Origin of the sequence: Paramesorhizobium salinisoli, assembly GCF_003335045.1 — a bacterium.
GTDB lineage: Bacteria > Pseudomonadota > Alphaproteobacteria > Rhizobiales > Rhizobiaceae > Paramesorhizobium > Paramesorhizobium salinisoli.
This window is the reverse complement of sequence record NZ_QOZG01000002.1, coordinates 340,358-454,623: the sequence shown is the minus strand read 5'-3', so window position 1 is coordinate 454,623 and position 114,266 is coordinate 340,358. Positions and strand designations below refer to the sequence as shown.

General features: G+C 61.6%; 100 protein-coding genes, 1 pseudogene and 1 riboswitch (2 of these 102 running past the window's edge). Of the genes and pseudogenes, 53 read left to right on the top strand and 48 right to left on the bottom strand.

Going from position 1 to position 114,266, the window contains the following annotated elements; translation table 11 throughout:
• The 8 genes from DUT91_RS05675 to DUT91_RS05640 form a co-directional block, all read right to left on the bottom strand.
• Window positions 1–574, bottom strand: partial view of a HupE/UreJ family protein gene (locus DUT91_RS05675; RefSeq protein ID WP_114439663.1) — the 5' portion only. Its footprint begins 119 nt before the window's first position; 574 of the gene's 693 nt are visible here — the first part of the coding sequence; its start codon is at window positions 572–574; its stop codon lies off the left edge, out of view.
• Between the two features lie 43 nt (window positions 575–617).
• Window positions 618–863 (bottom strand): DUF1272 domain-containing protein, encoded by a 246-nt coding sequence (locus tag DUT91_RS05670; protein WP_114439381.1) that lies wholly within the window; start codon window positions 861–863, stop codon window positions 618–620.
• Between the two features lie 10 nt (window positions 864–873).
• Window positions 874–1,176: an urease subunit gamma gene (locus tag DUT91_RS05665; protein ID WP_114439380.1), complete on the bottom strand. Its 303-nt coding sequence runs from the start codon at window positions 1,174–1,176 to the stop codon at window positions 874–876.
• Window positions 1,177–1,192: 16 nt separating this feature from the next.
• A complete protein-coding gene (locus DUT91_RS05660; protein ID WP_245419566.1) occupies window positions 1,193–2,014 on the bottom strand; it encodes an urease accessory protein UreD in 822 nt (273 codons plus the stop codon).
• A gap of 66 nt (window positions 2,015–2,080) precedes the next feature.
• Window positions 2,081–2,710 carry a nucleoside/nucleotide kinase family protein gene (locus DUT91_RS05655; protein WP_114439378.1) on the bottom strand — a complete coding sequence of 210 codons (630 nt, stop codon included), beginning with the start codon at window positions 2,708–2,710 and terminating at the stop codon, window positions 2,081–2,083.
• 18 nt (window positions 2,711–2,728) lie between these two features.
• The gene (locus DUT91_RS05650; protein ID WP_114439377.1) at window positions 2,729–3,517 is read right to left on the bottom strand and encodes an ATP-binding cassette domain-containing protein; all 789 of its coding nucleotides are present in this window, start codon (window positions 3,515–3,517) and stop codon (window positions 2,729–2,731) included.
• Window positions 3,514–4,596, bottom strand: coding sequence for an ABC transporter permease (locus DUT91_RS05645; protein ID WP_114439376.1), 1,083 nt, complete (start codon window positions 4,594–4,596; stop codon window positions 3,514–3,516). The genes DUT91_RS05650 and DUT91_RS05645 overlap by 4 nt, the downstream gene beginning before the upstream one ends.
• 80 nt (window positions 4,597–4,676) lie before the next feature.
• Window positions 4,677–5,699 carry a sugar ABC transporter substrate-binding protein gene (locus tag DUT91_RS05640; protein WP_114439375.1) on the bottom strand — a complete coding sequence of 341 codons (1,023 nt, stop codon included), beginning with the start codon at window positions 5,697–5,699 and terminating at the stop codon, window positions 4,677–4,679.
• A 397-nt stretch (window positions 5,700–6,096) separates the two neighbouring features.
• Here DUT91_RS05640 and DUT91_RS05635 point away from each other — a divergent pair, with 397 nt between their 5' ends.
• On the top strand, window positions 6,097–7,404 hold the full coding sequence (locus DUT91_RS05635) for an ROK family transcriptional regulator (protein ID WP_114439374.1): 1,308 nt from the start codon (window positions 6,097–6,099) through the stop codon (window positions 7,402–7,404).
• A gap of 246 nt (window positions 7,405–7,650) precedes the next feature.
• A complete protein-coding gene (locus tag DUT91_RS05630; protein ID WP_114439662.1) occupies window positions 7,651–9,282 on the top strand; it encodes an alpha-D-glucose phosphate-specific phosphoglucomutase in 1,632 nt (543 codons plus the stop codon).
• A 26-nt stretch (window positions 9,283–9,308) separates the two neighbouring features.
• On the opposite strand, the gene DUT91_RS05625 is transcribed toward DUT91_RS05630, so the two are convergent.
• The gene (locus tag DUT91_RS05625) at window positions 9,309–10,547 is read right to left on the bottom strand and encodes an Mrp/NBP35 family ATP-binding protein (protein WP_114439373.1); all 1,239 of its coding nucleotides are present in this window, start codon (window positions 10,545–10,547) and stop codon (window positions 9,309–9,311) included.
• Between the two features lie 347 nt (window positions 10,548–10,894).
• Here DUT91_RS05625 and DUT91_RS05620 point away from each other — a divergent pair, with 347 nt between their 5' ends.
• From DUT91_RS05620 to xylB, 13 genes are all read left to right on the top strand, one after another.
• A complete protein-coding gene (locus tag DUT91_RS05620; RefSeq protein WP_114439372.1) occupies window positions 10,895–11,287 on the top strand; it encodes a hypothetical protein in 393 nt (130 codons plus the stop codon).
• 76 nt (window positions 11,288–11,363) lie between these two features.
• Window positions 11,364–12,344 (top strand): DUF1775 domain-containing protein, encoded by a 981-nt coding sequence (locus tag DUT91_RS05615; RefSeq protein ID WP_114439371.1) that lies wholly within the window; start codon window positions 11,364–11,366, stop codon window positions 12,342–12,344.
• Complete coding sequence (locus DUT91_RS05610) at window positions 12,344–12,934, top strand: SCO family protein (RefSeq protein ID WP_114439370.1); 591 nt, start codon at window positions 12,344–12,346, stop codon at window positions 12,932–12,934. Before DUT91_RS05615 ends, DUT91_RS05610 begins: the two co-directional genes overlap by 1 nt.
• 233 nt (window positions 12,935–13,167) lie before the next feature.
• Window positions 13,168–13,347 carry a hypothetical protein gene (locus DUT91_RS25485; RefSeq protein ID WP_147272158.1) on the top strand — a complete coding sequence of 60 codons (180 nt, stop codon included), beginning with the start codon at window positions 13,168–13,170 and terminating at the stop codon, window positions 13,345–13,347.
• The gene (locus tag DUT91_RS05605) at window positions 13,344–13,850 is read left to right on the top strand and encodes a hypothetical protein (protein WP_200834907.1); all 507 of its coding nucleotides are present in this window, start codon (window positions 13,344–13,346) and stop codon (window positions 13,848–13,850) included. Before DUT91_RS25485 ends, DUT91_RS05605 begins: the two co-directional genes overlap by 4 nt.
• An 11-nt stretch (window positions 13,851–13,861) precedes the next feature.
• The gene (locus tag DUT91_RS05600) at window positions 13,862–14,059 is read left to right on the top strand and encodes a hypothetical protein (protein ID WP_114439369.1); all 198 of its coding nucleotides are present in this window, start codon (window positions 13,862–13,864) and stop codon (window positions 14,057–14,059) included.
• A gap of 237 nt (window positions 14,060–14,296) precedes the next feature.
• Window positions 14,297–15,325 carry a sulfate ABC transporter substrate-binding protein gene (locus tag DUT91_RS05595; protein ID WP_114439368.1) on the top strand — a complete coding sequence of 343 codons (1,029 nt, stop codon included), beginning with the start codon at window positions 14,297–14,299 and terminating at the stop codon, window positions 15,323–15,325.
• A gap of 52 nt (window positions 15,326–15,377) precedes the next feature.
• The gene (gene cysT / locus DUT91_RS05590; RefSeq protein WP_114439367.1) at window positions 15,378–16,244 is read left to right on the top strand and encodes a sulfate ABC transporter permease subunit CysT; all 867 of its coding nucleotides are present in this window, start codon (window positions 15,378–15,380) and stop codon (window positions 16,242–16,244) included.
• Window positions 16,228–17,112 (top strand): sulfate ABC transporter permease subunit CysW, encoded by an 885-nt coding sequence (gene cysW, locus DUT91_RS05585; RefSeq protein WP_425373749.1) that lies wholly within the window; start codon window positions 16,228–16,230, stop codon window positions 17,110–17,112. Before cysT ends, cysW begins: the two co-directional genes overlap by 17 nt.
• A gap of 97 nt (window positions 17,113–17,209) precedes the next feature.
• Window positions 17,210–18,256 (top strand): sulfate/molybdate ABC transporter ATP-binding protein, encoded by a 1,047-nt coding sequence (locus DUT91_RS05580; protein WP_114439365.1) that lies wholly within the window; start codon window positions 17,210–17,212, stop codon window positions 18,254–18,256.
• 280 nt (window positions 18,257–18,536) lie between these two features.
• A complete protein-coding gene (locus DUT91_RS05575) occupies window positions 18,537–27,131 on the top strand; it encodes a glycoside hydrolase family 94 protein (protein WP_114439364.1) in 8,595 nt (2,864 codons plus the stop codon).
• A 188-nt stretch (window positions 27,132–27,319) separates the two neighbouring features.
• Window positions 27,320–28,624 carry a nicotinate phosphoribosyltransferase gene (gene pncB, locus DUT91_RS05570; RefSeq protein ID WP_114439363.1) on the top strand — a complete coding sequence of 435 codons (1,305 nt, stop codon included), beginning with the start codon at window positions 27,320–27,322 and terminating at the stop codon, window positions 28,622–28,624.
• Between the two features lie 140 nt (window positions 28,625–28,764).
• Window positions 28,765–30,210: a xylulokinase gene (gene xylB / locus DUT91_RS05565; protein WP_114439362.1), complete on the top strand. Its 1,446-nt coding sequence runs from the start codon at window positions 28,765–28,767 to the stop codon at window positions 30,208–30,210.
• Between the two features lie 93 nt (window positions 30,211–30,303).
• Here xylB and DUT91_RS05560 read toward each other — a convergent pair whose 3' ends face one another.
• Together DUT91_RS05560 and DUT91_RS05555 are read right to left on the bottom strand one after the other, a co-directional pair.
• A complete protein-coding gene (locus DUT91_RS05560; protein WP_114439361.1) occupies window positions 30,304–31,230 on the bottom strand; it encodes a carbohydrate kinase family protein in 927 nt (308 codons plus the stop codon).
• An 89-nt stretch (window positions 31,231–31,319) separates the two neighbouring features.
• Entirely contained in the window at window positions 31,320–32,069 is a 750-nt protein-coding gene (locus DUT91_RS05555) for an SDR family NAD(P)-dependent oxidoreductase (RefSeq protein WP_114439360.1), read from the bottom strand.
• Between the two features lie 143 nt (window positions 32,070–32,212).
• Here DUT91_RS05555 and glpK point away from each other — a divergent pair, with 143 nt between their 5' ends.
• On the top strand, window positions 32,213–33,703 hold the full coding sequence (glpK, locus tag DUT91_RS05550) for a glycerol kinase GlpK (protein ID WP_114439359.1): 1,491 nt from the start codon (window positions 32,213–32,215) through the stop codon (window positions 33,701–33,703).
• An 89-nt stretch (window positions 33,704–33,792) separates the two neighbouring features.
• Here glpK and DUT91_RS05545 read toward each other — a convergent pair whose 3' ends face one another.
• Together DUT91_RS05545 and DUT91_RS05540 are read right to left on the bottom strand one after the other, a co-directional pair.
• Window positions 33,793–36,057 (bottom strand): transglycosylase domain-containing protein, encoded by a 2,265-nt coding sequence (locus DUT91_RS05545; RefSeq protein WP_114439358.1) that lies wholly within the window; start codon window positions 36,055–36,057, stop codon window positions 33,793–33,795.
• Between the two features lie 166 nt (window positions 36,058–36,223).
• Window positions 36,224–36,910, bottom strand: a complete 687-nt coding sequence (locus tag DUT91_RS05540; protein ID WP_114439357.1) for an outer membrane protein — start codon at window positions 36,908–36,910, stop codon at window positions 36,224–36,226.
• Window positions 36,911–37,157: 247 nt separating this feature from the next.
• Between DUT91_RS05540 and DUT91_RS05535 the strand changes: the two genes are divergently transcribed.
• Complete coding sequence (locus DUT91_RS05535; protein WP_114439356.1) at window positions 37,158–38,261, top strand: acyltransferase family protein; 1,104 nt, start codon at window positions 37,158–37,160, stop codon at window positions 38,259–38,261.
• A 48-nt stretch (window positions 38,262–38,309) separates the two neighbouring features.
• Here the strand turns inward: DUT91_RS05535 and DUT91_RS05530 are convergent, their stop codons facing one another.
• Window positions 38,310–38,927 carry a ribonuclease D gene (locus DUT91_RS05530; protein ID WP_114439355.1) on the bottom strand — a complete coding sequence of 206 codons (618 nt, stop codon included), beginning with the start codon at window positions 38,925–38,927 and terminating at the stop codon, window positions 38,310–38,312.
• A gap of 116 nt (window positions 38,928–39,043) precedes the next feature.
• Window positions 39,044–40,435 carry a M20/M25/M40 family metallo-hydrolase gene (locus DUT91_RS05525; RefSeq protein WP_114439660.1) on the bottom strand — a complete coding sequence of 464 codons (1,392 nt, stop codon included), beginning with the start codon at window positions 40,433–40,435 and terminating at the stop codon, window positions 39,044–39,046.
• 475 nt (window positions 40,436–40,910) lie between these two features.
• On the opposite strand from DUT91_RS05525, the gene polA reads away from it, so the two are divergent.
• The 3 genes from polA to DUT91_RS05510 all read left to right on the top strand — a co-directional run bounded on the left by polA (window position 40,911) and on the right by DUT91_RS05510 (window position 47,648).
• Window positions 40,911–43,871 (top strand): DNA polymerase I, encoded by a 2,961-nt coding sequence (polA, locus tag DUT91_RS05520; protein ID WP_114439354.1) that lies wholly within the window; start codon window positions 40,911–40,913, stop codon window positions 43,869–43,871.
• Window positions 43,872–44,040: 169 nt separating this feature from the next.
• A complete protein-coding gene (locus DUT91_RS05515) occupies window positions 44,041–45,840 on the top strand; it encodes a DEAD/DEAH box helicase (RefSeq protein ID WP_114439353.1) in 1,800 nt (599 codons plus the stop codon).
• Window positions 45,841–46,049: 209 nt separating this feature from the next.
• Window positions 46,050–47,648 carry a putative bifunctional diguanylate cyclase/phosphodiesterase gene (locus DUT91_RS05510; RefSeq protein WP_160113626.1) on the top strand — a complete coding sequence of 533 codons (1,599 nt, stop codon included), beginning with the start codon at window positions 46,050–46,052 and terminating at the stop codon, window positions 47,646–47,648.
• Between the two features lie 54 nt (window positions 47,649–47,702).
• Here DUT91_RS05510 and DUT91_RS05505 read toward each other — a convergent pair whose 3' ends face one another.
• On the bottom strand, window positions 47,703–48,164 hold the full coding sequence (locus DUT91_RS05505) for a BA14K family protein (protein WP_114439659.1): 462 nt from the start codon (window positions 48,162–48,164) through the stop codon (window positions 47,703–47,705).
• Between the two features lie 238 nt (window positions 48,165–48,402).
• On the opposite strand from DUT91_RS05505, the gene DUT91_RS05500 reads away from it, so the two are divergent.
• On the top strand, window positions 48,403–49,761 hold the full coding sequence (locus tag DUT91_RS05500; RefSeq protein WP_200834916.1) for an esterase-like activity of phytase family protein: 1,359 nt from the start codon (window positions 48,403–48,405) through the stop codon (window positions 49,759–49,761).
• A 245-nt stretch (window positions 49,762–50,006) separates the two neighbouring features.
• Here DUT91_RS05500 and gyrB read toward each other — a convergent pair whose 3' ends face one another.
• On the bottom strand, window positions 50,007–52,451 hold the full coding sequence (gene gyrB, locus DUT91_RS05495) for a DNA topoisomerase (ATP-hydrolyzing) subunit B (RefSeq protein ID WP_114439350.1): 2,445 nt from the start codon (window positions 52,449–52,451) through the stop codon (window positions 50,007–50,009).
• A 215-nt stretch (window positions 52,452–52,666) separates the two neighbouring features.
• Here gyrB and DUT91_RS05490 point away from each other — a divergent pair, with 215 nt between their 5' ends.
• Window positions 52,667–54,079 carry a cytochrome P450 gene (locus DUT91_RS05490; protein WP_245419563.1) on the top strand — a complete coding sequence of 471 codons (1,413 nt, stop codon included), beginning with the start codon at window positions 52,667–52,669 and terminating at the stop codon, window positions 54,077–54,079.
• Window positions 54,080–54,083: 4 nt separating this feature from the next.
• Here DUT91_RS05490 and fghA read toward each other — a convergent pair whose 3' ends face one another.
• From fghA to DUT91_RS05470, 4 genes are read right to left on the bottom strand one after another with little or no spacing between them, the layout of a single operon-like run.
• Window positions 54,084–54,926 (bottom strand): S-formylglutathione hydrolase, encoded by an 843-nt coding sequence (gene fghA / locus DUT91_RS05485; RefSeq protein ID WP_114439349.1) that lies wholly within the window; start codon window positions 54,924–54,926, stop codon window positions 54,084–54,086.
• 17 nt (window positions 54,927–54,943) lie between these two features.
• Window positions 54,944–55,399: a GNAT family N-acetyltransferase gene (locus DUT91_RS05480; protein WP_114439348.1), complete on the bottom strand. Its 456-nt coding sequence runs from the start codon at window positions 55,397–55,399 to the stop codon at window positions 54,944–54,946.
• Window positions 55,399–56,511, bottom strand: coding sequence for an S-(hydroxymethyl)glutathione dehydrogenase/class III alcohol dehydrogenase (locus DUT91_RS05475; protein ID WP_114439347.1), 1,113 nt, complete (start codon window positions 56,509–56,511; stop codon window positions 55,399–55,401). Before DUT91_RS05475 ends, DUT91_RS05480 begins: the two co-directional genes overlap by 1 nt.
• A 37-nt stretch (window positions 56,512–56,548) precedes the next feature.
• Window positions 56,549–56,839, bottom strand: coding sequence for a metal/formaldehyde-sensitive transcriptional repressor (locus DUT91_RS05470; protein ID WP_114439346.1), 291 nt, complete (start codon window positions 56,837–56,839; stop codon window positions 56,549–56,551).
• A 137-nt stretch (window positions 56,840–56,976) separates the two neighbouring features.
• On the opposite strand from DUT91_RS05470, the gene hrpB reads away from it, so the two are divergent.
• The 3 genes from hrpB to DUT91_RS05455 all read left to right on the top strand — a co-directional run bounded on the left by hrpB (window position 56,977) and on the right by DUT91_RS05455 (window position 61,476).
• Window positions 56,977–59,436 carry an ATP-dependent helicase HrpB gene (gene hrpB / locus DUT91_RS05465; RefSeq protein ID WP_114439345.1) on the top strand — a complete coding sequence of 820 codons (2,460 nt, stop codon included), beginning with the start codon at window positions 56,977–56,979 and terminating at the stop codon, window positions 59,434–59,436.
• An 88-nt stretch (window positions 59,437–59,524) separates the two neighbouring features.
• Window positions 59,525–60,823: an ActS/PrrB/RegB family redox-sensitive histidine kinase gene (locus tag DUT91_RS05460; RefSeq protein ID WP_114439657.1), complete on the top strand. Its 1,299-nt coding sequence runs from the start codon at window positions 59,525–59,527 to the stop codon at window positions 60,821–60,823.
• A gap of 89 nt (window positions 60,824–60,912) precedes the next feature.
• Complete coding sequence (locus DUT91_RS05455; protein WP_114439344.1) at window positions 60,913–61,476, top strand: ActR/PrrA/RegA family redox response regulator transcription factor; 564 nt, start codon at window positions 60,913–60,915, stop codon at window positions 61,474–61,476.
• A gap of 14 nt (window positions 61,477–61,490) precedes the next feature.
• Here DUT91_RS05455 and DUT91_RS05450 read toward each other — a convergent pair whose 3' ends face one another.
• Window positions 61,491–61,988 (bottom strand): MmcB family DNA repair protein, encoded by a 498-nt coding sequence (locus DUT91_RS05450; RefSeq protein WP_114439343.1) that lies wholly within the window; start codon window positions 61,986–61,988, stop codon window positions 61,491–61,493.
• 287 nt (window positions 61,989–62,275) lie between these two features.
• Between DUT91_RS05450 and DUT91_RS05445 the strand changes: the two genes are divergently transcribed.
• On the top strand, window positions 62,276–62,893 hold the full coding sequence (locus DUT91_RS05445) for a L,D-transpeptidase (RefSeq protein WP_114439342.1): 618 nt from the start codon (window positions 62,276–62,278) through the stop codon (window positions 62,891–62,893).
• 79 nt (window positions 62,894–62,972) lie between these two features.
• Here the strand turns inward: DUT91_RS05445 and DUT91_RS05440 are convergent, their stop codons facing one another.
• The 7 genes from DUT91_RS05440 to DUT91_RS05410 form a co-directional block, all read right to left on the bottom strand.
• Window positions 62,973–63,542 carry a NifU family protein gene (locus DUT91_RS05440; RefSeq protein WP_114439341.1) on the bottom strand — a complete coding sequence of 190 codons (570 nt, stop codon included), beginning with the start codon at window positions 63,540–63,542 and terminating at the stop codon, window positions 62,973–62,975.
• A 104-nt stretch (window positions 63,543–63,646) separates the two neighbouring features.
• A complete protein-coding gene (locus DUT91_RS05435; protein ID WP_114439656.1) occupies window positions 63,647–64,138 on the bottom strand; it encodes a universal stress protein in 492 nt (163 codons plus the stop codon).
• Between the two features lie 119 nt (window positions 64,139–64,257).
• Complete coding sequence (gene trpS, locus DUT91_RS05430; RefSeq protein WP_114439655.1) at window positions 64,258–65,325, bottom strand: tryptophan--tRNA ligase; 1,068 nt, start codon at window positions 65,323–65,325, stop codon at window positions 64,258–64,260.
• A gap of 207 nt (window positions 65,326–65,532) precedes the next feature.
• Window positions 65,533–65,922: a VOC family protein gene (locus DUT91_RS05425; protein ID WP_114439340.1), complete on the bottom strand. Its 390-nt coding sequence runs from the start codon at window positions 65,920–65,922 to the stop codon at window positions 65,533–65,535.
• Window positions 65,919–67,517 (bottom strand): murein biosynthesis integral membrane protein MurJ, encoded by a 1,599-nt coding sequence (gene murJ / locus DUT91_RS05420; protein ID WP_114439339.1) that lies wholly within the window; start codon window positions 67,515–67,517, stop codon window positions 65,919–65,921. Before murJ ends, DUT91_RS05425 begins: the two co-directional genes overlap by 4 nt.
• A 238-nt stretch (window positions 67,518–67,755) precedes the next feature.
• Window positions 67,756–70,563 (bottom strand): [protein-PII] uridylyltransferase, encoded by a 2,808-nt coding sequence (locus DUT91_RS05415; protein WP_114439338.1) that lies wholly within the window; start codon window positions 70,561–70,563, stop codon window positions 67,756–67,758.
• A gap of 153 nt (window positions 70,564–70,716) precedes the next feature.
• Window positions 70,717–73,014, bottom strand: coding sequence for an NADP-dependent malic enzyme (locus DUT91_RS05410; protein ID WP_114439337.1), 2,298 nt, complete (start codon window positions 73,012–73,014; stop codon window positions 70,717–70,719).
• Between the two features lie 214 nt (window positions 73,015–73,228).
• On the opposite strand from DUT91_RS05410, the gene mutS reads away from it, so the two are divergent.
• Window positions 73,229–75,904 carry a DNA mismatch repair protein MutS gene (gene mutS, locus DUT91_RS05405; protein ID WP_114439654.1) on the top strand — a complete coding sequence of 892 codons (2,676 nt, stop codon included), beginning with the start codon at window positions 73,229–73,231 and terminating at the stop codon, window positions 75,902–75,904.
• Window positions 75,905–75,990: 86 nt separating this feature from the next.
• Here mutS and olsB read toward each other — a convergent pair whose 3' ends face one another.
• From olsB to sppA, 9 genes are all read right to left on the bottom strand, one after another.
• Window positions 75,991–76,884, bottom strand: a complete 894-nt coding sequence (gene olsB / locus DUT91_RS05400) for a l-ornithine N(alpha)-acyltransferase (protein WP_200834905.1) — start codon at window positions 76,882–76,884, stop codon at window positions 75,991–75,993.
• Window positions 76,885–77,070: 186 nt separating this feature from the next.
• The gene (locus DUT91_RS05395) at window positions 77,071–78,930 is read right to left on the bottom strand and encodes a response regulator (RefSeq protein WP_160113625.1); all 1,860 of its coding nucleotides are present in this window, start codon (window positions 78,928–78,930) and stop codon (window positions 77,071–77,073) included.
• Window positions 78,931–79,145: 215 nt separating this feature from the next.
• Window positions 79,146–79,643: a signal peptidase II gene (gene lspA / locus DUT91_RS05390; RefSeq protein ID WP_114439335.1), complete on the bottom strand. Its 498-nt coding sequence runs from the start codon at window positions 79,641–79,643 to the stop codon at window positions 79,146–79,148.
• Window positions 79,640–80,515 carry a TrmH family RNA methyltransferase gene (locus DUT91_RS05385; RefSeq protein ID WP_114439334.1) on the bottom strand — a complete coding sequence of 292 codons (876 nt, stop codon included), beginning with the start codon at window positions 80,513–80,515 and terminating at the stop codon, window positions 79,640–79,642. Before DUT91_RS05385 ends, lspA begins: the two co-directional genes overlap by 4 nt.
• Window positions 80,512–81,624, bottom strand: coding sequence for an RsmD family RNA methyltransferase (locus DUT91_RS05380; protein ID WP_200834904.1), 1,113 nt, complete (start codon window positions 81,622–81,624; stop codon window positions 80,512–80,514). The genes DUT91_RS05385 and DUT91_RS05380 overlap by 4 nt, the downstream gene beginning before the upstream one ends.
• A gap of 90 nt (window positions 81,625–81,714) precedes the next feature.
• Window positions 81,715–82,692, bottom strand: a complete 978-nt coding sequence (lhpI, locus tag DUT91_RS05375; RefSeq protein WP_114439332.1) for a bifunctional Delta(1)-pyrroline-2-carboxylate/Delta(1)-piperideine-2-carboxylate reductase — start codon at window positions 82,690–82,692, stop codon at window positions 81,715–81,717.
• A 22-nt stretch (window positions 82,693–82,714) separates the two neighbouring features.
• Window positions 82,715–83,044 (bottom strand): LapA family protein, encoded by a 330-nt coding sequence (locus DUT91_RS05370; RefSeq protein ID WP_114439331.1) that lies wholly within the window; start codon window positions 83,042–83,044, stop codon window positions 82,715–82,717.
• A 7-nt stretch (window positions 83,045–83,051) separates the two neighbouring features.
• Complete coding sequence (locus tag DUT91_RS05365) at window positions 83,052–83,339, bottom strand: integration host factor subunit beta (RefSeq protein ID WP_114439330.1); 288 nt, start codon at window positions 83,337–83,339, stop codon at window positions 83,052–83,054.
• 81 nt (window positions 83,340–83,420) lie between these two features.
• Window positions 83,421–84,392 (bottom strand): signal peptide peptidase SppA, encoded by a 972-nt coding sequence (sppA, locus tag DUT91_RS05360; RefSeq protein ID WP_114439329.1) that lies wholly within the window; start codon window positions 84,390–84,392, stop codon window positions 83,421–83,423.
• 309 nt (window positions 84,393–84,701) lie between these two features.
• Between sppA and lptC the strand changes: the two genes are divergently transcribed.
• The 6 genes and pseudogenes from lptC to ptsN all read left to right on the top strand — a co-directional run bounded on the left by lptC (window position 84,702) and on the right by ptsN (window position 90,283).
• Entirely contained in the window at window positions 84,702–85,364 is a 663-nt protein-coding gene (lptC, locus tag DUT91_RS05355; RefSeq protein WP_245419598.1) for an LPS export ABC transporter periplasmic protein LptC, read from the top strand.
• Between the two features lie 85 nt (window positions 85,365–85,449).
• On the top strand, window positions 85,450–86,121 hold the full coding sequence (locus DUT91_RS05350) for an LptA/OstA family protein (protein WP_425373748.1): 672 nt from the start codon (window positions 85,450–85,452) through the stop codon (window positions 86,119–86,121).
• Between the two features lie 118 nt (window positions 86,122–86,239).
• Window positions 86,240–86,971: pseudogene (gene lptB, locus DUT91_RS05345) on the top strand (LPS export ABC transporter ATP-binding protein); the annotation flags it as partial.
• Window positions 86,972–87,264: 293 nt separating this feature from the next.
• Window positions 87,265–88,845 (top strand): RNA polymerase factor sigma-54, encoded by a 1,581-nt coding sequence (rpoN, locus tag DUT91_RS05340; RefSeq protein ID WP_114439326.1) that lies wholly within the window; start codon window positions 87,265–87,267, stop codon window positions 88,843–88,845.
• 290 nt (window positions 88,846–89,135) lie between these two features.
• Entirely contained in the window at window positions 89,136–89,729 is a 594-nt protein-coding gene (gene hpf, locus DUT91_RS05335) for a ribosome hibernation-promoting factor, HPF/YfiA family (RefSeq protein WP_114439325.1), read from the top strand.
• Window positions 89,730–89,818: 89 nt separating this feature from the next.
• Window positions 89,819–90,283: a PTS IIA-like nitrogen regulatory protein PtsN gene (gene ptsN / locus DUT91_RS05330; protein WP_114439324.1), complete on the top strand. Its 465-nt coding sequence runs from the start codon at window positions 89,819–89,821 to the stop codon at window positions 90,281–90,283.
• A 204-nt stretch (window positions 90,284–90,487) separates the two neighbouring features.
• Here the strand turns inward: ptsN and DUT91_RS05325 are convergent, their stop codons facing one another.
• Together DUT91_RS05325 and DUT91_RS05320 are read right to left on the bottom strand one after the other, a co-directional pair.
• Window positions 90,488–90,739 carry a BQ00720 family protein gene (locus tag DUT91_RS05325; RefSeq protein WP_114439323.1) on the bottom strand — a complete coding sequence of 84 codons (252 nt, stop codon included), beginning with the start codon at window positions 90,737–90,739 and terminating at the stop codon, window positions 90,488–90,490.
• Between the two features lie 75 nt (window positions 90,740–90,814).
• On the bottom strand, window positions 90,815–91,237 hold the full coding sequence (locus DUT91_RS05320) for an Hsp20 family protein (RefSeq protein WP_114439322.1): 423 nt from the start codon (window positions 91,235–91,237) through the stop codon (window positions 90,815–90,817).
• Window positions 91,238–91,384: 147 nt separating this feature from the next.
• Here DUT91_RS05320 and DUT91_RS05315 point away from each other — a divergent pair, with 147 nt between their 5' ends.
• Entirely contained in the window at window positions 91,385–92,320 is a 936-nt protein-coding gene (locus DUT91_RS05315) for a nucleoside hydrolase (RefSeq protein WP_114439321.1), read from the top strand.
• 2 nt (window positions 92,321–92,322) lie between these two features.
• Here DUT91_RS05315 and DUT91_RS05310 read toward each other — a convergent pair whose 3' ends face one another.
• Window positions 92,323–93,207, bottom strand: coding sequence for a ribokinase (locus DUT91_RS05310; protein ID WP_114439320.1), 885 nt, complete (start codon window positions 93,205–93,207; stop codon window positions 92,323–92,325).
• Between the two features lie 75 nt (window positions 93,208–93,282).
• Window positions 93,283–93,783: a DUF2244 domain-containing protein gene (locus DUT91_RS05305; protein ID WP_114439319.1), complete on the bottom strand. Its 501-nt coding sequence runs from the start codon at window positions 93,781–93,783 to the stop codon at window positions 93,283–93,285.
• Between the two features lie 97 nt (window positions 93,784–93,880).
• Here DUT91_RS05305 and nth point away from each other — a divergent pair, with 97 nt between their 5' ends.
• Complete coding sequence (gene nth / locus DUT91_RS05300; RefSeq protein ID WP_114439318.1) at window positions 93,881–94,618, top strand: endonuclease III; 738 nt, start codon at window positions 93,881–93,883, stop codon at window positions 94,616–94,618.
• 1 nt (window position 94,619) lies between these two features.
• Here nth and DUT91_RS05295 read toward each other — a convergent pair whose 3' ends face one another.
• Window positions 94,620–95,339: a sulfate transporter family protein gene (locus DUT91_RS05295; RefSeq protein ID WP_114439317.1), complete on the bottom strand. Its 720-nt coding sequence runs from the start codon at window positions 95,337–95,339 to the stop codon at window positions 94,620–94,622.
• 277 nt (window positions 95,340–95,616) lie between these two features.
• Between DUT91_RS05295 and DUT91_RS05290 the strand changes: the two genes are divergently transcribed.
• Complete coding sequence (locus DUT91_RS05290) at window positions 95,617–96,639, top strand: adenosine kinase (protein ID WP_114439316.1); 1,023 nt, start codon at window positions 95,617–95,619, stop codon at window positions 96,637–96,639.
• 102 nt (window positions 96,640–96,741) lie between these two features.
• On the opposite strand, the gene grpE is transcribed toward DUT91_RS05290, so the two are convergent.
• Both grpE and hrcA read right to left on the bottom strand, forming a co-directional pair.
• Window positions 96,742–97,440, bottom strand: coding sequence for a nucleotide exchange factor GrpE (gene grpE / locus DUT91_RS05285; protein ID WP_114439315.1), 699 nt, complete (start codon window positions 97,438–97,440; stop codon window positions 96,742–96,744).
• A 119-nt stretch (window positions 97,441–97,559) separates the two neighbouring features.
• Window positions 97,560–98,630 (bottom strand): heat-inducible transcriptional repressor HrcA, encoded by a 1,071-nt coding sequence (gene hrcA, locus DUT91_RS05280; protein WP_114439314.1) that lies wholly within the window; start codon window positions 98,628–98,630, stop codon window positions 97,560–97,562.
• 290 nt (window positions 98,631–98,920) lie between these two features.
• Here hrcA and rph point away from each other — a divergent pair, with 290 nt between their 5' ends.
• From rph to DUT91_RS05210, 14 genes are all read left to right on the top strand, one after another.
• Entirely contained in the window at window positions 98,921–99,637 is a 717-nt protein-coding gene (gene rph / locus DUT91_RS05275) for a ribonuclease PH (protein ID WP_114439313.1), read from the top strand.
• 30 nt (window positions 99,638–99,667) lie between these two features.
• A complete protein-coding gene (locus DUT91_RS05270) occupies window positions 99,668–100,090 on the top strand; it encodes a VOC family protein (RefSeq protein ID WP_114439651.1) in 423 nt (140 codons plus the stop codon).
• Window positions 100,087–100,734 carry an RdgB/HAM1 family non-canonical purine NTP pyrophosphatase gene (rdgB, locus tag DUT91_RS05265; RefSeq protein WP_114439312.1) on the top strand — a complete coding sequence of 216 codons (648 nt, stop codon included), beginning with the start codon at window positions 100,087–100,089 and terminating at the stop codon, window positions 100,732–100,734. Before DUT91_RS05270 ends, rdgB begins: the two co-directional genes overlap by 4 nt.
• Before the next feature lies 1 nt (window position 100,735).
• Entirely contained in the window at window positions 100,736–101,923 is a 1,188-nt protein-coding gene (gene hemW, locus DUT91_RS05260; protein ID WP_245419560.1) for a radical SAM family heme chaperone HemW, read from the top strand.
• A 186-nt stretch (window positions 101,924–102,109) separates the two neighbouring features.
• Complete coding sequence (gene rsmI / locus DUT91_RS05255; protein ID WP_114439311.1) at window positions 102,110–103,018, top strand: 16S rRNA (cytidine(1402)-2'-O)-methyltransferase; 909 nt, start codon at window positions 102,110–102,112, stop codon at window positions 103,016–103,018.
• Window positions 103,015–103,386 carry a YraN family protein gene (locus tag DUT91_RS05250; protein ID WP_114439310.1) on the top strand — a complete coding sequence of 124 codons (372 nt, stop codon included), beginning with the start codon at window positions 103,015–103,017 and terminating at the stop codon, window positions 103,384–103,386. Before rsmI ends, DUT91_RS05250 begins: the two co-directional genes overlap by 4 nt.
• Before the next feature lie 256 nt (window positions 103,387–103,642).
• Window positions 103,643–105,106 carry a siroheme synthase CysG gene (gene cysG, locus DUT91_RS05245; protein ID WP_245419558.1) on the top strand — a complete coding sequence of 488 codons (1,464 nt, stop codon included), beginning with the start codon at window positions 103,643–103,645 and terminating at the stop codon, window positions 105,104–105,106.
• A 12-nt stretch (window positions 105,107–105,118) separates the two neighbouring features.
• Window positions 105,119–105,415, top strand: a complete 297-nt coding sequence (locus DUT91_RS05240; protein WP_114439308.1) for a DUF2849 domain-containing protein — start codon at window positions 105,119–105,121, stop codon at window positions 105,413–105,415.
• Window positions 105,416–105,526: 111 nt separating this feature from the next.
• The gene (locus DUT91_RS05235) at window positions 105,527–107,197 is read left to right on the top strand and encodes a nitrite/sulfite reductase (RefSeq protein ID WP_114439307.1); all 1,671 of its coding nucleotides are present in this window, start codon (window positions 105,527–105,529) and stop codon (window positions 107,195–107,197) included.
• The gene (locus DUT91_RS05230; protein WP_114439306.1) at window positions 107,172–107,942 is read left to right on the top strand and encodes a phosphoadenylyl-sulfate reductase; all 771 of its coding nucleotides are present in this window, start codon (window positions 107,172–107,174) and stop codon (window positions 107,940–107,942) included. Before DUT91_RS05235 ends, DUT91_RS05230 begins: the two co-directional genes overlap by 26 nt.
• Window positions 107,939–108,469: a DUF934 domain-containing protein gene (locus DUT91_RS05225; protein ID WP_114439305.1), complete on the top strand. Its 531-nt coding sequence runs from the start codon at window positions 107,939–107,941 to the stop codon at window positions 108,467–108,469. Before DUT91_RS05230 ends, DUT91_RS05225 begins: the two co-directional genes overlap by 4 nt.
• A 54-nt stretch (window positions 108,470–108,523) precedes the next feature.
• Window positions 108,524–109,549: an NAD(P)/FAD-dependent oxidoreductase gene (locus DUT91_RS05220; RefSeq protein WP_114439649.1), complete on the top strand. Its 1,026-nt coding sequence runs from the start codon at window positions 108,524–108,526 to the stop codon at window positions 109,547–109,549.
• A gap of 5 nt (window positions 109,550–109,554) precedes the next feature.
• On the top strand, window positions 109,555–109,899 hold the full coding sequence (locus DUT91_RS05215; RefSeq protein WP_114439304.1) for a 2Fe-2S iron-sulfur cluster-binding protein: 345 nt from the start codon (window positions 109,555–109,557) through the stop codon (window positions 109,897–109,899).
• Between the two features lie 136 nt (window positions 109,900–110,035).
• The gene (locus tag DUT91_RS05210; RefSeq protein WP_114439303.1) at window positions 110,036–110,329 is read left to right on the top strand and encodes a Dabb family protein; all 294 of its coding nucleotides are present in this window, start codon (window positions 110,036–110,038) and stop codon (window positions 110,327–110,329) included.
• A gap of 1 nt (window position 110,330) precedes the next feature.
• On the opposite strand, the gene DUT91_RS05205 is transcribed toward DUT91_RS05210, so the two are convergent.
• The gene (locus DUT91_RS05205) at window positions 110,331–110,906 is read right to left on the bottom strand and encodes a methylated-DNA--[protein]-cysteine S-methyltransferase (protein WP_114439302.1); all 576 of its coding nucleotides are present in this window, start codon (window positions 110,904–110,906) and stop codon (window positions 110,331–110,333) included.
• A gap of 191 nt (window positions 110,907–111,097) precedes the next feature.
• Between DUT91_RS05205 and DUT91_RS05200 the strand changes: the two genes are divergently transcribed.
• A complete protein-coding gene (locus tag DUT91_RS05200) occupies window positions 111,098–111,343 on the top strand; it encodes a hypothetical protein (RefSeq protein ID WP_114439648.1) in 246 nt (81 codons plus the stop codon).
• On the opposite strand, the gene DUT91_RS05195 is transcribed toward DUT91_RS05200, so the two are convergent.
• Together DUT91_RS05195 and DUT91_RS05190 are read right to left on the bottom strand one after the other, a co-directional pair.
• Window positions 111,331–111,591 carry a hypothetical protein gene (locus DUT91_RS05195; RefSeq protein ID WP_114439301.1) on the bottom strand — a complete coding sequence of 87 codons (261 nt, stop codon included), beginning with the start codon at window positions 111,589–111,591 and terminating at the stop codon, window positions 111,331–111,333. The genes DUT91_RS05200 and DUT91_RS05195 overlap by 13 nt on opposite strands.
• Before the next feature lie 114 nt (window positions 111,592–111,705).
• On the bottom strand, window positions 111,706–112,161 hold the full coding sequence (locus tag DUT91_RS05190) for a BA14K family protein (RefSeq protein ID WP_114439300.1): 456 nt from the start codon (window positions 112,159–112,161) through the stop codon (window positions 111,706–111,708).
• A gap of 200 nt (window positions 112,162–112,361) precedes the next feature.
• A riboswitch (cobalamin riboswitch) is annotated at window positions 112,362–112,582 on the top strand.
• Between the two features lie 120 nt (window positions 112,583–112,702).
• Between DUT91_RS05190 and DUT91_RS05185 the strand changes: the two genes are divergently transcribed.
• Window positions 112,703–112,945, top strand: a complete 243-nt coding sequence (locus tag DUT91_RS05185) for a hypothetical protein (protein ID WP_114439299.1) — start codon at window positions 112,703–112,705, stop codon at window positions 112,943–112,945.
• Window positions 112,946–113,108: 163 nt separating this feature from the next.
• Window positions 113,109–114,266 carry the 5' portion of a methionine synthase gene (gene metH, locus DUT91_RS05180; protein ID WP_114439298.1) on the top strand. The gene runs 2,625 nt beyond the window's last position, so the window shows 1,158 of its 3,783 coding nt (coding positions 1–1,158); its start codon is at window positions 113,109–113,111; its stop codon lies beyond the right edge, outside the window.

The following is a 114,266-nucleotide window of genomic DNA, read 5'->3' as shown; positions in this document are numbered from 1 at the left end:
CGGCGATGTGCAGAAGCACCGTCGCAGCCGCGAAGCCGAGACCATAGGCGGCAGCGCCGGCCGCTCCCATCTCGCCGCCATGGGCATGGCCGTGGAACAGCGCGAAGAAGCCGACCATGGCCATCGCGGCTGATGTCGGAACCCTGAGTGCGATGGCCGCCAAAAGGCCGATGGCTACGACCGAGGCCAAAATGACCGGCTCGACGAAGGGCAGAGGCGCGCCGGCGAGCGCAAAGGCAAAACCAGCACTCATCGTTATGACAAATGCAGCAGGCACCAGCCAGAGTGCGCGTCCACTTACAGCGCCGTGCGTCCACTTGGACGCGCGAAGGACGCTGTAAATATTGAAACTGCGCATCGTGCTTTCCGAAAACCGATTTCGGCTTTCGGGCCCATGCGCCAGAAGGGCTGCCCACAAGCCAACCGCCACCATCGCCAGGATGTGATCGGCGCCGAAAAGCGGATGCGAAAATCCGGCGGCGAAGGAGCCGTGCTCCGCCGGATTGAGATGGGCGAAGGCGGGCGCCGTTCCCATGACGAGCGCCGACACGGCGATAATCCATTTTCTGAACATGAACATTCCTCTTTAAGGCATTTCGGTCCGGTACAGCATGCAATCAGGCCGGCTGACATCCTTCCGGTTTCACGATGCGTTGTGCTGAAGCAGGATATTTCACCAGCATCGCCACTGGCCGGATCGGACGTGCGACGAGATTGCCGCGACAGTTCGGGCAGATGCCTTGCAGGCGGCTGTCGGCGCATTCGGCGCAAAAGGTGCATTCAAAGGTGCACATCATTGCGTCGGAAGCATTCGGAGGCAGATCGCGGTCGCAGCATTCGCAGTTTGGCCTGAGGTCGAGCATGACGGTATTCCTAGCGGATCGGCTGGTGGACGGTGACGAGCTTGGTGCCATCGGGAAAGGTCGCCTCGACCTGCACGTCATGGATCATCTCGGCGATGCCTTCCATGACCTGGTCGCGCGTGATGACATGGGCGCCCGCTTCCATGAGCTCGGCGACGGGGCGTCCGTCGCGCGCGCCCTCGACCACGAAATCTGAGATCAGCGCGATAGCTTCGGGATGGTTGAGCTTGACGCCGCGTTCCAGCCTCTTGCGCGCCACCATCGCCGCCATCGAAATCAAAAGCTTGTCTTTTTCGCGCGGCGTCAGATTCATGTTTCACACCCTGTCTTCATATTGACCACACTTTGGGCAGCTCTGCATTTTTATTGAGCAAACCAATCAGCGGTATCAGCCTTTTCCTGAGAGAATAGGCGTCGTCGTCGACGAGCCGAGCAAGAAGCTTGCCAGACCAGGCCGACACGCCGCCATCTTTGCCGACAATCACGCGCGCGGCGTCGAGAGTGCGCTCGCAATCCTCCGCGACGAGCAGTACGGTGGCGAAGACGCGCTTGCCGCCAAGCAGCGCTGGGCGCGCCAGCATCGCGCCTGCGTCGGGTCCGATGGAAAAGTTTTCTGCGTGTTCCAGTGTCCCACCGCGCCTGATGCGCCAGCAATCGCGAAAGGTTGCGATGTCGATGTCCTCGCCCATCGCCTTGCGGCCGAAAACCACGGCTTCGGCGATCAGCGCCGTCGCCGTCGGGGCAAGGTTGACGGTCAGCGTCCGGTGGAGCGCCGAGCGTTCGAAGAGGATCGTTTCCTGCGGCAGCCAGGCCATCGCCCCTCCCTCTGCCACGTCGATGATCGTGTCCACCGTCGCGGTCGAGCCTTCATTCGCCTTGTAGATCTTCTCGCAGGCCTGCGTTGTCAGGCTTGCGCGGCAATCCTCGCCGAGCGAGAATTGCCAGCCCATCCGGTCTCCGCCGGTCAGCCCGCCCGAAGTGTTGATCATCACCGCCTCGAGATGACCGTCCTGATTCTGCGGAAAGCGCAGTTTTGCCGAACCCTCCTGGAAAAGCCTGTCGATCCGCGTCTTATCGCCGACCTTCTTGAGCGACAGCCGCCCCTCGCCGGAGGCCCGTTGCGGACGGGACTGGGGGGATGTTTCCGCCATGGGCATCATGTCGCTCGCTGGTCTCATTCTTCGGCAATAGCGGCAAATTGGGGCGGAAGCCAGCCGCTAATCCCTGACGACATAATCCGCTGGCCGCGAGGACGAGACGACCAGTTCCGCATTGGGAATATCGTTGGACAGTGCGCGGTTGCGCGCCTCCTCCGGCGTATGGTCGTGGTCGAGCCAGCGCTGGATCAGCCGCCGTTCCAGTTCGGCGAAGGGAACATCGAGGAAGATGGTGAGATCAAACAGCGGATGGAGGCGGCGCCACGGCTCCTGATCGAGCAGCAGATAATTGCCCTCGACGAGCAGGATGCGATGGCGCGCCGCGATCACCGAAGCGCCGGCGCGCGAAAGGTCGAGCGTGCGGTCGAAGGCCGGAATGACGACATCCTCATCCGCCATCCTGAGCCGCTTCAACAGCATCTCGAAACCGGCGCAGTCGAACGTCGGCGGCGAACCCTTGCGGTTTCTTAAATTCCGCTGGTCGAGGATCGCATTGTCGAGGTGAAAGCCATCCATTGGCACAATGGCGGATGGCCCGTCGCCGCCCTTGTTCAAGGCAGCGCGCAGATGCTCCGAAAGCGTCGATTTGCCGGCGCCGGGCGGCCCGGCAATCACGACCAGAAGGCGCGCATTATCCTTCAGCCGCGACAGGATAACCGACGGCAGATCGTCGCGGCTGATACTCTCCATAGTTCCCCTCGAACGAAATCAGGCCGCAGCCATTTCGGTCGGCGGCTTCATGGCGCCGGTCATCAGCGCCACCGCATCCGACATCGTGTAATCGGACGGCTTGATGACGGCAAGCCTGCGCCCGAGGCGATGGATATGAATGCGGTCGGCGACTTCGAAGACATGCGGCATGTTGTGCGAGATGAGCACGATGGGCATTCCCCGCGCCTTCACATCCTGGATGAGATCGAGGACGCGGCGCGATTCCTTGACGCCGAGTGCGGCCGTCGGCTCGTCCATGATGATGACCTTGGAGCCGAAGGCGGCGGCGCGCGCCACCGCCACCCCCTGCCTCTGCCCGCCTGAAAGCGTCTCCACTGCCTGGCCGATATTCTGAATGGTCATCAGCCCGAGCTCGGAAAGTTTTTCGCGCGCGGTTTTTTCCATGGCCGTGCGGTCGAGCATGCGGAACACGCTTCCCAGCACGCCAGGCTTGCGGAGCTCGCGCCCGAGAAACATGTTGTCGGCTATCGACAGCGCGGGTGAGAGCGCCAGGTTCTGGTAGACGGTCTCGATGCCCGCCGCCCGCGCGTCCATCGGCGAGCGGAAGTGGATAGGCTTGCCGTCGAGCCGCATCTCACCCTCGTCAGCAGAAACAGCGCCGGACAGCGCCTTGATGAGCGTCGATTTTCCCGCGCCATTGTCGCCGATCACGGCAAGGATTTCGCCGGGATAGAGATCGAAATCGGCGTGGTCGAGGGCCGTGACGCGGCCGTAGCGCTTGACCAGGCCGCGGGCGGTGAGGATTGGTTGCACGGTCGCGTTCATGCTGCAGCCTTTCTGATCCACTGGTCGATTGCGACGGCGGCGATGATGAGAACCCCGATCATCAGATAGGTCCATTGCGGATCGGTCCCCCACAATCTGAGGCCGAGCGCGAAGACGCCGACGATCAGCGCGCCGAACATGGTGCCGAGGATCGAGCCTCGGCCGCCGAACAGCGAGATGCCGCCGATGACCACCGCCGTGATCGATTCGATATTGGCGAACTGCCCGGCCGTCGGCGAGACGGAGCCGAGGCGGCCGATGAGCGCCCAGCCGGCGAGCGCGCAGATGATGCCGCTCAGCACATAGACAGAGACCAGGATGGGCTTTACCCGCACGCCGGAGAGCTCCGCTGCGTCGGGGTCGTCGCCGATGGCATAGACATGGCGTCCCCATGCGGTGTGGTTGAGGACATACCAAAGCAACATCACCAGCACCACGAATGTAATGACGCCATAGGTGAACACCGCGCCGCCGAACCGTACATTCTGCCCGAAGAATTGCAGGATTGGCGCCCCGGCGCTGATATCCTGCGCCCGGATGGTCTCGTTGGCTGAGTAAAGGAAATTCGTCGCCAGGATCACCTGCCACATGCCGAGCGTGACGATGAAGGGCGGCAGCCTGACATAGGCTATGAGAAAGCCGTTGATGAAGCCGCACAATCCGCCGACGGCAAAGCCGCAGAGCACGGCAAGTTCCGCCGGCAGGCCGTAGCGGAACGTGAACTGGCCCATCACCACCGACGACAGCACCATGATGGCGCCGACCGAGAGGTCGATGCCCGCCGTCAGGATCACCAGCGTCTGCGCCGTCGCGACAATGCCGGTGATCGCCACCTGCTGCAGGATGAGCGTCAGCGCGAAGGCGGAGAAAAATTTCGATCCCACGAGGACGCCGAAGACGACCAGCGAGACCAGAAGGACGATGAGCGGCACCGCGGCCGGGTTCCCATGCAGGAACTCCCGCCCCCGCTGCATGAACGTCTTGCCGGGCCCATCGAAGGAAGCAACTTCCCGGGCGCTGCCCGAAAGCACGCTTTCGAATTCCTGTGACGGCGTCGATGCCGGTTTCGGCTGGGTCATGGATAGCTCCTCATACGCAGGCTGTAGCGTAAAACGGGAGACGGCATCGATGCCGTCTCCCGCTCAATCCCTGGGATTGATCAGCCCCAGCACTTCTCCAGTGCGGTCTTCGTGTCGATCGAGGGGACGCCCTCGACCGGCTTGTCGGTGACCAGCGCCACGCCCGTATCGACGAAGGCCTTGCCTTCGGTCGGCTTTGGCTTTTCGCCCGTATCGGCGAACTTCTTGATCGCCTCGATGCCGAGTGCGGCCATCTGCAGCGGATACTGCTGCGAAGTCGCGCCGATGATGCCTTCCTGCACGTTCTTCACGCCCGGGCAGCCGCCATCGATGGAGACGATCAGCGTATCCTTCTCGCGTCCGAGCGCCTTCAGCGCTTCATACGCGCCAGCTGCCGCCGGCTCGTTGATGGTGTGGACGACATTGATTTCCGGATCTTTCTGCAGAAGGTTTTCCATGGCGCGGCGGCCGCCTTCCTCGTTTCCATCCGTCAGGTCGCGGCCGACAATGCGCGCATCGTCTTCGTCACCAAGCTTCGTCTCGTCCTTCGGATCGATACCGAAGCCCTTGTCGAAGCCCTGGTCGCGCAGCACATCGACGCTCGGCTGCGCCGCCGTCAGGTTGAGGAATGCGACCTTGGCGTCCTTGGCCTTGTCGCCGAGCGTGGCGGCGGCCCATTTGCCGACCAGTTCGCCGGCAAGGAAATTGTCCGTGGCGAATGTGGCGTCGGCGGCGTCAGCCGGTTCGAGCGGCGTGTCGAGAGCAATCACAAGGATGCCGGCGTCGCGTGCCTTCTGCAGGCTCGGCACGATGCCCTTGGTGTCGGAAGCGGTGATCAGGATACCCTTGGCGCCATCGGCAATGCAGGTCTCGATGGCAGCCATCTGGCTTTCGCTGTCGCCGTCGATCTTGCCCGCATAGGTCTTGAGGTTGACGCCCAGTTCCTTTGCCTTGGCCAGCGCGCCTTCCTTCATCTTGACGAAGAAGGGATTGGTGTCGGTCTTGGTGATGAGGCAGGCGCCGACATCGGCGGCATTGGCAGGCATGGCGGCCACGCCGAGCGCAAAGGCGGCGAAAGCCGACGATAGAATCATCTTCTTCATGAATTCCTCCCGGAATATGCCGGTAATGGGCCGGCTTTGAATGAGTTATGGGCCGATATGCTCGATTTGACGCATTACCCGCCCTGGTTCAGCGCATGATCCTGCCGCAGCGGTCTGGCCGTTTTCAGGCAATCATACACTAAATACGCCAGCCTCGTGATCGAACATTTGATCCAAATGCCAGCACATTCGTCATGAGGGAAACATGCGAAAGAGGGATCTGTCAATAAATAAATCCGCTTGATTTATTAATCCTCTATGCGAAGCTCGATGAAGGGTATGCTGCCTGGTGGCGTGCCCCAACGCCGTACGAATCAGTTTAACACTTTGAAATATTGGAGTGTTTCGTTTCGGAAGCGGAAAGCTTGAAAATACGACTGGCGGTTCAGGATAGATCATGACTGCAGATAGGGGAAAAGAAGAGAAGCCCGCCGTGGGAGCTCGCACCAGTGGGTTCAAGCCGGAATATGCAGTCGAGCACAGCCTCGCCATTAGCCGCGGATCGAACCAGACGGGCGTGCGCGCCTATAATGAGCGCCTCGTCCTCTCCCTCGTCCGCCGCCACGGCGCGCTGCCACGTGCCGATATAGCGCGGCTGACTGGACTTTCCGCGCAGACCGTCTCCGTCATCATGCGGGGATTGGAGGAGGATGGGCTCCTGACGCGCGGCGAACGCGTGCGCGGCCGGGTGGGGCAGCCTTCGACGCCGATGCGTCTTGCCGCAGAAGGCGTTTTCTCCTTTGGGCTGAAGATCGGCCGGCGTAGCGCCGAACTGATCCTGATGGATTTCCTCGGCAATATCCGGATGCGCCTCCACGAGACCTATCGCTGGCCTGTTCCCGATGCCATCAGGCAATTCACCCTCGATGGAATCAGCCGTTTCAACGCCTCTCTCGATGCGGCGCAGCGCCGCCGCATTGCCGGGCTCGGCATCGCCGTCCCCTTCGAATTGTGGAACTGGGTGGAGGAAGTCGGCGCGCCACAGGCCGATCTCGACGCCTGGCGCCAGGCCGATCTCGTCCGCGAATTCGCGGCACATTTCCCTTATCCGGTCTTCATGCAAAATGACGCCACCGCCGCATGCGGAGCCGAACTGACCTTCGGGCGCGGCCCCGATTTCACTGATTTCGTCTATTTCTTCATCGGCTCCTTCATCGGCGGCGGCGTGGTGCTCAACAACGCGCTTTATGCCGGTCGGACCGGCAATGCCGGCGCGGTCGGCTCGATGCCGGTTCCGGGGCCAGTCCCCAGGCCGGTTCGCGGGTCCGATCCGGGCGGGAAGGACAAGCCGCGACAGCTGATTGATGCCGCTTCGGTTTTTGTGCTGGAGCGCATGCTGCAGGAGCGCGGCGACGATACGTCGGGTCTCTGGCTGTCGCCGGAAAACTGGGATGATTTCGGCGCGCCCGTCGATGAATGGATAGCACTCACCGCCCGCAATCTCGCGCATGCCACCGTCGCCGCCGCCTCGGTCATCGATTTTTCCGCCGCCATCATCGATGGCTGGCTCCCCGTTTCCGTGCGCCACCGCATCGTCGAGGCAACGCGACTCGAGATCGCCGGGCTCGACCTCCAGGGCATTTCCGCGCCCGAAATCGTCGAGGGCAAGGTCGGCGTTCATGCAAAGGCCGTGGGCGCCGCCAGCCTGCCGCTCTTCAATCGCTATCTCTTCGACCAGAACGTCCTGTTCAAGGATGCGGTTTAGGTTGGTTCTTCCTTGACTGGAAGGCTGGATGCTCGAGTCATGTTGCACCGCCGGGACAATGGAGACGGTGAGGAATGGTAGAGACCCTCATCCTTTCCGTCGCCATGGCGGAAGCGGGCTCGCCTTCCGCACGAATTGTTATTCGCAAACAACAAACTTGATCTATTGTGTCGCACAACCGGCATGGAAACCGGTGATATCCGGCATAGCTTTTTCGCGCTGAGAAATTTCCAACCAGGGGTCCGCATGACTGTTCTGACCATTGCCACCAAGCCTTATGACGACCAGAAGCCCGGCACTTCGGGCCTGCGCAAGAAGGTGCCTGAATTCCAGCAGCCCAACTACGCGGAAAATTTTATCCAGTCGGTGTTCGATTCGCTCGAGGGCTTCAAGGGTAAGACGCTGGTGCTCGGCGGCGACGGGCGGTATTACAACCGCGAAGTCATCCAGAAGGTGCTGAAGATCGCCGCCGCCAATGGTTTCGGCAAGATCATGGTCGGCCAGGGCGGCATTCTCTCGACGCCCGCCGCCTCGCATCTCATCCGCAAATATAAGGCGTTCGGCGGCCTCATTCTTTCGGCAAGCCACAATCCCGGCGGACCGAAGGAGGATTTCGGCATCAAGTACAATATCGGCAATGGCGGCCCTGCGCCGGAAAAGATCACCGAAGCGATCTTCGCCCGCTCGAAGATCATCGATCGCTACCTGATCCTGGATGAGGGCGATATCGACATCGACGCCATCGGGAACAAGACACTCGGCGACATGATCGTCGAGGTGATCGATCCCGTTGCCGATTATGCCGAGATGATGGAGACGTTGTTCGATTTCGATGCGCTCCGCGCGCTGCTGCAATCCGGTTTCACCTTGCGTTTCGACGCCATGCATGCCGTCACCGGCCCCTATGCCAAGGAGATCTTCGAGCGCCGCCTGGGCGCGCCCGACGGAAGCGTCATCAATTTCGTGCCGCTAACCGATTTCGGCGGCCACCACCCCGATCCCAATCTGGTCTATGCCAAGGGTCTTTACGATCTGATGATGTCGGCGGATGCGCCGGATTTCGGCGCGGCATCCGATGGCGACGGCGACCGCAACCTGATCATCGGCAGGGGCATTTTCGTCACGCCGTCGGATTCGCTCGCCATTCTCGCCGCCAACGCGCATCTGGTTCCCGGCTATAGCAGCGGGTTGAAGGGAATCGCCCGCTCCATGCCGACCAGCGGCGCTGCCGACCGGGTGGCCGAGAAACTCGGTATCGGCATGTATGAGACGCCGACCGGTTGGAAATTCTTCGGTAACCTGCTCGACGCTGATATGGCGACGATCTGCGGTGAGGAAAGCTCGGGCACGGGATCGAACCATGTCCGCGAGAAGGACGGGCTATGGGCAGTGCTGCTCTGGCTGAATATTCTCGCAGTGCGCCGGGAGAGCGTCAGGGATATCGTGGTCGGGCATTGGAAGACCTATGGCCGCAACTATTATTCCCGCCACGATTACGAGGAAGTCGATGCCGCCGCGGCCAACAGGCTAATCACAGAATTGCGCGAGAAGCTCGCGAACATGCCGGGCACGTCATTTGGGGACCTGACCGTCACCAAGGCGGATGATTTCGCCTATCACGATCCGGTCGATCATTCCGTCAGCAAGCATCAAGGTATCCGCATCTTCTTCGAGGGCGGCTCGCGCCTCGTCTTCCGCCTGTCCGGCACCGGCACTTCGGGCGCCACGATCCGCGTCTATATCGAGCGCTTCGAGCCCGACCCCGCGCGCCACGGTCTCGACACGCAGGCAGCCCTGGCCGATTTGATCAGGGCATCACACGAAATCGCGCCGATCGAAGCCTATACCGGCCGCGACAAGCCTAGCGTGATTACGTGATCGGGGAGGGGGCTTGATACGCCCCCTCACTCGAAAACAATCGCCGGCGCGGGTCTCGTCTGTGACGCGCGCGCGGTTTCGACCCCTTGCCAGACCTCGGCGGCGATATCGCGATAGATCTTCGCGTGCACGCCATCGGGTTCGCTGATGGTTACGGGCGTTCCCGCATCCGACATCTCGCGGATTTGCATGTGCAGCGGTATTTCGCCGAGGAACGGCACGCCGAGGCGTTCCGCTTCCCTGCGCGCGCCGCCATGGCCGAAAATGTCATAGCGCGTGCCGGTATCGGGGGCGATGAAATAGCTCATGTTCTCGATGATGCCGAGCAGCGGCACATCGACCTTGCGGAACATGTGCAGCCCCTTGCGTGCGTCGATCAGCGCGAGGTCCTGCGGCGTCGAGACGATGACGGCGCCGGCGAGCGGCACCTGCTGCGCCATGGTCAGCTGGGCGTCGCCCGTGCCGGGCGGCATGTCGACGACGAGCACGTCGAGCTCGCCCCATTCCACCTCGCGCAGCATCTGCGTCAGCGCCGACATGACCATCGGCCCGCGCCAGATCATCGGCGTTTCCTCATCGACGAGGAAGCCGATCGACATCACCTTCAGGCCGTAATTCTCCATCGGCTTCATGATGCGGCCGGAGACTGTTTCCGGGCGGCCGGAAATGCCGAGGAGCCGGGGCATGGAAGGACCATAGATATCGGCGTCGAGAATGCCCACCTTAAGGCCATTCGCCTGCAGCCCGAGCGCCAGATTGACGGCTGTCGTCGATTTGCCGACGCCGCCCTTGCCCGAGGCCACAGCGATGATCGCGCCGACGCCGGGAATGCCCGGCTTGCGGGACGGCTGGCCCTGCGGACCGCCCGCGCCCGGTGTGTGCGTGTGCGTGTGCGCCTGCGGCACGCGCGGCGATGGAACCGCGCCCGCTGGCGCCGGTCGCTGCGGGATGGGCTGGGATGCAGGACGGGAAGCTGGACGCGGCGGCGGCGCATCGTCACTGGTCCTGCCACCCTTCTTTTCCGCTGTCAGCGTCACGAGCGCGCTCTCGACGCCCGGTATCTCCTTCACCACCCTTTCGGCAGCGGTGCGCAGCGGCTCCAGCTCCTGCGCCCGCTCGGCGGGCACGGTGATCGAGAAGAAGACTTTTCTGTCGGCGATGAAAATATCCGAGATGAGGCCGAGCGCGACGATGTCGCTTTCGAAATCCGGCCCGGTTACCGTCTTGAGCCGCTCAAGAACCTGTTCGCGCGTTACGCCTGTCATTTCATCCCATCCCGCTCGGCTCTCTCTGGAGCGCCTTCATATACAGTGAGAGCGAATTCTCCGCTCCAACCTGATCCGCCTGAAATAATGCAGTTCGATGCAAAGGCCAATGGCGCAGGCGTTCAACATTGCGGTGGGACGCCAGACATCGGGAACAATCCGCAGTCGGATCACTTAGAACGGGTCCTCCCCAACTACCGGCGCGGGCCTTGAAACCCGTGCCGGTCCTTTTTTCTCTCTCTGGTCCAACTGTACGGCCGACTGCTCGCTTTGTCGCATTCCAAGCGCGGCGGTCTTGCGCTACGAACAGTTCGCGGCGTCTAATAGCGCTGGAAAACGGGAAAATCATGCGCGAAACTCTGTTAAACGGGCGAAATATGGTGCGCTTCTTCTGCGCATTCGCGCTTGTTTTGCTTGCTTTTGCGCATAAACCGGTCATTTTAAGCCCCAATAGCGGCATCGATCTGTCCGCCTACACCTTGCCTGACGGCACCGTGCCGGTGCTTTGCCTGCCCTCCGGCGGCAATGGCGACACTCATGACCATCGCGACGAGCATCAGTACGGCAATGCGTGCGAGGCCTGCCGTATCTCGGCCGCCTTCGCCTGTCCGGTGCCGCCGAAAACCGCGGGTCCGGTCCTCAGCCCCGGCGAAATCATCGCATTCGCACCGGCGGTTCCCGTCATCTGGCGAGATACCTATCCGCCCTCTGCGCCGCCGCAAGCCCCGCCTTTCGTCTGACCTGAAAGCATCTCCGAACGGTCTTGTGATTCCCCACGGCCGCCAATCGCATTGAAATAGTTCAGGATCAAAGACGATGAAAAACACGACATGCGCCGCATTCGCGGCAACGCTTCTGGCATTTTCCGGCCTTTCCGCCCCCGCCCTGGCCCACGCCACGCTCGAAAAAGCCGAGGCCAAGGCGGGCAGCACCTACAAGGCCGTTCTGCGCGTTCCCCATGGCTGCGACGGCAAGGCGACCACGGCCGTTACCATCAAGCTGCCGGAAGGTTTCATTTCCGCCCAGCCCATGGCGAAGCCCGGCTGGAAAATCGAAACCGTGAAGGGCGACTACCAGAAGGCCTATACCGTTCACGGCAAGGAAGTCCGCTCCGGTATCGGCGAAGTCCGCTGGACGGACGGCAATCTGCCGAGCGATTTCTATGATGAATTCGTCGTCGTCGGTAAATTGGCGAATTTCGACAAGGACACCACCCTCTATTTCCCCGCCACCCAGCTTTGCGGCGCGGACGCTTCGGTAAGCTGGACGGAAATCCCCGCCGAGGGGCAGAACCCGCATGATCTGGAGGGTCCGGCGCCGCAGCTTACGGTGATCGCGGCTTCCGGAGATGAACATGCGGGCCATGGCGATCATGGTGGCATGGAGCACGCCGCCGTCAAGGCAGGGCCGGTGGAAATCACCGGCGCGTTCGTCCGCGCCATGGTGCCGGGAGCCAAGGTCGGCGGCGGCTATGTCAAGCTCGACAATGAAGGCGGGGAAGCCGACCGGCTCGTCGCCGCATCATCGCCCGCCGCCAAGCGCGTCGAAATCCATGAAATGACCATGGAAAACGATGTGATGAAGATGCGGGCGCTGCAGGACGGCGTCAAACTGCCGGCCGGAGAAACCGTCGAATTGAAGCCGGGAGGCATGCATCTGATGTTCATGGATGTGGCGAAACCCTTTAGGGAAGGCGACAGCGTGCCGGTGACGCTCGAATTCGAGAAGGCGGGCAAGGTGGATGTGATGTTCAATGTCGGGGGCGCCGCAGCCTCCTCGATGGAGCACCAGCACTGATGAACACGCGAGTTATCCGATACGGGCTCTGGGCGGCGATAGCCGTCCTCGGCCTGTTGCTCGCCGTGACCTATGGGCTCGGCAAGTTCCAGTCCGGCGCCCAGGTGACGGAACTGGGCGTTCCGTTCACCTTGGTGGACCAGGATGGCAACCCGATCACCGAAAAGGCCATTGAAGGTCATCCGAGCGTGCTGTTCTTCGGTTTCACCCATTGCCCGGATGTCTGCCCGACGACGCTCTACGAACTCGCCGGCTGGCTCGGTCAGCTAGGCGACGAAGGCAAGGATCTGCGCGCCTTCTTCGTCACCGTCGATCCCGAACGCGACACACCTGAGGTAATGAAAGCCTATACCGGCAATTTCACCGACCGTATCACCGGGATCACAGGTGATCCGGCGGAGATGGCGAAGCTGATCGGCGGCTGGAAGGTCTATGCCAAAAAGGTGCCGCTCGACGATGGCGGCTACACCATGGACCATACCGCCTCGGTCTTTCTCCTCGACCGCGACGGCCGGCTGAAGGGGACCATCGCGTATGGAGAAGATCCCGCGACCGCGCTGCAGAAGCTGAAGCGGTTGATCGCCGGTTGATCCCCCGCTTCCACTCGACGAGGGGGATCGAGCCGGGCCGATTCCCCCGTCAGCGCGGTGGTCTGGATAAACATGACAATTGTACTCTAGAATAATTCTAAAGTATTGATATATATATAGATTTTCAAAATTAGTGTTGACATCCTAGTAATCTGGCGGCTTTATGCAAGCCTGCCCCGCATGGGCATACCCTTTGATGTCTGGGCCTTGAACCCGTTCGATTGGAGGACCTGATGATTGGTCTTGATCTACACCGCCTCGGGGCGGTGGAAGGGCTGTCCTGGCAACTGGATCTGCTGCCGACCGGCCGTTTTTACCCGCAGCCGGCGCATCCGCGCTTGGGTGTATCCAAAGCCTGTGAAAGCGCGAAATGCGCATCCTGTCATGGCGAAATGCCGGGGAGGCGGGCATGAACATGCGCATTTCCGAGCTTAACGGTTCCAATAGCTGCTATTTCGACCGTATTCCGGAAAAGCTGGTGCTGGAAGGCTATCGTCGCTGGACCTCGGGCTTCGAGACCGGCTCCGTCATCCCGTGGGAAATGGCGTGGACGCTCTACACCGAGGCACTGGGGGTGGCGGCGGGCAAGCAGGCACTGGCCGAGCTGTCGCATTTCATCCGAGTGCTCAACCATTGCGCCGCCTGTCCGCTCCGGGCGTTTCCCTTTGATTCGCATCATGTCTGCCGGGAGGAATGCCTGACGCTGGGGCTGGTTTCGGCCATGCAGAACGGCGATGCACCGACAGCGCATACCTGCCTCGCCGCCATTTCATGTCCGGTGCGCTGCGACGAAGTGGCCGATGCGGCCCGCATTTTCGCCGACACTCTGGCCGATTTCGGTCAGACTTTGCTGCCAATACCGAAGCACGCCATCGACGACATTCTCTTCCGCCCGAAGCGGGCTACTTTCCACTAAGGAGACGGATCATGAATTCACGGACTGAAAAACGTCTAGGTATCGCCGCCGCCGCAGCACTCACGGTGGCTATTTTCATCATTCCCGCGGGTGCCGAGATGAGCCCCGAACGTGCCGAGATCGCCCTCGATCGGGCAGTGATCCACTATGCCTACGCTGAGACAGCATCACTGGTAAGGGATATCTCGCACAACGTGCGCAATAATTGATAACCGCTCCTGCGGAAGCAACGGCGGCTATAAACATCGCCGCGAGCGGCCTCTGCACACGCGGGCTCGGCAAGTGCGTTATCGATTCAGCATGTCTCTTGGGATGTAATTCCCCGTTTATCCCCTCGTTGCGCGGAAAATTTTTATAAATCCCACTAAAATAGGTGGTTTATAGCATCCTGCATTCTCCGGTGATCTGATAGGTTTTGTCAGGTAATCAGCACCGGAGGCAGCGCAATGGCCCGATATACTCTGTCCGTCCCCTTCGCGGCACTCCTTGCCGGAGCCGTGGTTTTCGGTGCGGTCCCGCAGGGCCTTGCCGACCAGACCATCCTCAATATTTCCTACGATCCGACGCGCGAACTCTACAAGGATTTCAATGCCGCCTTTGCCAGGCATTGGCAGGCCGAGACCGGCGAAACGGTGACGATCCGCACCTCGCATGGCGGTTCCGGCAAGCAGGCCCGCTCCGTCATCGACGGCATCAATGCCGATGTGGTGACGCTGGCGCTCGAAAGCGACATCACGGCCATCGTCAAGCAGTCCGGCAACATCGATGCAAACTGGCGCCAGCGCCTGCCGAACAATTCGGCACCCTATACGTCGACCATCGTCTTCCTCACCCGCAAGGGCAATCCGAAGGGCATCAAGGACTGGGGCGATCTCGTCAAGGAGGGCGTCGAGGTCATTACCCCCAATCCGAAGACTTCAGGCGGCGCGCGCTGGAATTACCTGGCGGCGTGGGCTTGGGCCTACAAGCAGTACGATGGCGATGAAGCCAGGATAAAGCAGTATATGAGCGAGCTGTTCCAGCATGTGCCGGTGCTCGACACCGGCGCGCGCGGCGCCACGACCACATTCGTCCAGCGCCAGCTCGGCGACGTGCTGCTGGCGTGGGAAAACGAGGCCTATCTCTCGGTCGCGGAGTTCGGCGCCGATGCATTCGACATCGTGGTGCCGCCGCAATCGATCCTCGCCGAGCCTCCGGTCGCGGTCGTCGACAAGAATGTCGATGCAAAGGGCACCCGCAAGGTCGCGGAGGCCTATCTGCAATATCTTTACTCCGAGGAAGGCCAGCGCATCGCCGCCAAACATTTCTACCGTCCCGCCAAGCCCGAGCTGGTTCCGGCGGATGAGCGCGCCAAACTTCCGGACTTGACGCTGGTGACGATCGATGATCCCGTTTTCGGCGGGTGGAGCAAGGCGCAGCCCTATCACTTCGGCGATGGCGGCACCTTCGATCAGATATACAAGCCCGGCAAATAAGGGCTCCGATGCAAACAAGGGGCCTCGATAAAGATAATGGGAACGATATGAAATGACCTCCATTCCTGTCTCGTCGCGGGCAGGGTGGCAGATGAAAAAGCCGAGTATCATTCCCGGCTTCGGGTTGACGCTCGGCTTCAGTCTTGCCTACCTCGCGCTGATCATCCTTATTCCGCTATCCGCCCTGATCCTGCGCACGACATCGCTTGGCTGGTCGGGATTCTGGGCGGTCGCCACGGATTTGCGCACGATACGCGCACTGGAGACGAGCTTCGGCACCTCCTTCGTCGCGGCGTTGATCAATGTGGTTTTCGGCGTCATCGTAGCCTGGGTGCTGGTGCGCTACCGCTTTCCCGGCAGGCGTTTCGTGGACGCCATCGTCGATCTGCCCTTCGCGCTGCCCACCGCCGTCGCCGGCATCGCGCTGACGGCGCTCTATGCGCCCAACGGCTGGATCGGCAGCCTCCTCGCCCCGCTGGGCGTACGCATTGCCTTCACCAAACTCGGCATCATCGTGGCGCTTGTGTTCATCGGCTTGCCCTTCGTCGTCCGCACCGTGCAGCCGATCATGGAAGAGATCAGCCGCGAAATCGAGGAGGCGGCGGCGACGCTCGGCGCGAGCCGCTTCCAGACGATCTGGCGCGTGCTTCTGCCGGGCCTGCAGCCGGCCATCCTGACCGGCTTTGCGCTCGCCTTCGCCCGCGCCGTCGGTGAATATGGCTCCGTCATCTTCATCGCCGGCAACACACCCTACCAGACCGAGATCGCGCCGCTCCTGATCGTCATCCGCCTGGAGGAATATGATTATGCCGGCGCCACGGCTGTCGCGACGATCATGCTGATCATTGCCTTCATGATGTTGTTCATCATCAACCTCATCCAGGCCTGGAGCCGCAGGAGGTATGGTTATGGCGCCTAACCCGGTAAAGGTGCGGCGGCGGGCAGGTCAGCCTCCACGCCACAGCGCGGTGACCGAGAGCCCCGGCGCGCGCTTGGGCTTGATGGCAATCGCCTTTGCCTTTCTCGCCTTGTTTCTGCTCCTGCCGCTTGTTTCCGTTTTCGTCGAGGCATTCAGGAAAGGCGCGGGCGAATATATCGCCTCGCTCGTCGAGCCTGACGCCCTCGCCGCCATCCGCCTGACATTGACGGTCGCAGCCATCGCCGTGCCGCTCAATCTGGTCTTCGGTGTTGCCGCGGCCTGGGCGATCGCCAAGTTCGAGTTCAAGGGCAAGGCGTTCCTGACGACGCTGATCGACCTGCCGTTCTCGATCTCGCCGGTCATTTCGGGCCTCGTCTTCGTCCTTCTGTTCGGGGCGCAGAGCGTGCTCGGTTCCTGGCTGAGGAGCCACGGCGTCGAGATCCTGTTCGCCGTGCCGGGCATCGTGCTGGCGACGATTTTCGTCACCTTTCCCTTCGTCGCGCGCGAGCTGATTCCACTGATGCAGGAGCAGGGCACCGGCGACGAGGAGGCGGCGCTTTCACTGGGCGCCAATGGTTGGCAGACATTCTGGTATGTGACGCTGCCCAACATCAAATGGGGTTTGCTTTACGGCACACTTCTCTGCAATGCCCGCGCCATGGGGGAATTCGGGGCCGTGTCGGTGGTCTCGGGCCATATCCGCGGCCTGACCAATACCATGCCGCTGCATGTGGAAATTCTCTATAATGAATATAATTTCGTCGCCGCGTTTGCGGTGGCGTCGCTGCTTGCACTGCTTGCCCTCGTCACGCTGGTTCTCAAATCGCTTCTCGAAATGCGATACAGTGCCGAGCTGGCGGCGAGCTAGAAGCATGATCCCGAACCGAAGGTCAGCGTCAGCAAAAACTTGCAGACGTTTCGGATGGGATCATGCGGCTGAAACACTACATTGAAGGGAATTATGCATGGATGTTCGAGTTGTCGATGTGCGCAAGGAATTCGATCGTTTTCCGGCGCTGCACAATGTTTCTCTCGACATAAATTCCGGCGAACTGATCGCGCTGCTCGGCCCCTCCGGTTCTGGCAAGACGACCCTGTTGCGCCTGATCGCCGGGCTGGAAACGCCCACGCAGGGCGCGGTGTTCTTCGGTGAAGAGGATGCCTCGCAAAAGACCGTGCAGGAGCGCAATGTCGGCTTCGTCTTCCAGCATTATGCGTTGTTCCGGCACATGACCGTTCTCGACAATGTCGGCTTCGGCCTCAAGGTGCGCCCGTCTTCGAACCGGCCGGAAAAGGGTGAAATCCGCCGCCGCGCACTCGAACTGCTCGATTTCGTTCAACTGGGCGGGTTGGAGAAGCGCTATCCGACACAGCTTTCCGGCGGCCAGCGTCAGCGCGTGGCGCTTGCCCGCGCCATGGCCATCGAGCCGCGGGTGCTGCTGCTCGACGAGCCCTTCGGCGCGCTGGACGCGCAGGTGCGCAAGGAGCTGCGCCGCTGGCTCCGGGAAATCCACGACAAAACGGGATATACCACCGTATTCGTCACCCATGACCAGGACGAGGCGCTGGAACTGGCCGACCGCGTCGTCGTCATGAGCCAGGGCCGCATCGAGCAGATCGGCACCCCAGACGAGGTTTACGATCGGCCGAATTCCCCCTTCGTCTATGGCTTCATCGGCGAATCGAGTTCGCTTCCGGTCAGGATGGAGAATGGCGCCGTATGGAGCGCCGACCGCAATATCGGCCTGTCGGCGGGCGACATGCCGGACGGCGAGGCGACCCTCTTTTTCCGCCCGCACGATGTGGAACTGCTCGAAAGCTCGGCGGGCGGCTGCATTGTCGGGACGGTGGTGGCAAGCCGCCGGGCCGGCGGCACGCGCCGCGTCGAGCTGGAAATTGGCGGCGGGAGCGACCGCATTGAAATAGAAGTGCCGGCCGAACATCCTGCCGCCGACAAGAGCAGCATTGCCTTCAAGCCCAGGCACTGGAAGCTTTTCCCGGTACAAGGATGATGCGGGGCTTTTACTGGCAGTGACGCGGCGTACAGAAGCGCCTTGCGGATGCATTCCATCTAACGCAAGATTAATGTACACAACGATTTGTGCGTTGCGGATGAAACGATTTAGCTGAACTCAGGGCTCTCCTGACGCAATTTGGCCAAAACTAATCAGCAACCACGGGTCGAGGCTGGGGCGCATCGTTTCCAAGGGTGCAGTGCGGGAAAGCCGTCTGCTCCGGCGCCCTGGCCTGGAACAATAAAAAACTGTCTCATTCATAAGGCTGCAAAGGCATATGCCGGCTTTGTCTTTTTCCATGTCTTCCCTGTCGTCGCTCTTTTCCCCCAAGATTGATGGGAAACTTCTTCCCGAGCTGCCGAATCCCATTCGTGCAGCCTACAAATCCCCCGAAGAGCTGCAGGAGCTCGCGGCGGCGGTTGCGCAGAAAGAGGATATCCGGCTGCCGGGATACGAGCCTTTCGCCTTCGAAAGGCGGCTGTCGGAAAATGCAGGGCTGATCCTGGAGGTCTACCGTTCGTCCGATGCCGCGGCTCGCGCCGGAGAAACGATCACGCCGGCGGCGCAATGGCTGCTCGACAATCATTATACCGTAGACAAGAACATTCAGCAGGTGCGCCGCGATTTCCCCACGCGCTTCCTCCGGCAATTGCCGCCTTTTCCGCCGGTCGACGGAATGCCGCGCATCTTCGCTCTGGCCTGGCTCTATGTGGCCCACACCGACAGTGTTTTTTCGCTGAAGACCCTCACCGCGATTGTCAATGGTTTCCAGTCCGTGGAGCCGCTGCGCATTGGTGAATTGTGGGCGCTGCCCTCCGCCGTGCGTTTCGTCCTCATCGAGAATGCCCGCCGTCTGGCGCTACGCGTCGAACGCGCCCGTGGGATGCGTGATTTCGCCAACATCGTCGCCGACAAGATCGCCCTTGCCCAGTCCAAGGAGGACATGAACGAGGTTCTGTCCCAATATGGCGAAGCGGCCTGCGACAGCACTTTTGCGACCCACCTCCTTTACCGGTTGCGCAACAGCTCGACCGATGTCGGGGCTGCCGCCGACTGGCTGGAAGGCGAACTCGAAAAGCACGGCAGCGATGCCGAGGATGCCATCATCCAGGAACACGCCCGCCAGTCGACCGGCGGCGTTTCCATGGGCAATATCATCCGCAGCCTCAAGTCGATCGACGACGTGGATTGGACGGCATGGTTCGAGACCGTCAACGAGGTCGATGCCATTCTGCGCGAGCACAGTGACTTCGAAAAACTGGATTTCCGCTCCCGCAATGCCTATCGCGTCACGATTGAAAAGATGGCGCGCCATTCCCGCCTGGGCGAGATCGACATCACATGGGCGGCGCTGAAGCTAGCCGAAGATGGCAATCGCGCCGAAGTCGCCGGGCATGAAGAGGCCAAAGGCACCGGAGCCGTCGCCTATTATCTCGCGGGTGAGGGTCGGGGGGAGCTCGAGCGTATCTGCGGCTACAAGCCGCCTCTGTCGCTGCGCCTGTTGCGCTTCTACCGCGGCCTCGGCCTCTGGGGCCTTGCGACGCCGATCGCCGTCCTGACGCTGATCACGCTGGCCCTCGTCCATTTTTGCCTGACCCGGCTGGGCCTGTCGGACGGCACAGCCGCCGCCTTCACCCTGCTTGCCGTCTTCCCGGCGGTCGATGCGGCCTATGCATTGTTCAGTTCGCTGGTGCCATGGTTCATCCAGCCGACGCGGCTCATCGGTTACGAATACAAGGAAGGCCTGCCGGCGGAAGCCCGCACGCTGGTGGCGGTGCCGACCTTCATCACCTCGCGTGATTCCGTCGATGAGCATGTCCGCAATCTCGAGGTCCATTACCTCACCAACCCGCGCGGCGAGGTCTATTTCGCCCTGGTCAGCGACTGGATGGATTCGGACCAGGAGATGACGGCGGCCGACATGGAGGTGCTCGAATATGCGCGCGCCGAAATCGCCAAGCTGAACTATCACTATACCGGCGAGAGCCAGCCGCGCTTCTTCGTCCTGCACCGCCGCCGCCTGTACAATCCCAAGCAGGGTTGCTGGATGGGCTGGGAGCGCAAGCGTGGCAAGCTGCACGAACTCAACCTGCTCCTGCGCGGCGATCAGGACACCAGCTTCTTTCCTGCCGACGAGCGACTGCCGTCTGGCATAAAATTCGTCATGACGCTTGACGCCGACACGCGCCTGACGCCGGAATCCGTCACCTATCTCGCCGGCAAGCTCAGCCATCCGCTCAACCGTCCGGTCGTCGATGAAAAGACGGGGCTTGTGATGCGCGGTTACGGCATCCTGCAGCCACGCGTCACACCGTCGCTGACGACGGGCGACGATGCGTCTTTCCTGCAGCGCGTCTTCTCGGTCAATCGCGGCATCGATCCCTATGTCTTTGCCGTTTCCGACGTCTATCAGGACATGCTGGGTGAGGGCACCTTCACTGGCAAGGGTCTCTACGATATCGATGCGTTCGAAAAGGCGCTGGCCGGGCGTATCGAGGAAAACACCATCCTCAGCCACGATCTCCTTGAAGGCGGCTATGCGCGCAGCGCGCTGGTCAGCGACGTGGAAATCATCGAGGATTATCCGACCGGATACAATGTCGACATATCGCGCCACCATCGCTGGGCGCGCGGCGACTGGCAGCTTCTGCCCTATCTATTCTCGACCGATCGCAGCGTCACCGCGATCACACGCTGGAAGATGGCGGACAATCTGCGCCGCTCGCTCAATCCGATCCTCTGGCTCATCGCGTCCGTGGCCGGCTGGTCGTTCCTGCCGCTCGGCGCGGCGGCGCTGTGGCAGTTCTTCCTGCTGGCAAGCATGTTCGTCGCGCCGACTTTCGGCCTGATCACCAATCTCATCCCGGCCAGCATGGACTATTCGCTGAAGGGCCATCTGCAGTCGATCCTGACCGACATCACGCTCGGAACAGCGGATGTGGCGCTGCGAACGACCTTCATCGCCCATTCGGCTTTCCTGATGGCTGATGCGATTTTGCGCACGCTATACCGCCTCACCGTCTCGCATCGCAATCTGCTGGAATGGCGCACGGCGGCGCAGGCGAAGTCCTCGCCCGACACGCTCGGCTATTATACAAGGCTGATGTGGCCCGCCATGGCCATCGCGCTCGTAGCGCTGCTGATCCCGGTTCTGTTTGAAGGCAAGGGGCTTCTCATCGCGCTGCCCTTCGTGCTCATCTGGTTCTGCTCGCCACTCATCGCCTGGCTCGTCAGCCGTTCTGCCAAGCCGCAGGACACGCTGGAGGTCCGTTCCTCCGACAAGGGCGATCTGCGCCGCTTCGCCCGCCGCACCTGGCGTTATTTCGAGACCTTTACCAATGCGGACCACAATCATCTTCCGCCGGACAATTTCCAGGAAGATCCGTTCCCGATCGTCGCCCCGCGCACGTCGCCGACCAATATCGGCGTCTATCTTCTCTCCGTCGTAGCTGCCCGCGATTTCGGCTGGATCGGCTTTGCCGACACGCTGGGCCGTATCGACAATACGCTTTTGACCGTCGAGAAGATGGAGAAGTATCGCGGCCATCTCTATAACTGGTACGACACGACCAGCCTCAAGCCCTTGATGCCGCTCTATGTCTCCTCCGTCGACAGCGGCAATCTGGCGGGCCATCTGGTCACGCTTTCCTCGGCGCTCGAGGAATGGGCGGAGGCACCGTCCGTCTATATCCACAGCGATCTCGATGGCATTCTCGACGTCAACGATATCCTTGAGGAGACGATCGCCGAAATCCCCGACGACCGGCGCATCCTGCGTCCGTTGCGCCGCCGGCTGGAAGAGCGGATTTCCAATTTCCGCCGCGCTGTCCGGTCGGTGAAGGAGGAGCCCGAGACCGCCTCCTTCCGCACGATCAACCTTTCGCTCTTCGCCAATGACATTGTCCGGCTGACCGATGAACTGAACAGTGAGATCGGCAGCCCCGAGAGCCTCGCCGCCAGCCAGTGGGCGCGTATCCTGGTCGATACCTGCAAGGCGCATACCGACGACGCTATCGGCGAGCATGACACGGACGCATTGCGCGAGCGGCTGCGCAACCTTGCCACGCGCGCGCGCCAGCTTGCCTTCGACATGCAGTTCGATTTCCTCGAACGCAAGGAACGCCGCCTGCTTTCGATCGGCTATCGTGTGCAGGAAAACGAATTGGACGAGAGCTGCTACGATCTGCTCGCTTCGGAAGCCCGCCTGGCAAGCCTGTTCGCCATCGCCAAGGGCGATATTCCGGTGGATCACTGGTTCCGTCTCGGACGGCTTCTCGTTCCCGTGGGCTGGAAGGGCGCACTTCTGTCCTGGTCCGGCTCGATGTTCGAATATCTGATGCCGCCGCTCGTGATGACCGAGCCGCTGGGCTCGATGCTGGACCAGACCAACAAGCTGGTCGTCAAGCGCCAGATCGAATATGCGACCTCGCGCGGACTCCCCTGGGGCATTTCGGAAGCCGCCTATAATGCGCGCGATTCCGAGATGAACTACCAGTACACCAATTTCGGCGTGCCGACGCTTGGACTGAAGCGCGGTCTTTCCCGCAATGCGGTGATCGCGCCCTATGCGAGCCTGCTGGCCGCGCAGTACCAGCCGGCGGAAGCCGTGGCCAATCTCAAGCGCCTCAAGGCGCTGGGCGCGCTCGGTCCCTATGGCTTCCACGATGCAGTGGATTTCACGCCGTCGCGTGTTCGCGAGGGCGAGAAATGCGCCATCGTGCGCAACTACTATGCCCACCATAGCGGCATGTCGATCATTGCCGTCGACAACGTCATATTCGACGGCCGCATGCGCGAGCGCTTCCACAGCGATCCGGTGATCGAGGCGGCGGAACTGCTGCTCCAGGAAAAGGCGCCGCGTGAAATTCCGATGGTTCACGCCAAGACGGAAAATCCGATGCGGGTCGACAATGGCGGCTTCGACGACGCGCCGATGCGGATCATCGAGACGCCGCTCAGGGCGCCGCGCGCCACGCAACTGATGTCGAACGGCCAATACGCCGTGATGCTGACCGCCAGCGGCGCGGGATACAGCCGCTGGAATAATCTGTCGATCACCCGCTTCCAGCCGGATGCGGCCGAGGACATGCAGGGAACCTTCCTGTTCCTGCGCGATGTCGAAAGCGGCAACTGGTGGTCCGCGACAGGGGAGCCGACCCGCAGCATCGAGGACGAGACGAAGACCGTTTTCACCGACGACAAGGCCGAGTTCTTCAAGACCGTCGGCGATATCAAGACTGTCGTCGAATGCGTCGTCGCCTCCGAATCCAACGGCGAGGGCAGGCGTATCGACATCATCAACACCAGTTCACGCGACCGCGTCATCGAGGTGACGTCCTACGCCGAGCTGGTGCTGGCCCCTGATGAGACGGACAGCGCCCATCCGGCGTTCTCCAAGATGTTCGTGGAGACCGAGATCGCCGCCAACGGCACGACGGTCTACGCCACAAGGCGCAAGCGCGCGCCGTCCGATCCCGATATTCACGTCGCGCATTTCGTTGCCGACCTGACAGGCGCGGCGCGCGAGGCGGAGGCCGAGACCGACCGCCGCGTCTTCATCGGGCGCGGTCGCAGCCTGCGCAACCCCGCCGCTTTCGAACCCGGTTCGCGCCTGACGGGCAGCCAGGGCTGCGTGCTTGATGCGGTCGCCTCCGTGCGCTGCCGCGTGCGCGTTCCCGCCCGCAAGAAGGTGAGCCTGGTCTTCTGGACGCTCGCCAGCGATTCGCGCCAGGGCATCGAGGAAGCTGCCTCACGCTATCGCCATCCCGAATGTTTCGCGCGCGAGTTCTCCCTGTCATGGACCCGCTCGCAGGTCCGCCTGCATCATATCGGCATCGGCCCGGCAGAGGCCGCCGAATACCAGAAGGTCGGGACCTATCTCCTTTATCCCGATCGGGCGCTGCGCCAGTCGCCGGAGGCAATCGCCACCGGCCTCGGCAAGCAATCGGAACTCTGGCCGCTCAGCATATCGGGCGACTTCCCGATATTCGCCCTGCGCATGGACAATGAAGCGGCACTCGACGTGCTGCGCGATGTGCTCAAGGCGCAGGAATACTGGCGCGCCAAGGGACTGGTCGTCGATGTCGTCGCCATCAACGAACGCTCGTTCTCCTATGCCCAGGATTTCCACCGCGGTATCGAATGGGTCTGCGACAATTATCGCGCCCGCGGCGCCTGGGCCGGTCCGCGCCAGCACATCTTCGCGGTGCGCCGCGACCTGATGAGCGACGAGACCTACAATACGCTGCTCGCTTCCGCCCGCATCGTCATGCACGCGCAGAACGGTTCGCTTGCCGAGCAGCTTCGCCGCACCGAGGAGATATCAGGCGATCTCGCCGCGCGCAGCGAAAGCATCGCCGAAGCCGAAAGCGCACCGGCCGCCGCCGAGCGCGCTGCCGAAACGGCAAAGCTGCCAGCGCCCGCAAACGCTACATCGCCGAAAAAGATGGCCTTGCCGGAAGGCGGGGATCTGCAGTTCTGGAACGGCTATGGCGGCTTTGACGCTGAAGGCGACTATGTCGTCCGCCTCAACGGACTGCGCACCACACCGCATCCTTGGATCAACGTCATCTCCAATCCGACGTTCGGTTTCCATGTCTCGGCCGAAGGCGCAGGCTTCACCTGGGCCGGCAACAGCCGCGATTATCAGCTGACGCCCTGGGCCAACGATCCGGTGGCGAACCGTCCCGGAGAGGCGATCTATGTCGTCGATCTCGAAACGGGCGTCGCCTGCTCACCGGTCGCGGCTGTCTTGCGCGACGAAACAGCGGTCTATGAGGCGAAGCACGGCCACGGCTATTCCAGCTTCTCCTCCGAGCAGAACAATCTGGCGATGACGCTGACCCACATCGTCGATACGGAAAACCCTGTACGGCTGTCGCGGCTGCTGATCACCAACCGCAGCCAGCTGCCGAAGCGGCTGCGCGTCTATGGCTATGTCGAATGGGTTTTGGGCAATGTCCGCGCCAAGAATGCGCCGTTCATCGTGCCCTCGCATGATGCCAAGCTCGGCGCTCTCTTTGCCCGCAATCCCTATCATGTGGAAAAATCGAACCAGATCGCCTTCTTCGCCGGTTCGATCGCACCGGCGACGGTGACAGCCGACCGCGTCGAGTTCATCGGCGCCACCGGTTCGGTCGAGCGGCCTGATACCGTCGTTCAGGGCAGGACCCTTTCGAACACGGTTGAAGCCGGGCGCGATCCATGCGCGGCTCTCGCCTTCGATATCGATATAGCCGGCGGTGCGGAGAAGGAGATCGTCTTCTTCATCGGCAGCGCCGACGGCGAGGATGAGGCGCGCCGCCTCATCGCGGAAGGGAAGAAGAAATCCTTCGACAAGACGCTTCAGGCGGCACAGACCTTCTGGAAGGATTTCCTCGGCGGACTGCAGGTGGAAACGCCGGATCCGTCCTTCGACCTCATGGTCAATCGCTGGCTGCCCTATCAGAGCCTAGCCTGCCGTATCTGGGCGCGCGCTGCGTTCTATCAGGCAAGTGGCGCCTTCGGTTTCCGCGATCAGCTGCAGGACACGCTGGCGCTTCTGGCGCTCGATCCATCGCTGGCGCGCAAGCAACTGGTCAACGTTGCATCGCGGCAGTTCCGCGAGGGCGATGTGCAGCATTGGTGGCTGCCTGCCACGGGCGCGGGCGTGCGCACGCTGATATCGGACGATGTCGTCTGGCTCGGCTATGCCGCAGCCCTCTATACCGAGGTCACGGGCGACGTCGCTGTTCTCGACGAACAGGTGCCGTTCCTAGAAGGAAAGGCGCTCGCAGAGGGCGAACACGACGCCTTCTATGAACCGGCTGTCTCCGAGGACACGGTTGGCATTTACGAGCATTGCGCGCTGGCGCTCGATCTTGCCATCGCCCGAACTGGCCAGAACGGCTTGCCGCTGATGCTCGGCGGCGACTGGAACGACGGCATGAACCTCGTCGGCATCCATGGCAAGGGCGAGAGCGTCTGGCTCGGCTGGTTCCTTGCCCATACGCTGCGCAACTTCATCCCGATCGCCGAGGCGCGCAAGGATCAGGCACGTGCCGAGGCCTGGCGCCAGCATTTCGCTGACCTCAAGGTTGCGCTCGAAGCGGCTGGCTGGGACGGCGAGTGGTACCGCCGGGGCTATTATGACGACGGTACGCCACTTGGCTCGAAGGAAAGCGACGAGTGCCGCATCGACGCCATTGCCCAGTCCTGGGGTGTGCTCTCGGGTATCGCCGATCCAAAGCGGGCCGAGCGAGCGATGCAATCGGTGCGCGAGCATCTTCTCGATAAGGAAGGTGAGTTGCTGCGCCTGTTCACGCCGCCTTTCGACAAGACGGAGCAGGAACCCGGCTATATCAAGGGCTACCCGCCTGGCGTGCGCGAGAATGGCGGCCAATATACCCATGGCGCAACCTGGGCGATCCTGGCGTTGACGAAGCTTGGCAAGAATGAAGAGGCCTATCGCTGGTTCCAGATGATCAACCCGATCCATCACAGCAGCGATCCCGACGGCTACCGTGTCGAGCCCTATGTGGTTGCCGCCGATATCTATTCCGTGGAGCCCCGGCGGGGGCAGGGCGGCTGGACCTGGTACACCGGCTCCGCCGGCTGGCTGTACCGTGTCGCGACGGAAGGCATTCTCGGCCTGAACCGGCGTGCCGACCGGCTGTTCATCGATCCGGCGCTGCCGCCGGAATGGGACGGCTGCAAGATCTCGCTGCGGATCGGTGAAGCCACCTACCGCATTACGGTCAAAACAGGCGCGAAGGTCAAATCCGTCAAGCTCGACGGCAAGAAAGTGCCTCAGCCTGAGGAGGGTATTCCGCTGAAGAAAGCAGGCGATCACGAAATCGTGGTGGAGCTTCCCAAAGCAACCGCAAAAAGCTAAACGAAGAGGCGGGATTTTCCCGCTCCTCATTTGCGGCGGCTTTGATTGTCCTTGCACATGCAAGGTGATGGGCTGCCTTCGACAGCAAGTCCGGTGCGTTGCTCGATAACGCTGCCCGGCAGTCAGCAGATAGCGCGCGTCCATGCCGGTCCGGCAAAATGGGGGCATTGGGTGGAGATCGGGGCAGTATGGCCAAAACTGATATCGCGCGGCGTGTCTACAATCACACGTGGAAACTCGACCCGATCATCCGCAGCCTGCTGGATACGGATTTCTACAAGCTCCTGATGCTGCAGATGATCTGGGGCCTCTACCCCAAGGTCGACGCCACATTCTCCCTTATCAACCGCACGACCTCCGTGCGCCTTGCCGATGAGATCGAGGAAGCGGAGTTGCGGGCCCAGCTCGACCATGCGCGCACGCTCCGCTTCGGCAAAAAGGAAATGATCTGGCTGGCGGGTAACACCTTCTATGGTCACAAGCAGATCTTCGCGCCGGAATTTCTCGCCTGGCTCGCCGATTTCCAGTTGCCGGAATATGAGCTGGTCCGGCGCCATGGCCAGTACGAGCTGACTTTCCATGGCCCGTGGATGCACACCACCATGTGGGAGATCCCGGCCCTCGCCATCATCAACGAATTACGCTCCCGCGCGGCGATGAAATCGCTCGGTCCCTTTTCGCTCGATGTGCTCTACGCCCGCGCCAAGGCGAAGATGTGGAGCAAGGTCGAACGTCTGCGCCAGCTTCCCGATCTCAGGATTTCGGATTTCGGCACGCGCCGTCGCCATTCCTTCCTGTGGCAGCGCTGGTGCGTCGAGGCCTTGAAGGAAGGGATCGGCGAGGCCTTCACCGGCACGAGCAACGTGTTGCTCGCCATGGATAATGATCTCGAAGCCCTCGGCACCAATGCGCATGAACTGCCGATGGTTCTCGCTGCCCTGTCCAGGAACGACGAGGAGTTGCGCACCGCCCCCTATCGCGTGCTGCAGGAATGGAACCGCTATTACGGCGGCAATCTCCTGATCGTGCTCCCCGATGCGTTCGGCACCACCGCCTTCCTGCGCGATGCGCCGGATTGGGTCGCCGACTGGACGGGTTTTCGCCCGGACAGTGCCCCGCCGATCGAAGGCGGCGAACGCATTATTCGCTGGTGGAAGGAGAAGGGCAAGAACCCGCGTGAGAAGATTCTGATCTTCTCCGATGCGCTCGATGTCGATACCATCGAGGAGACCTACCGCCATTTCCATGGCAGGGTGCGGATGAGTTTCGGCTGGGGCACCAATCTCACCAATGATTTCGCCGGATGCGCCCCGACGGATGTCGAGGGCCTGACCGCGATCTCGCTGGTCTGCAAGGTCAGCGAGGCGAATGGCCACCCGGCGGTCAAGCTTTCGGACAACCCGCGCAAGGCGACGGGCGATCCGAAGGAGGTTCAGCGTTATCTCGAATTCTTCGGCAACGAGGATCGCGTGGAGCATCTCGTGAAGGTTTAGACAGGTCCAAGGAGGGTAAGTCACGCTTTTCGGAGGAGGCAGGTGCTGTTTCCCACGAAAGTACGGGTTACCTTCTGCCTGGGCTTGTGCAAGCAAAATAAGCAAAGAATGTGTTGGCCAGCGGGAGGAGATGGCACATCATGTATCTTGGAATTGATCTTGGCACTTCGGGCATCAAGGCTCTGCTGATTGACGACAATCAGCGCATAACCGCCTCCGCCTCTGCCTCTTTGAACGTTTCGCGCCCGCATTCGGGCTGGTCGGAGCAGAATCCGGCGCATTGGATCGATGCGCTGGAAACCGTGCTCGACGTGATGAAGTCGACGTTCCCGGCGCGGCTCGCCGCCGTGCGGGGCATCGGCCTCTCCGGCCAGATGCATGGGGCGACATTGCTGGACAGCAACGGCAAGGTGCTGCGGCCATGCATCTTGTGGAACGATACGCGCAGCTACAAGGAAGCCGCTGAACTTGATGCCGATCCGCGCTTCCGCGAGATCACAGGCAATATCGTCTTTCCAGGCTTCACGGCGCCGAAGCTCCTGTGGGTGAAGAACAATGAACCGGGAATTTTTGCCAAGGTCGCGCGGGTTCTGCTGCCCAAGGATTACCTGCGCCTCTGGCTGACCGGCGAATATGTCTCTGATATGTCGGATTCGGCGGGAACGGCTTGGCTGGATGTCGGCCAGCGCCGTTGGTCGCCGGAGCTTCTGGCTGCCACTGATCTTGACGAGAGCCATATGCCCTCCCTGGTCGAGGGCACCGAAATTTCCGCCGTGCTGAAACCCGAGCTTGCCCGGCGCTGGGGAATACGCGGCGATGCTGTGGTAGCCGGCGGCGGGGGGGACAATGCGGCATCCGCCTGCGGCATGGGCGTCGTATCGCCCGGCCACGCCTTTATTTCGCTCGGCACCTCAGGTGTTCTGTTCGCGGCAAATGGCGCATATCTGCCCAATCCGGCAAGCGCCGTTCATACGTTCTGCCACGCGCTGCCGAAAACCTGGCACCAGATGGGCGTCATCCTGTCGGCGACGGACGCCCTCAACTGGTATGCCGGGATCGCCCGCAGCAACGCAGCCAATCTCACGGCGGAACTGGGAGAGGGACTGAAAGCGCCCTCGGGCGTCACCTTCCTGCCCTATCTTTCAGGTGAGCGCACGCCTTACAATGATGCCGCGATACGTGGCGCCTTTGTCGGCCTCGGCCATGAAAGCGATCGCGCCGCCCTGACGCAGGCGGTTGTCGAAGGTGTCGCCTTTGCCTTTCGGGACAATCTTGAAGCACTCGCCACCGCCGGCGCCAAACTCGACCGCCTGACGGCAGTCGGCGGCGGCTCGCGTTCGGATTATTGGCTGCGGGCGATCGCGACGGCGCTCGATCTACCGATCGATGTGCCCACCGATGGTGATTTCGGCGCTTCGTTTGGCGCGGCGCGCCTGGGGCTGATTGCGGCGGAAAAGGCCGACCCGTGGGCCGTCTGCACCTTGCCCGCCATCGCCGAGACGATCGAGCCGGAGCCTCGCCTGCGGGGCGCCTTCGATGACGCCTATGCCCGCTACCGCTCGCTCTACCCCGCGCTTCGCAACTGAAGGAGAGAGGCGATACTCTTCCCACATGTCCCTGAGCACTTCACCTCCCCCTGCCCGGCAAGGCAGAGGAGGGTGCTGAACGGCTGGGCGTAATTAATCCGCCATCTCGCTCTGCCATGGAGGGTTGGCCCCCGCGCGCGACACCGTTATTGCGGCAGCGCGCACGCCCAGCGCCACGCAGGAATGAACCTGGTCTTCCCCAAGATTGGCGACGGCTTCCTTGGTGAGAAGCCCTTGCCGGTAGAGGCCCACCAGCACGCCGGCATTGACCGTATCGCCGGCGCCCACCGTGTCGGCCACGGTGACCTTGACGCCCGGCACGCTGATCTTGCCACGCAGCGTGTAGGCATCCGCGCCCGATGCGCCACGGGTGATGATGACGAGCTTCGGCCCGCGTGTCAGCCAGTCGGCGGCGATCTTGTCGTGTTCGGTTCCTTCCCCGAACCAGGCGATGTCCTCGTCGGACATCTTCACGATATCGGCCATCGCAATCATGCGACGCAGCCGGGCCAGGTGCTTTTCACGGTCGGGGATGAAGCCCGGCCGGATGTTCGGGTCGAGCATGATGACCCGGCGTCCCGCCTCGCGCGCCATCAATGTCTCAAAGGTGTTGCCGCAAGGTTCGGGGATAAGGCTGATCGCACCGAAAAGCAGCGCCGAAACACGGTCGTCGAGTTGCGGTAAATCGGCCTCGGTCAACATCCGGCCGGCGGTGCTCTCATCATAGAAGGCATAGCTCGCCTGGCCATTGACGAGACGCACGAAGGCAAGCGTCGTCGGGCGGTCGGCGGTGGCGCAGAAGGACGTATCCACATTCGAGCGCTTGAGCGCCTCGCGCAGGATATCGCCGAGAAAATCCGAGGAGAGCCCGGAGAAGAAGCCCGCTGGCGCACCCAGCCTGCCCATGGCGATGGCCGTGTTGAACAAGGCTCCGCCCGCATGGGGCACGAAAGCCGACTGACCATCCGCCGTCTCGCGCGGCAGCATGTCGATCAGCGCTTCACCGCAGGCCACGATCATGCAAGGTCTCCTCTCCGATACATACCTAAACCGATTGAATTTGAAGAAGCGCTAACCTGTCTGCGCCTCTCTGGCAAGTACGGAAGCGTTTATACGTGCTGCCCGCCATTGATGTGGATTTCCGACCCGGTGACGTAGGAGGACGCTTCCGTGCACAGGAAAAAGATCGTATCGGCAACTTCCGATGTCTGGCCGAGGCGGCGTAGCGGCAGATGTTCGATCAGCTTTTCTGTGCCCGGCGAGAGGATCGAGGTTTCAATCTCGCCCGGCGCGATAGCGTTGACGCGGATGCCGTGGGGCCCGAAATCCGATGCCATTTCGCGCGTCAGCCCGGCGAGCGCCGCCTTCGACGTTGAATAGGCAGTCCCGGCAAAAGGATGCACCCGGCTTCCGGCAATTGAGGTGACGTTGACGACCGATCCCTGCGCCGCTTCCAGTTCCTTGAAAAGGCCACGCGCCAGCATGATCGGCGCGAAAAAATTTACCTGGAACACATCGCGCCAGACCTGCATCGGGGTCTCGATGGAGTTGAGCCGCCGTCCGCCCTCCGCTTTCGGCGAAATGCCCGCATTGTTGACCAGTGCGTGCAGCTTGCTGCCTTCGGCTTCGAGGCGCCGGCGAATCTGCGAAATGCCGCGGCCGATATCCTCGGCATCGGCGAGATCGATCTTGATGTGATCATCCGGTCCGGCGGGCCACGGACAGTTCTCGGAAAAGTCCTGTCGCGAGCAGGTGATGACGCGCCATCCCGCGCGCGAGAAGCGTTTGACAGTCGCATGCCCGATCCCGCGGCTCGCTCCGGTCAGCACAAGCGTCTTCTTGGTGGTGGTGTCGGTCATGTAAGGGTGCCTCGTTGGTGTCTTTTAATAGACGATGCGGCTCAAGATTTCGAGGCTATTGATTGTAAATCGTAAACCGCACGTTTGCGATTCCGGTTTTCTGGCCAATGCGCTAGTTTGTGCTCCCGAATGGAGGAGGAATCATGCCGGACTACGTACTCGCAATCGACCAGGGAACCACATCGAGCAGGGCCATCGTCTTTGATCGCGATCGCCGTGTCGTGGGCATCGGACAGCAGGAGTTTCCACAGATCTACCCCCGATCGGGCTGGGTCGAGCACGACCCGGAGGACATATGGCGGTCGGTCGTGGCAACCTGCGGTGAGGCGATCCGCAACGCCCATATCGAGGCGGGGCAGGTGGGTGCGCTTGGAATTACCAACCAGCGCGAGACTGTTGTCGTTTGGGAAAAAGCGACCGGCAAGCCGATCCATAACGCCATCGTCTGGCAGGACCGCCGCACCGCCACCATGTGCCGCAAGCTGAAGAAGCTGGGCCTGGAAAAGATGGTCAGAGGCAAGACCGGCCTCCTGCTCGACCCGTATTTTTCAGGCACCAAACTTTCGTGGCTGCTGAGCAATGTGCCAGGCGCGCGGGCGCGGGCGCGCAAGGGCGAGCTTCTCTTCGGCACGATCGACAGCTTCCTCATCTGGCGCCTTACGGGCGGCAAGAATCATGTGACGGATGCGACCAACGCTGCGCGCACGCTTCTCTTCAACATTGCTGAAAACCGCTGGGACCGGGAATTGCTCGAGCTCTTCGACATTCCCGAGGCGATGCTGCCTGAGGTGAAGGATTGCGCCGCCGATTTCGGCAGCACCGATGCGGAAATCCTGGGCGCGGCGATCCCGATTCTCGGCGTTGCAGGCGATCAGCACGCCGCCATCATCGGGCAGGCCTGCTTCGAGCCGGGCATGATCAAGTCAACCTACGGCACCGGCTGTTTCGCCCTGCTCAACACCGGATCGGAGATGGTGCTCTCGAAGAACCGGCTCCTGACCACCATCGCCTATCGCCTCAACGGGCGCACCACCTACGCGCTGGAAGGCTCGATCTTTATCGCTGGCGCGGCGGTGCAATGGCTGCGCGACGGGTTGAAGATCATCGGCACGGCGGCAGAATCAGGCAAGCTCGCCGACAGCGCCGATCCAAGCCAGGAGGTCTATATGGTCCCGGCCTTCGTGGGCCTCGGTGCGCCGCATTGGGATGCCGATGCGCGGGGTGCGATTTTTGGCCTGACACGTAATTCCGGCCCGGCGGAGTTTTCCCGCGCGGCGCTAGAATCGGTCGCCTACCAGACCCGTGATCTGCTCGAAGCCATGAAGAAGGACTGGAAATCCTCCGGCAGCAAGACAGTGCTGCGCGCCGATGGCGGCATGGTCGCCTCCGACTGGACCATGCAGCGCCTCGCCGATATTCTGGACGCACCTGTCGACCGCCCGGTCATCCTCGAGACGACAGCGCTGGGTGCCGCCTGGCTTGCCGCGTCGAGGGCGGGCATCTGGCCGAAGCGGACGGAGTTTTCAAAAAGCTGGGCCCTGGATACTCGCTTCGTGCCTGAGATGGACGGCAAAACCCGCAAAGCCAAGATTGCCGGCTGGAAAGACGCCGTCCGCCGAACGCTGACGGCGTAGAGCTGGATGCGGCCTGGGTTTCGATCTCTTTTGCCGCGGCCGCTGCGGTTAAAATAGATCACCATCAAACGCATGGATAAGCGGGTTTTCTACTGCGAATTCCCCATGATCAAGTCCAGCAGCGTGGTCGTCTTGCGGTTGGGCTGCGGGCCGCCGCCGACATCGGCGGGCGGGACGGGGCCGCGCGCGGCGACGGGGGCCCTGTCGATGATATCTGTCGAGCCGGTGGGGGCTACGTCCGGGGCGGGCGGCCAATAGCCGTCATCGCCGTTGGCCATGGGCATGGTCGCTGCCGGTCCATTCGGATCATAGGGTGACGGCGTATTGGTATCGGGCAGTTCGTCGCTGCCGCCGGGTATGACGTTTTCGATGTCGTAGTGGCCGGGGAGTTCGGCGATCGGGACGCCCTTGTGCGCCGCGACCATGAATTCCCGCCAGGCCTTCACGGGAAGCGAGCCGCCGCTGACATGCTTCATGGGCTTGCCGTCGTCATTGCCGAACCACACGCCCGTTGTGAGGTTCGCCGTATAACCGATGAACCAGGCATCGCGAAAATTCTGGCTGGTGCCGGTCTTGCCCGCAGCAGGCCAGCCGAACTGGCCGCTTTTCGCCGTTCCGTCTTCCACCGTCCGGCGCAACATGGCGTTCATCATGCCGACATTTCGGGGATCGATGACGCGTTCGCTGTCAGCCTGTTTGTATTCGTAAAGCACCTTGCCATTTGAATCCGTCACGCGCTTGATGAGGTGCACCGGCGCCCTGTAGCCGCCATTGGCGAAGGGAGCAAAGGCATCCGTCAGTTCGAGCAGCGTGACTTCGGACGTGCCAAGCGCCAGCGACGCATTGGGCGTCAGCTTTGACTCGATGCCGAGACGGTGGGCTGTATCGACAACGGTCTGCGGGCCGACCTCCATGACCAACTGGGCGGCAACGGAGTTGAGCGAATGCGAGAGCGCGGTCGCCAGCGTCACCTCGCCGAAATATTTGCCGTTATAATTGCCGGGCGTCCATTTTCCGATCTTGATAGGAGCGTCGTTACGCACCGAATCCGGCGTACGGCCCTGTTCGAGCGCGGCGAGATAGACGAACGGCTTGAACGTCGAGCCAGGCTGGCGCTTGGCTTCCGTGGCACGGTCAAACTGGCTGTTGGCATAGTCGTAGCCGCCGACCATGGCGCGCACTGCGCCCGTCCCGTCTATGGAGACCAGCGCGCCCTGCGAGACACTCACCTTCTTGCCGTTGGCGGAGATGAGATCGCGGATGGACTCCTCGCCGATCTTCTGCAGATGCAGATCGATGGTGGTTTCGACCGTGACATCGTTCTTCGTCACGCCGATCAGCGCCGGCAATTCCTGCATGACGCGGTCGGCGACATAGTTTTCCGAGCCGGACCAGTAGGCGGCGGCGCGTGTGGCGGGTTCGCTCATCGCTTCGGCCAACTGGGTATCCTTGATCATGCCTTGCTCGCGCATGGCATTCAAAACCAGCTTGGCTCGTTCCGCTGCGGCTTCCGGGTCGCGTGCTGGCGAAAGGCGCGACGGCGCTTTCAGCAGTCCCGCCAGCGTCGCCGCCTCCATCAGGTTGACGTCGCGCGCCGATTTGTCGAAGTAACGCCGCGAGGCGGCAGCGACGCCATAGGAGCCGGATCCGAGATACACCCGGTTCAGATACATTTCGAGGATCTGGTCCTTGGAATATTTGTGCTCCAGCCAAAGCGCCAGAAGCACTTCCTGGACCTTGCGCTCTATGGTCCGCTCAGGTGTCAGGAACAGGTTCTTCGCCAACTGCTGGGTTATCGTCGAGCCGCCCTGCACGGTGCGCCCGCTCACGATGTTGGCGAGAATGGCGCGGGTAAGGCCGATCGGATCGACGCCGAAATGCGAATAGAAGCGCCGGTCCTCGATGGCGATAACCGCCTGGGGGATATAAGGCGACATATCATGGAGACCGATCGCCTCGCCGCCCGTCGTACCGCGATTGGCGATGAGCTTGTCGTTGACGTCGACGATTTTGACGTTGGGCGGCCTGTCGGGGATCGCCCAACTGGTGGTCTGCGGCATCTGCGCCGCGAAATAGATGACAATTCCGCCAAGGGCGATACCGCCCCAGAGGCCGAGCACCAGCGACCAATAGACCATGCGGCGCAGAAGACCGAAAAAGCCGCGACGCTGGCCCCGGCCGGAATTCCTGCGGCTGCGTTTCGATCCGGGCTTCATAGCGGATTTGCGTCGTGCAGGCGCAGGCGCGGCGCGATCATCCTCATCGACATGAAAATCATCGTCATCCTTTTCCCCGCGGGAATCGCCGCCGAACGATGGTTCGATGCGCTTGCCGTTGTCTCCGCCTGAAGCCATGCCCTTTAAAAACCTGCTTATTGATTTTTTGTCCTAATTGACATCGGATTGCAGGGTAAATGCGGCGGTTTAAAGGGCCGTTAAGCAGCAATTCTTCGCCGATAGCCCATAAAGAAAAAGCCCCGCGATCGCCGCGGGGCTTTTCTATCAAGTATTGCGACTGCGATCAGAACTTGTAGGCGACGCCGAGACGAACCTCGTGCGACTTGAAGTCGACGTTGAAGTCGTTGCCGGCGAAGGTGTAATCCTCGTCCCCGAGATCGGTATAGCGATATTCGAGGCGCAGGATCAAATTATCCGTGGCGGCGTAATCCACGCCGGCGCCTGCCGTCCAGCCCGTCCGGGTCTTCTTTTCCTCGAAGAGGCCGAGACCGTCGAAGTTAGCGCTATGCTCGACTTCACCGAAGGCGAAACCGCCGGCGATGTAAGGCAGGAAGCGGTCAACCGCATAACCGGCACGGGCGCGTACCGCACCTTCCCAGCGCAGTTTGGTTTCGCCGGTGAAGACATAGTCGGGGCCATCGAAGAAGTCGGCTTCTTCCTTGAGATTGGCGTAGTTGATGTCGGCGTCGATACCAAGAACGACATTGCTGCCGGTTTCGAAATTATAGCCGCCATAGATGCCGCCGAGGAAACCGTCCGGCTTCAGCTCCGTGGAAAAATCGGTGAATTCGCCTTCCGACTTACCCCATCCATAACCGACCTGGGCACCGATATATCCACCTGACCAGGTGAAGGCCGGAGGTGTATATTCCGGGGTCGGTTCCTGAGCCATAATGGCGTCGGCTGCATTCGCGCTTGTCGCTGCGAAGAGGGCGATTGCGGAAGCTGCGATGAAATGCGAAATCTTCATGGCGTTTCTCCAAAACTGATGTTGTAACCCATATAAACGCGGCCATAGCAGTCTGTCTGTAGCGTAAAGGACACAACCCCGATAAAAGCACCTTTGGTTGATAGAGGCTCTGAATATCGGAGCTGAAAGGTGAACGAAAAGTAACTTTACTTCTTCCGGACGGGCGCTGCTTAAGCACTTGGCCGAGCAGGACTCATCTATATCGGCGGATTTGCTATTTGTCCGCCGCCAACACGCGAAGAGAACCATGGAAAAGCAGCGGATCGACTGGGTAGATATCGCCAAGGGTATGTGCATCATCTTTGTCGTGATGATGCATTCCACGCTGGGTGTTGAGAAAGCCGCTGGCGCGGAAGGCTGGATGCATTATGTGGTCGCCTTCGCCAAACCCTTTCGGATGCCTGATTTCTTCCTGATCTCAGGCTTGTTCCTGGGCCTTGTGATCGACCGCCCCTGGCGTCGCTATTTCGATCGTAAGGTGGTGCATTTCCTGTATTTTTACGTTCTGTGGCTGACGATCCAGTTCGTGTTCAAGGCGCCGGGCATTGCCGCCGATGAAGGCGCGCGCGGCGTGGTCTCCGCCTATCTCCTGGCGTTCGTCGAACCCTTCGGCACGCTCTGGTTCATCTATATCCTGCCGGTATTCTTTCTGGTGACGCGGCTTGTCCGGCGCGTGCCGGCCTGGCCTGTCTTCTCGGTGCTTGCGGCTCTCGAGATATTGCCCATCCACACCGGCTGGGTCATGCTCGATGAATTCTGCGGACGTTTCGTCTATTTCTTCGCCGGCTATGCCTTTGCCCCCGCCATCTTCCGCGTCGCCGACTGGCTGCGCCAGCGGCCGCTCATCGGGCTTGCCGGGCTTGCCGCCTGGGCCGTAGCCGAATACGCGCTGGTGTTCACGCCCGTGCCCGCGAGGCTCAGCCCTCTCCTTACACCCGAAGCCTTCATAGCAGGTGCGAGCGGCGGCTGGAGCGAACTGCCCTTCATCTCGCTCATCCTCGGCCTTGCCGGTGCGCTCGCCATCATTGCCACTTCGGCGCTCCTCTCGCGTCTGGCCGAGACCAATCCGCTACACCGGGCGTTGGGCTGGCTCGGGGCCCATTCGATCGTCGTCTATCTCGCCTTTTTCCTGCCGATGGCCATCGCCCGCACGGTGCTGCTCAGGAGCGGCATCATCACCGATATCGGCACGATCTCGCTCCTGACGACCGCTTCCGCCGTGGTGGGGCCGGTCATCCTTTATGCACTGGTGCAATGGAGCGGCTATGGCGGCTTCCTGTTCCGGCGTCCGGCATGGGCCATCGTTGATCCTGCGCCTGAAAAGAAAACGGCGGCTGTCGCCGCCGAATAAGAATGAGATAGTGAATAGTTATTAGCGAAGGGAGTTTCCTCCTACTCACTAACTATGCGCGAAGATGTCTTCCTCGTCCCAGCCCATCAGGTCGAGCTTCGCCCGGGTCGGCAGGAAGCGGAAGCAAGCCTCGGCTTCTTTTGCCCGTCCGTCGCGCGTAAGCCGTGCCTCCAGCACGGTCTTCAGGCGATGCAGGTAAAGCACATCCGAAGCGGCGTATTCGAGCTGCGCGGGGGAAAGCACGTCCGCCGCCCAATCCGAGGATTGCTGCTGTTTGGAGATCGTCACGTCGAGCAACTCGCCGCAAAGCTCCTTAAGCCCGTGCCGATCCGTATAGGTGCGGGTCAATCGCGAGGCGATCTTGGTGCAGAAGACCGGCTGCGGCATGACGCCGAACGTATGGGCCAGCACCGCCAGGTCGAACCGGCCGAAATGGAAGATCTTGGTGATTGAGCGGTCCTTGAGGAGGCGCACCAGATTGGGCGCCTTCTTTTGTCCCGGCTCGATCTGGATCACATCGGCGGTGCCATCGCCGGGCGAGATCTGCACCAGGCATAACCGGTCGCGATGCGGCTTGAGGCCGAGCGTTTCGGTGTCGATGGCGACGGCATCGACCTGATAATGCGAAAGGTCTGGCAGGTCGTTTTTGTGAAAGCGAATGCTCATGCGGCGGGTTCCGTTAATTATTAGAGCGCCGCGCGTCCAATTGGACGCGCAAAGGACACTCTAACACTTTTAAATTCTGCATAATTTCATCCTTAAATCGATTCCGATTTAAGGAATTATGCAGTAGCGAGGGCGGCAAGGATGCGCGCCCATGAGCGCTGGCCCTTGTGGAAGGATTGAAGTTCGTATTTTTCGTTGGGCGAATGGATGCGGTCGTCCTCGAGTCCGAAGCCGACGAGCAGCGATTCCATACCGAGCATCGACTGGAAATCGCCAACGATCGGGATCGAGCCGCCCATGGCGATCAGCACGGCCGGCTTTGGCCATTCGTCCGAAAGCGCGTCCTTGGCCTTGGCGAGAAGTGGCGAATCGTAGGAAAGCTGGATGGCCGGCGATCCACCATGCGGATGGAACTCTACCGAACAGTCGGCGGGAATGCGCGCCTTGACGAATTCCTGGAAGGCCGCGCGGATCTTGTCCGGGTCCTGCTTGTGGACGAGGCGGAACGAGATCTTGGCCGAGGCCTCAGCCGCGATCACCGTCTTGAAGCCCTGGCCGGTATAGCCGCCTGTGATGCCGTTGACCTCCGCCGTCGGCCGCGCCCAGGTCAGTTCGAGTACGCTCCTGCCCTTTTCGCCCGATGGGATGGAAAGACCGATCGGACCGAGAAAGCTCTCCGCCGTGCGGCCGAGCCCTTCCCAAACTGCCAGGATCTGCGTCGGGGTTTCCTCCACGCCGTCATAAAAACCCGGCAGGGTAACGCGCCCGTTCTCGTCATGGAGATCGGCGATGATGCGCGAGAGGATATGGATGGGGTTCGCCGCTGCGCCGCCGAAGAAACCGGAATGCAGGTCGCGGTTTGCGGCCTTGACGGTGATTTCCTCGCCCACCATTCCGCGCAGGCCGACCGAAATGGCAGGCGTCTCGCGGTTCCACATGCCGGTATCGCAGACAAGTGCGAAATCCGCTTTCAATTCGGCGGCATGGCTTTCGAGGAAAGGCTTCAGCGACGGCGAACCCGATTCTTCCTCGCCCTCGAAGAGAATGGTGACGCGGCAGGGCAGATGGCCGTGAACCGCCTTGTAAGCGCGGCAGGCCTCGACGAAGGTCATCAACTGGCCCTTGTCGTCGGATGACCCGCGCCCGGTGATGATCTTGCGGCCCTCGCCCATATCCTTGATCGCGGGAGCAAACGGATCGTTTTCCCAGAGTTCCAGGGGATCGACCGGCTGCACGTCGTAATGGCCGTAGAAGAGCGCATGCGGCGCATCGGGTGTAGCGCCCTCATGATGCGCGACGACCATCGGATGGCCTGACGTGTCGCGAACGCTCGCCTCGAAGCCTATTGCCTTCAGATCCTCCACCAGCCACTCCGCCGCCCTGCGGCATTCGGCCTTGTAGGCGGGGTCGGTCGAAATCGACTTGATCTTCAGGAGTTCGAACAGCCTGTCGAGGCTATTGTCGAGATTGGCGTCTAGATGGGAAAGGACGGGATCGAGCGTGGACATGCGCATTACCTGTTTTCGATTCGTAAAGAGAACCGCAGACTATTCTATTTTGCGGGCCAGACTATCTGTTTTGCGGGAGTGTGCACAAGGCCATCCGGAGCGCGCATTGCGAAAGAACCGCAGGCTGGCCGGAAAAGATTTGGCCGCTGCGGTGAGGGGGATACCACAGCGGCCAGATACTTTAAGCGGCAGCCCGGAGAGGGGGGATGAGGCTGCCGCCTGATCCGGAAATCCAGCGGGGGACGGGCCGGAAGACCAGATATCGACATGTCGTCGATGGGTGTGATTTGGCGAGGCGAACGTGGCGATTCAAGGGCGCGGAACATTACATGTTTGTAACAAAAGCGTGATACGGGTGTTCGCAGCGGCCGCTGTCCACGTTGGCCCAGCATTTGACGATGCAATTTGGTGGATCGTCTCATCTCCTGACAGAGACTTCATTCCATTTTTCGCGGGTTTGTTCTAAGTCTTCGCCATGAAAAACGGCGATCATCTCTTTCTCGTTGACGGTTCGGGCTATATTTTCCGCGCCTATCACGCTCTTCCCCCGCTCACCCGCAAGAGCGACGGCCTGCCCATCGGCGCGGTTTCCGGCTTCTGTAATATGCTGTGGAAGCTCCTGAAGGATGCCCGCAATACTGACGTGGGTGTGGTGCCGACCCATTTCGCCGTCATCTTCGACTATTCCTCGAAGACCTTCCGCAACACGATCTATCCCGAATACAAGGCCAATCGCAGCGCCCCGCCGGAAGACCTCATTCCGCAGTTCGGCCTCATCCGCCAGGCGACGAAGGCATTCAACCTGCCCTGCATCGAGAAGGAGGGCTATGAGGCCGACGATCTGATCGCCACCTATGCCCGGCTTGCCGTGGAGGCGGGCGGCGACGTGACGATCGTCTCCTCCGACAAGGATCTGATGCAGCTCGTCAACGGCAAGGTGTCGATGTATGACGGCATGAAGGACAAGCAGATCTCGGTTCCGGAAGTGATCGAGAAATGGGGCGTGCCGCCGGAAAAGATGATCGACCTGCAGTCACTCACCGGCGACAGTACCGACAATATCCCTGGCATTCCCGGCATCGGGCCGAAGACGGCAGCGCAGCTCCTTGGCGAGTATGGTGATCTCGATACACTTCTGGCCCGTGCGTCTGAAATCAAGCAGCAGAAGCGCCGCGAGAACATCATCGCCTTCACCGAACAGGCGCGTCTGTCGCGCCAGTTGGTGACGCTGAAGAAGGATACGCCGATCGATGTCGGCCTGGAGGCGCTGGTGCTGGAGCCGCAGGACGGGCCGAAGCTCATCGGCTTCCTCAAGGCGATGGAGTTCACCTCGCTCACCCGACGTGTTGCCGAGACGACCGGAACCGACGCGGCCGAAATCGAACCGGTCCCCGTCGAGACGCAATGGGGCGCGCAAGCGCATGGGCCGGATATGGAAACCAGGGGCCTGCCGGGGATATCGCCCTCGCCGGCGTCAAAAGACGGTGTAGTCTCTCTCGTCGATGGGGAGTTGCCCGGCAGCGCAGAGGGGGGTATGACACCCGCCGATCTCGCTAAATCCCGCGCCGATGCGGCCCTGGCAGAAAAGATCGACACCACGGCCTATGTCTGCATCCGCGATCTTGCCACCCTGCAGCAATGGATCGATGAGGCGACCGAGAATGGGATCGTCGCTTTTGATACCGAGACCAATTCGCTCTTTCCGATGGAAGCCGAACTGATCGGCCTTTCCCTGGCGCTTGCGCCGGGCCGCGCCGCCTATGTGCCGCTGGCGCATAAATCGGGCGCGGGCGATCTCTTGGGCGGCGGGATGGTGGAAAACCAGATCCCGCTCGATCAGGCGCTTGCCGCGCTGAAGCCCATGCTGGAGGACGGCGCGGTCCTCAAGATCGCCCAGAACATGAAGTTCGACTGGTTGCTCATGCACCGCTACGGCATCGATGTCGCGCCTTTCGACGATACGATGCTGATTTCCTATGCGTTGGACGCCGGTCCCGGTGGACATGGCATGGACAGCCTGTCGGAGCGCTGGCTCGGCCACAAGACCATCCACTACAAGGAAGTGGCCGGCAGCGGCAAATCCGCGGTCAGCTTCGACATGGTGGATATCGAGCGCGCCACCGCCTATGCCGGCGAGGATGCCGATGTAACGCTGCGGCTCTGGCGTGTTCTGAAGCCCCGTCTTGCGGCGGAAGGAGCAGCGTCCGTTTACGAGCGGCTGGAGCGGCCGCTGGTGACGGTGCTGGCGCGCATGGAGGCGCGCGGCATCTCCGTCGACCGGCAGATATTGTCGCGTCTTTCCGGCGATCTGGCGCAATCGGCGGCGGCGATCGAGGATGAGATCTACAAGCTCGCCGGCGAACGCTTCAACATCGGCTCGCCGAAGCAACTGGGCGATATCCTGTTCGGCAGGATGGGCTTCCCCGGCGGCTCCAAAACCAAAACCGGCCAATGGTCGACATCAGCTCAGGCGCTGGAGGATTTAGCCGCGACAGGCCATGAGTTGCCACGCAAGATCGTCGACTGGCGCCAGCTCACCAAGCTCAAATCCACCTATACGGATGCGTTGCCGGGCTATATCAACCGCGAGACCAAGCGCGTCCATACCTGTTATGCGATGGCCGCCACCTCAACCGGCAGGCTTTCGTCTTCAGACCCCAATCTGCAGAACATTCCTATCCGCACGGCGGAAGGCCGCAAGATCAGGACGGCGTTCATCGCAGAGCCGGGCAACAGGCTTATCTCCGCCGATTACAGCCAGATCGAGCTGCGCGTGCTCGCCCATGTCGCCGATATCCCGCAATTGAAGCACGCTTTCGCCGAGGGCATGGACATTCATGCCATGACCGCATCCGAAATGTTCGGCGTGCCCGTCAAGGATATGCCGAGCGAGGTGCGGCGCCGCGCAAAAGCGATCAATTTCGGCATTATCTACGGCATTTCGGCCTTCGGTCTGGCTAACCAGCTGTCGATTCCGCGCGAGGAGGCAGGGCAGTATATCCGCACCTATTTCCAGCGCTTCCCCGGCATTCGCGATTATATGGAGGCGACTAAGGCGTTTGCCCGCGAGCATGGCTATGTCGAGACGATCTTCGGACGGCGCGCGCATTATCCGGAAATCCGCTCGTCCAACCCGCAGATGCGCGCCTTCAACGAGCGCGCCGCGATCAACGCGCCGATTCAAGGAGCGGCCGCCGATATCATCCGCCGCGCCATGATCCGCATGGACGACGCGCTCGCCGAGGCAAGGCTGTCGGCGCGCATGCTCCTGCAGGTCCATGACGAACTGGTCTTCGAGGCGCCGGAGAACGAGGTGGAAGATACCATTCCCGTGGTCCGCCGGATCATGGAAAACGCCGCCATGCCCGCCGTTTCGCTCTCCGTTCCATTGCAGGTGGACGCGCGCGCGGCGCAGAATTGGGACGAGGCGCACTGACGAATGGCTCGCAGAGTTGGAAGGCCGCAATTGACGCATGGTCGATGAAGCGTTAAACAGCGCGAAACACGCAATTTGTTTCCCGTACCGCCCGCCGCGCAATCGCACGATCCGGAAGGATCATGTTTCATGCCATCGAGCGGTAGCGGTGATTTAGCGAAAGTCATCAATGTCTCTGCCTGCTTCCATCGCTCCGGCACTGTCCGGCGCTCTTGCCGCTCGTGGTTATACGGCGCTCACCTCCGTCCAGACCGCCGTTCTCGCGCCCGAGGCCGAGGGCGCCGACCTCCTGGTCTCGGCCCAGACCGGTTCCGGCAAGACCGTTGCCTTCGGCATGGCTATCGCGCCGACATTGCTTGATGGCGCCGAGCGCTTCGGCGCGGCGCGCGCCCCCCTGGCGCTGGTCATTGCCCCGACACGCGAACTGGCATTGCAGGTCCGCCGCGAACTGGAATGGCTCTATGCCGATACCGGCGGGCGGATTGCATCCTGCGTCGGCGGCATGGATATCCGTACTGAGCGCCGGGCGCTCGAACAGGGCGCGCATATCGTCGTCGGCACGCCTGGCCGCCTGCGCGACCACATCACGCGCAACGCGCTCGATATGTCGTCCTTACGGGCTGTGGTTCTCGATGAAGCCGACGAGATGCTCGATCTCGGCTTCCGCGAAGACCTCGAATTCATCCTGGGCGAAGCGCCGGAAGACCGCCGCACGCTGCTTTTCTCCGCCACGGTTCCAAAACCCATTGCCCTGCTCGCCAAGCGCTTTCAGCGCAATGCGCTGCGCATTTCCGCGGCCAATGAAAAAGAGCAGCACGGCGATATCAGCTATCAGGCGATGGTCGTCCAGCCGCGCGAGCGCGAAAACGCCATCATCAATACGCTGCTGCTGTTCGACGCGCAGAACACGATCATCTTCTGCTCGACGCGCGAGGCGGTGAAGCATCTCACCAGCCGCCTGTCTAATCGCGGCTTTTCGGTTGTGTCGCTTTCGGGCGAGCTCAGCCAGGCGGAACGCACCAACGCGCTGCAATCGATGCGCGACGGGCGCGCCCGCGTCTGCGTGGCGACCGACGTTGCGGCGCGCGGCATCGACCTGCCCAATCTCGATCTCGTCATCCATGCCGATCTGCCGACCAATCCGGAAACGCTGCTTCACCGCAGCGGGCGCACGGGTCGTGCGGGCCGCAAGGGAACCTGTGTCCTGGTGGTTCCCTACTCGCGCCGCCGCAGCGCCGAGCGGCTGCTGCAGATGGCCAAGCTGGAAGCGGTAACGGTCAGCGCGCCCGGCATCGCCGCCATTCAGAAGAGGAACCGCGAGCGCATCCTGCAGGATCCGGCGCTGTCGGAAGCCCCGGGCGAAGACGAGCTGGAATTGATCCAGGAGCTTCAGGCGCTTTATACGCCCGAACAGATCGCCGCCGCCTATCTGCGCCGCGAGATTGCCGCGCGTCCGGCGCCGGAAGAGCTTTCCGACGCGCCTGTCCGTCCACTCGACGGTGGAAGGCAGAGCAGCGAAAGAACCGGCCGGCCGAATCGCCCGGAACGCGGCGACAATGAGGGCCGGTTCGAGAAATTCGACGGGGGCGGTGTCTGGTTTTCACTTTCCATCGGCCGCAAGCAGCGCGCCGACCCACGCTGGCTCCTGCCGATGATCTGCAAGGCCGGAGACGTGACGAAGCGCGAGGTCGGCTCGATCCGCATTCTGGAAACCGAGACGCATTTCGAGATCACGGCGTCGAAGGCCGGCGAATATCTGGCCAATCTCAGGGAACGCGGCAGCGGTGAAAAGGGCGTCACCATCCGCCCCGTCGCCGATGGCGCCGCGCCCGGGGCATCGGCCCCTCGCCCGCCGAAAACATCTTCGCAGGAGCGCTTCGAGCCCAAGGCGAAAACCTGGAAAAAGAAGGACGATTCCGCCAAGGCTTATCGCAGTGACAAGCCGGCAAAGGCCAAGAAGCCCCGCTGACGCGACTTTCATTGCTAACTTGAGTCCTTTCTACACCGCTGCGGCAGTAGAGAGGGTGTGGAATATTCAAAGCCAGGGAGAATTTTCGGCCCGCCGCGCATATGATGCCGGTTAATTCAATTTTTAAGAACTTCGTGGAAGCTACAACCCAATGGGGAAATCCGTCGCAGGGGGAAATGCGGCGGGTGCAAATTGGGGGATTTGTGGCGATGTTCTTAAAGGCATCCAATAGAAACCGGCTGCGCCGGATTGAGCGCATTTATCTCGTCTGGGGTGCGGCGCTCGGTGCGGCGATTTCAGTTTCAGGCTTCGTTCTCGACACGCGTTTCAGGCTGTTCGTGGGGCTCGGCAACGATGCCTGGGCGACCTTCACTGGCACGATCATGCATTTTCTCATGCTGTTCCTGCCCTTCATCATGGGCGGCATATTTCTCGAACTCGGCCGTCGCCAGCAGCGCTTTCTCGACCAGATGCACCGGTACGAACAGGCGGAGGCGCTGACGCGCAAGCAGGCGCACAGCGACACGCTGACCGGGCTCTTCAATCGCACCTATCTGGCCAAAATGATGGAGGAGGGGCTTTCGACCGGCCAGTGGGAAACGCGCCGGGCCTATGCCTATCTCCTCGATCTCGATGATTTCAAGCATATCAATGACACTATGGGCCATGCCGCGGGCGACCATGTCCTCATCGCTGTCGCCACGCGGTTGAAGCAGACGGCCGCCGATGGCGATATCGTGGTCAGGCTGGGCGGCGACGAATTTTTCGTGGTGCATTTTCTTGAGGGAGACCAGGATCCGGGCGACTTTGCCGAGCGGATGATCGCGGCCGTGACACAATCCATCTCTTTCGGCGACGCCCAGATAACGCCGAATGCCAGCATCGGCATTGCCCTGGTTGGCCGAGACGGCAAGACGCGATCCGATATCCTGCGCTGCGCCGATCTCGCCCTCTACGAAGCGAAGGGCGAGCCGACCAGCACCTATCGCTTCTACAGCGCCGAACTGAAGCTCGTCAGCGATCGTCAGGCGGCGCTCGAAACGGAGATGCGCAGGGGCATCGCCCAAAAGGAATTCGAGGTTTATTACCAGCCGATTTATTCCGTTTCGACGGGAAAACTGCGCAGTTTCGAAGCGCTTTTGCGTTGGAAACACCCTGAGCGCGGCATGATTTCGCCGGTCGAGTTCATCCCGATAGCCGAACGCTCGGGAATGATCATCCCGATCGGCCATCAGGTTCTGCGTGATGCCTGCCGTGCCGCCGCCTCATGGCCCGACCTCATAGGCGTGGCGGTCAATCTGTCGGCGGTCCAGTTCAAGGATGGCGGGCTTGTCGACAAGATCGAGGAGGCGTTGCGGGAAAGCGGCCTCGCGCCCGACCGGCTCGACCTGGAAATTACCGAAAGCCTGCTGCTGGAGCCTTCGCCGCGCGTGGTCAGCGCCATTGAACGGGTGCGCGAGCTCGGCATTCATCTCACCATGGACGATTTCGGAACGGGCTTCTCCAGCCTCAACAATCTGCGCCGCTTCCGTTTCGATCGCCTGAAGATCGACCGGTCCTTCACCCGCGACCTCGACAAGAACGACAGCGCCGAAATCATCAAGTCGATGATCAGCCTGTCGAAGGCGCTGCGGATGGAAGCGACCCTGGAGGGCGTCGAAAACGAGACCCAACTCGCTTTCGCCCGCAACGAGGGAGCGACAGAAGTGCAGGGCTTCTATTACGCAAAGCCGATGACAGTCGAGGATGTTGCGATCCTCTTGCGCGATCATCTCCACATGGAGAAAAGCACCGGCATGGCCGCCTGAGCCATGGGCTGAAGAGCTTGATCGCTCTTCAGCTTCTGCGATATCAGCGAGCACTCACCTATAGGGTGAAACACACTGGCGGCGCGGGCCGTTATAGGGCTGGTAGGTATTGTCGTAAGCCCTGTAGGACCGGTACCGGTTGTAGCACCACTGCGTATGCGAGCCGCCGCGATTCTGGTTGGCGATCGCGCCGCCGATGATGGCACCGCCCAGGAAAGCCGCCGGCGGGAACCACCAGCCATTGTGCCGGCGCCAGCCCGGACGATAGCGGCGATAGCCGCGATGGCCGCGATAATAGCCGCCGCGGTCGCGATAGAAACCGCGCCGCGCATCCCTCCTGTCCCGCCAGCGCATGTCCCGCCTGTCACGCCAGCGGCGGTACTGGATAGTCTGCACATCCGCGCCCGGTGCTTCCACCTTCAGGGGCTGAGCCGGGCCTGCAAGAGCCGGCGCAGCGAATTCGGCCGGGGAAACGGCCATCAGCGCGGCGCATATTGCTACGAAAAGCTTTTTCATGATGCCTCCTTCACTCCCTGGATCGTTTTTTGCTGGAAAGTCCATCCAGCTTTTCCGCCACCTCCATAGAAGGCTAAGTAGAAAGCGCCGTCCGCAAGTCAAGCCACACCCCGACCGCGGTAACCCGAGCCGGTTCATCAAAGCTTCATCTGAGCGTCAACCAGCCGACACCGAAGGGCTCTATCGGGGAAGCACCGATAAACTCCAGACGCAGGGTTCTTCAATGAAAGCGCTTCTTCTGTCGACAACCGCGGCGGCAACTATGGCGGTTGTCGCGCTGGTCTCCACTTCCGCCCTTTCCGAGGAGACGCAGTTCCCGGCCACGCTCGAAGCGCAGGCTATCCTGCCGGCGAACTCGATGATCAAGGCGCCGGAGGACGCGCCGGAACATCTCAGGACGTCGGGCAAATTCACCGCGAAGAACCGCAATCGCGCCGCCGGCGTCGGCACCGTGCCCGGCATGGACGAAAACCGTCCGACCGGGCTGGCGCTGCCTCTGGACGGACAGCCGCTGCAGGGCTTCTCGGGCATCAAGGCAATGGACGACGGCACGTTCTGGACGCTCTCTGACAATGGCTTCGGCAGCAAGCTCAATTCGCCCGACGCCGCTCTGATGCTGCATCAGATCAAGTTCGACTGGGATGCCGGCAAGGTCGAGCGGGTCGAAACTCTCTTCCTCTCCGATTCCGAAATGAAGGTGCCGTTCCCGATCGTGCTCGAAGGCACAGACAAGCGCTATCTGGCCGGTTCCGATTTCGATGTGGAATCGATCCAGCCGGTCGAGGACGGATTCTGGATCGGGGAGGAATTCGGTCCCTTCCTGATCCATGTTGATCGCGCCGGCAAGGTGACGGACGTGGTGGAGACGATGGTCGAAGGCGAGCCCGTCCGCTCGCCGGATTATCCCTCCTTCACGCTTCCCGCCAATCCGACGATGAAGAACCCGGCCTTCAACCTGAAGCGCTCCGGCGGCTTCGAGGGCATGGCGCGCTCGAAGGACGGAAGCAAGCTTTATGCGCTTCTTGAAGGTCCGCGCTATCTCGCCGACGGTTCGGTTGAAAAATCAGGCGACAACCCGGCATTGCGCATCGTCGAGTTCGACATTGCAGGAAAAAAATGGACGGGCCGCAGCTGGCTCTATCCCCTGAGCGAGGGCGGCCAGGCGATCGGTGATTTCAACATGATCGACGCGACCACCGGCCTCGTCATCGAGCGCGACAACGGCGCGGGCATTTCGGAAAAGGCTTGCGCCGATTCCAAGAACCCGCAGCCGGATTGTTTCTCGACGCCGGCCAAGTTGAAGCGCATCTACAAGATCGAAATGAGCGATGCCAATGTCGGCGGCCCTGTCCGCAAGATCGGTTACATCGATCTGATGGCGATCAGGGATCCCGAGGGCAAGGCGCGCCAGGGTGGCGGAGAAGGCTTCTACGACATGCCCTTCGTCACCATCGAAAACGTCGATGTCATCGACGAGAACCACATCGTCGTGGGCAACGACAACAATTTACCGTTCTCCGCCGGCCGCGCGCTCGACAAGGCTGATGATAATGAGTTTGTTCTTCTTGAAGTTGGGGATTTTCTGAAAGCGAAGTAAAAGCTTCGGAAGGGGTCCGCCCGAAGTCCAGCCAGACGGATAGGGCGGTGTGCTTCTTCTCACCCCCCTCTACCCTGCCGGGCATCTCCCCCTCAAGGGGGAGATTTGCTGTCATTGGGCGGGAGCTTTATTCTGCTACGTCACGGACTGGCGCAGACGGAAGCCATAGCCTGATCTCCCCTTGAGGGGAGATATCCGGCAGGCCAGAGGGGGTATTCCAGCCCACTACTTAGAAATGGACAAAATCAAACGTCCAGATTCGCCACGTTCAACGCATTCTCCAGGATGAACTCGCGGCGAGGCTCCACATTGTCTCCCATCAGCCGGCTGAACAGGCTGTCGGCGTCGGTCGCATCCGAAACCTTGACCTGAAGCAGCGAACGGGCGTGCGGATCGAGCGTGGTTTCCCAGAGCTGGTCGGCGTTCATCTCGCCGAGGCCCTTGTAGCGCTGCAGCGTCAGGCCTTTTTTCCCTGCGGCAAAGACCGAATCGAGCAGCGATAGCGGCCCGGAGATCATGTCGCTCTTGTCCTTGCGCCGCAGCGTGGGCGGTGCGTCGTAGATCTCGTGCAGGCGTGGTGCGTAGCGGTCGAGCTGGCGCGCGTCGGCGGAACCGATCAGCGCCATGTCGAGCGTCGTGACGTCCCTGACGCCGCGCAGCATCCGCTCGAAGCGATATCCGCCATCGGCGGCGACATGCCCGCTCCAGCCCCGTTCGGTTTCCTCGGCGATGATATCGAGACGCCGGGCGATATGGTTGGCCGCTTCCTGCGTCTTTTCGTTGTTGCTCACGGCGTCCGGATTGAGCCCGCCCGCGATTGCCGCCTGTTCGACGACATTGCGGCTGTATCGCGTGTGCAGCCCGTTAAGCAACTGGCGCACGGCAAGCGCGTCATTGATGAGGCTGCGAAGGTCGGCGCCGGCCCGCACCTCGCCATTGGCGAGTTGCAGTGCCGTTTCCTCGAGGCCCGATTCGATGAGGTAGTTCTCGAATGCCTCTTCGTTCTTGATATATTGCGAGGACTTGCCGCGTGCGACCTTATAGAGCGGCGGCTGGGCGATATAGATATGCCCGCGCTCGATCAGCTCCGGCATCTGCCGGAAGAAGAAGGTGAGCAGCAGCGTACGAATATGCGCGCCATCCACGTCGGCGTCGGTCATGATGATGATCTTGTGATAGCGCAGCTTGTCGGCGTTAAATTCGTCCTTGCCGATGGAGGTGCCGAGAGCGGTGATCAGCGTGCCGATCTGGTCCGACGACAGCATCCGGTCGAAGCGCGCGCGCTCGACGTTGAGGATCTTGCCGCGCAGCGGCAGGATCGCCTGATTCTGCCGCGAGCGACCGCCCTTGGCCGAGCCGCCGGCAGAATCGCCCTCGACGATGAAGATCTCGGATTTGGCCGGATCGCGCTCCTGGCAATCGGCAAGCTTGCCCGGCAGCGAGGTGATGTCGAGCGCGCCTTTGCGCCGTGTCAGTTCGCGTGCCTTGCGCGCCGCCTCGCGGGCGGCGGCCGCCTCCACTACTTTGCCGATGAGGATCCTGGCTTCCGTGGGATGTTCCTCGAGCCAGGTGGAAAGCGCTTCATTGACAAGGCTTTCCACGACCGGGCGCACTTCGGAGGAAACCAGCTTGTCCTTGGTCTGTGAGGAAAATTTCGGATCGGGAACCTTGACCGAGAGAACCGCTGTCAACCCCTCGCGGCAATCGTCGCCGGTAAGCTGGACCTTCTCCTTCTTCGTGATGCCCGAACTGTCGGCATAGCCCGTCACCTGGCGCGTCAGGGCGCCCCGAAAGCCGGCAAGGTGCGAGCCGCCGTCGCGCTGCGGAATGTTGTTGGTGAAGCAGAGGACCTTTTCGTGGTAGGAATCGTTCCACCACATCGCCACCTCGACGGTCATGCCATCGCGTTCGCCCGTGATATACATGGGGTTGTCGAGAAGCGGCTTCTTGGCCTGGTCGAGATATTTGACGAATTCCTGTAGCCCGCCATCATAGTGCAGCACCTGCTCCTTGATGTCTGCGTGGCGCTTGTCGGTCAGATGGATGCGCACACCCGAATTGAGGAATGCCAGTTCGCGCAGGCGATGTTCCAGCGTCGCATAATCGAACTCGACCATGGTGAAGGTTTCGCTCGATGGGAGGAAAGTAACTTCCGTTCCGGTCTCGCTGCCTGCATCGCCGGTGACAGTGAGCGGCGCGTCGGCAACGCCATGGGTAAAGCTCATCTCGAAGATCTGCCCCTTCCGGCGGATCTTCAGCTTCAGCCACACCGAAAGCGCGTTGACCACGGAAACGCCGACGCCGTGCAATCCGCCCGATACTTTGTAGGAATTCTGGTCGAATTTGCCGCCCGCATGTAGCTGCGTCATGATGACTTCAGCCGCCGATACGCCTTCGGAGTGCATATCCGTGGGGATGCCGCGGCCATTGTCGGTGACGGTGCAGGAGCCATCAGGATTGAGCGTGACCGTAACGAGCGTGGCGTGTCCGGCAAGCGTCTCGTCGATGGCATTGTCCACGACTTCGTAGACCATGTGATGCAGGCCGGAACCGTCGTCCGTATCGCCGATATACATGCCGGGGCGCTTGCGCACCGCGTCCAGACCTTTGAGGACCTTGATGGAATCCGCCCCATATTCGGGGGATGCGCCGGAAATATCTTCCGGTGTCGTTTCGGGTATCTCGCTCATGAAAAACTTTCGTTTGTCTACCGCAAAGACGACGCGTGCGGAGTCCCCTCGAATCACGCGCCGACATTGGCTTTAATATAGGTGTTAAAGCCAGTTTTTCCAAATCTTTGCGGCGTTTTTGCGGGGAAACATGCCATTGTGGATAGTCGTGTGGGCCGCCATGTGGCGCGAGGGTATTTCCACGCCTATATCATGGTTTTATCGGAGTTTCGTTCATGAGCGATATGGTGATGGGTGGCACGGGATGCATAAGGGCGGCCGGCCCCGAAAATCCGTTCGTTCCACCTGCGCCTGTTCCGCGGACGAAGCGGGTCGGCCGTCTCGAACTCATCCGCATCATCTACCGCAATCCGCTCGAACTGTGGGGCGAGCCCTCCTATAACGAGCCATGGGTCGAGGTTGACTGGATGGGCATGCGTACCATCATCGCCAATGACCCAGGACTGATCCGCCACGTGCTGGTCGACAACGCGAAGAATTATCGCATGGCGGCGGTGCGCCAGCGCATCCTGCGCCCGATCCTGCGCGACGGCCTTCTGACGGCGGAAGGCGAGGTCTGGAAGCGGTCGCGCAAGGCGATGGCGCCCGTCTTCACGCCGCGCCACATTCATGGTTTCGCTAGCGCGATGCAGGAGCGCTCCGAAGCTTTTGCCGGCCGCTACCAAACGCCTGGGGTGGTAAGCGACGTGGCCCGCGACATGACGCTGCTGACCTATGACATTCTGGCCGCGACGCTTTTCTCGGGCGAGATCGCCGGCGAGCCGGGCCAGTTCGCCAAGGAAATCGACAATCTGTTCGAGACCATGGGCCGCGTCGATCCGCTCGATCTCCTGGGCGCGCCGCAATGGCTGCCGCGCTTTACCCAGATCAGGGGTCGTCGCTCGCTCGCCTTCTTCCGCAAGATCGTCGCCGATACCGTCGCGATGCGAAAGGACCGCATGGCAAAGGGTGAGGACGTTCCCAGTGATTTCCTGACGCTGCTTCTGAAGACCGAAGGTCCGGATGGCCTGTCGCGCGCCGAGATCGAGGATAATATCATCACCTTCATCGGCGCCGGACACGAGACGACCGCCCGCGCGCTCGGCTGGACGCTCTATCTCCTGGCCGAAGCGCCCTGGGAACGAGATATCGTCGAGGCGGAGATCGACAGCTTCATGCGCGAAGGCCCCGTGCCCCCGCATCAATGGCTGGACAGGCTGCCGCTGACGCGCGCTGCCTTCGAGGAGGCGATGCGGCTCTATCCGCCCGCGCCCTCCCTCAACCGCGAAGCGGTGGAAGACGATCGATATGGCGACCTGACAATCGAAAAGGGTTCGACGGTGCTCGCCATGCCGTGGACCATTCACCGCCACCGTCTTTACTGGGAAAACCCCGACGCTTTTATTCCGGCGCGCTTCCATCCGGAAAATCGCGGCAAGATCGATCGCTTCCAGTATCTGCCCTTCGGGGCCGGTCCGCGCGTCTGCATCGGCGCGACCTTCGCGCTGCAGGAAGGCGTCATAGCGCTCGCCATTCTCCTCTCGCGCTATCGCTTCGATACGGTGAGCCAGACCAAGCCCTGGCCGGTGCAGAAACTGACCACGCAGCCGGAGGGCGGCTTGCCGATGAAGGTGACGCCGCGACGCTGAGGCGTTACCCCTTTAGCCGCTCGGCATGCCAGCGCAGATGATCGGCCATGAAGGTCGAGATGAAGAAGTAGGAATGGTCATAGCCGTCCCGCATGTTGAGTGTCAGCGGAATGCCTGCCTTGCGGCATGCATCCTCCAGCAGCCATGGACGCAGGCCGTCATCGAGGAAGCCGTCTGCCGTGCCCTGATCGACCAGCAGTTCCGGCACGCGGTAGCCATCCTCGATCAGAAGCGTTGCATCATAGGCACGCCAGGCCAACTCGTTCGGTCCCAGATATTTCTCAAAAGCGGGCCGCGACCAGCCGGCGGTCGAGGGCTGGACGATCGGCGCAAAGGCTGAAACCGATTTGAAGCGGCCGGGATGCTTCAGCGCGAGCGTGATCGCGCCATGTCCGCCCATGGAATGGCCGAAAATGCCCTGGCGCGTCAGATCGATCGGAAAGTTTTGCGCCACCAGCGCGGGCAATTCGTCGGCAATATAGGTGGCCATCCGGTAATGGGCGGCATAGGGTGCCTGCGTTGCATCGAGATAGAAGCCGGCGCCGCAGCCGAACTGCCAATTGTCCTTCTCGTCGGGAATATTCTCACCGCGCGGGCTCGTGTCGGGGCAGACGATGGCGAGGCCGAGTTCCGCCGCCGTCCGGCGATATTCGCCCTTGTCCATGACGTTCTGGTGCGTGCAGGTGAGGCCTGAGAGATACCACACCACAGGCACCGGGCCCTCCGCCGCCTGTGGTGGCAGGAACACGGCAAATGTCATGTCGCAGGCGCAAGCCTCGCTCTTGTGGCGGTAGACGCCTTGCGTGCCTTCGAAGCTCTTCGGGGTCGAGATGGTTTCGAGTGTCATCGGAGTTCTTCCTGATCCTAAGCGGCGAGGCGCATGTCGATATGCGGGATGCTATCTTCGAGATATTCATCCGAGACGGGCACAAAACCGAATGAGCCGTAGAATGTCTTGAGATGGCTCTGCGCGCCGAGCTCGATATCGTGACCCGGAAAACATTCCCGGCAATGCGCGATCGCCGCGAGCATGATCTGCTCGCCGAGCTTCCTGCCGCGATGGCTGGGCGCGACGACCACACGGCCGATGCGTGCCGAACCCTCGCCTGCAGGTGGCAAAACGCGCAGATAGGCGGCAAGGCTGCCCTTATCCAGCACCCGCAGGTGCAGTGCGTCCAGATCCCGGCCGTCGATCTCCGGATAGGGGCATTTCTGCTCGACGACAAAAATATCCACGCGCAATTTCAGCATGGCATAGAGATCGCGGGGGCTGAGCCCGTCGAGCCCGCTCCAGACGAACTGCAATTGCGCCCCGCTCATCAGTAGACCACCACCGAGCGGATCGACTTGCCCTCATGCATCAGGTCGAAGGCGGTGTTGATCTCATCGAGCGGCATGGTGTGGGTGATGAGCGAATCGATGTCGATCTTTCCCTCCATGTACCAGTCGACGATCTTGGGTACATCGGTGCGGCCGCGCGCGCCGCCGAAGGCCGAGCCTTTCCAGACGCGCCCGGTGACGAGCTGGAACGGCCGCGTGGAAATCTCGGTGCCTGAAGGCGCGACGCCGATGATGATCGATTCACCCCAGCCGCGATGACAGCATTCCAGCGCCTGGCGCATGGTGTGGACATTGCCGATGCACTCGAAGGAGAAATCCGCGCCGCCGCCGGTCAGATCGACGATCGCCTCGACCACCTTGTCCCGACCGACCTCGTCGGGATTGATAAAATGCGTCATGCCGAATTTCTTCGCCATTTCCACCTTGGACGGATTGAGATCAACGCCGATGATCTTGTCGGCGCCGACCATGCGTGCGCCCTGGATCACATTGAGGCCGATGCCGCCGAGGCCGAAGACCACGACATTGGCGCCCGGCCAGACCTTGGCCGTATAGACGACCGCGCCGATGCCGGTGGTGACGCCGCAGCCGATATAGCAGATCTTGTCAAAAGGCGCGTCCTCGCGCACCTTGGCAAGGGCGATCTCCGGCAGGACGGTGAAGTTGGAGAAGGTCGAGCAGCCCATGTAATGGAACACCTCGCCGCCATCGCAGGAAAAGCGCGAGGTCTTGTCCGGCATCAGGCCCTGGCCCTGCGTCGCGCGGATGGAGGTGCAGAGATTGGAGCGCTGCGACAGGCAGGTTTTGCACTGGCGGCATTCGGGCGTGTAGAGCGGGATGACATGGTCGCCGACCTTGACCGACGTGACGCCCGCGCCGATCTCGCGCACGATGCCCGCGCCCTCATGGCCGAGGATCGCCGGAAACTTGCCCTCCGAATCGAGACCGGACAACGTGTAGGCGTCGGTGTGGCAGATGCCGGTCGCCATGATCTCGACCAGCACTTCTCCGGCCTTCGGCCCGCCGATTTCGACGGTCTCGATCGAGAGCGGCTTGTTGGCCTCCCAGGCCACGGCTGCGCGAGATTTCATGGCGATATTCCCTTTCAGTTCTGCCTGTTTCAGGCTTTTATTTGAGATAGGTGCGCAAGATGCGCATGATTTCATCGATTTCGGCATCGGGGTCGATCACCGCGCGTTCCGCTATCGCCTCCCGGGCTTTCCCAAACGTTTCGCGGAAATGGCTTTCCAGCACTTCCGTCATCAGCCCGTTGGCCGCGCCGCGCAATGCCGCGATCTGCTGGAGAAGCGCGCTGCATTCGGTGCCTGCCTCCACCGCGCGCTCAAGCGCCTCGGCCTGGCCCTTGATGCGGCGCAGACGCGTCAGCGCGCGCTTTTTATCGGCCAGTGAATGCGGCATTGGACCTCCCGAATGCAGTAAACGGTAAGTACTATGGGGGAGTATGTCAACGGGCTTGTCCCACCTTTCCATTCCGGACAGAACTGTTGTATCGGTGCACGGTATATCCGCCCGTCGATGCATCCATGGAGCACGGTTTGCCAGACCTGCCGAGCCTGCCTGTAACCGAAGCCTTGCCCGCGCTCGACAAAGCGCTGGAAAGCGGCAATGCGGCGGTGCTCGTCGCCCCACCCGGCGCGGGCAAGACGACGCTGGTGCCGATCCATCTGCTCCAGGCGGAATGGCGCGGCGAGGGGACCATCGTGCTTCTGGAGCCGCGCCGTATCGCCGCGCGTGCGGCCGCGCGCCGCATGGCCGCGCTGATGGGCGAGGAGCCGGGAGAAACGGTCGGCTATCGCATGCGGCTTGAAACCAAGACCTCCGCCCGCACGCGCATTCTCGTCGTCACCGAGGGTGTCTTCGCCCGGATGATCCTCGACGATCCTGACCTCAAAAGCGTATCCGCCGTCCTCTTCGACGAGTTCCACGAACGCAGCCTCGATGCGGATTTCGGCCTGGCGCTAGCGCTCGACGTGCAGGCCGCGCTCCGGCCCGATTTGAAGCTGATCGTCATGTCCGCAACGCTCGACGGCGCGCGCGTCGCAAGGCTTCTGAACGATGCGCCGGTGATCGAGAGCGCCGGCCGCTCCTTTCCGATCGATATACGCTACCGCGAGCGCAAACCCGACGAGCGCATTGAGGATGCGATGGCACGCGCCGTCCGTGAACTCTTGGCCGAGGAGATGGGCAGCATCCTCGCCTTCCTGCCCGGTCAGGGCGAGATCGAGCGCACGGCGCGGCTTCTGGAAGATCGTCTGCCCGCCAATGTGCTGCTAGCGCCGCTCTATGGCGCGATGGAGGGCCGCGATCAGGATGCCGCCATCCGCCCCGCGCCGGCGGGCAAGCGCAAGGTGGTGCTGGCGACGTCCGTGGCCGAAACCTCGATCACCATCGACGGCGTTCGTGTGGTGATCGATTCCGGCTTGGCGCGGCTGCCGAAATATGAGCCTTCCACCGGGCTGACACGGCTTGAGACGGTGCGCGCCGCGCGCGCCGCCGCCGACCAGCGCGCCGGCCGTGCGGGCCGCACCGAACCGGGCATCGCTATCCGTCTGTGGCATTCGGGCCAGACCGCTGCCCTGCCGCCCTTTGCCCCACCCGAAATCCTTGAAGCGGACCTTTCCGGCCTGGTGCTCGATTGCGCTGCCTGGGGCGTATCGGATCCCGCGACGCTTGCCTTTCTCGATCCGCCGCCGGCGCCCGCGCTGACTGAAGCGAAAGCGTTGTTGAAGCGCCTCGGCGCGCTCGACGAAAATGGCCGGCTGACCGCTGATGGCGAGGCGATGCGCGCGCTGGCGCTGCCTGCCCGGCTCGCACATATGATCGTTGCCGCCGCAAGGCAGGGCGAGGGCGGACGTGCGGCGGAACTTGCGATGCTCCTGACCGAGCGTGGACTTGGCGGCAACGATGTCGATCTCGATGTCAGGCTTTCCCGTTTCCATCGCGACCGCAGTGATCGCGCCGTGCGGGCCAAAGGGCTGGCAAAACGCCTCGCCTCGGCGGTGCGCTCCGCCGCTCCTGCGGGGGAGCCTTCCTCCGCCGGGCGCCTTCTGCTCGACGCCTATCCCGACCGGATCGCCAAGGCGCGCGGCGCCACGGGGCAATTTGTGCTGGCGAACGGCCGGGGAGGCGAGGTCGACCCCGCTCTGCCGCTGTCGCGCGCCAGATGGCTGGTCGTCGCCGATCTCACCGGGCGGGCGGAGCGAACCCGTATTATGGCCGCGGCCGAGGTAAGCGAGGACGACATCCGCGCGGTGCTGGGACCCCGCATCGAAAGCGGACGCCAGATCGTTTATGATCCCGAGAAGAATGCGCTGCGCGCCCGCGAGGCGACCCGCATCGGCGCCATAGCGCTTTCGGAACGGCAATTGCCCGCGCCGTCGGGCGAGGACGCGGATAGGGGCGTCGTCGAAGCGGTGCGCCAGCACGGGCTTGCCATCCTGCCATGGAGCAAGGAAGCGGAAATCCTGCGCCGCCGGCTCGGCTGGCTGCACCGTGGCCTGGGCGATCCCTGGCCGTCGATGCAGGACGATCATCTCCTCACAACCCTTGAGGACTGGCTTTTGCCGTTCCTCACCGGAGAAGCGCGGCTCGACCGCATTCCGCCTCAGGTACTGATCAATGGCCTGCGTTCCCTCGTGCCATACGATCTGCAAAGGCGGATCGACGCATTGGCGCCCACCCATTTCGAGGTGCCGACGGGTTCGCATATCCCCATCCGCTACGATGCCGACGAGCCGGTGATCGCCGTCCGCGTGCAGGAGCTTTTCGGACTCGCAACCCATCCGGCCATCGCCGGCGGCACGGTGCCGCTACTGCTCGAACTGCTCTCGCCCGCCCATCGCCCGATCCAGATCACCCGCGACCTGCCCGGCTTCTGGCGCGGCTCCTGGGCGGATGTTCGCACCGACATGCGCGGGCGATATCCAAGGCATGTCTGGCCCGAGGACCCGCTCGCAGCCGACCCCACAAGGCGCGCCAAGCCGCGCGGGCAGTGATCACGGAAACGCACGGTCGAGGGGCGCACGGTATATTCTTGCGCGAGAGGAATGCTTTCCCGCATAAGAAATGCCAGAAAGATGAATGATGAATCCTGATTTCAACAATCGCGCTTCCTACCTCTCGCGCCGGCTGCGGCTGACGACGCTGGTGCGCCTGCGCTGGCTGGCGATTGCCGGGCAGACGGCGGCTATCCTGTTCGTGATGCTGTATCTGCAGTTTCCGTTTCCGGTCAGCGTCTGCTTCGTGCTGATAGCGGCGTCGGCATGGCTGAACCTGTTTCTCTCCTTTCGCTATCCCGTTAATCACCGTCTTGAGCCGGGTGCGGCGATTACCGTTCTGGCCTTCGACCTGTTCCAACTGGCGGGCCTGCTTTACCTGACGGGGGGCCTGCAAAATCCCTTCGCCGTCCTGATGATCGTGCCGGTCATCATTTCCGCCACCTCGCTGCCGGGACGCAGCACCATGGCGCTCGGCGTTTTCGTCATCGTCTGCACCACGCTGCTGGCAATCGAGCATCGCCCGCTGCCCTGGTATCCGGGCGTGGAGATGACGCTGCCCTTCCTGCTGGTCGCGGGCGTGTGGTGCGCAATCGTCTCGGCGCTGGTTTTCACCGGCGTCCATGTCTACCGCGTCGCCGAGGAGGCGCGGCTTTTGGCCGATGCCCTGACCGCGACGGAACTGATCTTGCAGCGCGAGCAGCACCTCTCCGCGCTGGACGGTCTCGCCGCCGCCGCCGCGCACGAATTGGGCACGCCGCTCGCCACGATCGCCTTGGTGGTCAAGGAAATGCAGCGCGCCCTTCCCAAGGACGACCGCATGGCCGACGATGTGGAGCTTCTGCGCTCGCAGGCGCAGCGCTGCCGCGAAATCCTGCAGCGACTGACCAGCCTGTCGTCAGAGGGCGAGGAGCATATGTCGCGGCTGCCGCTCTCATCGTTGATCGAGGAGGTGATCGCGCCGCACCGCAATTTCGGCATCGTCATCGACGTCAGAAAAACAGGCGGAGAAGGGCCGGAGCCGGTGGCGCGGCGCAATCCCGGCGTCATCTACGGCCTGGGCAATCTGATCGAGAACGCCGTCGATTTCGCCCGGGTCAGAGCAAGCGTCGCATGGGGCTGGACGGATAGCACGGTGGAAATCATCATCCTCGACGACGGAAAGGGCTTCACGCCGGATATTCTCGATCGAATCGGCGAGCCCTATACGACGAGCCGCGAGGCGAGCCAGAATGGCGGTGGTCTCGGGCTCGGCCTGTTCATCGCCAAGACACTGCTGGAGCGCTCCGGCGCCCAGATCAGCTTCCATAACCGCAGCGATCCGGGCCAGGGGGCCGAGATAAGGGTGATCTGGCCCCGCGCCGCACTGGAAGGAAATATCGCCTGAAATTCTGCCCGAAATTCAATGCCTATTTGACTTTTTGACGCAGGGCCATCAATAAGGGGCGAAAGAAAAGACAAGTAGGAAATAACCTGATGGAAGATGCAGATCAGGATAATGTCGGCGTGATCGGCAGCGATCCTTCCCTTCTTCTGGTCGATGATGACAAGCCGTTTCTGCAACGCCTTGCGCGCGCCATGGAGAGCCGTGGTTTCCAGGTGACGACAGCCGAATCCGTCGAGGAAGGGATTGCGGCGGTCAGGACTTCGGCGCCGGCCTATGCGGTGGTCGACATGCGCCTTGCCGATGGCAACGGCCTCGACATCATCGAGGCGATCCGCAGCCGCCGCGAGGATACCCGCGCCATCGTGCTGACCGGTTATGGCAACATCGCCACGGCGGTGAACGCGGTGAAACTCGGCGCGATCGATTATCTCTCCAAGCCCGCCGATGCCGACGAGGTCTTTGCCGCACTCACCCGGCGCGTCGGCGAAAAAGTCGCCCCACCGGAAAACCCGATGTCGGCCGACCGCGTGCGATGGGAGCATATCCAGCGGGTCTACGAAATGTGCGACCGCAACGTCTCGGAAACCGCCCGCCGTCTCAACATGCATCGCCGCACCCTGCAGCGCATCCTGGCCAAGCGCGCCCCAAGGTGAGGTAGGGGGATCTCCTATTCCCCCATATCCACATCCGGCACGCTGAAGCCTGAAAGCTCGGCAAGCATCAGCCGCGCCGCGCTGATGCGGGCGAAGCGCAGGGTCATCGCCTTGCGCGTTGCCGCCGCCAGCCGGTGCTCCGGCGCATCCCGCAGGATTTCCGCGCCATAACCGTCGGAGAGGATGAAGCCGCATTCCTCGGGGAAGATTTCGCGCGGCACGCCGGGATGCGTGGCGAAGAACAGCCGGTCGCAATGCGCCCGGTAGATCGGCCATTTGCGATCCGCCTTCCAGTCCTCGATCGAGGATTTGATCTCGACGATCCAGATGTCGCCGCTGCGCGTCAGCGCGACGAGATCGGCGCGCCGTCCCGAGGCGAGCGGCAGTTCCGGCGCAACCGTCAGCCCCATTTCCAGGAACAGGCGCTGCACGCCGCGCCGCACCAGCATGGCGTTTTCCGACTGGCGGCCATCGGCGAGCGGATGGGTCTGATGGGGAATCACGATCGGCATGGCGCTATTTTGCGCTATTGAAACACCGCCCGTCCAGTGCGCAAGCACACCGCGTGGTAGGCAGGCAAGTCCACGAAAAGTGCAAATTGCCGTTTGGGTCGGCGTGTCAAAGAGTTGCACTTCCGACAGAACAAAATGTGTCTTTTTTGCGCCAGCTGAAGTTCAAAAAAGTCAAAACGGTGAAAAAACTCGCATTACGGTTAATCCATGGTTAAGAAAACAACCAATACATTGCAGTGATTAAGTGTGATTCGCTCGAACCGGATATCGCAGACGAGGGGAAATATATGCATATCAAGCCGTTGCTAGTGGCTTCAGCGATGATGGCCGCAACCGCCCTTGCCGGGTGTTCATCGATTGGCGGTCCCACCTATACCGCGTCATACGCCTCTGTCACGGATGCGGGCTATAGGCTCCCCGCGATTCCGAGGACAAAGGTTCCTTCCCAGTTCCACCGTCAGGTCGTGAGCTACGAAACCAGGGAAGCGCCCGGCACGGTGATCGTCGATACGGGAGCGAAATTCCTTTATTTCGTCATGCCCGACGGCAAGGCCATGCGCTACGGCATCGGCGTGGGCAAGCAGGGCTTCGAGTGGCAGGGCACGGCGCGTGTCGCGATGAAGCGCGAATGGCCGATGTGGACGCCCCCCGCAGCGATGATAAAGCGCCGCCCGGAACTGGCGGAATATCGCGGAGGCATGCAGCCGGGCCTGCAGAATCCGCTGGGCGCACGCGCGCTTTACCTGTTCAGGGGCGGCCACGATACGGGTTATCGCCTGCACGGCACGCCGGAATGGTGGTCGATCGGCAAGGCGATGTCATCCGGCTGCATCCGTCTGCTGAACCAGGATATCGTCGATCTCTACAACCGCGTGGATATCGGCGCGAAGGTGATCGTGAAGTAATTCTGGGCACGAGAAATGACAAAAAGGCCGCTGAAAAGCGGCCTTTTTACATTCGATAGATCAGGAAACGTGGGTCTTTTCAGACCGATTCGACGTGCTGCACTTCCGGAACGAAATGGCGCAGCAGGTTCTGGATGCCGTGCTTCAGCGTTGCCGTCGAGGACGGGCAGCCGGAACAGGCGCCCTTCATGTGCAGATAGACTGTTCCCTTTTCGAAACCGCGGAAGGTGATGTCGCCGCCATCCTGCGCGACGGCAGGGCGCACCCGCGTTTCGATCAGTTCCTTGATGGTGCCGACGATCTCGGTATCGGCCTCGTCGAAGAACTCGGCCTCGTCATGCTCGGACGCAGCATTGCTGTCGGTGGCGGCCATGACAGGCGCGCCAGCCATGAAATGTTCCATGATCGTGCCGAGAATGGCAGGCTTGAGATGCTGCCAGTCCGCGCCGTCCTTGGTGATGGTGATGAAATCAAAGCCGAAGAACACGCCCGTCACGCCCGGCACCGAAAAAAGCTTGGCGGCAAGCGGGGATGTATGTCCCGCCGTGTCGGCATCGCGGAAATCCGCTGTGCCTTCAGGCATGACCACCTTTCCGGGCAGGAATTTCAGGGTCGCCGGGTTGGGCGTTGTCTCTGTCTGGATGAACATCGCGTTCTCCCGCGCTGGAATTCTGGAACTGTTCGAAAGTAAGCCTGTCGGCCGGCCGCTTCAAGCCCGGCATCGATGACGTCTGTGTGACCTATATAAGGATATCACGCGACGGCATCAATGTCTTCGTCGGTCAGGCTGTGCGGCACCACCGTGACCGGCACGGAAAAGACCGCGCCGCGCCCGGCGATCGACTGCACCAGCGGCCCTGGCCCTTCATTGCCGGCGCCCGCCGCCAGCACCAGGATGGCAATATCCTGGTCTTCCTCGATCAGCCCGTGGATTTCCTCCGCCGTCTGTCCCTCGCGCACCACGAGTTCCGGCTCGAGGCCCTGTTCCTCGCGCACCTTGGCGGCGAATTTGTTGAGCGTGCCGTGCGCGCGCTCCTCGGCTTCCGCGCGCATGATGTCGCCCACTCCCAGAAAATGCTGGAAATCCGCCGAATCGATCACGAACAGGAGTACCAGCCCGCCGCCTGTGTTCTTGGCGCGTCGCGAGGCATAGGCGACCGCGCGATCGCATTCCGGCGTCTCGTCGATGACGGCGAGGAATTTGCGGCGATGTCCGGCTTCCCGGCTGAGACGTTTTGAAACCATGCGATCAATGTGCCATTGCAAGAGGGGACCCGCAAGGAGGGGATTTTTCCGCCCTGCGGTTTCGAAAAAGAAATGGGAGAAAGTCTGGAAACGGCGCGCGGCACCGTCTCCAAGGGATATCAATCCTGCAGGAAGCCGATGATATTGCGCACGTTGCGCATGGTAGCTTCGGCCAGAACGCTTGCGCGCTCGCCTCCGTCCTTCAGAACCGCATCGACATAGGCCTGGTCGGCCGAGATGCGGCGCATTTCACCGGTGATCGGTGAAAGCCGCGCCACGGCGAGATCGGCCAGCGCCGGCTTGAATTCCGAAAACTGCCGGCCGCCGAAATCGCGGATGACCGTCTCCTTGTCCGTGCTGGAAAGTGCGGCAAAGATGCCAACGAGATTGTCCGCCTCCGGCCGGTTGGCGAGCCCTTCCACATCTGACGGCAAGGCCTCCGGATCGGTTTTCGCCTTGCGGATCTTCTTGGCGATCGTATCGGCATCGTCGACGAGATTGATCCGCGAAAGGTCTGAAGGATCGGATTTCGACATCTTCTTCGTTCCGTCACGCAGTGACATGATCCGCATGGCTGGGCCGGAAATCATCGGCTCGGTCAGCGGAAAGAAGCCGGTGACGGTTTCCTCGCCCACCGCCGTCTCGACGCCTATCCCGAGCGAGGCTATACGGTCGGAATAATCATTGTTGAATTTCTGCGCGATATCCCGGGTCAGTTCCAGATGCTGCTTTTGATCTTCGCCCACGGGCACATGCGTTGCCCGGTAGACGAGAATGTCGGCGGCCATCAGGTTTGGATAGACGAACAGCCCGGCGGAGGCGTTTTCGCGATCCTTGCCGGCCTTGTCCTTGAACTGGGTCATGCGGTTGAGCCAGCCCATGCGCGCCACGCAGTTGAACACCCAGGCAAGCTCGGCGTGCTGGCGCACACGGCTCTGGTTGAAGACGATGCTCTTCTTGGGATCGATGCCTGAAGCGAGAAACGCCGCCGTCACTTCACGGGTCGATTGCATCAGTTCCACCGGATCGGGATTGACCGTCAGGGCATGCATGTCGACAACGCAGTAGAGGCAATTATGGCTGTCCTGCAAATCCAGCCAGCGCTTGATCGCCCCGAGATAATTGCCGAGATGCAGATTTCCGGTCGGTTGAATGCCGGAAAAGACGAGCGGTTTGAAACTATCCATGATGGTTCCCTGAAGCTGGTGGAGAGCCGGGTTGTTTAAGCATGATCCCGAAAAGTTGTAGACTTTATCGGGCAAGATCATGCGGTTAAATTCAAACATGATCCCGAAAAGTTGCGGGCTTTCCGGATAAGATCATGCGGCTAGATATCGTGGGCTTTTGGCAGAGCGATGCCCGCCAATCAAGCGGCAATTGGCAGGGAAGCCGGTTCAGCCTCGATGTTCGATAAGATCCCACTTGTTGCCGTAGAGGTCCTCGAAAACAGCCACGGTCCCGTATTTCTCGTGCCGGGGCTCTTCAAGAAAGTGAACGCCTGCCTCCAGCATGGACGAGTGGTCCCGGCTGAAATCGTCGGTATCGAGGAAAAAAGCGACGCGGCCGCCCGTCTGGTTCCCGATATACGCTTCCTGCTCGACGCCATCGGCTTTTGCAAGAAGAAGCCTTGTCGTCGCACCGGCTGAACTGACCACGACCCAGCGCTTTCCGCCGCTAAGCGCGGTATCCTCCACCAGTTCAAATTCAAGCTTTTCCGTATACCAGGCAACGGCTTCGTCATAGTCACGGACAACGATCGTAACGAGGGCGACTGACCGGGTCATTCGGCAGTCTTCTCTGTCTCGTTGCTGGCTGCCGCCCGCTTGCGCTTCAGGTTGCGCTTGATCATGCCGGCGTTGGCGCCGCCAAGACCGAAGGCGAGGGCGAAATAGATCACCATGGCCGCGATCACCAAGCTACCCAGTGTCGTCGCGCGAACCAGGAGAGGGACGCCCGAGGCGAGCAGATGGCCGAGCCATTGCGTTGCATAATGCAGGCCCGCCGCCATGATGGCCGCTGCCAGGATGAGACGCGGAATGCGGGTCAGGAGCGGAATGTCCTTGCCCCAATGCTTGCGCCAGACCAGCGTGTAGAAAAGCAGGATGACATTGACCCATCCCGCGACGATTTCCGCCGTCGCGATGCCCGCTGCTGCATAGATCGGAAAAAGCGTCAGGGCGAGCGTGACGTTCACCGCAACCGAAACTCCCGCGAACACCATCGGTGTGCGGGTATCCTCACGGGCAAAGAAGCCCGGAATGAAAGCCTTGATCAGCACGAAAGCCGGCAGCCCAAGCCCATAGATGGCGAGGACGTCGGCCACGATGCGCGTCGCGTCGGGGGAGAACTGGCCGCGCTCGAAAAGGAGTCGCACGATCGGCTCCGACATGACGAGCAATGCCGCCGCCGCCGGTAGCGTCAGGAACAGCGTGAACTCGACCGAGCGGTTCTGCAGATTGGCGGCTTCCTTCAGATTGCCGGAGCGCAGCGCCCGCGAAAGTTCGGGCAGGAGCACGGTTGCCACCGCGATGCCGACAACGCCGAGTGGCAGTTGATACACCCGGTCGGCATAGACCAGCGAGGAAACAGCGCCTGCCTTGGCCGACGCGATATTGGTGTTGATCAGGAGATTGATCTGGGTGATGCCGCCGGTCACTGCCGCCGGAAGCGCGAGGATGAGCAGGCGCTTGACATTGGGCGTGAGGCGCGGGCGCCGAAACCCTATGGCGATGCCTGCATTGCGCACGGCGATCCAGACGATGGCGAGTTGCACCAGCCCCGCCGCCATGACGCCCCAGGACAAGCCATAACCAACCGCCAGCGCATCATGGCCCCGATACCAGGCATAGGCGAGGACGCCGATGAGGATGATATTGAGAAAAACAGGCGCAACGGCGGCAGCGAAATAGCGATGCAAGGAGTTCAACATTCCGCTCATCATCGCCGCAAGCGACATGCAGGCGAGATAGGGAAACATGATGATTGCGAGCTTTACCGTACTCTCGAATTTTTGTGGATCGTTGGCAAAACCCGGCGCTATCACGTAACGCACGAGGAAAGGCATCGACAGTTCCATGACGATGGTGAGGCAGAGCAGCACCGTGAAAAGAACCCCGAAAACCTCCTCGGAGAAGCGCTTGGCTCCATCCATGCCGTGCTTCTCGATTTCCTTGGCGAAGAGCGGCACGAAGGCGGAGTTGAACGCACCTTCGGCAAAAAGCCGCCGGAACGTGTTGGGAAACCGGAACGCCGCGTTGAACGCATCGGCAACAGGCCCGGTGCCAAGCGCCGCCGCCATCAGCATTTCGCGGGTAAAGCCGAAGATGCGGCTCATCAGCGTGCCCGATGCGACCGTGGCGAACTTCTTGACGAGGCTCATGGGTTGATCTTCTTGTTCTCTGGAAATGGAAACGCTGGCGGGACAGCGCCCCCCTCTGCCCTGCCGGGCATCTCCCCCGCAAGAGGGGAGATTGGCTGACGGAGCCTATCGCCTTGCTTCTGCAAGGTTTGCGATTGGTGCCGCAGCTTGATGAAGGCATAATCTCCCCCCTTGCGGGGGAGATGCCCGGCAGGGCAGAGGGGGGCGCCTAGCGATTCCATCAAAACAACAACCGTTCCTATTCCGCCGCCTGGTGCGAGCGGCTACCGGCGCGTGCGTGGCCGTCTTCCTTGCCTAACAGCGCCAGAAGCTTCCGCCTGACATTGGCCTGCCGGGTGGAGCTGGAAATCTTGTGACCTACCAGATCGGTGACGTAGAAGGCGTCGATCACCTTCTCGCCGAACGTGGTGATATGCGCAGAGGCGATGTCGAGCGAGAGATCCGAAATCACGCCGGTAAGCTCGGACAAAAGGCCGGGCCTATCGAGCCCCTCGACCTCGACGACGGTGAACTTGTTCGACAGCGTGTTGTTGATCTCGACACGCGGCTCGAGGTGGAAGGCCTTGGCCGCGCGCTTCGGCTTGGTGCGCTTGGCGAGCATGTCAGGCAGGTGGGAGCGGCCGGACAGCACGTCCTCGATCAGCTTGCCGACACGCTCGGCCCGCCTTTTCTCGTCATCATCCGTCTCGAATTCACGATTGATCAGGATCGTATCGAGCGCCCGCCCGTCGCTCGTCGTGAAGATCTGCGCATCGACGATATTGGCGCCGGCGCCGGCGCAGGCGCCGGCGATCACAGAGAGCAGGCGCGGATGGTCGGGCGAAAGCACGGTGATCTCGGTCACCGCCTCGAAGGCGTGCGGCTGCACCATCGTCGCAAGGGCCTTGCCCGATGCATCCGTCTCGCGGATGAAATCGGCGTGCCGCATCTGGTCGTCCAGGCTGACGGTGAGGAAATAGTTCTGGTAGTGCAGATTGAGATAGGCTTCCCGCTCCGCCTGAGGCCAGGAGGAAAGCGCGGTCGAAAGCTGCGTGCGGGCATCTTCGAAGCGGTCCTGGCGCGAGACTTCCGAAAAGCCGCCGGTCAGGAGCAGTTCGGTTTCATAGAAGAGCGTGCGCAGGAGCTGGCCCTTCCAACCGTTCCAGACGCCGGGGCCAACCGCCTTGATGTCGCAGACCGTCAGGATCAGCAGCAGCTTCAGCCGCTCCAGCGTCTGCACGGTAGCGGCGAAATCCTCGATGGTCTTGCGGTCGTTCAAATCGCGTGACTGGGCGACCATGCTCATGGTCAGGTGCTGCTGCACCAGCCATGCCACCGTCTCGGTCTCGGCAGGCGTCAGTCCTAGGCGCGGGCAGAGCCTGCGCGCGATGCGGGCGCCGGCCTCCGAATGGTCCTCCGGCCGCCCCTTGGCGATATCGTGCAGAAGCAGCGCGATATAGAGGAGATTGCGGTCCTTCTTCAGCGCCGGCATCAGCGTGTTGGAAAGCGGGTGCTCGTGCTCCAGTTCGCCGTGCTCGATCTCCGAGAGGATGGCGATGCAGCGCAGGAGATGCTCGTCCACCGTATAATGGTGGTACATGTTGAACTGCATCATCGCGACGATCTTGCCGAAATCCGGGATGAAGCGGCCGAGCACGCCGGACTCGTTCATACGCCGCAGGATGAGCTCGGGATTTCGCGGCGACGTCAGGATTTCGACGAACAGCCGGTTGGCTTCCGGGCTCTCGCGCAGTTCGCCATTGATCAGTTTCAGCGAGCGGGTGACCTGCTGCATCGCCTGCGGGTGAAACTCGAGGCCGTTTTTGTCGGCCAGATGGAACAACCGGATGATGTTGACGGGATCGCGCTCGAATACCCCTTCATCGGCGATATTGATGCGGTGATTGTCGGCGATGAAATCCTGCGTGCCGGCGAGCTTGCGCTTGCGCCGCGAGAAGGTAAGGAAAATCCGGTTGAAGCCCGGAACGTGCTTGGCCTGCTCTTCCTCCAGCGCCGCGCAGATGATGCGCGTCAGGTCGCCCACATCCTTGGCGACAAGGAAATAGTGCTTCATGAAACGCTCGACATCGTGCTGGCCGGGATGCGCCGTATAGCCCAGCCGATGGGCGATATCGCGCTGGATGTCGAAGGACAGCCGCTCCTCTGCCTTGCCGGTGAGGAAATGCATGTGGCAGCGCACCGCCCACAGGAAATCCTCCGCCTTGCGGAACAGCTTGTGCTCGTCGCGCGACAGCACGCCCGCCTTGACCAGTTCCTCGCTGGTATGCACGCGATAGAAGTATTTGGCGATCCAGAACAGCGTGTGCAGGTCGCGCTGGCCGCCCTTGCCTTCCTTGACGTTCGGCTCGACCAGATAGCGCGTCTCGCCGGTCTTGCGGTGGCGATTGTCGCGCTCGGTGAGCTTGGCCTGGATGAATTGCGGCGCCGTTCCCTTGACCACTTCTTCAGCGAAACGTCGGGTCATCTCGTCATAGAGTTCGCGGCTTCCGCAGAGATAACGCGCCTCCAGGACAGCGGTGCGGATGGTCATGTCCTCGCGCGACAGGCGGACCGTCTCGTCGAGGTTACGCGTCGCATGCCCGACCTTCAGCCCCATGTCCCACAGCATATAGAGCACATATTCGACAACCTGCTCGCCCCATGGCGTCTGCTTGTAGGGCAGAAGGAACAGGAGGTCGATGTCGGAGCCCGGCGCCAGCGCCCCGCGCCCGTAGCCGCCGACGGCGACGATGGCCATCCGCTCGGCCGTCGATGGATTGGTCGCGGGATAGACGGTTGTGGTGGCGAAATCGTAGAGTGTCTCGATGATGACGTCCATCAGGTGGCAGAGGCGGGCGGCGCAGCGCCTTCCGCCGCCATCCTTCATCAGCATGGCTTCCGCGCTGGCGCGTCCGCGCGCCATCGTGTCCTTCAGCGTCTGCAGCACCAGCCCGCGCACCGCGTGGCTAGCCCCTTCGGCCTCCGCCTGGCTGGTGAGCAGGTCCAGATTCCGGCGCAGCTTTTCCGCACTGACGATCTGTTCAAGCTTCAGGTCTGATAAGCTCATGAAGACGGGTTCCGCCGGTGAATGGAGGCTTCCTATAGCGCGTTTTCCATAGCGTGGGTATGGGGAAGATGGAAACGCTGGCGGGACAGTGCCCCTCTGTCCAGCCGGGTATCTCCCCCATGTGGGGGAGATTGGCTGATATATTCTCTGCGCTCAATTCGTCGCGTTATAAGCCGCGATCGCGGCCATGTTGACGATGTCGGAATCCTTCGCGCCCAGCGAGACGATCTGTACCGGCTTGTCGAGGCCGACCAGCAGCGGACCGATGACGGTCGAGCCGCCCAGCTCCTGAAGCATCTTGGTCGAGATCGAGGCGGAGTGGAAGGCCGGCATGACGAGCACATTTGCCGGACCGGACAGGCGGATGAAGGGATATTGCTCCATCAGCGCCGGGTTGAGCGCCACATCGGCACCCATCTCGCCGTCATATTCGAAATCGACCCGGCGCTTGTCGAGGATCGTGACCGCCTCCTGGATGCGCTCCGAGCGCTCGCCGCCCATATGGCCGAAGGTGGAATAGGCGAGCAGCGCCACGCGCGGCACATAGCCCATGCGCCGCGCCATGCCCGCCGCTTCTTCGGCGATGTCCGCCAGTTCCTCGGCATTCGGCATCTCGTGAACCGCAGTATCGGCGATGAACACCGTGCGGCCGCGGCAGAGCGCAATCGAGACGCCGATCACCCGGTGCCCCGGCTTGGCGTCAATGACGTGGCGCACGTCGTCGAGGCCCGTCGCGTAATTGCGCGTGACCCCGGTCACCATGCCGTCGGCATCGCCCAGCGCCACCATGCAGGCGGCGAAATGGTTGCGGTCGTTGTTGATGATGCGGTGGCAGTCGCGGAAGAGATAGCCCTTCCGCTGCAGCCTCTCGTAGAGATAGTCGGCATAGACCGTGTTGCGGCTCGACAGCCGTGCATTGATGATCTCGATGCCCGCCTTGGCGAGATCGACGCCGGCATTCTCCGCTGTTTCGCGGATGCGCTCCTCACGACCCAGCAGGATGGCGGTGCCCAGGCGCTGGTTGGCATAGGAGACGGCGGCGCGCATGACCTGCTCTTCCTCGCCCTCGGCGAAGACGATGCGCTTGGGCTGGCGCCGCACGCGCTCGTAAATACCCTGCAACGTCGAGGCGATCGGGTCGCGCCGGGCGGAAAGCTCGCGCGCATAGGCTTCGAGGTTGGCGATAGGCTTGCCGGCCACGCCCGATTCCATCGCAGCCTTCGCCACCGCCACGGGAATGGCCGAAATCAGGCGCGGATCGAAAGGCACGGGGATGATGTAGTTCGGGCCGAAGCGCGGCCGGTTGCCCTGATAGGCGGCGGCCACGTCATCCGGCACGTCTTCACGCGCGAGCGCTGCAAGCGCATTGGCGGCGGCCACCTTCATATCCTCGTTGATGGTGGTGGCGCGCACGTCGAGCGCGCCACGGAAAATGTAAGGGAAGCCCAGAACGTTGTTGACCTGGTTGGGATAGTCCGACCGGCCGGTCGCCATGATGGCATCGGAACGGATGCGCGCGACTTCCTCCGGCGTGATCTCGGGATCTGGATTGGCCATGGCGAAGATGATCGGGCTCTCTGCCATGGAGCGCACCATCTCCTCCGTCAGCGCGCCCTTGGCGGAAACACCGAAGAAGACATCCGCGCCATCCATGGCCTCCGCGAGCGAGCGCCTGTCGGTTTTCACCGCATGCGCCGACTTCCACTGGTTCATGCCCTCTTCGCGGCCCTGGTAGACGACGCCCTTGGTATCGCAGAGGATGACGTTCTCCGGCGCAAAGCCCATGGCCTTGACGAGCTCGATGCAGGCAATGCCGGCGGCACCCGCGCCGTTGCAGACGAGCTTCGTCGTCGTCATGTCGCGTCCCGTCAGGTGCAGCGCGTTGATGAGCCCGGCCACCGCGATGATCGCCGTGCCGTGCTGGTCGTCATGGAAAACCGGAATGTCCATCAGTTCGCGCAGGCGGCTTTCGATGATGAAGCAGTCGGGCGCCTTGATGTCTTCCAGATTGATGCCGCCGAAGGAAGGGCCGAGATAGCGCACCGCATTGATGAAGGCGTCTATGTCTGAGGTATCGACTTCCAGGTCGATGGAATCGACATCGGCAAAACGCTTGAACAGCACCGCCTTGCCTTCCATGACCGGCTTGGAGGCAAGAGCGCCCAGATTGCCGAGGCCGAGGATCGCCGTGCCGTTGGAAATGACCGCGACCATGTTGCCTTTCGACGTATAATCATAGGCGCGCGCCGGGTCTTCGGCGATGGCCTTCACCGGAACGGCGACGCCGGGCGAATAGGCGAGCGAAAGGTCACGCTGCGTCGCCATCGGCTTCGTCGGGTTGATCTCCAGCTTGCCTGGACGGCCATTGGCGTGGAAATCCAGCGCTTCCTTGTCGGTAACCGAAGGTGCAGTCCGGCTGTTGGTCTTGTTGGTGGACGATTCGACGGGCATATTCCCTCCGGTGCTTTGTTCTGTGGAGAAATGTCCGATACCGCTAGCGCGGCAGTGTGTAAACAGCGCAACAGGGAATAGATATTTATACCGCAGCAAAGACCCCTCTATTCAAAGCCGCCCATAAACCGCCATGGACCAATTCCAGGAAGCCGCATTGAACGATCAGCCGCAAATCACCGACGATCTCGATACCGTCGCGGAGACGTTCGACATGGGCTCGCGCCCGACGCCGATGATGGAGCAATATATCGAGATCAAGGCTGCGAACGAGGGTTCGCTCCTGTTCTACCGCATGGGCGATTTCTACGAGCTTTTCTTTGCCGATGCCGTCGAGGCGTCGAAGGCGCTCGGCATCACGCTGACCAAGCGCGGCAAGCATCTGGGCGAGGATATCCCGATGTGCGGCGTGCCGGTCCATGCCGCCGACGATTATCTGCAGAAGCTGATCTCCAAGGGGTTTCGCGTCGCCGTCTGCGAGCAGACCGAGGATCCGGCCGAGGCGAGGAAGCGCGGCTCGAAATCGGTGGTGCGCCGCGACGTCATCCGCCTTGTCACCCCCGGCACGCTCACCGAGGAAAAGCTGCTCGATCCCTCCGAGGCCAATTTCCTGATGACGCTCGGCCGCGTCAAGGGAGCGGAGGAGGGGCGCATGGCGCTCGCCTGGATCGATATCTCCACCGGCACCTTCCGCGTCGCCGAAACGGCGCCGGGTAGACTCCTCGCCGATATCATGCGGATCGATCCGCGTGAGTTGATCGTTGCCGAGCCGGTTTTCCACGACCCGGAACTGCGCCCGGTCTTCGACATGATCGGACGCGCGGTGACGCCGCAGCCGGCAAGCCTTTTCGACAGCGCCATCGCCGAGGCGCGCATAAAGCGCTATTTCGACGTGGCGGCGCTCGATGGTTTCGGCCAGTTCTCGCGCTGCGAGCTTTCCGCCATATCAGGCGCGATCGCCTATATCGAGAAGACCCAGCTTGCCGAACGCCCGCCGCTGATGCATCCGGAGCGCGAGGAGGAGGGTTCCGCTCTTTTCATCGATCAGGCGACCCGCGCCAATCTGGAGCTGGTGCGCACGCTTTCCGGCAGCCGCGAGGGAAGCCTGCTCAAGTCCATCGACCGCACGGTGACCGGTGGGGGCGCGCGGCTCCTCGCCGAACGGCTGACCTCGCCGCTCACCGATCCCGCTGCCATCGCCATGCGCCAGGACGCGGTTTCGTTTTTCCTGAGCGAACATCAATTGACTGAGGACCTGCGCCAGGAGCTGAAGGGTGTGCCCGACATGCCGCGCGCCCTCTCTCGCCTTGCGGTCGGTCGCGGCGGACCGCGCGATCTGGGCGCGCTGCAGCGGGGCCTTGAGGCTGCACGGGGTATTGCGGCGCTGCTTTCAGGTCATGTTGTCCTGCCGCCGGAACTCGAAGCCGCACGCATCGCCCTGGCCAGTCTGCCACAGGATTACGCCGAACATCTCGACCGCGCTCTCCACGATGAATTGCCGCTTCTCAAACGCGACGGCGGCTTTGTCCGCTCGGGCTATCATCCCGAGCTCGACGAAATGCGGGCCTTGCGCGACCAGTCGCGCCGGGTCATCGCGGGCCTGCAGGCCCGCTACACCGACGAGACCGGCATCAAATCGCTGAAGATCAAGCACAACAATGTGCTTGGCTATTTCATCGAGGTGCCGGCGAGCCATCACGCCACCATGACAAGCAGCGACGAGGCGAAGGGCCGCTTTATCCACCGCCAGACCATGGCGAGCGCCATGCGCTTCACCACCACCGAGCTGGCGGAACTGGAATCGAAGATCGCCAATGCCGCCGACCGGGCGCTCTCCATCGAGCTTGCGATCTTCGACGAACTGACGAACGAGACCGTCGTCCAGGCGCAAGCGATCCGCGCTGGCGCGGCGGCCCTTGCCTTGCTCGATGTTTCCTCGGCACTGGCGACCCTTGCCGAGGAGCAGGGCTATTGCCGCCCGCTGGTCGATGCGAGCCTTGCTTTCAACATCGTCGCCGGTCGCCATCCGGTGGTCGAGCAGGCGCTGCGCCGCCAGGCGGCCAATCCCTTCGTGGCGAACGATTGCGATCTGTCACCGCAGGGTGACGAGTACCATGGAGCCATCTGGCTCCTGACCGGCCCCAACATGGGCGGCAAGTCGACCTTTCTGCGCCAGAACGCGTTGATCGCCATCCTCGCCCAGATGGGGTCTTTCGTGCCCGCCGGCTCAGCTCATATCGGCGTGGTCGACCGGCTGTTCAGCCGCGTCGGCGCGTCGGACGATCTGGCGCGCGGCCGCTCCACCTTTATGGTCGAGATGGTCGAGACCGCGGCCATTCTCAATCTGGCGGGAGAGCGCTCGCTGGTGATCCTCGACGAGATCGGCCGCGGCACGGCTACCTTTGACGGGCTCTCCATCGCCTGGGCGGCCGTCGAATATCTCCATGAGAAGAACCGTTGCCGGGCGCTTTTCGCCACGCACTTTCATGAGATGACCGCCCTGTCGGAAAAGCTTGCCCGGCTGGCGAATGTCACCATGCGGGTCAAGGAATGGGATGGCGACGTGGTGTTCCTGCACGAGATCGCCAGGGGTGCCGCAGACCGATCCTACGGCGTGCAGGTCGCCCGCCTCGCCGGCCTGCCAGAGGCGGTGGTCAACCGCGCGCGCGACGTGCTGCACCAGTTGGAAGCCGGTGAAACCTCCGGGAAGGCCGACAAGCTGATCGACGATTTGCCGCTTTTCTCGGTCGAGGTGAAGCGCGAGCAGCCGAAGCAGAAGGGCGACAGCGCGCTGCAACAAGCTGTCCTGGCGCTCAACCCCGATGAAATGACCCCGCGCGAGGCGATGGACGAGCTCTATCGGCTGAAGGCGCTGGCGGGAAAATCGTAGGGTGGGTGCTGATTGGGGGGAGATCGAAGAGAACCACGGCTCTCAAGCAATCCCTCGGCCCCCCAATCCCTTCGCCCCCCAATCCCTCACATGAACCTGTCGGCTTCCGCCCCATAATAAGTGATGTACCGGCTGGATATGTGCGAAACCGGCAGGATGATGAACACATCGGTCGTGCCGAACGCGTGATCCACGACCGCGCCATCTCCGATCATGGCGCCGAGCCTCACATAGCCTTTGATGAGCGGCGGCATGGAGAACATGGCCACTTTCGGATTGATCGCCTCGAGCGGCATCAGGTCCATCGGCTGATAGTGCTGTGGCAGGGCGCGCACGTCCCAGTCCGCATCGGCGCGGCAATGGTGGTGCAGGAACGATAGAGCGAGCGCATGCGCCGCCGGGATCGTGCCGCTGAAAGAGGCGCAGCCGAACATCGCGTCGATACGGTTGCGGCGGCAATAGGCCCATATGCCGTGCCACAAAAGTTCCACGGTCCGTTTCGACCGGTATTCCGGCTTGACACAGGAGCGGCCGAGTTCGAGGAAATTGAGCTCCGGCTTGGCGAGCGTCAGCCGATCGACGTCATATTCGCCGGCCGAATAGAAGCCATGGGCCTCACGGGCCTTTTCACCGCGCAACAGCCTGTAGGTGCCGACGATCTGCCGGTGTTCCGGTTCCGGAAGGGCCGTATCGTAGACGAGAAGATGGTCGCAGGCGGCATCGAACCGGTCGGCATCGCGCTCTTCCAGGATCGCTGCGCTTTCCTGCCGGGCGCCCAGCTCATCGAAGAAGACCTTGAACCGCAATTCCTGTGCGGCGGCTATGTCGACGGCTGTCTGGGCGAGCCGAACTTCCAGCGATCCCATCCGCCCTAGAACTCCCGGGCTGTCGGGGGGCGTGAAAAGAGCCGTATGTGCTTCAATGCTCGACATACCTGCATCATTGATGATTTGCCGGGAAATTCCAAGCAATGTGCTCATGGCAATCTTCTCCCGTTGTGCTTTTCCCACCTTTTTTCAATAGAAGGCGGAACAAAACCTTAAAATTCCAACAAGTTGACAGTATTCCGCGCTTATCGGCAGAACGCGCGGTCAGTTCAACGTTCAAGCGAGGGAGATAGCGTGAGACTGCTACATCACGATGACAGCATGGTGACATGAATATGGCTAGGTCCTTCCCTGTGCGGCATGTTCGGTGATGGCCAGCGCCAGTTCCGTCGGATCGACTGGCTTGGCGATGAAGCCGGTTGCGCCGAGTTTCATCAATTTTGCCCGCGTTTCGGCCTGGTCGTCGGCGGTGAGCACCAGGATGGGAACCGCTGGCGCGCCCTGTGCCGCCTCGAACATGCGGATCGCGGTGATAGCGGCGCCGCCGTTCATGCGCGGCATATGCAGGTCCATGAGGACGATATCGAATCGCATGCCTTCGAGCTCGGCGCGGCGGAAGGCAGCCACGGCGGCCTCGCCGTCGGCGGTGATGGAGGCCTGATGTCCGGCGCGCAGGAGAACGGCGCGCGCGAGTTGCAGATTGATTTCATTGTCATCGGCAATGAGAACCCGCAACGGCGCCGCGTCCGCGGATCCCCTCGGGGATGTAGGCACCTGCGGCGCCCGGATGGCCTTCCATAAGGGTTCCGGCAATTCGGCGGTCAGGATGCGCAAAAGGCTAGCCGAGCGGATCGGGCGCACGAGAAACGCATCGAAGCCCTGCCGCATGATATCGGGCAGGGCGTTCTTTTCCTCGGGCTTTATCAGGATCACAGCTTTGTGCACGCCGGTTTTACGCGGCTTGGAAGGCGATATGGAGGGTGTCTGGGCATTGAAAAGTGGAGAAAGCGCCTCGGCGAAGGCCATGTCGGCCAATATCGCGTCGAATTGCTGTCTTCCCGCCATTTTCAGCGCCGCCGGTCCATCGCTGGCGAAGAGCACATCGGCGCCATGATCGCCGAGCGTTTCGGCCAGGGCATCGGCTTCATGCCGGTTGGCGCTGAGGAGAAGATATCTCCGGCCTGCGAGGCAGGGATTTCCTTCCGGGGGCAATGCGCCGTTGAACGGCAGCGTGAAGAAGAAGCGGCAGCCCTCTTTCCATTGGCTTTCGACCGTGATGGCGCCGCCCATAGCCACCGCGATCTTTTGCGAGATGGCCAGCCCCAACCCGGCGCCGTCACGCGATTCCAGCGAGGCGTCGTCGGCCTGTTCGAACTCCCTGAAGATGCGCTCCTTGTCGCCCGGTCTGAGGCCGGGCCCGCTGTCGGTAACGCAGAAGACCAGCGAATTGCCATCCACCGAGACATCGAGAAGCACGCCGCCTTCATCAGTGAACTTGACGGCGTTGCCGATCAGGTTGAGCAGCACCTGCCGGACGCGCGCCTGGTCGATGCCTATTCTTGTCGGCACGCTGCTTGAAACATGACAGCCGAGGCTGATCCCTTTCGCATAGGCCCGCGATGCCAGGAGTTCGGTGACCGATTCGCAAAGCGGCACGATCTCCGTTTCCACGGATTTTGGCTCGAAATGCCCGGCCTCGATTTTCGAGAAATCCAGAAGATCCTCGATCAGGAGAAGAAGCGCGTCGCCCGATTGCAGGACGGCGTCGGTATAGGCACGCTGTTCGCCGGTCAGGCCCGTCCCGGCGAGTAGCTTCGCCATGCCGATGATGCCGTTCAGCGGCGTGCGGATTTCGTGGCTCACGGTGGCGAGAAAGCGCGATTTCGCCCGGTTGGCATTTTCTGCCCGTTCGCGCGCCTGGATCAGAAAGGCTTCCGATTCAAGTTTTTCGGTGGCCTCCCAAAGCCGGTCGGCCAATTCCTCGATCTTGCGGTGCTGGGCTTCGATCTTCTCTTCGAGCGTAAGGATGCCGCGGGTTTCCGGCGCGCGGGCAAAGCGGTGCCAGCCGAACGCGCCGGTCACAACCGCCAGGCCCGCGGACAGGATTGTCATCGGCAGAGGCCAATGCGCCAGCGCCGATGCGGTGGCGACGATACCGAGAAGCGGGCAGAGAATGAGGGCCGCTTTCGTCGTGACCACGCCTCTTCGCAATTCGCGGAATGATTTAGCCGGGCTGGGGCTCGCAGCCTCCCCCCGCATAGCCTCATGATGCGCCGGCGGGCGCTTCCGGGCAGGCGGTGGAGATTTATGGGCAGTCTGGCCGGCTATGCTCATGACCCGCCTTATCACAGAGATGTTCAGGCACGGTTTCCGGAAACGCTCAAATTTTCACCGAATCATCGGCGCTTTGTCCATTATCCGTCGTTGACCTTGCCGGCGCCCCGGTCGTTTTTCCAGGCGATGAGTTCGTCAAGGATGATCAATCCCGCGCCGATGGTGATGAAGGCATCCGCAAGATTGAACACGGCGAAGGACCATGTCGCGGTGTGGAACAGCACATAATCTATCACATAGCCGTGCAGGCTGCGATCGATCAGGTTACCCACGGCCCCGCCGATGATCAGCGCGAATCCGAACCGCGCCACCCGCCGCTCCGGCGAACTCGTCCACCAGAGATAGAGTACGAAACCAATGACGATGACCGTCATGGCGATCAGGCCGGTATCGCCTAGCGAAGAAAGCATGGAGAAGGCGATGCCGTTATTGTGCGTGCGAAACAGCGCGAGAAACGGCAGGATATCGATCTGCTGATGATATTCCATGCCCGTTTCGACCCAATATTTGATGATCTGGTCGGCAATGATGGCAAATATCACCACAAGTGAATAGGACAGCACGGCTTTTCGGGTCATTTGCCGGTTGGCCTTTCATCAAGGATCAGCGCCTCGCGCCTGATCTCGAACAGCATGACTGCGGTGGCGATTGCTAGATTGAGCGAGTCGGCGCGACCCGCCTGCGGGATGCGGGCAAGCTTGCTGCAGGCGAAAGCGAGACTGTCCGGCAATCCCTGCTGCTCGTTGCCCATCAAAAGAATGACGGGCTTGTTCCCATAGGGGATGCTGCGGTAGTCGACGGCGCCCTTAAGATGCGTGCCGACGACGAGACCGGAAAAGCTCTTCCGCCAACTCAGGAAATCAGCCTCGTTCGCCCGGTAGAGCGGCAGGGCGAAGACGGAGCCCATCGTCGCGCGCACCGTCTCGATGGAGAAAGGGTCGGTGGTGTCGCCGACCAATATGATGCCCTTTGCACCCACCGCGTCGGCGGTGCGGATGACGGTGCCGAGATTGCCGGGATCGCGCACCCGGTCGAGCGCGACATAGACGTCGTTGCCTTGTGGCTTGAGGTTCGCAAGCGGCTCATATCTCTGTTCGAAGACGCCGACGACCATCTGCGGGTTATCGCGCCTGGTGATGGCTGAAATGACCTTTTCGCTCACTTCCAGCACGAGGCCGCCCTTGGCCACCGTGCGCGCCGCCACCTGCTCGACGAGATTGTTGCCCTTGCCCGCCTTGGCAAAGACCAGTGTGCGGATGCGCCAGCCAAGATCGAGCGCGTCGATGACGAGCTTCAGCCCCTCTGCCAGAAAAACGCCCTGCTGGTCGCGGAACTTCTTCATCGACAGCGCGCGCAGATCCTTGATGATCGGATTGGTTAGGCTGGTGACTTCCTTCACCTTGCCCGTTCTTGGGATATGTGTTTGCGAAAAATCGTCGTTGCGGCTCATTGCGCCACCCAGCGGCTGAAAAGCGATGTGGAAAGCGCGCGCCCGGCGGAGCGTTCGCGTAAAATGAGTTCGCCCGATTCGACCCGTCCCCCAAGCCCGGTAAAGGCGTCGCGCATCAACTCATGAATAGCGAAGAACGAAGCGCGGATCGAATAGGCCGTCAGCACCACGGCCAATGGCTTCGGCGTGAGGATCGAGCGGCAGAGATCGACTATCTCAGGCAGATTGTCGAACAATTGCCAGATCTCGCCATTCGGGCCGCGGCCATAGGCGGGCGGATCGAGCAGGATGATGTCGTAACGGCTGTCGCGGCGCTCCTCGCGGGCGACGAATTTGGTCGCATCGTCGCAGATCCAGCGGATCGGCTTGGCCGACAGGCCCGCCATCTCCTGATTCTCGCGTGCCCAGAGGATCGCCTTCTTGGAGGCGTCCACATGGGTGACTTCCGCCCCGGCCCTCGCCGCGACTAGCGAGGCGACGCCGGTATAGCCGAAGAGGTTCAGCACCCGGACCGGACGTCCGGCATTGCGGATGAGGTGGTCCATGGTGGCCCAATGCGCGGCCTGCTCGGGAAAGACGCCAACATGGCGAAACGAGGTGAACCGCCCCAGAAAGGGGATGCCGTCATAGGCCATCGGCCAAGTCTCACCGAGCGGTTGGCGCGGAAAGTGCCACCGGCCGATACCCTCCTCGTCGGTATTGCCGGTGAAGACGGCATCGGCCTTGGCCCATTCTGCCTGGTCACATGCGGGAAGCCAGATCGCCTGGCCCTCCGGCCGCACGATGCGATAAGGCCCGTATTGCTCGAGCTTCTGGCCATTGCCGCTGTCGAGCAAAGCATAATCTTCCGATGGCTCGGTTTCGAGTATCAGCGCCAGCTTTTCATCAGGCCGCGTGCCTTCGCGCCGCTTCAGTTGGCGCGGCTGCACGGGTTCCGACGCCGGACGCGCCAGTTTCTCCGGCCCTGGCTTTTGCATTGGCGTTTGCACCGGCTTTGCCGGTGCTTTGGCATGCGGCGCGCGCGGTCCTGCCGCCGCCCCAGATGCCTTGTCGCCCCGCGGTTGCTCGCCCCGCTGCGGCCGTTTATCTCTTCGCTTCGGTGGTTTCACCAACACATTTCCTCTGCCTTAGCTTCCTCCTAGGACAAAGCGCCGGCGCGCGAAAGAAAAAAGCATGGGGAATGCTTCACGAGAGCAATGTCACGTTGCGCTTTTTGCGGACGCCTTTTCATAAACCAGGATACCGGCGGCGAGATCCTCGAGCGCGGCCCCGACCGACTTGAACAGCGTGATCTCCTCCGCCGAGCCGCGTCCCTGCACCTTGCCGCGCGACAAATCGTAGAGATCGCCGAGCACATGGCTTTCTGAAATGACGCCGGCCTTGAGCGGCTGGACGATATCGCCGCCCTCTTTCAGTGCGCCCTCCCTGGTGTCGACGAACACCCGGGCGCGCTCGATACAGGAATCGTCCGTCTCGCGCATGGAAGGAGAAAATGCGCCGATCAGATCGACATGCGCGCCGGGTTTGAGAAACCGGCCGTGGATCAGCGGAATGGTGGAAAGCGTGGCGGCTGAGATAATGTCGGCTTCGGCGATCGCCGCATCGCGATCCTCGGCGACACGGGCATTGAAACCCTCGGCGGTCAATTGCCTGACGATATTCTCCGCGCCCTGCATGTTGCGATTCCAGATGGCAATATCGCGGATCGGGCGGACGGCGCTGTGCGCCCGGGCGATGAAGGCCGAGAGCGATCCGGCGCCGATGATCGCCAGCCGTTCGGCATCCTCGCGGGCAAGATAGCGCGCGGCAAGCGCCGAAGCGCCGGCGGTGCGCCAGTTGGTCAGCCGCTGCCCGTCGATCAGCGCTTTCGGTTCGCCGGTGGTGCCATCGAGCAGGAGGTAGACACCCATCACGGCGGGCTTGCCGATAGCGCCATTGTCAGGGGAGACCGTGACGATCTTGACGCCCATATATCCTGGGGAAGCATCCTTCAGCGTAGAGAAATCGGACCATGCCGGCATCAGCAGCAGCGTCGAAGCCGTCCCCTGCGGCCGCTCCACCGCATGGTGGTGCCGGACCGGCTGAACCATGCCCTCGCGAAAGGCGCGGTCGAGCGCATCGACCATATCGGGCCAGTTCAGGACGGCATCGACTTCATCCGCGGATATGTTTTTCATGGGATGTCGGACCCGCGAGTGTTCAATGCAGCGCAGGCAGGTTTGTCTGTGCGGTGTGATCCGTGGCTGTCCCGCCCTGTTGGCGCAGCCTGTCGGCTTCTGCTTTTCTGGTGCGGGCGAGCTTGCGGTATTTGCCCTGAGTGAACCATGTCACCAGGCCGCCCAGAATGAGGCCGGTGATCAGCGTCCCGAACAGCCAGACGAACAGCGGCGCCGTATAGGACAGCGCGGGATTTCCAGGATTGAACGGATCGAGCGTCACGGTGACGTCATGGCGATTGGCGACCGACAACGCGATCAGCACGATCGCCAGCGGCACGAAGACGACAAGAGTGACAAGGCGGTTTGTCATGACAGGGCTATTGGTCGCTGCTGTTCAGGCGGTCGCGCAGTTCCTTGCCTGTCTTGAAGAATGGCACCCATTTCTCCTCCACGCTCACCGCCTCGCCCGTACGGGGATTGCGGCCGCTGCGTGCAGGGCGGTTCTTGACCGAAAAGGCGCCAAAACCACGCAGTTCCACGCGATTCCCATCCGCCAGCGCATCGGTAATCTCATCGAATACGGCGCCGACGATATTTTCCACGTCGCGTTGAAAGAGATGCGGGTTACGGCTGGCGATGATCTGCACAAGTTCTGACTTGATCATGGCGTTCGTCCTCTCTTTGCACGTTGCGTTCACGTCTATGCGAGTACATTAGTATTCGCATAGACGTTGATATTCAACAGCTTATTGGCCTTTGGCCGATGCCGGTTCCGCATGCCAGATCGACAGAAGGCCGGGTGTGAAGATACGGTCGCCCGTGACCTCGCGCAGCAGGCTGCCGCTTTCCTCCGGCAGCCCCAGATACCGCGTCAGCAATCGCGCTGCCGATTCCGAGAGAAAAAAGCTTGTACCCGATCGATCCGGCTTCCATTCGACGACCGGGAGACGACCGTCCACGCCCTTGCTTTTCAGCCAGTCGACGGCCTGGTCCTCGCCACCCAGCGAATCGACGAGCTTGTTGTCGATGCCTTGCCGTCCGGTGAAGACTGCGCCGTTCGCGAGCGCCAGGGCCTGTGCATGGTCGAGCGGGCGGCGGCTTTCGACGATGCCGACGAACCAGGCATAGGAATCCATGATCATGTTGTGGATCATTGCCTTGGCTTCGTCGCTTGCGGGGCTGAAGAAGTTCGGCTCGGCCTTGAGCGGGCTTGATTTGATGGTCTCGACCTTGACGCCGAGCTTGGTCAGGAGTTGGGAAATATCGGGATACTGGAACAGAACGCCGATGGAGCCGACGATCGAGGATTGGCGTGCCACGATGTGGTCGGTCGCGCTGGCGATCATGTAGCCGGCGGAAGCGGCAAGCGTGCCGACCTGCGCGACGACGGGTTTTTTCTCGGCCACCTTGCGCACGGCTTCGAAGATGGCCTCGCCGCCTGCCGTCGTGCCTCCCGGCGAATCGATGGAGACGATCAGCCCCTTGACGGCGCCGCTCGCAGCAATCTTGTCGAGACGTTCAAGCAGTTCGTCGTCCTCGAGGATCGTGCCTTCGATCTTCACCTTGGCGATATGCGGCGCGCTGCGCCCGCCGCCGCCGATGAAATAGACCAGCGCAGCGATGCCGAGCGCTATCACGGCCAGCGTTGCGATACGCCAGAATGTGAGTTTTCGTCGCAACCTTCGCCGGTCTAGGATCGCATCGGCAGTTTGTGTCATGGTGCAGCCTGTATTCCTTGTTGCTCGAAATGCCCGATACCATATAGAGGGGCCATATAGACCTTCCATATGGCATGCATGAAATCGCCAGGGATTTGCCGCCACTTTAGGTGTAGGTTAACTCCTGCGGCAAGACTCGGTTATGTTGTATCTGTTATTCTATCCCAAAATAACCATATTGGAGTGTGAATGGGCCAATGAAATTGGTCTGGCCTGTCCAGTACGAAAGAATCTAGTCGCATGAAAACGAAGAAAAACGACTTGAGCGAGGGATCCAGAATCCCCGCGAGTGGCGCGACGGGCGCCCATATGTTCGGCGTCTCCGAAAAGAGCGCCGCGATTTTCCGCTCGGCACAGCGCCACTCGGGCCGCGTCCGCGTGCTGAAGACGGTGCTGCCCATCGCGGCCCTCGCGGTCGCCGGCGTCTTCTCGTGGTTCACCTTCCTGGCGACCCCCTCCGCTCCGCTCAAGGTCCAGGTTGGCGCAACCGGGATGGAGGACGGCAAGCTGGTGATGACCAATCCCAAGCTCGATGGCTTCACCAAGCAAAATCTTCCCTATACGATGACGGCGGCACGGGCCACGCAGGACGTGACGAATAGTGGCGTGATCACCCTTGAGAACATCGATGCAAGCCTGCCTCTTGGCGACAATGGCCGCGCCACGATCGAGGCGAAGTCAGGCATTTACGACAATGCTAATGGACGTTTGCAACTCGATAAGGATTTTACTGTTACTACTAGCAGTGGCCTGACGGCAAAAATGAAGTCGGCGGACGTCAATATTTCAACGGGGCAGATCACCACGGATCAGCCTGTCGATATCCAGAGCGGCAATGCGCATATCCTTGCAGACAAGATGCAGATGCAGGATCACGGTCAAGTGATGGTGTTCGAGAATAAGGTAAAGCTTGTCATCGACGCGGCGAAAGAGCAAAAGGACGTTATTTCGGTTCCGGGTAACGATGGCTGAGGGCAGGGCCCCTGTCATGTGCCCGTTCGGGCAGGTCGGATAGAGGGCGGACATCGGGCGCTGCCGTTTTATAGGGGATGTGAGAATGCAGCGCAGATCGACAGCACAAAATGACCTCCGGTCGCGATATCTCGGGCGCAAGCGCGTCGGCGCAATGGCGCTTCTTGCAGCCATGACGGCCTTTGCCGCCCCGGCGCTCGCCCAGCAGGCCGTTCCATTCGGCGGTCTCAATCTTTCCAATGGCAAGGAACCCGTGCAGATCAACGCGGACCGGCTGGAGATGCGCGACAAGGAAGGCTTGGCCATATTTACCGGCAATGTCTCGGTCGTGCAGGGACAGACGGTACTCAAATCCGGCAAGATGACGGTCTATTTCAGCAAGGCCGCCGAGAAAGACGCCAAATCCGGTGATAAAACCGCCGCCGCGCAGCCGCAGGCAGCGCCGGGCCTTGGTGCGGCCGGCATCGATCATCTCGAAGTCAGCGACAAGGTATATCTCAAGTCCGGTACGCAGGTCGCCACCGGCGACAGCGGCACATATGACGCCAAGACGCAGACCATGACGCTCGTGGGCAAGAAGGTCGTGCTTTCCGATGGCGAGAATGTCGCCACGGGCTGCAAGCTGACCGCGAATACCGGTACCAGCAGGGCTTTTCTGGAAAGCTGCAAAGGCCAGCCCGGCCGGGTTTCGATCATCCTCGCGCCGAAAAGCGCGCAGCAGCAGGGCAATCGTGCCGGCAGCGCTAAAAGCAACTGATCCGGGCCAGACAGTGTCATTTTTCTCGCGTACCAAGGTAGAAGGTAAGGATGGTGTTCAGCCATCCGCCGCCGCAGCCCCCGCAGATGCCTCCCGCCCGGCGGGTTCGGGTGATCTCAAGCGCCTCAAGGGTACGCTGGTCGCCCGTGGCCTGACCAAGAGCTATCGCGGCAGGCAGGTGGTCAATGGCGTGTCTTTCGGCGTGCGGGCGGGAGAGGCCGTCGGCATCCTCGGCCCCAATGGCGCGGGCAAGACTACGTGTTTCTACATGGTGACGGGCCTCGTTCCGGTCGATAGCGGCAGCATCGAGATCGACGGTTTCGACGTCACGACCATGCCGATGTACAGGCGCTCGCGTCTTGGGATTGGTTATCTCCCGCAGGAAGCGTCGATCTTCCGTGGCCTCTCGGTCGAAAACAACATCAAGGCCGTCCTGGAAGTCGTCGAGAAGGACAAGAAGAAGCGCGCCAGCGAGTTGGACGCCCTGCTCGAGGAGTTTCATATTGCGCATCTTCGCAAGGCGACGGCGCTTTCGCTTTCAGGCGGTGAGCGCCGCCGGCTCGAAATTGCCCGCGCGCTGGCCTCGCGGCCTAATTTCATGCTCCTCGACGAACCTTTCGCGGGTGTCGATCCGATCGCCGTGGCCGATATCCAGCAATTGGTGCGGCACCTGACGAGCCGCGGCATCGGCGTTCTCATCACCGATCACAATGTACGCGAGACGCTGGGTCTTATCGATCGGGCCTATATCATCCACGCCGGTCAGGTCCTCACCCACGGTCGTCCCGCGGAAATCGTCGCCAACCCCGATGTCCGGCGCCTCTATCTCGGCGACCAGTTCATGCTTTGATCTGCCCTAGAGCAGCAGTAATTCCCCTTCCGTTCTTTATTCTGCGAAAAAATGAATCACGAAAGTATGATTCCGTGCGCTTTGTCGCGCCGGAATGGTCGAATCCGCACATTCGGAATTGACAAGCAAGGTTTGTACCAGTTTTGTAATGGAGGGTTGCACGAGAGCGCCGCGCGTTTATTTGGACGCGCAAACGGCGCTTTAAATATTGAATCTATGCATCGTGCTTTTGGGTAAATCGGAATCGGTTCGATCGATGCCGCAGGTGGTGTAAGGGGAGTAAAGCGCAGGCCATGGCACTTTCGCCAAAGCTCGATTTGCGGCAATCACAGTCGCTCGTGATGACGCCGCAATTGATGCAGTCCATCAGGTTGCTGCAGATGACTCATATCGAGCTTGAGCATTTCATCGATCTCGAAATCGAGAAAAACCCGCTCCTGGAACGTATCGAACCGGCTAATGACGATATCTCCGAAAGTCGCATTGCGCCTGGCGGCAAGGGCGAAGTACCGGCCGATAGTGATGGTCACCCCTATGAGGCCGCGCATGTTTCCGACGAGGGTGAGGGGGACGGCATCGACTGGGAGAACCGTGACGCGCCGGATTCAAGCGCCATTTCCGAGACATTCGACAGCTCGATGGAAAATGTCTTTCCCGACGATCCCGGCCGTTATGAGCAGATCGCGCCCGATCTAGCCTCGCAGTGGAAATCTTCCGGCGGCGACGGCTATATCAGCGGCAGCGGCGAAGGCTATGATATCGAGCAGGTGACGGCGCATCGCGCCACGCTGCGGGACCATGTTGACGAGCAGATTCTCTTCGCCTTCAGCGATCCCGCCGCAAGGCTTCTCGCCGCCGATCTCGCCGACCAGCTTGACGAGATGGGCTATCTCAGGGCGGACCTTCATGAGGTAGCCGCGCGTCTGGGAACCAGCCTGTCGCTGATTGAAGACGTGCTCGCCGTGCTGCAGACCTTCGATCCCGTCGGGCTGTTCGCCCGCGACCTTGCCGAATGCCTGGCCATCCAGCTCAGGCAGAAGGATCGGTTCGATCCGGCGATGCGGGCGCTGGTTGCCAATCTCGAATTATTGGCGAAGCGCGATTTTCAGGCTTTGAAAAAGCTCTGCGGCGTGGATCAGTCGGACCTTCTCGACATGCTGGCTGAAATTCGCCTGCTGGATCCCAAGCCGGGCGCGCTTTTCGCCGTTGGCGTAGCCGACGCCATCATCCCCGATGTCAATGTCATGCCCGCCCATGGCGGCGGCTGGGAGATTGAGCTCAACGCTGCAGCCTTGCCGCGGGTCCTCGTCAATCATGAATATTACACCGCCGTTGCGCGGGGCGCCGGCGTGCAGGACAAGGACTTCCTCTCTGAATGCCTGCAGAACGCCAACTGGCTGACGCGCAGCCTCGATCAACGCGCCCGCACCATCCTGAAGGTGACGAGCGAGATCGTGCGCCAGCAGGACGGCTTCCTGATGAACGGCATTTCCCAGCTGAAGCCGCTCAATCTGCGGATGGTCGCCGACGCCATCGGCATGCACGAATCCACCGTGAGTCGCGTTACTGCCAACAAATACATGCTGACCCCGCGCGGTGTCTTCGAGCTGCGCTATTTCTTCAGCGCCGCGATCGCCTCGGCCGAAGGTGGCGATGCCCATTCCTCCGAGACGGTGCGCCATCACATACGGCGGTTGATAGATCGCGAAAGTCCCGATTCCATATTGTCCGATGATGCCATTGTCGATATTCTTAACCGCGACGGCGTGGATATCGCACGACGTACCGTGGCCAAATACAGGGAATCGATGAGTATTCCTTCTTCGATTCAGCGGCGGCGGGAGAAAAAGGCGATCGCTGCATCCGCGCGGTAGGATGCAATTGAAGACGCAATGAGGGAAGGGATCCGTTAAGGACTTCTTAAGTTGGAATTGACTTTCGCAACGTCACTCAATAGAAGCCCGCTCGCGCGATGATGCGCGGGCTGTCCGAAGCTGCATGGCCGAATGAGGCCAAAAGTCAGGGATGCGCGGCAGCAGGTGGTTAATCGGAACGGGGAAGTTGATCGTATGATCCGTGCACCAGGGTGCCGGGTTGCTTTGTTCACACCGCGCTCTATGGCTGGATTAAGCCACAGGGTGAAACCAAGACGAGGTATAACCACATGAATCTGCGTGTATCTGGAAAGCACATGGATATCGGCGACGCATTCCGTATCCGGATCGAAGATCGGATCAAGGATGTGATCGGCAAATATTATGACGGCGGATATTCTGGCCAGATCACGGTCGAGAAATCCAGCTCCCGCTTTTCCGCAGATTGCCTGCTGCATCTCGATACCGGGGCCACCTTGCAGACCACGGCTGAGGCGCAGGATCCGCAACTGGCTTTCGATGGGGCCGCCGACAAGATCGAAACGCGCCTGCGGCGCTACAAGCGCCGGCTGAAATCGCATCAGGGCGCCAACAACAACGGCGTCTATGATGACGTGGCTTATCGCGTGATGTCTCCGGCTCCCGAGGATGACGAAGACATTCCGGAGGATTATGCCCCGACGATCGTGGCCGAAACCTCTGTATCGTTGCGTACCATGAGTGTCGCGTCCGCGGTGGTGGAACTCGATCTCAAGGATAGTCCGGTTCTCGTGTTCCGTAATGCGGGTAACAGACAGGTCAATATCGTCTACCGTCGGGCCGATGGCAACATTGGTTGGATCGATCCCTCGACCGTGACAGGGCAAAACGCATCCCGCTCCTGAGAGCAACCTTGAGGCTTCCATATCGTTTTAGGTATGGAAGCCTATATAGTCGGGATTGTCTGATCCCGCATGAAGAAGGAATGGAGAGAATGGATCTTAGCGATCTGATTCAGCCCGCGGCAATTATTCCCGCGCTGAAAGCAAGCTCCAAGAAGCAATTGTTGCAGGTCATGGCCGAGAAGGCTGCGGAACTGACGGGGCTTACCGAACGCGAAGTGTTCGATACCATCCTGCAGCGCGAGCGGCTGGGCTCGACCGGTGTGGGGAACGGCATCGCCATCCCCCACGGCAAGCTCAACAGCATCAAGCGCATCACCGGCATTTTCGCCAGGTTGGACAATCCCGTGGATTTCGAGGCGCTGGACGACCAGCCGGTGGATATCGTCTTCCTGCTGCTGGCACCCGAAAACGCGGGAGCGGACCATCTCAAGGCCCTGTCGCGCATTGCCCGTCTGCTGCGCGATCCTGAGATGGTGACCAAGCTCCGTGGCACGCACGACGCCCAGGCGCTCTACGCCTTCCTGACGACCCAGCCAGCCTCCAACGCAGCTTGAGCTGAGGCCGGGCAGCATAGGTTATAAGTAGTGCTTCGGCGCACCGGCTCCGTCGGCCACCCGGCGGGCAGAGGGAAGTGTGCATGAGCACAAGCCGTGCCGGCTCGTCAGATAAATCCCCACCCAACAGTAAAGAATCTCTCCATCAAACGAAAAAGGGCTGCCTTTTTGCAGCCCTTTTGCAGTCTTGGGAGGTAGAAAAATCTACTGCAGCATCACCGTGCGCAGTTCGTGTTCCTGCGCCCCGGCCAGGATATTGGCGCGCGCATCGGAAAGTACGATCGGGGCGCCGTCGGCGCCGAACAGGGCCCAGAGCTCAAGCCCTGGAGCCATCGGCGGCAGTGCCGGAAAGCTGCGCGCCAGGTCGTCGGTCCGCATCTTGCGCATATAGGCGACTTCGCCCGCGCCGAGATGCGCGAATTCGGATTCGGTGAAGATTTGCTTTTCGTTGGTCATTCAAGCCTCCATTTCGAGACAAGTCACGAGCGACCCTGTCTTCTAGAGCTGTTGCGGCATTCGCCGGGGCGGGGCTCAATCCTTGACGTTTATATCAATACGTTTGACGAGCCGTTCCGGTTCCGGGCGGTCGAGATCGATTGACAGAAGCCCGTTCTGCAATTCCGCGGCGGTGACGCGCATCCCGTCCGCCAGCACGAAAACGCGCTGGAACTGACGTGCGGCAATACCGCGATGCAGATATTCGCGTTCCTCTTCCTCCGTCTGCCGGCCACGGATGACGAGTTGATTGTCTTCCGTCGTCACCTCGAGATCGTTGTCGGAGAAACCCGCGACCGCCAACGTGATTCTCAGTCGTTCGGTCCCGGTCTTGGTACGCAGTCGTTCGATATTGTATGGCGGATATCCGTCTCCGGATTTGGCAATACGTTCCAGGGTCTTTTCCATGGTATCGAACCCGAGCAGAAGCGGGCTCGAAAACGGTGTCATGCGTGTCATCTGCAGCCCTCGTCAAAGCGACCGTAATCGGAAGAACCCGTTTCGGCATTTCTTCCTTGCCAACAGATATGGTCCGTGAAATCCGTGACTTCAAGAGCCGAATCGCACTGATAACGCGATGGCGGCGCAAGAAAGGATATGGCGGGAATGGCACGCAAGATCATCATCGATACCGATCCGGGGCAGGACGACGCGCTGGCGATCCTGCTGGCGCTGGCGAGCCCCGAGCTCGAAATCGCAGGTATCACGGCCGTAGCGGGCAACGTGCCGCTCCCGCTGACCGAGACGAACGCCCGCAAGATCTGCGAACTGGCCGGCAAGCCCGAGACGAAGATTTATGCCGGCGCGGCGCAACCTTTGATGCGCAAGCTGGTCACGGCGGAACATGTCCATGGCCGCACCGGGCTCGATGGTCCCGATCTGCCGGAACCGGTCATGGCGTTGCAGCCGCAGCACGCGGTCGATTTTATCATCGAGACAGTTCTCAGTGAGGAGCCGGGCAGCATCACGCTCTGCGCCCTCGGGCCGCTCACCAATATCGCGCTGGCGCTTTTGCGCGCGCCGGAGATCGCACCGAGGATCCGTGAGATCGTGCTGATGGGCGGCGGCTTTTTCGAGGGGGGCAACATCACCCCCGCCGCCGAGTTCAACATCTATGTCGATCCAGAAGCGGCGAAGATCGTCTTCGCCTCCGGCGTCCCGATCGTCGTCATGCCCCTCGATGTAACCCACAAGGCGCTGACCAAGGCGAAGCGCATCGATCGCTACCGCACCATGGGAACCCGGACCGGCGATGCCTGCGTGGCGCTGCTCGAATTCTTCGAGCGCTTCGACGAGGCAAAATATGGCAGCGACGGCGGTCCGCTGCACGACCCGAACGTCATCGCCTATCTCCTGAAGCCGGAGCTCTATTCAGGCCGTTACTGCAATGTCGAGATCGAGACGCAGTCGGAACTCACCCTGGGCATGACCATCATCGACTGGTGGGGCGTCACGACGAGGCCGAAGAATGCCCTCGTCATGCGCGACGTCGACCATAACGGCTTTTTCGATCTTCTGGCGGAGCGTATCGGGACGCTTTGATCCTACGCCGGTAACTCTGCCGAAAACGGGATGGCGGGCTGCGCGCCTGGCTTGAGGCAGGCGAACGATGCGGCCGTCGCAGCGCGGCGGCAGGCATCCTTCAACTCCAACCCCATGTCGAGGCCGGCGGCCAGATAACCGCAGAAGGTATCGCCCGCGCCTGTCGTATCGACCGGTTTCACCGGATAGGCGGCAACGGTAAAGCGCGTCCGCGGCGTGGCAACGCGAAGGCCTTCCGCGCCGAGCGTCACGATCACCGTGCGGCCGGTCTTTTCCACGAAATCCGCCATTCGCTCGTCGCGGTCGGAACCCCCGAGTTCCAGCTTGTCGGCGGCCAGGTCGAACTCCGTCTCGTTGGCGATGACGATATCGGCAAGCGCCAGCAATTCGGCCGCCTCGTCGCGCCAGGGTGCGATGTTGAGGATGGAGGTTGTACCGCTCGCGCGCGCCGCGCCGAGCGCCGTCTTGACGGTCGCAAGCGGGATTTCATGCTGGAGCAGCAGATGCCCACCGGAAAGTTCCGCCGCTTCCACGTCACGTTGCGAGACCATGCCGTTCGCTCCTGCCACGACGACAATGACATTCTCGCCCGACGCCTCGACGGTGATGAGCGCTATCCCCGTCGCCGTATCGGCCTTGCGCACCAGGGCAAGATCGACGCCGCCCTCATCGAGGAGCGCCAGCGCTTCCTTTCCGAAAGCGTCATTGCCGACAGCGCCGACCATGCGGACTTCGGCACCCGCCCGCGCCGCGGCCAATGCCTGGTTGGCGCCCTTGCCGCCCGGCGCCGACTGGAAATCGGAACCCGACACGGTTTCGCCCGGCTTCGGAAGCTGCGCGGTCTTGGCAATCAGATCGAGATTGATGGAGCCGATAACGGTAATCATGGGAACCCTGCTTGATGGCTGGCGAGATGAAAAGACGCATATACAGGGTATCGGCAGCCGATGGCCAGAGGAACTCTAGCGCCCCTTGGCAGTCGCAAGCGCCCGGCTGAAGGCCATGGCGAAACTCTCGCGATCATCAGGGTTGAGGAAGGAGCCGATCGCGACCTGTCGCCCTTCGCCCTCGACATTCATCGCCGTAATCCCGATCTCGTCGTGTCGCGAGACGCGAAAGCGCGTCCAGAAGGGATTGAAGCGATGTTCGCGCGATCGCCCCGACGGCGCGATCTGCCTGATGTCGAGCGCCGTGCGCGAGACGGAAATCTCCTCCCGGGCGCGGGCCGCCCGATAGTTCAGTTGAAAGGCCAGATAGACGAGGAGGACATCGAGGCCGAAGAAGCCGAAGACCGGCCATGCGCCGATCGCCAGGAACAGGACGCCGCAGAACATCCATCCCGCCAGAAGCGCCGCCATCAGCACCCGAAACCCGGCGCGTCCGAGCGAACGGTGCGGCACCAGAAGGGCGCGAAAGAAGGGAGTGTCGTTTGCCTCCGGCTGTGCTCCGCGTGGCTGGATCATCTCGTCACAGGCTCCTGGCCTTGCCAATTCCCTCGTTGCCAATCCATGGTCGAGGTTACAATTGTCATGCAGCAGTCAGGATGAGTATAGAGGTCGAATGGAAAACGCCAAGGTCAAATTGTCAGCGTCCGCCGCGCGCAAGCGTCCGGCCCGTGTCGCCGGAACCCTCTATACGAAGCAGGAAATCCACGAGATTTTCCGGCGCTTTTGCGTGCAGCGTCCGGAGCCGAAAGGCGAACTGGAGCATGTGAATGCTTTCACGCTTCTGGTCGCCGTGGTGCTTTCCGCCCAGGCGACCGATGCCGGCGTCAACAAGGCGACGCGCGGGCTGTTCGCCGTCGCCGACACGCCGGAAAAGATGCTGGCGCTGGGCGAGGAGAAGGTTGGCGACTATATCAGGACCATCGGTCTGTGGCGCAACAAGGCGAAGAATGTCATCGCACTGTCCGAAGCGCTGATCCGCGATCATGGCAGCATCGTTCCCGGCGATCGCGACGCGCTGGTGAAATTGCCGGGCGTCGGGCGCAAGACGGCCAATGTCGTGCTCAACATGGCCTTCGGCCAGCCGACCATGGCGGTCGATACCCACATCCTGCGCATCGGCAACCGCATCGGCCTTGCACCGGGCAAGACGCCCGATCAGGTCGAAAAAACCCTGTTGAGGGTCGTGCCGCAGGAATATCTCCTGCATGCGCATCACTGGCTGATCCTGCACGGGCGCTATGTCTGCAAGGCGCGCAAGCCGGAATGCGACAAATGCGTCATCGCCGATCTCTGCAAGGCGGCGGTGAAAACCAGTGACATTCCCGCGCCACTGGTTCCGCTCGCCGCCTGAATCATGCAGCGGGGCGTGCAACTGGTCTTTTGCCGCTGATCCCCTTGTAGAGATGCACCATCATCGCAGCGGCGAAAAGCGGCGTCAGCAGGTTGACGATGGGGATGGCGAGGAAGGCGGCGATCACCAGCCCCGCCAGGAATACCGTGCCTCCATGCTGGGAACGCAACGCCTTGGCTTCGTTCTCGCCGAGGAAGCGCATGGCGGCGAATTCGAAATATTCCCGCCCCAGCAGATAGCCGTTGACGATGAAGAAGGCGATGATGTTGACGCCCGGAATGAACAGCAGGAACAGCGCGAAGATATTGCCGATAATGACAATCCCGAGGAATTTCAGCGAGAGGACGAGCGAGCGCATGATAGGCAGCGCCTTCCCTGGCGGATCGGCGGGATAATCCTCCCGCTCGATGACCTCGGCGGCGTCATCGAGAAAAAAGCTCGCGATAATGGCGGTGACAGGTGCGATCAGCAGCGCCAGCGCGAGCGCCAGGCCGAGACTGGCGAAGATCGCTCCGATCGTCCCGAGCCAGCCTGCCCATTGCGGCAGGCCGGGAAGCAGTTCGTCCAGATATGGCCAGGCGAGATAGACGAAGAGCTGGCGCAAAGCCACCCAGAGGAGGACCAGCACGAGAAACGTCGCTCCCAGCGATTTCCACAGCACTGAGCGGAACTCCGGTGTGAACAGGCGTTGCAGGGCGGCGCGGGCGGCTTCGAAGATCATCGGTATTCCTTATCTCCAAGGGCGGTGTACCCGGTCGGATACACTGCCCCGAGACATAGGAAGCCCGCGCCCGCTAAAAAAGGTCAAGGCCCAGGCGAGAATGGCGAGGCTAGCCAAACAGGCCGCAAAACGATACACCCGCTACCACGCTGTGCTTCCGGGCCATTGGTCCGGGCTGGAGCATGATGCCGAACGGCGCGAAGCGGTTTTCGCGCAACATCATGCTTTGGCTGATTATTTGCCCTTATCGTTAACTCTGCGGGATTGCTGAATTTCCATGTCCAAATTCGATGTTCTGTGTATCGGCAATGCGATTGTCGATATTCTCGCGCGCACCGACGACGCCTTTCTCGTGAAGAATGCCATCGTGAAGGGTGCGATGAACCTGATCGACGAGGAACGGGCCGAACTGCTTTATGAGCGCATGGGACCGGCGGTCGAAATGTCGGGCGGCAGCGCCGGCAACACGGCGGCGGGTATCGCCAGCCTCGGCGGCCACGCCGCCTATTTCGGGAAGGTCGCGGCGGATCATCTCGGGCGCATCTTCACGCACGATATTCGTGCCCAGGGCGTCGTGTTCGACACCCGTGCGCTGGAGGACGGCGCGCCGACCGCCCGCTCGATGATCTTCGTCACGCCTGATGGCGAGCGCTCGATGAACACCTATCTCGGCGCCTGCATCGAGCTTGGCCCCGAAGATGTCGAAAGCTCGAAGGTGGCCGAGGCGAAGGTCGTCTATTTCGAAGGCTATCTCTGGGACCCGCCGCGCGCCAAGGAGGCGATAAGGCTCTCAGCCAAGCTCGCCCATGAGCATGGCGGCCAGGTGGCGATGACGCTTTCGGACCCCTTCTGCGTCGATCGTTACCGCGAGGAGTTTCTCGAGCTGATGCGTTCGGGCACGGTCGATATTGTTTTCGCCAACGAGGCGGAGCTGAAATCGCTCTACCAGACGGAATCATTCGAGTTGGGGCTGGAGGCGATCCGCCAGGATTGCAAGCTCGCCGCAGTAACCCGTTCGGAAAAGGGATCGATCATCGTGACGCGCGAGGAAACCGTTGCTGTCCCGGCGATCAAGCTGCGCGAACTGGTGGATACCACAGGCGCGGGCGATCTCTACGCCTCCGGCTTCCTCTACGGCTACACCCATGATTTCTCGCTTCAGGATTGCGCCCGCCTTGGTTCGCTGACGGCAGGCATCATCATCCAGCAGATGGGCCCGCGTCCGCAGGCAAGCCTGCGCGACATCGCGGAGCAGAGCGGGCTGCTGCAGACGGCCAGCGTGGAGCGCTATAGCCTTTGAGGCGCTCTGCACATGGCTGAGCAATATATGTAGATTGGCCGGGACGAGCTTTCGCTACCCCGGCCACATAATTCAGAAATATTCCACTGAGGCCTGAAACGATCAGGCATCACCCTCGGCCTGCGGATTGGCCGGGCCTGGCTCAGCCGCCGCTTCGACCGTCTGCTGCTTCGGTCCGCCGCGAGAAACGCCGACGAGGGCGGGGCGCAGCACGCGGTCGCCGATGACGAAGCCGGCCTGCGCCACCTGCAGCACCGTATTGTTTGGCACTTCGCTATTGGGAATTTCGAACATTGCCTGATGGAAATGGGGATCGAATTTCTGCCCTTCCGGCTCGATCTTCTTCACGCCATGCCGTTCCAGCGTCGAAAGCATGGCGCGTTCCGTCATCTCCACGCCTTCCGCAAGGGCGTTCAGCCCCGTATCGCCTTTTTCGAGCGCATCCGCGGGGATGGCGTCGAGGGCACGGCGCAGATTGTCCGAAACCGCCAGCATGTCGCGCGCAAAGTTGGCGACGGAATAGACCCTGGCGTCCTGCACGTCGCGCGCGGTGCGCTTGCGCAGGTTTTCCATCTCCGCGGCAAGCCGCATGAGCTGGTCCTTCAGTTCGCTGTTCTCGGCTTGAAGCTCTGCCACCGGATCGGTTTCGGCTTCCTCTTCCGCCGCTTCCGCCCGCGCTTCGGCTTTGCGTGATTTCAGGAAATCGTCGGCCGCGCGCTTCAGCGCTTCACGATCCCTAGGATTGTTGATGTCGCGCTGGTCAAGATCGGGCGTCTCGCCTGTATTTTTTTCTTCAGCCATTCCAATTTTCCGTCTTGAATCGTCAGTTGCGTCGGATATCGAGGTTTAACCCCGGGAAATCAAGTGCATCTGGCAGTGATTTGCCCATGATATGTCCGTGAGATGAATGAAAAGCATACCTATCGCAGAAGTCTCGAGACGAGCTGCGCAGTATAATCGACCATCGGCACGATGCGCGCATAGTTGAGGCGCGTCGGGCCGATGATGCCGAGTGCGCCGACCACCCTCTGTTCGGCGTCTCTATAGGGAGCGACCACGAGCGATGAGCCGGAAAGCGAGAAAAGCTTGTTTTCCGAGCCGATGAAGATGCGCACGCCGGATCCCGCCTCGGCAAGGTCGAGAAGCTGGATCATGCCTTCCTTGGTCTCCAGATCGTCGAAAAGATGCCTTAGCCGCTCGATATCCTCCTGCGCGTGGAGGTTTTCCAGGAGATTGGCGCGCCCGCGCACGATGAGCCGCGTCGGTTGGTCGTTGCCGCCGCCGCTCCATATGGCGAGCCCCTGCTCGACCAGATGCTGCGAAAGCGTGTCTAGCGCCTGCTTGGTTTCCTCCTTCAGCCGCGAGAGTTCGCCGCGCGCTTCCGAAAGCGTGCGGCCCTGAATATGGGCGTTGAGAAAATTCGACGCCTCGATGAGCTGCGATGCCGTGACCCCCGGCGGCAGGTCGAGGATGCGGTTTTCCACGTCGCCGCTCTGCGTGACGAGAACGGCCAGCGCCCGCGTCGGATCGAGGCGCACGAATTCGATATGCTTCAGCGCGCCTTCCGCCTTGGTGGCCAGTACCAGCCCGGCGCCGCGCGAAAGGCCGGAGAGGATCTGGCTGGCCTCCGTCAGCACGTTTTCCACCGAATGGCCGCTTCCGGCCGCGCGCACCTGGGCCTCGATCGATTTACGCTCGTCGGGTGGCAGGTCGCCGATTTCCAGGAACGCATCGACGAAGAAACGCAGGCCCATCTGCGTGGGCAGGCGCCCCGCCGAGACATGCGGCGCGTAGATGAGACCGAGTTGCTCCAGATCGCTCATCACATTGCGGATCGTCGCCGGCGAAAGCGCCAGCGGCAGAATCCGCGAGAGATTGCGCGACCCGACGGGCTCGCCGTCGTTCAGATAGCTTTCGACGATACGCCGGAAGATGTCGCGCGAGCGCTGATCGAGGGTAGCAAGCGTTTCGGGAACTGCTGCTTTCATCATGTTCGTTGCACGACTCCTTTGCCCATAACGAGCCTTAACGGAATTGGACATGATTATATATGCTGGTCTTCCCCGGGGATCAAAGCGCGACCGCACGTTTCCTGAAATCCACGCCGGCTTGAGCACAAAAAATGGGGAAATTCAGAATGCCGCGGCCGCCTTCTACAGTGTCTCGAAGGGACGCACGGCGCTGCAGCGCGCTTCAAACGCAGGTAAAGCAGGCAAATCTTCTTTCTATTTGCGCGTTTGCAGCCTAAAAGCCGTCCCACGAAACGGAATCGAGGTCATCAATGCGTCCATCCAAGCGCGCCGCAGACGAAATGCGCGCCGTCTCATTCGAGCGCGGCGTTTCAAAACATGCCGAGGGCTCCTGCCTGGTCAAATTCGGCGATACACAGGTGCTCTGCACGGCGAGCCTCGAGGAGAAGGTGCCGGGCTGGATGCGCAATTCCGGCAAGGGCTGGGTGACGGCGGAATACGGCATGCTGCCGCGCTCGACCGGCGATCGCATGCGCCGCGAGGCTTCCACCGGTAAGCAAGGCGGACGTACACTGGAAATCCAGCGGCTGATCGGTCGCAGCCTGCGCGCCGTCGTCGATCTCCAGGCGCTCGGTGAACAGCAGATCACGGTGGATTGCGATGTCATCCAGGCCGATGGCGGCACCCGCACTGCCGCGATCACCGGTGGCTGGGTGGCGCTTCACGAGTGCCTGCGCTGGATGGAAACCCGCCAGATGGTCAAGCTCGACAAGGTTCTGAAGGACCATGTCGCCGCCATCTCCTGCGGCATCTGCGAGGGCGTACCTGTCATCGATCTCGATTATGCCGAGGATTCGACCGCCGGAACGGACGCCAATTTCGTCATGACCGGCAAGGGCGGCATCGTCGAGATACAGGGCACTGCCGAAGGCGTGCCATTCTCGGAAGAGGAGTTCGCCTCGCTGATGGCGCTCGCGCGTGGCGGCATCAACCGGCTCGTCTCCTTGCAGAAAATGGCCGTTGCCTGAGAGGTTCCTGAAGGAGGACCTGCCATGAAGATGCAGCCCGCCGCCGTTCTGGAATCCGTTCTCTATGTCGCGGATCTGCCTCGTGCGGTGGCTTTCTATCGCGACGTGCTGGGGCTTGAGCCGACCGGCCATGCCGATCATCGCGCCGCCTTCTTCCGCTGTGGCGCGGGCGTGGTGATCCTGTTCGACCCGGACGAGACCATCAAGCCGTCCGCGCCGGGCAAGCTGCCTGTCCCCACGCATGGCGCAAAGGGCCCGGGCCATCTCTGCTTCAGCGCCAGCCGCGCCGAGATCGCCGAATGGAAGGCGCATCTTGAGGCGCATGGCGTGGAGATCGAAAGCGAGTTCGACTGGCCGAATGGCGCCCACTCGATCTATTTCCGTGATCCCTCGGGCAATTCGCTCGAATTCGCGGAACCACAATTATGGCCGCAACTATGGAATATCGAATGAGAAAGCTCGAAAAAGGCCGGCTGGTTGTCGCAACCCATAACAAGGGCAAGCTGCGCGAGATCGACGATCTGATCGGCCCGTTCGGCTTTGAAACGCAATCGGCCGGCGAACTGGGGCTATCCGAGCCCGATGAAACCGGCACGACCTTCGAGGAAAACGCCGCCATCAAGGCGTTGGCCGCGGCAAAGGCCACCGGCCTGCCAGCCCTTTCGGACGATTCCGGCCTTGTCGTCGATATGCTCGGCGGTGCACCGGGTGTCTACACTGCCAATTGGGCGGAACTGCCCGATGGCACCCGCGATTTCCTGCACGGCATGCGCAAGGTCGAGGATGCGTTGCAGGACAAGGGTGCTGTGTCGCCGGACCAGCGCCGCGCTCGCTTCGTCTCGGTCATCTGCATCGCCTGGCCGGATGGGCATACGGATTTCTATCGCGGCGAGGTGGAGGGCGGCATCGTCTGGCCGCCGCGCGGCGACAAGGGGTTCGGCTATGATCCGCTCTTCCGGCCCGATGGCTACGACAGGACTTTCGGCGAAATGCAGGCCGAGGAGAAGCACGGATGGAAGCCGGGCATGGCGCAGGCGCTTTCGCACCGCGCCAGGGCCTTCCGGCTCTTCGCCCGCGATGCGCTGGGTATCGAGTGACATGGGGCAGATGATGCGGCCGGAAAGGATTCATGGGGCGGAAGGCGAGAACGCCTTCGGCGTCTATGTCCACTGGCCGTTCTGCGCGGCCAAGTGCCCCTATTGTGATTTCAACAGCCATGTCCGCCACCAGCCGGTCGACCAGCCACGCTTTGCCCAGGCTTTCGCGCAGGAGATGCGCACCATGCGCGCGCGCACCGGTCCGCGCACCGTCACCAGCATCTTTCTTGGCGGCGGCACGCCGTCGCTGATGCAGCCTGCCACAGTGGAGCAGCTTCTCAATGAGATCGCCGCCAACTGGAGCATTGCCGAAGGCGTGGAAGTGACGCTCGAGGCCAACCCGTCGAGTGTCGAGGCCGACCGGTTCCGTGGCTATCGCGCGGCAGGCGTCAATCGCGTCTCGCTTGGCGTGCAGGCATTGAACGACCGGGATCTGAAAAGGCTCGGTCGTCTGCACAATGTCGAGGAAGCGCTGACGGCAATCGGCCTGGCGCGGGAGATATTCCCTCGCCTGTCCTTCGATTTGATCTATGCCAGGCCCGACCAGACTATCGCGGAATGGCGCGCGGAATTGCAGCAGGCGATCGCGCTCGCCGCCGATCATCTCTCGCTCTATCAGCTCACCATCGAGGAGGGCACGCCCTTCTATAATCTCTGGAAAGCGGGAAAGCTCGTCACCCCTGATGGCGATCACGCAGCAGCGCTTTATCTGGAAACGCAGGCGGTGACGGCGGCCCATGGCCTCCCTGCCTACGAGATTTCCAATCATGCGGCACCGGGTGCTGAATCCCGGCACAATCTGGTCTACTGGCGCTATGGCGAATATGTCGGCATCGGACCGGGCGCTCATGGCCGCTTCATCGAAAACGGCATCCGCACCGTCACCATGAGCGAGCGTCATCCCGAGACCTGGCTGGAGAAGGCCGAGCGACAGGGCCATGGGGTCATCGAGGAAGAATATCTGACGAGTGCCCAGGAGGGCGACGAGTTCCTGATGATGGGATTGCGGCTCGTCGAGGGCATCGACCTCGCCCGCTATCGCCGCCTGACGGGACACGATATCGATCGCGGCAGGCTCGAAAGCCTTGTCGGTCAGCGCCTGATCGAACCGATGGGCGGCACGCGCATCCGTGCCACGCCGGATGGCGCGCTTCTCTTGGACGCGGTGGTAGCGGATTTGGCGGCTTAGTGCGGTTCTTGTTTTAATGAAATCGCTAGGCGCCCCCCACTGTCTTGCCGGACATCTCCCCCACACATGGGGGGAGATGTCCGGCAGTGCAGAGGGGGGCGCGCTGTCCTGCCAACGTATCTTCAGATAGCTTTGCAGCAGGTGATTTGCTGCATAGGGTAGCGATATTCAAGTCAGGAAAATTCCTTGGACGACACCAATAGTCCCCCGCGCGAATATATCATCGGCGCAGCCGCCTTCCGGGCACGGCCGCTCGAACCGGCGCTCTATATCGTCGCCACGCCGATCGGCAATCTCGGTGACATGACGATCCGTGGCCTCGAAACTCTCGCCGGCGCCGATATCCTGGCCTGCGAGGACACGCGCGTCACCCGTGTCCTGCTCGACCGCTTCGGCATAGCCAGACGGCCCGTCGCCTATCATGAGCACAATGCGGCCGAGGCCGGGCCGAAGCTGATCGCGGCCCTTCTCGAAGGCAAGAGTGTCGCGCTCGTCTCCGACGCGGGAACGCCGCTCGTCTCCGATCCCGGCTACAGGCTGGTGGGCGAGGCGAAGGCCGCGGGCATCCGCGTCGTCCCCATCCCCGGCGCGTCCGCCGTGCTCGCCGCGCTCACCGCATCGGGCCTGCCAACCGACAGCTTTCATTTTGCCGGCTTCCTGCCCGTCAAGCAGGGGCAACGGCGCACGCGGCTCGAGGCGCTGCAACACATCGACGCGACGCTGGTCTTCTTCGAGTCGCCCAACCGCACCGCCGCCACGCTGGCAGACATGGCCGTGGTTTTCGGCGAGACCCGCAAGGGCGCGCTTTGCCGCGAGTTGACCAAGGCTTATGAGACGGTGGTCGCCGCGCCGCTTGGGCAACTCTCCAGCCAGTTCGACGGCGAGGACCGGCTGCGCGGCGAAGTCGTGCTCCTGGTCGGCCCGCCCGACGAGGCGAAGGCGCCGACAAGCCCTGGGGATATCGACCGATTGCTCCTGTCGCTTTCCGCCGAGATGTCGCCGGCGAAAGCGGCGGGCGAGGCTGCGCGAATGACCGGCGGGCAGAAGGGCGAGCTCTATCAGCGCCTCATCGCGCTCAAGGCCGGGGGCACATGACAGCGGCCCGCCACAAGCGCAAGGCGTTCTTTCGCGGCCATTCGGCGGAGCGGCTGGCTTCGTTCGCCTTGATGCTGAAAGGCTTCCGCATTCTCGCGCGCCGCTACAGGACGCGGCTTGGCGAGATCGACCTGATTGCCCGGCGCGGCGATCTGGTTCTCATCGTCGAGGTCAAGGCCCGCACGACGCTGGAAGCGGCGATGGACGCCGTCAATCATACCTCCATGCGCCGGATCGAGGCGGCGGCCGATCTCTGGCTGGCGCGCCAGCCGGATCGGGCGCTTCTGTCGCTGCGTTTCGATCTCGTGGCTGTCCTGCCATGGCGCTGGCCACGGCATGTACCCGCTGCCTTCACGTCTTTCCGATAAAGCGACTTGCGTCGTTGTTAAAATCCATAATATTTGTAGAGTAATCAATTCCGTCGGGCCGAGACAGGCATATAGGCAGCGCATTCCGACATGCGCAAAGCCGGTCTTTCGACATGCCTCCCGGAACGAAAATTCCCGCTTTCGCCCCTTTAGGGAAAAAGGATGCTCCGGAGCATGTTCCGGCGCAAGTCTGTTTCTTATAAATCCCCGATGAATGCCTGATAATCCGAGCCTCTTTCTCAGAGGATATCGTTCCGTGGCATTTGGTTCAGCCTCCCTGTCGGTCTTCCCCGCCTTCTTCCGCATCCGGAATGAAGTGGTGGTCGTCGTTGGCGACGGCGAGGAAGCGCTCAACAAGGCGCGGCTCCTCGGCCAGACAAGCGCGTTGATCCGCATCGTCTCGGCAAACCCGGAGCCGGTACTGGCGGAATATATCGCCGGGCAGGGCCTGGAACATGTGACCGAGAGCTTCAAGCCCGCCCATATCGCCAGCGCAAAGCTCGTCTTCGTCGCTACCGGCGACGAGGACACCGACACGGCAGTTGCCGCCGAGGCGCGACGCCAGCATATTCCCGTCAATGTCGTCGACCGCCCGGAGCTCTGCGATTTCTACACGCCGGCGATCGTCAACCGCGCGCCGCTTGCCATCGCCATCGGCTCGGAGGGCACAGGCCCGGTGCTGACGCAGATGATCCGCGCCAGCATCGATGCAGCGCTGTCGCCGCGTCTCGGCGACCTCGCTCGCCTCGCCAATGCCTATCGCCCCGCCGTCGAGAAATTTTTGCCGAAGGGCGTGGCGCGCCGGCTGTTCTGGCGCTCTTTCTTTTCGGGCGATGTGGCCCGCGGGGTCGACCGTGGCGATCAGGCTGCCGCCCACACCGCTGCGACAAGGCTCCTGAACGAGCCGAGTGCGCCACAGGGCTATGTCTGGCTGGTCGGCGCCGGTCCCGGCGCGGAAGACCTTTTGACGCTGCGTGCCCAGCGCGTGCTGATGGAGGCTGATGTCATCGTCCATGACGCGCTCGTCCCGGAGGCGATCATCGCCATGGGCCGCCGTGACGCCGAGCGCCTTTCCGTAGGCAAGCGCAAGGGCTGCCACTCGAAGAGCCAGGACGAGATCAACGAGCTGCTGGTGGAACTCGCCCGTGAGGGCAAGCGCGTGGCGCGGCTCAAGTCGGGCGATCCGCTGGTGTATGGCCGGGCAGGGGAAGAAATGGCGGCGTTGCGCGAGGCCGGCATCGGCTTCGAGATCGTGCCGGGCATCACCTCGGCCTTCGCCGCAGCCGCAGACATGGAATTGCCGCTGACGCTGCGCGGTGTCGCCTCTTCGCTGGTCTTCACCACCGGCCACGACATGGCCGGCGAGATTCTGCCGGATTGGGCGCGACTCGCCCTTTCAGGCGCGACCATCGCCGTCTATATGGGCAGTTCCGTTGCAGCCTCGGTCGCAGCCAGGCTGATGGGAGCGGGCCTCCACGAAGACACCGCCGTTGCCGTAGTCGAGAATGCCAGCCGCTCGGATCGCCGAATGTTCCACGGGCTGCTGAAGGATTTGCCTGCGCTGGAAACGCGCGGTGATCTCTCGGGCCCGGTTATGGTTGTGATCGGCGACGCCGTTGCCGGCGCGGCGATCCATAAAGCAGAAGCGCTGGCGCTCCGTCGGCCTGACATTGCAGCCCCGGTGCCCAGCCGGATTTCAGCCCGGGTTTCAAATGAGTAAAGGACGAAATTGATGACGATCAAGGTTCTGACCGCCAACCGCCTGCGAGATGGCGAGGTCGTTTGGTATGGTGCCGACGGCGAGTGGCGCGAGACCATCGAGGGTGTGCTTGTCGCACGCGACGCGGATGCTGCCGCGGCGCTGGAGAGTGTCGGCAAGGCTGCGATTCGCGCCAATCTGGTGGTCGATGTCAACCTGATCGATGTCGAGGACCGCGGTGGCGAGCTCTATCCGCTCCGCCTGCGCGAGCGTATCCGCATCTCGGGCCCGACCATCGATTACGAACCACGCAAAACCGCGTCCGCGTGACCAGCATGATCCCGGAAAGTTGGAGACTTTTCGGACAGGATCATGCGGCTAAACAAACACTGACGTACAAGCCAGACAGATCAGCCAGACGTACCAGGAACACATAAAGCCATGTATCGTTACGATGAGTTCGACCACGCCTTTGTCGCAGCCCGCGTCGAGCAGTTCAAGGATCAGGTCCAGCGCCGGCTGTCTGGCGAACTGACCGAGGAGCAGTTCCGTCCGCTGCGCCTGATGAATGGCGTCTATCTCCAGCTTCACGCCTATATGCTGCGCGTTGCCGTCCCCTACGGCACGCTGTCCGGCCGCCAGATGCGCAGGCTCGGCCATATCGCCCGCGTCTATGACCGTGGCTATGGCCATTTCACCACCCGGCAGAACATCCAGTACAACTGGCCTGCACTCTCCGACATTCCCGCGATTCTCGACGAACTGGCGGAAGTCGAGATGCACGCCATGCAGACTTCTGGCAACTGCATCCGCAATGTCACCGCCGATCATTTCGCAGGCGTCGCCGCCGACGAGGTGGCCGATCCGCGCCCTTTCGCCGAAATCCTGCGGCAATGGTCGTCGCTGCATCCGGAATTCTCTTATCTGCCGCGCAAGTTCAAGATCGCGGTCACCGGCGCCGAGCATGATCGCGCCGCAATCCAGGTCCACGATATCGGTCTGCATCTGAAGACGAACGAGGCGGGCGAGCTGGGCTTCGCCGTCTATGTCGGCGGCGGTCAGGGCCGCACGCCGATGGTGGCGAAGAAAATCCGCGATTTCCTGCCTGCCGAGGATCTGCTTTCCTACACCACGGCCATCGTCCGCGTTTACAATCTGCATGGCCGCCGCGACAACAAGTACAAGGCGCGCATCAAGATCCTCGTCCATGAGACCGGTACGGAGGAACTGACCCGGCAGATCGAAGCCGAATGGCAGGCGCTGAAGGAGAGCGATCTCAAGCTGCCGCAGGGCGATATCGACGCCATCGACTCCTATTTCCGCCCGCCGGTATTGCCGCAGCGGCCTGAAGGCTGGGGCGCACTGGCCGCCGCCAAGAGGACCGATACCGGTTTTGCCGCCTGGGTCGACCAGAATGTCACGCCGCACAAGAACCCGGATTATGGCGTCGTCACCATCTCGTTGAAGCCCATCGGCGGCATCCCTGGTGACGCCAGCGCCGAGCAGATGGAACTGGTGGCCGACATCGCCGAGAAGTTCAGCCAGGACGAAATCCGCGTCAGCCACGAGCAGAATCTGGTGCTTCCGCATGTGGCGCTCGCCGACCTCCATACGGTCTACGAACTGCTCCTGGCCGATGGTCTCGCTACCGCGAATGCTGGATTGATCACCGATATCATCGCCTGCCCCGGCCTTGACTATTGCGCTCTCGCCAATGCCCGCTCCATTCCGGTGGCGCAGCGTATTTCCGAGCGATTCGGTGCGGCCGAGCGGCAGTCTGAAATCGGTGAATTGAAAATCAAGATTTCCGGCTGCATCAATGCCTGCGGCCATCATCATGTCGGCCATATCGGCATTCTGGGCGTCGAGAAGAAGGGCGAGGAGCTCTATCAGATCACGCTCGGCGGCTCGGCCGACGAGATCACCACGGTAGGCGAGATCACCGGCCGCGGCTTTTCCTCGGAAGAAGTCGTGGATGCCATCGAAAAGATCGTCGATACCTATCTCGGTTTGCGCACCGGCAAGGACGAGAACTTCCTCGCTGCCTACAGGCGCGTCGGTGCCGCACCGTTCAAGGAGGCGCTCTATGGCGAAGTCAGCCGTGCTGCCTGATACCGACGAACTGGCCGTGGCCGATGAGGCGCGCGCGCTGGAAGCGCGTTATGGCGGACTTGATTCGAAGCTCATCATCGAACTCGCCATCGACCATCTCTTCAATGAGGAGATCGCCGTGGTCTCGTCGTTCGGCGCGGAATCCGCGGTGCTTCTGCACTTGATTTCCGAGGTCGATCATTCGACACCGGTGATCTTTCTCGACACGGGAAAGCATTTCAGCGCGACCATGGCGCATCGCGACCGCCTTATCGAGGAACTGGGCCTGACGGATGTCCACAATGTCTATCCCCTGCAGGCCTCGCTGAAGCGGGACGATCCCTTTGGCGCCCTGTCCATGACCGACAAGGACCGCTGCTGCTTCATCCGAAAGGTTGAGCCGATGGCGCGGGCCGTGGCGCCCTACCGCGCCTGGATGACCGGCCGCAAGCAGTTCCAGGCATCGACGCGCGCCGCCCTTCCGGTGTTCGAAGCCGTCGGCTCGCGCATCCGTATCAACCCGCTGGCCCGCTGGCAGACGGCGGATTTGCAGGCCTATATGGCCGCGCATGGCCTGCCCACACATCCGCTGGTCGAGAAGGGCTATCGCTCGATCGGCTGCATGCCCTGCACCAGGCCGGTCGAGGACGGCGAAGACCAACGCGCCGGACGCTGGGCCGGCTCGGACAAGACCGAATGCGGCATCCATTTGACGGGCCTGACCGACACACTGTCCAACATTTCGCTGACGGAATCCAATTTATGAGTGAGACGCAGAACGAAAAACAGCTCTGGGGCCGTGAAGGTTTCCGCGACGATCCCTATATAGAGGCCGAAAGCCTCGAAGTGGCGGGCGATGCGCCTGATGTCATCCTGCCGCTGGCGGCATGGCTAGGGCTCGATGACGAGGTCAGGCGGACCAGCAATCGCAGGATCGGGGTCTCCGTGGCGCCGGGCGAGGATATCGGCCCGCTCTTGGAAAAACTGGACACGATCCCGCTGATCGCGCTGCAATTTCCGGCTTTCAACGATGGCCGATCCTATTCCAAGGCCGAGCTCCTGAAAGGGCGCCACGGCTTCTCCGGCGAGTTGCGCGCCGTGGGCGATGTGCTGATCGACCAGGTGGTATTCATGCTGCGGGCGGGTTTTGACACGTTGCAGGTGACCAATCCGGTGGCGCTCGAACGCCTGAACGCGCGCGATCTGCACGATACGCCGGGCTATTACCAGCCGGGACGCGGATCGGCGCAGGCAAACGGGACTTTTAGCTGGCGGCGGACGCCAGCCGCGTGAGCCAGATTTACAGATTTGAACGACAGGAAGCACTTGATGCCCGAGATTATTGAACTGTCCGAGACCATCGAAACCGATGTCGTAATTGTCGGCGCTGGGCCTGTCGGCCTGTTCGCCGTGTTCGAGCTGGGTCTTCTCGACCTGCGCGCCCATGTCATCGATATTCTCGATCGTCCGGGCGGGCAGTGCGCCGAACTTTATCCGGAAAAGCCGATCTATGACATTCCGGGCCTGCCTGAGGTCTCCGGGCAACAACTGACCGACAATCTCTTGAAACAGATCGCGCCTTTCGATCCGCAGTTCCACTTCTCCACCATGGTGACGGCGCTCGAGCGCCTCGAGGATGGCCGCTTCCGCGTCGAGACCGATGCCGGGGAAACCTTCGTCACCAAGATCATCGTCATTGCCGCCGGCGGCGGCTCTTTCCAGCCGAAGCGCCCGCCCGTGCCGGAGATCGAGCACTATGAGGGCAAATCCGTCTTCTATGCCGTGCGCAAGATCGAGGCCTTCCGCGACCGCGATGTGGTCATTGTCGGCGGCGGCGATTCGGCGCTTGACTGGACCCTCAACCTGGAGCCGGTGGCAAAGTCGGTGACGCTCGTCCACCGCCGCCCCGAATTCCGCGCCGCGCCCGACAGCGTCAACAAGATGTGGGCGCTGGAGAAGGAAGGCCGCGTCAAGTTCCGGATGGGACAATTGGGCAGCCTGCAGGGCGAGAACGGCGAATTGACGAAAGTGGTGCTCAAGGGAGCGGAAGGCGAGGAAGTGCTCGAAGCCAACCGGCTCCTGCCTTTCTTCGGCCTGACGATGAAGCTCGGCCCCATCGCCGATTGGGGGCTGAACCTCGACCAGAACCTGATCGCGGTCGATACCGAGAAGTTCGAGACGTCGGAGCCGGGCATCTTCGCCATCGGCGACATCAATACCTATCCGGGCAAGCTGAAGCTTATCCTCTCCGGCTTCCACGAGGCGGCATTGATGTCCCATGCGGCAAAACGCATCGTTGCGCCGGGCGAAAGGATCATCTTCCAGTACACCACGTCCTCCACCTCGCTCCAGAAGAAACTGAAGGCGGCTTAGTCATAGTGTCCGATACGCTTCTCATCCACGTTACCGACCAGAACGGCAAGCGCCATACGCTGGAGGCGCTCGAAGGCTTTCGCGTGATGGAGATCATCCGCGACTGGGGTCTGGACATCAAGGCCGAGTGCGGCGGCGCCTGCGCCTGCGGCACCTGCCATGTCTATGTGGATGAGAACTGGACGCCGAAGCTCTATGATCCGCTCGACGAGGAACAAGACCAACTGGACCAGACCTTCCATGTCGAGGACAATTCCCGCCTTTCCTGCCAACTCATCATGACGCCGGAACTGAACGGCCTCGAGGTGACGCTGGCGCCCGGCACGGGATCGGGTCGCGCCGCGGCCTGATCATTTCGCCGGTTTTGGCGTTCATATCTTTCCATGAGTGATTCCGTTTCCATCCGATATGGAGTAGAGCAGGTCCGCATCTCGCCAGCGGTGACGCAGGCGTGGTGCGGATGCGTTCAGTCGAAAGGAAGCGGTCTTGATCCGGCACATTGTTTTTTTCAGCGCCAGGGAAGGGCAGGATATCGAGGAGATGCGGGCCGGGCTGGAGCGGCTCGGGACGATTCCCCATTCCGACGTGTTTGAAGTTCTGGAGAACAGCAAGGTCGATCCTTTCTGCGACAGGATCGATATCGTCGTCTATGCCGAATTCGCCGATGAAGCGGCCCTTGCTGCTTATAAGGCCCATCCCACCTATAGTGAAACCACCAGGCATGTCCGCCCGATGCGCGAACTACGCTATTCGGCGGATGTCGTCTCGAAGCTTCGCTGAATTAGCCCCGTTGCGGCTTCATCGCGAGCGGCAGATTGCCGAAGAGATCGGGTTCAGCGCTGGTTCTCGCCCCTTCGATGGTCAGCATCCGCAGCTTCGTCTCCGCGCCTCCATTGGCCGAAAAACCGCCTGTCTTGCCGCCGGTGCCGAGCACTCGGTGGCAGGGGACGATGATAGGGAAAGGGTTTTTGCCGAGCGCCTGGCCCACGGCCTGCGAAAGGCTGACATCGCCGATCCGCCTGGCGATCGCGCCATAGGTCAGGGTCTCGCCGGGCGGAATATCGAGCGCGATTTCATAGACCTGCCGGTGGAGCGCCGGCAATCCCTCCATATCGAGCTGCGCCCTGGAGAGATCGGTCTTCTCGCCCCTGAGAAGCGCAACAATGCGGTCGATCACATCCCGGACGGAAGCGGGAGCCGGCTTCTCCTGCGCCAGCGGAAACCGTTTTTGCAGCCTCGCCTGCGTTGCCGCTGCACCGGCTTCCGGCAGTTGAACGCCGACGATACCCTTGTCGCCCCACGCGATGGCGCAGGCGCCTATGGCCGTTTCGAAAATGATCATCCCAAGCGATTCCATGGCGCGTATTTTAGCACAAATCGCCAAACGATGCAGTTGAAGCGGGACGGGAATAATGTTTGTCTGGGCAAAAGGGCCGGTGAACGATCTAATAAGACGAGACATTTTTGCGCCGCCTGCCTAGAAATAGCCTGTGGAAGCGTGAAGACTGCTTTCGAGTCGCATGGCGGCTTGTGAATTGAGGAATGGAAATGGACGATTACGAAAGATATGCCACGGGGCTACTGATCGTGTTCGGCGCGCTCATCATCGGCGGGCTGATGGCCGTCAATATCACGGTAGCCGACAAGCCGGGCTTCCTGTTTGCCCTCGGTGCGGCCATCGTGGCGTGGTTTTCGGCCTTCGCGGTGTTGTTCGACCGGCCGCGCATTTACGGCATCATGATCGCCATAGCGATCGCCTTCGTCGGCGCATCGATCGGTGCTTACGTCACATGAACCTCCGCATCCCTAGGTAAATCGTCGTCTGTCGGGAAAAGCTCCCGGTCGAGCAGTGTACGCCCAAACGTGTAGACGAGCTCGGCCGCTTCGTCGTTTCCCTGGCTCTTCAGCCGGTTATAGATCTTGCCGGCCGCATAATTCATGCGCCGGGCAGCGCTCGCATCCGATTCGTGCAGGATCTGCGCAAGGCAGATGGCGATCTCCATCATCCCTATGGCGGTCTGCTCCGTGCTCGATCCGCTCATTTTCTACATCCCATCAATTTCACTCCCATGAAAACAGGGCATAGCCTACTCCCAATGGGCTGGAATGAAAAAGCCCCGGAAAACCGGGGCTCTTAATTGGGGGTGGTTCCGTCTTCAGATATAGGGCGAGACACACTGGCGCCGCGGACCGTAATGCGGCTGGAAGGTGTTGTCGTAGGCCCTGTAGGAGCGGTAGCGGTTATAGCACCAGCGCACATGCGCATTCCCCGCCGGGCGGCGGTAATGACGGCGCGGCGCATGCCAGCGTGGCGCATCCCAGCCGTAATAGGGACGGTAGTGCCGGCGGTGATGCCAGCGCGGGCCGTCCCAGCGACGATCCCATCTGTGGTGATGGCGCCAATGGCGGCGATGGTGCCACCGCGGACCATGCCTGAATTCACGGTGCCGGTATTCGCGATACTGAACTTTCTCGACCGGTCCCGCCGCTATGCTTGATTGCGGATTGCCGGGGGAAAGCGGAGCGGCGCTTGCCGTCCCGGCCGCGCCGGAAAGCCCCCCCATAACCAAAGTCATCAACACGGCGAACACCGCCGAAATACGAGCTCTCATGTTACCTCCTTCTGCCCGCCGGATCACGGCACATCGCAGGAAATCGTCCCTTTCAAGCCTCATTCGCAGGCAATTATGGCGCGGAAATGATAGAATCCGAGCGGAAATCCGCCGCCTGAATCACGTTTTGCGCCGTAATTTAACAGATGCTTGAACGTTGCCGCTTGCCCGCTTCCTGTTGACAAGGCCAAGACGTGCATTGCTAATGGAGCGATCGAGGTTCCTTCGAGTCGCAGATGGCGAGAAGGCTAAGAGGGAAGCCGGTGCGCATTCCAGTTGGAGTGCAAGGCCGGCGCTGCCCCCGCAACTGTATGCAGCGAGTTGCTGTCGCTTATGCCACTGATCCGGCACTTGGATCGGGAAGGCCAGACAGCGGCGATGACCTGTGAGCCAGGAGACCTGCCCCGGTAAGGGACGTGAAAACGTCCACAGAGGTCAACGGGCGGGGTGTCCCGGTGTATCGCTTGCTCGATGGTTTTTCGCCGTCATTTTCCAGCACGCGTGCATTCGAATATCCCCGCCGCCATCATCGGGGATTTTGATGCGTACTGCCGAACGACAAGCCGAAACGATCGCGGAAAAGCGTAACACCGTGCAACAGACGCCGGAGGAAGTCTTTCTCTCTTGGCTCCTCTGGTTGCCGAAGGAGGCCGACATGGCCGCCGCTGCCGCCGAGGAGGTGCGCAAGCTCGACCTCTACCGCGGCAATCTGGCAGGCCCGCATCAATTGCGGATCATGTTTCTTGCTTTGATCGGTACTCTCGCGGGGCCGCTGCGAAACTGACGAGACGCTCTCACCGTCGGCCTGCTTCCCCCGCGCTTCCCTCCGATGCGCGGGTTGCTCTGCCATGCCGGGAAATCATCGCGCTTCATTGACATAAACATATCTTTATGTCATTAAGTCTGCTCACTATTTCCATCGGCAGGCACAGCGGGTAATTTCTCCTATGAGTTCCATTGACGATCTCTTCGGTCCTGAAGCGCCGAAGCCGGACGGTTCGGAAGTGCTGGCTGCGCTGACAAAGGCCGCGCGCGAGCGTATCCTCATCCTTGATGGCGCGATGGGGACGCAGATCCAGGGGCTCGGTTTCCACGAGGAGCATTTTCGCGGGCAACGCTTTGCTGCCTGCGAATGCCATCTGCAGGGCAACAACGATCTCCTTACGTTGACCCAACCGGGAGCAATAGAGGAAATCCACTACGCCTATGCCATGGCTGGCGCCGATATCCTCGAAACCAACACCTTTTCGTCCACCTCCATCGCCCAGGCCGATTACGGCATGGAGGAAGAGGTCTATGATCTCAATCGCGATGGCGCGCGCCTTGCCCGCCGTGCCGCGCTGCGGGCTGAAAAAGCGGACGGTCGCCGCCGTTTCGTTGCAGGCGCACTGGGGCCGACCAACCGCACCGCCTCGATGTCACCGGATGTCAACAATCCGGGCTACCGCGCCGTCTCCTTTGATGATCTGCGAATCGCCTATGCCGAACAGCTTCGCGGCCTGATCGATGGCGGCGCGGATATCATCCTGATCGAGACCATCTTCGACACGCTCAATGCCAAGGCCGCAGTCTTCGCCTGCGAGGAGATATTTGCCGAAATGGCCATGCGCCTGCCGGTGATGATATCGGGCACGATCACCGATCTCTCCGGCCGCACGCTTTCCGGCCAGACGCCGACGGCATTCTGGTATTCGCTGCGCCATGCCCGGCCCTTCACCATCGGGCTTAATTGCGCGCTGGGCGCCAATGCCATGCGCGCCCATCTGGCGGAACTGTCCACCGTCGCCGATACTTTCGTCTGCGCCTATCCCAATGCCGGCCTGCCCAATGAATTCGGCCAGTATGACGAAAGCCCCGAGGCCATGGCGGCGCAGATCGAGACCTTTGCCCGCGAGGGTCTGGTCAATGTGGTTGGCGGCTGCTGCGGCTCAACGCCCGAGCACATCCGCGCCATTGCGCAAGCCGTTTCCCGGTACAGGCGGCGCGAATTGCCTGAAATCCCGCCGCTGATGCGGCTGTCCGGCCTGGAGCCGTTCGTGCTGACCGAGGACATTCCCTTCGTCAATATCGGCGAGCGCACCAATGTCACCGGCTCGGCCAAATTC

What these genes read in the sequence shown, in the direction of transcription:
- DUT91_RS05670 (WP_114439381.1), bottom strand. Translation starts at nt 863, where the DNA reads ATGCTCGACCTCAGGCCAAACTGCGAATGCTGCGACCGCGATCTGCCT.
- DUT91_RS05665 (WP_114439380.1), bottom strand. Translation starts at nt 1,176, where the DNA reads ATGAATCTGACGCCGCGCGAAAAAGACAAGCTTTTGATTTCGATGGCG.
- DUT91_RS05660 (WP_245419566.1), bottom strand. Translation starts at nt 2,014, where the DNA reads ATGGCGGAAACATCCCCCCAGTCCCGTCCGCAACGGGCCTCCGGCGAG.
- DUT91_RS05655 (WP_114439378.1), bottom strand. Translation starts at nt 2,710, where the DNA reads ATGGAGAGTATCAGCCGCGACGATCTGCCGTCGGTTATCCTGTCGCGG.
- DUT91_RS05650 (WP_114439377.1), bottom strand. Translation starts at nt 3,517, where the DNA reads ATGAACGCGACCGTGCAACCAATCCTCACCGCCCGCGGCCTGGTCAAG.
- DUT91_RS05645 (WP_114439376.1), bottom strand. Translation starts at nt 4,596, where the DNA reads ATGACCCAGCCGAAACCGGCATCGACGCCGTCACAGGAATTCGAAAGC.
- DUT91_RS05640 (WP_114439375.1), bottom strand. Translation starts at nt 5,699, where the DNA reads ATGAAGAAGATGATTCTATCGTCGGCTTTCGCCGCCTTTGCGCTCGGC.
- DUT91_RS05635 (WP_114439374.1), top strand. Translation starts at nt 6,097, where the DNA reads ATGACTGCAGATAGGGGAAAAGAAGAGAAGCCCGCCGTGGGAGCTCGC.
- DUT91_RS05630 (WP_114439662.1), top strand. Translation starts at nt 7,651, where the DNA reads ATGACTGTTCTGACCATTGCCACCAAGCCTTATGACGACCAGAAGCCC.
- DUT91_RS05625 (WP_114439373.1), bottom strand. Translation starts at nt 10,547, where the DNA reads ATGACAGGCGTAACGCGCGAACAGGTTCTTGAGCGGCTCAAGACGGTA.
- DUT91_RS05620 (WP_114439372.1), top strand. Translation starts at nt 10,895, where the DNA reads ATGCGCGAAACTCTGTTAAACGGGCGAAATATGGTGCGCTTCTTCTGC.
- DUT91_RS05615 (WP_114439371.1), top strand. Translation starts at nt 11,364, where the DNA reads ATGAAAAACACGACATGCGCCGCATTCGCGGCAACGCTTCTGGCATTT.
- DUT91_RS05610 (WP_114439370.1), top strand. Translation starts at nt 12,344, where the DNA reads ATGAACACGCGAGTTATCCGATACGGGCTCTGGGCGGCGATAGCCGTC.
- DUT91_RS25485 (WP_147272158.1), top strand. Translation starts at nt 13,168, where the DNA reads ATGATTGGTCTTGATCTACACCGCCTCGGGGCGGTGGAAGGGCTGTCC.
- DUT91_RS05605 (WP_200834907.1), top strand. Translation starts at nt 13,344, where the DNA reads ATGAACATGCGCATTTCCGAGCTTAACGGTTCCAATAGCTGCTATTTC.
- DUT91_RS05600 (WP_114439369.1), top strand. Translation starts at nt 13,862, where the DNA reads ATGAATTCACGGACTGAAAAACGTCTAGGTATCGCCGCCGCCGCAGCA.
- DUT91_RS05595 (WP_114439368.1), top strand. Translation starts at nt 14,297, where the DNA reads ATGGCCCGATATACTCTGTCCGTCCCCTTCGCGGCACTCCTTGCCGGA.
- cysT (WP_114439367.1), top strand. Translation starts at nt 15,378, where the DNA reads ATGACCTCCATTCCTGTCTCGTCGCGGGCAGGGTGGCAGATGAAAAAG.
- cysW (WP_425373749.1), top strand. Translation starts at nt 16,228, where the DNA reads ATGGTTATGGCGCCTAACCCGGTAAAGGTGCGGCGGCGGGCAGGTCAG.
- DUT91_RS05580 (WP_114439365.1), top strand. Translation starts at nt 17,210, where the DNA reads ATGGATGTTCGAGTTGTCGATGTGCGCAAGGAATTCGATCGTTTTCCG.
- DUT91_RS05575 (WP_114439364.1), top strand. Translation starts at nt 18,537, where the DNA reads ATGCCGGCTTTGTCTTTTTCCATGTCTTCCCTGTCGTCGCTCTTTTCC.
- pncB (WP_114439363.1), top strand. Translation starts at nt 27,320, where the DNA reads ATGGCCAAAACTGATATCGCGCGGCGTGTCTACAATCACACGTGGAAA.
- xylB (WP_114439362.1), top strand. Translation starts at nt 28,765, where the DNA reads ATGTATCTTGGAATTGATCTTGGCACTTCGGGCATCAAGGCTCTGCTG.
- DUT91_RS05560 (WP_114439361.1), bottom strand. Translation starts at nt 31,230, where the DNA reads ATGATCGTGGCCTGCGGTGAAGCGCTGATCGACATGCTGCCGCGCGAG.
- DUT91_RS05555 (WP_114439360.1), bottom strand. Translation starts at nt 32,069, where the DNA reads ATGACCGACACCACCACCAAGAAGACGCTTGTGCTGACCGGAGCGAGC.
- glpK (WP_114439359.1), top strand. Translation starts at nt 32,213, where the DNA reads ATGCCGGACTACGTACTCGCAATCGACCAGGGAACCACATCGAGCAGG.
- DUT91_RS05545 (WP_114439358.1), bottom strand. Translation starts at nt 36,057, where the DNA reads ATGGCTTCAGGCGGAGACAACGGCAAGCGCATCGAACCATCGTTCGGC.
- DUT91_RS05540 (WP_114439357.1), bottom strand. Translation starts at nt 36,910, where the DNA reads ATGAAGATTTCGCATTTCATCGCAGCTTCCGCAATCGCCCTCTTCGCA.
- DUT91_RS05535 (WP_114439356.1), top strand. Translation starts at nt 37,158, where the DNA reads ATGGAAAAGCAGCGGATCGACTGGGTAGATATCGCCAAGGGTATGTGC.
- DUT91_RS05530 (WP_114439355.1), bottom strand. Translation starts at nt 38,927, where the DNA reads ATGAGCATTCGCTTTCACAAAAACGACCTGCCAGACCTTTCGCATTAT.
- DUT91_RS05525 (WP_114439660.1), bottom strand. Translation starts at nt 40,435, where the DNA reads ATGTCCACGCTCGATCCCGTCCTTTCCCATCTAGACGCCAATCTCGAC.
- polA (WP_114439354.1), top strand. Translation starts at nt 40,911, where the DNA reads ATGAAAAACGGCGATCATCTCTTTCTCGTTGACGGTTCGGGCTATATT.
- DUT91_RS05515 (WP_114439353.1), top strand. Translation starts at nt 44,041, where the DNA reads ATGTCTCTGCCTGCTTCCATCGCTCCGGCACTGTCCGGCGCTCTTGCC.
- DUT91_RS05510 (WP_160113626.1), top strand. Translation starts at nt 46,050, where the DNA reads ATGTTCTTAAAGGCATCCAATAGAAACCGGCTGCGCCGGATTGAGCGC.
- DUT91_RS05505 (WP_114439659.1), bottom strand. Translation starts at nt 48,164, where the DNA reads ATGAAAAAGCTTTTCGTAGCAATATGCGCCGCGCTGATGGCCGTTTCC.
- gyrB (WP_114439350.1), bottom strand. Translation starts at nt 52,451, where the DNA reads ATGAGCGAGATACCCGAAACGACACCGGAAGATATTTCCGGCGCATCC.
- DUT91_RS05490 (WP_245419563.1), top strand. Translation starts at nt 52,667, where the DNA reads ATGAGCGATATGGTGATGGGTGGCACGGGATGCATAAGGGCGGCCGGC.
- fghA (WP_114439349.1), bottom strand. Translation starts at nt 54,926, where the DNA reads ATGACACTCGAAACCATCTCGACCCCGAAGAGCTTCGAAGGCACGCAA.
- DUT91_RS05480 (WP_114439348.1), bottom strand. Translation starts at nt 55,399, where the DNA reads ATGAGCGGGGCGCAATTGCAGTTCGTCTGGAGCGGGCTCGACGGGCTC.
- DUT91_RS05475 (WP_114439347.1), bottom strand. Translation starts at nt 56,511, where the DNA reads ATGAAATCTCGCGCAGCCGTGGCCTGGGAGGCCAACAAGCCGCTCTCG.
- DUT91_RS05470 (WP_114439346.1), bottom strand. Translation starts at nt 56,839, where the DNA reads ATGCCGCATTCACTGGCCGATAAAAAGCGCGCGCTGACGCGTCTGCGC.
- DUT91_RS05460 (WP_114439657.1), top strand. Translation starts at nt 59,525, where the DNA reads ATGAATCCTGATTTCAACAATCGCGCTTCCTACCTCTCGCGCCGGCTG.
- DUT91_RS05455 (WP_114439344.1), top strand. Translation starts at nt 60,913, where the DNA reads ATGGAAGATGCAGATCAGGATAATGTCGGCGTGATCGGCAGCGATCCT.
- DUT91_RS05450 (WP_114439343.1), bottom strand. Translation starts at nt 61,988, where the DNA reads ATGCCGATCGTGATTCCCCATCAGACCCATCCGCTCGCCGATGGCCGC.
- DUT91_RS05445 (WP_114439342.1), top strand. Translation starts at nt 62,276, where the DNA reads ATGCATATCAAGCCGTTGCTAGTGGCTTCAGCGATGATGGCCGCAACC.
- DUT91_RS05440 (WP_114439341.1), bottom strand. Translation starts at nt 63,542, where the DNA reads ATGTTCATCCAGACAGAGACAACGCCCAACCCGGCGACCCTGAAATTC.
- DUT91_RS05435 (WP_114439656.1), bottom strand. Translation starts at nt 64,138, where the DNA reads ATGGTTTCAAAACGTCTCAGCCGGGAAGCCGGACATCGCCGCAAATTC.
- trpS (WP_114439655.1), bottom strand. Translation starts at nt 65,325, where the DNA reads ATGGATAGTTTCAAACCGCTCGTCTTTTCCGGCATTCAACCGACCGGA.
- DUT91_RS05425 (WP_114439340.1), bottom strand. Translation starts at nt 65,922, where the DNA reads ATGACCCGGTCAGTCGCCCTCGTTACGATCGTTGTCCGTGACTATGAC.
- murJ (WP_114439339.1), bottom strand. Translation starts at nt 67,517, where the DNA reads ATGAGCCTCGTCAAGAAGTTCGCCACGGTCGCATCGGGCACGCTGATG.
- DUT91_RS05415 (WP_114439338.1), bottom strand. Translation starts at nt 70,563, where the DNA reads ATGAGCTTATCAGACCTGAAGCTTGAACAGATCGTCAGTGCGGAAAAG.
- DUT91_RS05410 (WP_114439337.1), bottom strand. Translation starts at nt 73,014, where the DNA reads ATGCCCGTCGAATCGTCCACCAACAAGACCAACAGCCGGACTGCACCT.
- mutS (WP_114439654.1), top strand. Translation starts at nt 73,229, where the DNA reads ATGGGCTCGCGCCCGACGCCGATGATGGAGCAATATATCGAGATCAAG.
- olsB (WP_200834905.1), bottom strand. Translation starts at nt 76,884, where the DNA reads ATGAGCACATTGCTTGGAATTTCCCGGCAAATCATCAATGATGCAGGT.
- lspA (WP_114439335.1), bottom strand. Translation starts at nt 79,643, where the DNA reads ATGACCCGAAAAGCCGTGCTGTCCTATTCACTTGTGGTGATATTTGCC.
- DUT91_RS05385 (WP_114439334.1), bottom strand. Translation starts at nt 80,515, where the DNA reads ATGAGCCGCAACGACGATTTTTCGCAAACACATATCCCAAGAACGGGC.
- lhpI (WP_114439332.1), bottom strand. Translation starts at nt 82,692, where the DNA reads ATGAAAAACATATCCGCGGATGAAGTCGATGCCGTCCTGAACTGGCCC.
- DUT91_RS05370 (WP_114439331.1), bottom strand. Translation starts at nt 83,044, where the DNA reads ATGACAAACCGCCTTGTCACTCTTGTCGTCTTCGTGCCGCTGGCGATC.
- DUT91_RS05365 (WP_114439330.1), bottom strand. Translation starts at nt 83,339, where the DNA reads ATGATCAAGTCAGAACTTGTGCAGATCATCGCCAGCCGTAACCCGCAT.
- sppA (WP_114439329.1), bottom strand. Translation starts at nt 84,392, where the DNA reads ATGACACAAACTGCCGATGCGATCCTAGACCGGCGAAGGTTGCGACGA.
- lptC (WP_245419598.1), top strand. Translation starts at nt 84,702, where the DNA reads ATGTTCGGCGTCTCCGAAAAGAGCGCCGCGATTTTCCGCTCGGCACAG.
- DUT91_RS05350 (WP_425373748.1), top strand. Translation starts at nt 85,450, where the DNA reads ATGCAGCGCAGATCGACAGCACAAAATGACCTCCGGTCGCGATATCTC.
- rpoN (WP_114439326.1), top strand. Translation starts at nt 87,265, where the DNA reads ATGGCACTTTCGCCAAAGCTCGATTTGCGGCAATCACAGTCGCTCGTG.
- hpf (WP_114439325.1), top strand. Translation starts at nt 89,136, where the DNA reads ATGAATCTGCGTGTATCTGGAAAGCACATGGATATCGGCGACGCATTC.
- ptsN (WP_114439324.1), top strand. Translation starts at nt 89,819, where the DNA reads ATGGATCTTAGCGATCTGATTCAGCCCGCGGCAATTATTCCCGCGCTG.
- DUT91_RS05325 (WP_114439323.1), bottom strand. Translation starts at nt 90,739, where the DNA reads ATGACCAACGAAAAGCAAATCTTCACCGAATCCGAATTCGCGCATCTC.
- DUT91_RS05320 (WP_114439322.1), bottom strand. Translation starts at nt 91,237, where the DNA reads ATGACACGCATGACACCGTTTTCGAGCCCGCTTCTGCTCGGGTTCGAT.
- DUT91_RS05315 (WP_114439321.1), top strand. Translation starts at nt 91,385, where the DNA reads ATGGCACGCAAGATCATCATCGATACCGATCCGGGGCAGGACGACGCG.
- DUT91_RS05310 (WP_114439320.1), bottom strand. Translation starts at nt 93,207, where the DNA reads ATGATTACCGTTATCGGCTCCATCAATCTCGATCTGATTGCCAAGACC.
- DUT91_RS05305 (WP_114439319.1), bottom strand. Translation starts at nt 93,783, where the DNA reads ATGATCCAGCCACGCGGAGCACAGCCGGAGGCAAACGACACTCCCTTC.
- nth (WP_114439318.1), top strand. Translation starts at nt 93,881, where the DNA reads ATGGAAAACGCCAAGGTCAAATTGTCAGCGTCCGCCGCGCGCAAGCGT.
- DUT91_RS05295 (WP_114439317.1), bottom strand. Translation starts at nt 95,339, where the DNA reads ATGATCTTCGAAGCCGCCCGCGCCGCCCTGCAACGCCTGTTCACACCG.
- DUT91_RS05290 (WP_114439316.1), top strand. Translation starts at nt 95,617, where the DNA reads ATGTCCAAATTCGATGTTCTGTGTATCGGCAATGCGATTGTCGATATT.
- grpE (WP_114439315.1), bottom strand. Translation starts at nt 97,440, where the DNA reads ATGGCTGAAGAAAAAAATACAGGCGAGACGCCCGATCTTGACCAGCGC.
- hrcA (WP_114439314.1), bottom strand. Translation starts at nt 98,630, where the DNA reads ATGATGAAAGCAGCAGTTCCCGAAACGCTTGCTACCCTCGATCAGCGC.
- rph (WP_114439313.1), top strand. Translation starts at nt 98,921, where the DNA reads ATGCGTCCATCCAAGCGCGCCGCAGACGAAATGCGCGCCGTCTCATTC.
- DUT91_RS05270 (WP_114439651.1), top strand. Translation starts at nt 99,668, where the DNA reads ATGCAGCCCGCCGCCGTTCTGGAATCCGTTCTCTATGTCGCGGATCTG.
- rdgB (WP_114439312.1), top strand. Translation starts at nt 100,087, where the DNA reads ATGAGAAAGCTCGAAAAAGGCCGGCTGGTTGTCGCAACCCATAACAAG.
- hemW (WP_245419560.1), top strand. Translation starts at nt 100,736, where the DNA reads ATGGGGCAGATGATGCGGCCGGAAAGGATTCATGGGGCGGAAGGCGAG.
- DUT91_RS05250 (WP_114439310.1), top strand. Translation starts at nt 103,015, where the DNA reads ATGACAGCGGCCCGCCACAAGCGCAAGGCGTTCTTTCGCGGCCATTCG.
- DUT91_RS05240 (WP_114439308.1), top strand. Translation starts at nt 105,119, where the DNA reads ATGACGATCAAGGTTCTGACCGCCAACCGCCTGCGAGATGGCGAGGTC.
- DUT91_RS05235 (WP_114439307.1), top strand. Translation starts at nt 105,527, where the DNA reads ATGTATCGTTACGATGAGTTCGACCACGCCTTTGTCGCAGCCCGCGTC.
- DUT91_RS05230 (WP_114439306.1), top strand. Translation starts at nt 107,172, where the DNA reads ATGGCGAAGTCAGCCGTGCTGCCTGATACCGACGAACTGGCCGTGGCC.
- DUT91_RS05225 (WP_114439305.1), top strand. Translation starts at nt 107,939, where the DNA reads ATGAGTGAGACGCAGAACGAAAAACAGCTCTGGGGCCGTGAAGGTTTC.
- DUT91_RS05205 (WP_114439302.1), bottom strand. Translation starts at nt 110,906, where the DNA reads ATGGAATCGCTTGGGATGATCATTTTCGAAACGGCCATAGGCGCCTGC.
- DUT91_RS05200 (WP_114439648.1), top strand. Translation starts at nt 111,098, where the DNA reads ATGGACGATTACGAAAGATATGCCACGGGGCTACTGATCGTGTTCGGC.
- DUT91_RS05195 (WP_114439301.1), bottom strand. Translation starts at nt 111,591, where the DNA reads ATGAGCGGATCGAGCACGGAGCAGACCGCCATAGGGATGATGGAGATC.
- DUT91_RS05190 (WP_114439300.1), bottom strand. Translation starts at nt 112,161, where the DNA reads ATGAGAGCTCGTATTTCGGCGGTGTTCGCCGTGTTGATGACTTTGGTT.
- DUT91_RS05185 (WP_114439299.1), top strand. Translation starts at nt 112,703, where the DNA reads ATGCGTACTGCCGAACGACAAGCCGAAACGATCGCGGAAAAGCGTAAC.